General features: G+C 73.7%; 98 protein-coding genes and 1 riboswitch (1 of these 99 cut by a window edge). Of the genes, 37 read left to right on the top strand and 61 right to left on the bottom strand.

What is annotated here, in order from left to right; genetic code table 11:
* Window positions 1–564: 564 nt before the first annotated feature.
* Window positions 565–1833 carry a tyrosine--tRNA ligase gene (tyrS, locus tag AC0B61_RS14795; RefSeq protein ID WP_471741054.1) on the bottom strand — a complete coding sequence of 423 codons (1269 nt, stop codon included), beginning with the start codon at window positions 1831–1833 and terminating at the stop codon, window positions 565–567.
* Between the two features lie 294 nt (window positions 1834–2127).
* On the opposite strand from tyrS, the gene AC0B61_RS14790 reads away from it, so the two are divergent.
* Window positions 2128–2658 (top strand): HNH endonuclease, encoded by a 531-nt coding sequence (locus AC0B61_RS14790; protein ID WP_471741036.1) that lies wholly within the window; start codon window positions 2128–2130, stop codon window positions 2656–2658.
* A 68-nt stretch (window positions 2659–2726) separates the two neighbouring features.
* On the opposite strand, the gene AC0B61_RS14785 is transcribed toward AC0B61_RS14790, so the two are convergent.
* From AC0B61_RS14785 to AC0B61_RS14755, 7 genes are all read right to left on the bottom strand, one after another.
* Window positions 2727–4751 (bottom strand): outer membrane protein assembly factor BamB family protein, encoded by a 2025-nt coding sequence (locus AC0B61_RS14785; RefSeq protein WP_471741035.1) that lies wholly within the window; start codon window positions 4749–4751, stop codon window positions 2727–2729.
* Window positions 4752–4882: 131 nt separating this feature from the next.
* Complete coding sequence (locus AC0B61_RS14780; RefSeq protein ID WP_471741034.1) at window positions 4883–5188, bottom strand: 4a-hydroxytetrahydrobiopterin dehydratase; 306 nt, start codon at window positions 5186–5188, stop codon at window positions 4883–4885.
* Between the two features lie 107 nt (window positions 5189–5295).
* The gene (locus tag AC0B61_RS14775; RefSeq protein WP_471741033.1) at window positions 5296–5475 is read right to left on the bottom strand and encodes a DUF1272 domain-containing protein; all 180 of its coding nucleotides are present in this window, start codon (window positions 5473–5475) and stop codon (window positions 5296–5298) included.
* A gap of 38 nt (window positions 5476–5513) precedes the next feature.
* The gene (locus AC0B61_RS14770) at window positions 5514–6272 is read right to left on the bottom strand and encodes a sulfite exporter TauE/SafE family protein (RefSeq protein WP_471741032.1); all 759 of its coding nucleotides are present in this window, start codon (window positions 6270–6272) and stop codon (window positions 5514–5516) included.
* 275 nt (window positions 6273–6547) lie between these two features.
* Window positions 6548–7597 (bottom strand): SPFH domain-containing protein, encoded by a 1050-nt coding sequence (locus AC0B61_RS14765; protein WP_471741031.1) that lies wholly within the window; start codon window positions 7595–7597, stop codon window positions 6548–6550.
* Window positions 7598–7607: 10 nt separating this feature from the next.
* Window positions 7608–8030 carry an NfeD family protein gene (locus AC0B61_RS14760; RefSeq protein WP_471741030.1) on the bottom strand — a complete coding sequence of 141 codons (423 nt, stop codon included), beginning with the start codon at window positions 8028–8030 and terminating at the stop codon, window positions 7608–7610.
* Window positions 8031–8236: 206 nt separating this feature from the next.
* A complete protein-coding gene (locus AC0B61_RS14755) occupies window positions 8237–9028 on the bottom strand; it encodes an ABC transporter ATP-binding protein (RefSeq protein WP_471741029.1) in 792 nt (263 codons plus the stop codon).
* A gap of 150 nt (window positions 9029–9178) precedes the next feature.
* On the opposite strand from AC0B61_RS14755, the gene AC0B61_RS14750 reads away from it, so the two are divergent.
* On the top strand, window positions 9179–9982 hold the full coding sequence (locus AC0B61_RS14750) for a hypothetical protein (RefSeq protein WP_471741028.1): 804 nt from the start codon (window positions 9179–9181) through the stop codon (window positions 9980–9982).
* A 124-nt stretch (window positions 9983–10106) separates the two neighbouring features.
* Here AC0B61_RS14750 and AC0B61_RS14745 read toward each other — a convergent pair whose 3' ends face one another.
* The 4 genes from AC0B61_RS14745 to AC0B61_RS14730 all read right to left on the bottom strand — a co-directional run bounded on the left by AC0B61_RS14745 (window position 10107) and on the right by AC0B61_RS14730 (window position 15708).
* Window positions 10107–10943 carry a hypothetical protein gene (locus AC0B61_RS14745; RefSeq protein ID WP_471741027.1) on the bottom strand — a complete coding sequence of 279 codons (837 nt, stop codon included), beginning with the start codon at window positions 10941–10943 and terminating at the stop codon, window positions 10107–10109.
* A 56-nt stretch (window positions 10944–10999) separates the two neighbouring features.
* On the bottom strand, window positions 11000–11668 hold the full coding sequence (locus AC0B61_RS14740) for a response regulator (RefSeq protein ID WP_471741026.1): 669 nt from the start codon (window positions 11666–11668) through the stop codon (window positions 11000–11002).
* Window positions 11661–12863: a GAF domain-containing sensor histidine kinase gene (locus tag AC0B61_RS14735; RefSeq protein ID WP_471741025.1), complete on the bottom strand. Its 1203-nt coding sequence runs from the start codon at window positions 12861–12863 to the stop codon at window positions 11661–11663. Before AC0B61_RS14735 ends, AC0B61_RS14740 begins: the two co-directional genes overlap by 8 nt.
* A 202-nt stretch (window positions 12864–13065) precedes the next feature.
* The gene (locus AC0B61_RS14730) at window positions 13066–15708 is read right to left on the bottom strand and encodes an FHA domain-containing protein (protein WP_471741024.1); all 2643 of its coding nucleotides are present in this window, start codon (window positions 15706–15708) and stop codon (window positions 13066–13068) included.
* Between the two features lie 224 nt (window positions 15709–15932).
* On the opposite strand from AC0B61_RS14730, the gene serB reads away from it, so the two are divergent.
* A complete protein-coding gene (gene serB / locus AC0B61_RS14725) occupies window positions 15933–17189 on the top strand; it encodes a phosphoserine phosphatase SerB (protein WP_471741023.1) in 1257 nt (418 codons plus the stop codon).
* A 94-nt stretch (window positions 17190–17283) separates the two neighbouring features.
* On the opposite strand, the gene AC0B61_RS14720 is transcribed toward serB, so the two are convergent.
* The 3 genes from AC0B61_RS14720 to AC0B61_RS14710 form a co-directional block, all read right to left on the bottom strand.
* Window positions 17284–17811: a SixA phosphatase family protein gene (locus tag AC0B61_RS14720; RefSeq protein ID WP_471741022.1), complete on the bottom strand. Its 528-nt coding sequence runs from the start codon at window positions 17809–17811 to the stop codon at window positions 17284–17286.
* A 123-nt stretch (window positions 17812–17934) separates the two neighbouring features.
* On the bottom strand, window positions 17935–18057 hold the full coding sequence (locus AC0B61_RS14715) for an SGM_5486 family transporter-associated protein (protein ID WP_267883116.1): 123 nt from the start codon (window positions 18055–18057) through the stop codon (window positions 17935–17937).
* 156 nt (window positions 18058–18213) lie between these two features.
* Window positions 18214–19575 carry an MFS transporter gene (locus tag AC0B61_RS14710; protein WP_471741021.1) on the bottom strand — a complete coding sequence of 454 codons (1362 nt, stop codon included), beginning with the start codon at window positions 19573–19575 and terminating at the stop codon, window positions 18214–18216.
* 124 nt (window positions 19576–19699) lie between these two features.
* On the opposite strand from AC0B61_RS14710, the gene AC0B61_RS14705 reads away from it, so the two are divergent.
* Window positions 19700–20374: a FadR/GntR family transcriptional regulator gene (locus AC0B61_RS14705; RefSeq protein WP_471741020.1), complete on the top strand. Its 675-nt coding sequence runs from the start codon at window positions 19700–19702 to the stop codon at window positions 20372–20374.
* A gap of 79 nt (window positions 20375–20453) precedes the next feature.
* Here AC0B61_RS14705 and fabI read toward each other — a convergent pair whose 3' ends face one another.
* Window positions 20454–21221, bottom strand: coding sequence for an enoyl-ACP reductase FabI (gene fabI, locus AC0B61_RS14700; RefSeq protein ID WP_471741019.1), 768 nt, complete (start codon window positions 21219–21221; stop codon window positions 20454–20456).
* A 2-nt stretch (window positions 21222–21223) separates the two neighbouring features.
* On the bottom strand, window positions 21224–21943 hold the full coding sequence (gene fabG / locus AC0B61_RS14695; protein ID WP_471741018.1) for a 3-oxoacyl-[acyl-carrier-protein] reductase: 720 nt from the start codon (window positions 21941–21943) through the stop codon (window positions 21224–21226).
* Between the two features lie 314 nt (window positions 21944–22257).
* On the opposite strand from fabG, the gene AC0B61_RS14690 reads away from it, so the two are divergent.
* The 6 genes from AC0B61_RS14690 (at window position 22258) to AC0B61_RS14665 (ending at window position 28260) form a co-directional block, all read left to right on the top strand.
* Window positions 22258–23403 (top strand): MBL fold metallo-hydrolase, encoded by a 1146-nt coding sequence (locus AC0B61_RS14690; RefSeq protein ID WP_471741017.1) that lies wholly within the window; start codon window positions 22258–22260, stop codon window positions 23401–23403.
* A gap of 189 nt (window positions 23404–23592) precedes the next feature.
* Window positions 23593–25197, top strand: coding sequence for a TldD/PmbA family protein (locus AC0B61_RS14685; protein WP_471741016.1), 1605 nt, complete (start codon window positions 23593–23595; stop codon window positions 25195–25197).
* An 8-nt stretch (window positions 25198–25205) separates the two neighbouring features.
* On the top strand, window positions 25206–26612 hold the full coding sequence (locus AC0B61_RS14680; RefSeq protein WP_471741053.1) for a metallopeptidase TldD-related protein: 1407 nt from the start codon (window positions 25206–25208) through the stop codon (window positions 26610–26612).
* A gap of 29 nt (window positions 26613–26641) precedes the next feature.
* Window positions 26642–27193, top strand: coding sequence for an RNA 2'-phosphotransferase (locus tag AC0B61_RS14675; RefSeq protein WP_471741015.1), 552 nt, complete (start codon window positions 26642–26644; stop codon window positions 27191–27193).
* 181 nt (window positions 27194–27374) lie between these two features.
* Window positions 27375–27767, top strand: a complete 393-nt coding sequence (locus tag AC0B61_RS14670; RefSeq protein WP_471741014.1) for a DUF3099 domain-containing protein — start codon at window positions 27375–27377, stop codon at window positions 27765–27767.
* Window positions 27768–28029: 262 nt separating this feature from the next.
* Entirely contained in the window at window positions 28030–28260 is a 231-nt protein-coding gene (locus tag AC0B61_RS14665; protein ID WP_471741013.1) for a hypothetical protein, read from the top strand.
* Here AC0B61_RS14665 and moaA read toward each other — a convergent pair.
* The 4 genes from moaA to AC0B61_RS14645 all read right to left on the bottom strand — a co-directional run bounded on the left by moaA (window position 28257) and on the right by AC0B61_RS14645 (window position 32588).
* Window positions 28257–29246 (bottom strand): GTP 3',8-cyclase MoaA, encoded by a 990-nt coding sequence (gene moaA / locus AC0B61_RS14660; RefSeq protein WP_471741012.1) that lies wholly within the window; start codon window positions 29244–29246, stop codon window positions 28257–28259. The genes AC0B61_RS14665 and moaA overlap by 4 nt on opposite strands.
* A 77-nt stretch (window positions 29247–29323) precedes the next feature.
* Window positions 29324–30934 carry a solute symporter family protein gene (locus AC0B61_RS14655; protein ID WP_471741011.1) on the bottom strand — a complete coding sequence of 537 codons (1611 nt, stop codon included), beginning with the start codon at window positions 30932–30934 and terminating at the stop codon, window positions 29324–29326.
* The gene (locus AC0B61_RS14650) at window positions 30931–31287 is read right to left on the bottom strand and encodes a DUF485 domain-containing protein (protein WP_471741010.1); all 357 of its coding nucleotides are present in this window, start codon (window positions 31285–31287) and stop codon (window positions 30931–30933) included. Before AC0B61_RS14650 ends, AC0B61_RS14655 begins: the two co-directional genes overlap by 4 nt.
* Window positions 31288–31544: 257 nt before the next feature.
* Window positions 31545–32588 (bottom strand): zinc-dependent alcohol dehydrogenase family protein, encoded by a 1044-nt coding sequence (locus tag AC0B61_RS14645; RefSeq protein WP_471741009.1) that lies wholly within the window; start codon window positions 32586–32588, stop codon window positions 31545–31547.
* Between the two features lie 127 nt (window positions 32589–32715).
* On the opposite strand from AC0B61_RS14645, the gene AC0B61_RS14640 reads away from it, so the two are divergent.
* Entirely contained in the window at window positions 32716–33711 is a 996-nt protein-coding gene (locus tag AC0B61_RS14640; protein ID WP_471741008.1) for a DEDDh family exonuclease, read from the top strand.
* Window positions 33712–33742: 31 nt separating this feature from the next.
* Window positions 33743–34540: an SURF1 family cytochrome oxidase biogenesis protein gene (locus tag AC0B61_RS14635; RefSeq protein WP_471741007.1), complete on the top strand. Its 798-nt coding sequence runs from the start codon at window positions 33743–33745 to the stop codon at window positions 34538–34540.
* A gap of 8 nt (window positions 34541–34548) precedes the next feature.
* On the opposite strand, the gene trxA is transcribed toward AC0B61_RS14635, so the two are convergent.
* Together trxA and AC0B61_RS14625 are read right to left on the bottom strand one after the other, a co-directional pair.
* Window positions 34549–34881 carry a thioredoxin gene (gene trxA / locus AC0B61_RS14630; RefSeq protein ID WP_471741006.1) on the bottom strand — a complete coding sequence of 111 codons (333 nt, stop codon included), beginning with the start codon at window positions 34879–34881 and terminating at the stop codon, window positions 34549–34551.
* A 3-nt stretch (window positions 34882–34884) separates the two neighbouring features.
* Complete coding sequence (locus tag AC0B61_RS14625; RefSeq protein ID WP_471741005.1) at window positions 34885–35292, bottom strand: MerR family transcriptional regulator; 408 nt, start codon at window positions 35290–35292, stop codon at window positions 34885–34887.
* Between the two features lie 111 nt (window positions 35293–35403).
* Here AC0B61_RS14625 and AC0B61_RS14620 point away from each other — a divergent pair, with 111 nt between their 5' ends.
* A complete protein-coding gene (locus tag AC0B61_RS14620; protein WP_471741004.1) occupies window positions 35404–36165 on the top strand; it encodes an SDR family oxidoreductase in 762 nt (253 codons plus the stop codon).
* A 16-nt stretch (window positions 36166–36181) separates the two neighbouring features.
* On the opposite strand, the gene AC0B61_RS14615 is transcribed toward AC0B61_RS14620, so the two are convergent.
* The 9 genes from AC0B61_RS14615 to AC0B61_RS14575 form a co-directional block, all read right to left on the bottom strand.
* Window positions 36182–36826, bottom strand: coding sequence for an Asp23/Gls24 family envelope stress response protein (locus AC0B61_RS14615; protein ID WP_471741003.1), 645 nt, complete (start codon window positions 36824–36826; stop codon window positions 36182–36184).
* Window positions 36823–37467, bottom strand: a complete 645-nt coding sequence (locus AC0B61_RS14610; protein ID WP_471741002.1) for a DUF6286 domain-containing protein — start codon at window positions 37465–37467, stop codon at window positions 36823–36825. The genes AC0B61_RS14615 and AC0B61_RS14610 overlap by 4 nt, the downstream gene beginning before the upstream one ends.
* Complete coding sequence (locus AC0B61_RS14605; RefSeq protein ID WP_471741001.1) at window positions 37464–37829, bottom strand: hypothetical protein; 366 nt, start codon at window positions 37827–37829, stop codon at window positions 37464–37466. Before AC0B61_RS14605 ends, AC0B61_RS14610 begins: the two co-directional genes overlap by 4 nt.
* Complete coding sequence (locus tag AC0B61_RS14600) at window positions 37829–38020, bottom strand: hypothetical protein (protein ID WP_030242122.1); 192 nt, start codon at window positions 38018–38020, stop codon at window positions 37829–37831. Before AC0B61_RS14600 ends, AC0B61_RS14605 begins: the two co-directional genes overlap by 1 nt.
* Before the next feature lie 68 nt (window positions 38021–38088).
* Window positions 38089–38598: an Asp23/Gls24 family envelope stress response protein gene (locus tag AC0B61_RS14595; protein WP_471741000.1), complete on the bottom strand. Its 510-nt coding sequence runs from the start codon at window positions 38596–38598 to the stop codon at window positions 38089–38091.
* 219 nt (window positions 38599–38817) lie between these two features.
* On the bottom strand, window positions 38818–39624 hold the full coding sequence (locus tag AC0B61_RS14590) for an enoyl-CoA hydratase/isomerase family protein (protein ID WP_471740999.1): 807 nt from the start codon (window positions 39622–39624) through the stop codon (window positions 38818–38820).
* A gap of 261 nt (window positions 39625–39885) precedes the next feature.
* Window positions 39886–40119, bottom strand: a complete 234-nt coding sequence (locus AC0B61_RS14585) for a helix-turn-helix domain-containing protein (RefSeq protein ID WP_030059940.1) — start codon at window positions 40117–40119, stop codon at window positions 39886–39888.
* 327 nt (window positions 40120–40446) lie between these two features.
* Complete coding sequence (locus AC0B61_RS14580; RefSeq protein ID WP_471740998.1) at window positions 40447–42045, bottom strand: ABC-F family ATP-binding cassette domain-containing protein; 1599 nt, start codon at window positions 42043–42045, stop codon at window positions 40447–40449.
* Between the two features lie 214 nt (window positions 42046–42259).
* On the bottom strand, window positions 42260–43285 hold the full coding sequence (locus tag AC0B61_RS14575; protein WP_471740997.1) for a hypothetical protein: 1026 nt from the start codon (window positions 43283–43285) through the stop codon (window positions 42260–42262).
* A 368-nt stretch (window positions 43286–43653) separates the two neighbouring features.
* Here AC0B61_RS14575 and AC0B61_RS14570 point away from each other — a divergent pair, with 368 nt between their 5' ends.
* Complete coding sequence (locus tag AC0B61_RS14570) at window positions 43654–44883, top strand: glycoside hydrolase family 26 protein (protein WP_471740996.1); 1230 nt, start codon at window positions 43654–43656, stop codon at window positions 44881–44883.
* 4 nt (window positions 44884–44887) lie between these two features.
* Here the strand turns inward: AC0B61_RS14570 and AC0B61_RS14565 are convergent, their stop codons facing one another.
* The 9 genes from AC0B61_RS14565 to AC0B61_RS14525 form a co-directional block, all read right to left on the bottom strand.
* The gene (locus AC0B61_RS14565; protein WP_471740995.1) at window positions 44888–46048 is read right to left on the bottom strand and encodes a GNAT family N-acetyltransferase; all 1161 of its coding nucleotides are present in this window, start codon (window positions 46046–46048) and stop codon (window positions 44888–44890) included.
* Window positions 46045–46965, bottom strand: a complete 921-nt coding sequence (locus AC0B61_RS14560) for a Wzz/FepE/Etk N-terminal domain-containing protein (protein WP_471740994.1) — start codon at window positions 46963–46965, stop codon at window positions 46045–46047. Before AC0B61_RS14560 ends, AC0B61_RS14565 begins: the two co-directional genes overlap by 4 nt.
* A 46-nt stretch (window positions 46966–47011) precedes the next feature.
* On the bottom strand, window positions 47012–48127 hold the full coding sequence (locus AC0B61_RS14555) for a glycosyltransferase (RefSeq protein ID WP_471740993.1): 1116 nt from the start codon (window positions 48125–48127) through the stop codon (window positions 47012–47014).
* Window positions 48124–48975: a polysaccharide deacetylase family protein gene (locus tag AC0B61_RS14550; protein ID WP_471740992.1), complete on the bottom strand. Its 852-nt coding sequence runs from the start codon at window positions 48973–48975 to the stop codon at window positions 48124–48126. Before AC0B61_RS14550 ends, AC0B61_RS14555 begins: the two co-directional genes overlap by 4 nt.
* On the bottom strand, window positions 48965–50692 hold the full coding sequence (gene murJ, locus AC0B61_RS14545) for a murein biosynthesis integral membrane protein MurJ (RefSeq protein ID WP_471740991.1): 1728 nt from the start codon (window positions 50690–50692) through the stop codon (window positions 48965–48967). The genes AC0B61_RS14550 and murJ overlap by 11 nt, the downstream gene beginning before the upstream one ends.
* The gene (locus tag AC0B61_RS14540) at window positions 50689–51999 is read right to left on the bottom strand and encodes an O-antigen ligase family protein (RefSeq protein WP_471740990.1); all 1311 of its coding nucleotides are present in this window, start codon (window positions 51997–51999) and stop codon (window positions 50689–50691) included. The genes murJ and AC0B61_RS14540 overlap by 4 nt, the downstream gene beginning before the upstream one ends.
* A 5-nt stretch (window positions 52000–52004) precedes the next feature.
* Complete coding sequence (locus AC0B61_RS14535) at window positions 52005–53528, bottom strand: exopolysaccharide biosynthesis polyprenyl glycosylphosphotransferase (RefSeq protein ID WP_471740989.1); 1524 nt, start codon at window positions 53526–53528, stop codon at window positions 52005–52007.
* Window positions 53529–53922: 394 nt separating this feature from the next.
* Window positions 53923–55077, bottom strand: coding sequence for a glycosyltransferase (locus tag AC0B61_RS14530; protein ID WP_471740988.1), 1155 nt, complete (start codon window positions 55075–55077; stop codon window positions 53923–53925).
* 234 nt (window positions 55078–55311) lie between these two features.
* Window positions 55312–55752 (bottom strand): SRPBCC family protein, encoded by a 441-nt coding sequence (locus AC0B61_RS14525; protein ID WP_471740987.1) that lies wholly within the window; start codon window positions 55750–55752, stop codon window positions 55312–55314.
* A gap of 90 nt (window positions 55753–55842) precedes the next feature.
* Between AC0B61_RS14525 and AC0B61_RS14520 the strand changes: the two genes are divergently transcribed.
* Window positions 55843–56742: a HipA family kinase gene (locus AC0B61_RS14520; RefSeq protein ID WP_471740986.1), complete on the top strand. Its 900-nt coding sequence runs from the start codon at window positions 55843–55845 to the stop codon at window positions 56740–56742.
* 64 nt (window positions 56743–56806) lie between these two features.
* On the top strand, window positions 56807–58387 hold the full coding sequence (locus AC0B61_RS14515) for an IS1182 family transposase (protein WP_471740985.1): 1581 nt from the start codon (window positions 56807–56809) through the stop codon (window positions 58385–58387).
* Between the two features lie 324 nt (window positions 58388–58711).
* Here AC0B61_RS14515 and AC0B61_RS14510 read toward each other — a convergent pair whose 3' ends face one another.
* The 4 genes from AC0B61_RS14510 to AC0B61_RS14495 all read right to left on the bottom strand — a co-directional run bounded on the left by AC0B61_RS14510 (window position 58712) and on the right by AC0B61_RS14495 (window position 63616).
* Window positions 58712–59077: a hypothetical protein gene (locus AC0B61_RS14510; RefSeq protein WP_471740984.1), complete on the bottom strand. Its 366-nt coding sequence runs from the start codon at window positions 59075–59077 to the stop codon at window positions 58712–58714.
* A 156-nt stretch (window positions 59078–59233) separates the two neighbouring features.
* Window positions 59234–60721: a S8 family peptidase gene (locus AC0B61_RS14505; protein ID WP_471740983.1), complete on the bottom strand. Its 1488-nt coding sequence runs from the start codon at window positions 60719–60721 to the stop codon at window positions 59234–59236.
* Between the two features lie 285 nt (window positions 60722–61006).
* Window positions 61007–62104 (bottom strand): amidohydrolase family protein, encoded by a 1098-nt coding sequence (locus AC0B61_RS14500; RefSeq protein WP_471740982.1) that lies wholly within the window; start codon window positions 62102–62104, stop codon window positions 61007–61009.
* A 42-nt stretch (window positions 62105–62146) separates the two neighbouring features.
* Window positions 62147–63616, bottom strand: coding sequence for a type I glutamate--ammonia ligase (locus AC0B61_RS14495; protein ID WP_471740981.1), 1470 nt, complete (start codon window positions 63614–63616; stop codon window positions 62147–62149).
* Window positions 63617–64168: 552 nt separating this feature from the next.
* On the opposite strand from AC0B61_RS14495, the gene AC0B61_RS14490 reads away from it, so the two are divergent.
* The 9 genes from AC0B61_RS14490 (at window position 64169) to AC0B61_RS14450 (ending at window position 75827) form a co-directional block, all read left to right on the top strand.
* The gene (locus AC0B61_RS14490) at window positions 64169–65944 is read left to right on the top strand and encodes a 3-hydroxyacyl-CoA dehydrogenase family protein (RefSeq protein WP_471740980.1); all 1776 of its coding nucleotides are present in this window, start codon (window positions 64169–64171) and stop codon (window positions 65942–65944) included.
* Between the two features lie 200 nt (window positions 65945–66144).
* On the top strand, window positions 66145–67065 hold the full coding sequence (locus AC0B61_RS14485) for a TetR family transcriptional regulator (protein ID WP_471740979.1): 921 nt from the start codon (window positions 66145–66147) through the stop codon (window positions 67063–67065).
* A gap of 381 nt (window positions 67066–67446) precedes the next feature.
* Entirely contained in the window at window positions 67447–68817 is a 1371-nt protein-coding gene (gene ccrA, locus AC0B61_RS14480) for a crotonyl-CoA carboxylase/reductase (RefSeq protein ID WP_471740978.1), read from the top strand.
* 8 nt (window positions 68818–68825) lie between these two features.
* Window positions 68826–70853, top strand: a complete 2028-nt coding sequence (locus AC0B61_RS14475; RefSeq protein ID WP_471740977.1) for a protein meaA — start codon at window positions 68826–68828, stop codon at window positions 70851–70853.
* A gap of 27 nt (window positions 70854–70880) precedes the next feature.
* Entirely contained in the window at window positions 70881–71858 is a 978-nt protein-coding gene (locus AC0B61_RS14470) for an HpcH/HpaI aldolase/citrate lyase family protein (RefSeq protein WP_471740976.1), read from the top strand.
* An 11-nt stretch (window positions 71859–71869) separates the two neighbouring features.
* The gene (locus AC0B61_RS14465) at window positions 71870–72373 is read left to right on the top strand and encodes a MaoC family dehydratase (protein ID WP_471740975.1); all 504 of its coding nucleotides are present in this window, start codon (window positions 71870–71872) and stop codon (window positions 72371–72373) included.
* A gap of 206 nt (window positions 72374–72579) precedes the next feature.
* Complete coding sequence (locus AC0B61_RS14460) at window positions 72580–73782, top strand: acyl-CoA dehydrogenase family protein (protein ID WP_471740974.1); 1203 nt, start codon at window positions 72580–72582, stop codon at window positions 73780–73782.
* A 487-nt stretch (window positions 73783–74269) separates the two neighbouring features.
* Window positions 74270–74962, top strand: a complete 693-nt coding sequence (locus tag AC0B61_RS14455) for a phosphatidylserine decarboxylase (protein ID WP_471740973.1) — start codon at window positions 74270–74272, stop codon at window positions 74960–74962.
* Window positions 74949–75827 carry a CDP-alcohol phosphatidyltransferase family protein gene (locus tag AC0B61_RS14450; RefSeq protein ID WP_030242067.1) on the top strand — a complete coding sequence of 293 codons (879 nt, stop codon included), beginning with the start codon at window positions 74949–74951 and terminating at the stop codon, window positions 75825–75827. Before AC0B61_RS14455 ends, AC0B61_RS14450 begins: the two co-directional genes overlap by 14 nt.
* A gap of 127 nt (window positions 75828–75954) precedes the next feature.
* Here the strand turns inward: AC0B61_RS14450 and AC0B61_RS14445 are convergent, their stop codons facing one another.
* The 3 genes from AC0B61_RS14445 to AC0B61_RS14435 all read right to left on the bottom strand — a co-directional run bounded on the left by AC0B61_RS14445 (window position 75955) and on the right by AC0B61_RS14435 (window position 79879).
* Entirely contained in the window at window positions 75955–77280 is a 1326-nt protein-coding gene (locus AC0B61_RS14445) for a hypothetical protein (RefSeq protein WP_471740972.1), read from the bottom strand.
* Window positions 77281–77891: 611 nt separating this feature from the next.
* Window positions 77892–79073, bottom strand: a complete 1182-nt coding sequence (locus AC0B61_RS14440; RefSeq protein WP_471740971.1) for an alpha/beta hydrolase — start codon at window positions 79071–79073, stop codon at window positions 77892–77894.
* Between the two features lie 122 nt (window positions 79074–79195).
* On the bottom strand, window positions 79196–79879 hold the full coding sequence (locus AC0B61_RS14435) for a helix-turn-helix domain-containing protein (protein WP_471740970.1): 684 nt from the start codon (window positions 79877–79879) through the stop codon (window positions 79196–79198).
* Window positions 79880–80075: 196 nt separating this feature from the next.
* A riboswitch (cobalamin riboswitch) is annotated at window positions 80076–80209 on the top strand.
* Between the two features lie 158 nt (window positions 80210–80367).
* Here AC0B61_RS14435 and AC0B61_RS14430 point away from each other — a divergent pair.
* Genes AC0B61_RS14430 through cpt form a run of 6 tightly spaced genes read left to right on the top strand, consistent with a single transcriptional unit; the run spans window position 80368 to window position 87707 of the window.
* Window positions 80368–81396 carry a cobalamin biosynthesis protein gene (locus tag AC0B61_RS14430; protein ID WP_471741052.1) on the top strand — a complete coding sequence of 343 codons (1029 nt, stop codon included), beginning with the start codon at window positions 80368–80370 and terminating at the stop codon, window positions 81394–81396.
* Complete coding sequence (locus AC0B61_RS14425; RefSeq protein WP_471740969.1) at window positions 81393–82937, top strand: cobyric acid synthase; 1545 nt, start codon at window positions 81393–81395, stop codon at window positions 82935–82937. The genes AC0B61_RS14430 and AC0B61_RS14425 overlap by 4 nt, the downstream gene beginning before the upstream one ends.
* Complete coding sequence (locus AC0B61_RS14420; protein ID WP_471740968.1) at window positions 82934–85096, top strand: putative cobaltochelatase; 2163 nt, start codon at window positions 82934–82936, stop codon at window positions 85094–85096. The genes AC0B61_RS14425 and AC0B61_RS14420 overlap by 4 nt, the downstream gene beginning before the upstream one ends.
* Window positions 85097–85100: 4 nt before the next feature.
* A complete protein-coding gene (cobO, locus tag AC0B61_RS14415; RefSeq protein WP_471740967.1) occupies window positions 85101–85706 on the top strand; it encodes a cob(I)yrinic acid a,c-diamide adenosyltransferase in 606 nt (201 codons plus the stop codon).
* Window positions 85707–85710: 4 nt separating this feature from the next.
* Complete coding sequence (locus AC0B61_RS14410; protein ID WP_471740966.1) at window positions 85711–87090, top strand: cobyrinate a,c-diamide synthase; 1380 nt, start codon at window positions 85711–85713, stop codon at window positions 87088–87090.
* 59 nt (window positions 87091–87149) lie between these two features.
* Window positions 87150–87707: a chloramphenicol phosphotransferase CPT gene (gene cpt, locus AC0B61_RS14405; RefSeq protein WP_471741051.1), complete on the top strand. Its 558-nt coding sequence runs from the start codon at window positions 87150–87152 to the stop codon at window positions 87705–87707.
* 136 nt (window positions 87708–87843) lie between these two features.
* Here the strand turns inward: cpt and AC0B61_RS14400 are convergent, their stop codons facing one another.
* The gene (locus tag AC0B61_RS14400) at window positions 87844–88296 is read right to left on the bottom strand and encodes a hypothetical protein (RefSeq protein ID WP_471740965.1); all 453 of its coding nucleotides are present in this window, start codon (window positions 88294–88296) and stop codon (window positions 87844–87846) included.
* A 111-nt stretch (window positions 88297–88407) separates the two neighbouring features.
* Window positions 88408–88920, bottom strand: coding sequence for a MarR family winged helix-turn-helix transcriptional regulator (locus AC0B61_RS14395; RefSeq protein ID WP_471740964.1), 513 nt, complete (start codon window positions 88918–88920; stop codon window positions 88408–88410).
* Between the two features lie 132 nt (window positions 88921–89052).
* Between AC0B61_RS14395 and AC0B61_RS14390 the strand changes: the two genes are divergently transcribed.
* Window positions 89053–90003: an EamA family transporter gene (locus AC0B61_RS14390; protein ID WP_471740963.1), complete on the top strand. Its 951-nt coding sequence runs from the start codon at window positions 89053–89055 to the stop codon at window positions 90001–90003.
* Between the two features lie 22 nt (window positions 90004–90025).
* Window positions 90026–90322, top strand: coding sequence for a DUF1330 domain-containing protein (locus tag AC0B61_RS14385; protein WP_471740962.1), 297 nt, complete (start codon window positions 90026–90028; stop codon window positions 90320–90322).
* A 109-nt stretch (window positions 90323–90431) separates the two neighbouring features.
* Here AC0B61_RS14385 and AC0B61_RS14380 read toward each other — a convergent pair whose 3' ends face one another.
* The 4 genes from AC0B61_RS14380 to AC0B61_RS14365 all read right to left on the bottom strand — a co-directional run bounded on the left by AC0B61_RS14380 (window position 90432) and on the right by AC0B61_RS14365 (window position 94730).
* A complete protein-coding gene (locus tag AC0B61_RS14380; RefSeq protein ID WP_471740961.1) occupies window positions 90432–91265 on the bottom strand; it encodes a hypothetical protein in 834 nt (277 codons plus the stop codon).
* A gap of 89 nt (window positions 91266–91354) precedes the next feature.
* Window positions 91355–92380, bottom strand: a complete 1026-nt coding sequence (locus AC0B61_RS14375; protein WP_471741050.1) for a TolB family protein — start codon at window positions 92378–92380, stop codon at window positions 91355–91357.
* 2 nt (window positions 92381–92382) lie between these two features.
* Window positions 92383–93750: an MFS transporter gene (locus tag AC0B61_RS14370; protein WP_471740960.1), complete on the bottom strand. Its 1368-nt coding sequence runs from the start codon at window positions 93748–93750 to the stop codon at window positions 92383–92385.
* A gap of 5 nt (window positions 93751–93755) precedes the next feature.
* Entirely contained in the window at window positions 93756–94730 is a 975-nt protein-coding gene (locus AC0B61_RS14365; RefSeq protein ID WP_471740959.1) for an alkaline phosphatase family protein, read from the bottom strand.
* A 224-nt stretch (window positions 94731–94954) separates the two neighbouring features.
* Between AC0B61_RS14365 and AC0B61_RS14360 the strand changes: the two genes are divergently transcribed.
* Together AC0B61_RS14360 and cobC are read left to right on the top strand one after the other, a co-directional pair.
* Complete coding sequence (locus AC0B61_RS14360; protein WP_471740958.1) at window positions 94955–95590, top strand: cobalamin biosynthesis protein; 636 nt, start codon at window positions 94955–94957, stop codon at window positions 95588–95590.
* A gap of 53 nt (window positions 95591–95643) precedes the next feature.
* Window positions 95644–96690 carry an Rv2231c family pyridoxal phosphate-dependent protein CobC gene (cobC, locus tag AC0B61_RS14355; RefSeq protein ID WP_471740957.1) on the top strand — a complete coding sequence of 349 codons (1047 nt, stop codon included), beginning with the start codon at window positions 95644–95646 and terminating at the stop codon, window positions 96688–96690.
* On the opposite strand, the gene AC0B61_RS14350 is transcribed toward cobC, so the two are convergent.
* The 7 genes from AC0B61_RS14350 to AC0B61_RS14320 all read right to left on the bottom strand — a co-directional run bounded on the left by AC0B61_RS14350 (window position 96677) and on the right by AC0B61_RS14320 (window position 103198).
* Window positions 96677–97495, bottom strand: coding sequence for an MOSC domain-containing protein (locus AC0B61_RS14350; protein WP_471740956.1), 819 nt, complete (start codon window positions 97493–97495; stop codon window positions 96677–96679). The genes cobC and AC0B61_RS14350 overlap by 14 nt on opposite strands.
* Window positions 97492–98079, bottom strand: coding sequence for a hypothetical protein (locus tag AC0B61_RS14345; RefSeq protein WP_471740955.1), 588 nt, complete (start codon window positions 98077–98079; stop codon window positions 97492–97494). Before AC0B61_RS14345 ends, AC0B61_RS14350 begins: the two co-directional genes overlap by 4 nt.
* 162 nt (window positions 98080–98241) lie before the next feature.
* Window positions 98242–98691, bottom strand: a complete 450-nt coding sequence (locus AC0B61_RS14340) for a DUF8189 domain-containing protein (protein WP_471740954.1) — start codon at window positions 98689–98691, stop codon at window positions 98242–98244.
* 217 nt (window positions 98692–98908) lie between these two features.
* Window positions 98909–99931 carry a glutamine synthetase gene (glnII, locus tag AC0B61_RS14335; RefSeq protein WP_471740953.1) on the bottom strand — a complete coding sequence of 341 codons (1023 nt, stop codon included), beginning with the start codon at window positions 99929–99931 and terminating at the stop codon, window positions 98909–98911.
* A 198-nt stretch (window positions 99932–100129) separates the two neighbouring features.
* Complete coding sequence (locus AC0B61_RS14330; RefSeq protein ID WP_471740952.1) at window positions 100130–101146, bottom strand: SCO1860 family LAETG-anchored protein; 1017 nt, start codon at window positions 101144–101146, stop codon at window positions 100130–100132.
* A gap of 126 nt (window positions 101147–101272) precedes the next feature.
* Window positions 101273–101950: a uracil-DNA glycosylase gene (locus tag AC0B61_RS14325; RefSeq protein WP_471740951.1), complete on the bottom strand. Its 678-nt coding sequence runs from the start codon at window positions 101948–101950 to the stop codon at window positions 101273–101275.
* Between the two features lie 156 nt (window positions 101951–102106).
* Window positions 102107–103198: an amidohydrolase family protein gene (locus AC0B61_RS14320; protein ID WP_471740950.1), complete on the bottom strand. Its 1092-nt coding sequence runs from the start codon at window positions 103196–103198 to the stop codon at window positions 102107–102109.
* Between the two features lie 106 nt (window positions 103199–103304).
* On the opposite strand from AC0B61_RS14320, the gene AC0B61_RS14315 reads away from it, so the two are divergent.
* Both AC0B61_RS14315 and AC0B61_RS14310 read left to right on the top strand, forming a co-directional pair.
* The gene (locus AC0B61_RS14315; protein ID WP_471740949.1) at window positions 103305–104390 is read left to right on the top strand and encodes an aminotransferase class V-fold PLP-dependent enzyme; all 1086 of its coding nucleotides are present in this window, start codon (window positions 103305–103307) and stop codon (window positions 104388–104390) included.
* Window positions 104391–104644: 254 nt separating this feature from the next.
* Window positions 104645–106553, top strand: the 5' portion of a protein-coding gene (locus AC0B61_RS14310; protein WP_471740948.1) for a transglycosylase domain-containing protein. It continues 185 nt past the right edge of the window; 1909 of the gene's 2094 nt are visible here — the first part of the coding sequence; it begins with the start codon at window positions 104645–104647; its stop codon lies off the right edge, out of view.

Here is a 106553-nt window from a genome sequence, read left to right as displayed (position 1 = left end):
GCATCGAGCGGCACGGCAACCCCCGGAATAAGGCGGCCCCGCGCACTGCGTCCTCGCTAGTGTTTTACTTCAAAAGGAATCTCCAACCCCGATCAAGCGATCGAGGCCGGGGATGTCAACATATCTGGCGTTGACTTTTGGCACGCTGTTGAGTTCTCAAGGAACGGAAGCTTCCTTCGGACCGCCTTCCAGCGGACCCTCCGGGCTTCGTTCTTTCGTGTTCCCAGCTTATCAGATGCTTTCCGCTCCGTTTTCCGGAGTTTCATTCATCCGATTTTCCCGAACTGGTCGGGGTCGTTTTTGCGACGTCCACTACGCTAGCGCATTCCGAGAGTTAATCGAAATTCACGCTCACACCCGGCTGACGAAAACGCCAGTGGACCCAAGTGAATGGGCTTCGGAGTGGGAGGGTGGGTCTAGCTCAGAGGGTGGCCGCTTCAGCGACTCGTTCAACACTAGGCCACCTGGACGACATCGTCAAACGCCGAGGGCCGGATCTGTCCAGATCCGGCCCTCGGCACTCAAAGTCGCAGCTCAGAGCGGGTGTGCTTTCAGCCAGGCAGGTCAGCCGGCCGAGACCAGCTCGGCCGCCGCCAGGTTCCGCTTGCCGCGCCGCAGGACGAGCCAGCGGCCGTGCAGCAGGTCGGCCTCGGTCGGCACCGCCTCCTCGTCCGCCACCTTGACGTTGTTGAGGTAGGCACCGCCCTCCTTGATCGTCCGGCGGGCGGCCGAGCGGCTCGGAGCCAGGCCGACGGCGACCAACAGGTCAACCACCGGCAGGAGTTCGGACACCTCGGCCTTCGGGACCTCGGCCAGGGCGGCGGCCAGGGTCGGCGCCTCCAGGTCGGCGAGGTCGCCCTGCCCGAACAGCGCCTTGGACGCGGCGACCGCGCGCTCGTACTGCTCTGCGCCGTGGACGAGGGTGGTGAGCTCCTCGGCTAGGGCGCGCTGGGCGAGGCGGGCGGCGGGGCGCTCGGTGGTCTCGCGCTCCAGTTCCTCGATCTCCTCCTTCGAGCGGAAGCTGAAGATCCGCAGGAAGTTGGAGACGTCCCGGTCGTCCGCGTTCAGCCAGAACTGGTAGAAGGCGTACGGGGTGGTCAGCTCGGGGTCGAGCCAGACCGTGCCGGACTCGGTCTTGCCGAACTTGGTGCCGTCGGCCTTGACGATCAGCGGCGTGGCCAGCGCGTGGACGGACTTCCCGTCGGCCTTGCGGATCAGGTCCGTGCCGGCGGTCAGGTTGCCCCACTGGTCGCTGCCACCGGTCTGCAGGCTGCAGCCGTAGCGGCGGTTGAGTTCCAGGTAGTCCATGCCCTGGAGGATCTGGTAGCTGAACTCGGTGTAGCTGATGCCCGCGTCGGAGTTGAGCCGTCGGGCGACGGCCTCCTTGGCGATCATGTTGTTGACCCGGAAGTACTTGCCGACGTCGCGCAGCAGGCTGATCGCCGACATCCCCGACGTCCAGTCCAGGTTGTTGACCATGCGCGCCGCGTACGGACCCTCGAAGTCGAGGAACCGGGAGATCTGATTCCTCAGGCGCTCGACCCAGCCGGCCACCGTCTCGGGGTCGTTGAGGACGCGCTCTGCGGTGGGCTTCGGGTCGCCGATCAGGCCGGTGGCGCCGCCGACCAGGCCGAGCGGGAGGTTCCCCGCCTGCTGGATGCGGCGCATGGTGAGGATCTGCACCAGGTTGCCGAGGTGCAGGCTGGCGGCCGTCGGGTCGAAGCCGCAATAGAACGTGACCGGGCCGTCCGCGAACGCCTTGCGCAGTGCGTCCTCGTCGGTGGACAGGGCGATCAGCCCACGCCACCGCAGCTCGTCGACGATGTCCGTCACGGTCACGCTTCTCCTCCTATCGGGCGCCCGCCCGGTGCCGGCCCGATTCGGTCGGGCCCCGGGGTCGGGACGACTCCAGCCTGTTAGAGCCTACGCGGTCCCGGCCAGCGAGTTTTCCCCGAGGCGCCCTGCCGGGCCCGGCCGCGCATTCTCCCGGGCGTCTCCCCGATACCGGAAATTCCGTTGTTCGTCGGCCGTGGGCCCATTCACAGTGGTGTCACCGCCGTGCGGCGGCAGTGACGTGTGTGGAGACGGTCGTGCCGCCGGGGCACGCCCGTGGGAAGGGTGTGCCGAGTGCGCAACACGCTGGTTCTGAACGCGAGCTACGAGCCCCTGACGACGGTGTCGCTCCAGCGTGCCGTCGTCCTGGTGCTCCAGGACAAGGCGGTGGTGGAGCAGGCGCATCCGTTGCGCTCGATCCGGGGGACGGGCGTCGCCGTGCCGGTGCCGCGGGTGATCAGACTGCAACGGTACGTACGGGTGCCGTTCCGACAACAGGCGCCGTGGTCACGGCGGGGTGTCCTGGCCAGGGACCAGCACCTGTGCGCGTACTGCGGGCGCCGGGCCACCACGGTTGACCACCTGCACCCCAAGTCGCGTGGTGGCGCGGACAGTTGGCTGAACACCGTGGCCGCGTGCGCCGAGGACAACCAGCGCAAGGCGGACCGGACACCGGAGCAGGCCGGGATGAAACTGCTGCGCCGCCCGTTCGTGCCGACCCCGCAGGCGAGCCTGATGCTGGCGCTCGGCCTGCGCGGCTCGGAGGCGCGGGAGCTCGCCGACTGGCTGCCGCCGGTACCGGCCGTTCCCGTGTCCGCCGCGTAGCCGCGCGCGGAACCGGACTGAGCCCTGCGGAGTCCTGCGGAGCCGGACTCAACCCCGCGGAGCCGGCTTCAGCCCTGCGCCCGGTACCCGGCCGCCGTGCCGTAGTGCGCCGAGTGCTCGGGCACCGCGACCACCTGGCCGCCGCCGATCAGCACCCGCCCGGAGACCAGCAGCGAGCCGGTGCCGGGCGGGAAGTTGCCGCCGGTCACCTCGGGGCCGCCCGCCAGCGGGAACCGGCTGAGGCGGGCGGGCTGGTCGCGGCGTTCGTCGGCGGCGAGGACCAGCGAGCCGCCGTCGATGCCGACCGCCCGGACGGTGCCCTTGCCGGCGGTCGGCGTCTTCCAGCGCTGCTTGCCGGTGTCCAGGTCGTAGCCGACCGCGGCCACCGGCCCGCCGCCGGTCGCCGAGGTGAGGGTGGTGACCATCGTGCGGCCTTCGAAGAACACCTCGGGGGTCGCCGCGAACGTGCCGCGGGAGACGTCCAGCCGGCCGCCGTCCGTGACCACCGGGATCTCGGCGGCCGGGTCGCCGGCGGCGCCCCAGGCGAACACCCGGTCGTTCTCCGGCTTGTCGCCGGTGGTGAGGACCACGGCCGGTTCGGCGGACAGCACGGTCACCGTCTTCGGCTGGTTGTTCAGCCCCCGCCACCAGCTGACCTTGCCGTCCGCGGTGTTCAGCGCGACAGCCTGGTCGGCGGGCGTCGAGTCGGCGCAGGAGGACGCGACGAGCACCGTCTTGCCGCTGACGCCGCCGGACAGGGTGCAGAACTTGCCCTGGCCGGTGTACTGCCAGACGTCCTTGCCCTCGGCCGACTCCCAGGCCACCGCGCGGTCGTCGCCGATCGCGATCACCTTGTCCTCGGTGACGCCGACCCGCGCCGAGTAGGCGCCCTTGGCGTCCGAGACGGTCTTGGTCCAGGCGGTCTTGCCGGATTTGGTGTCCACGGCCGCGACCAGCGCGCAGGGGGCCTTCGGATCCGCCTGCGGACGGAACAGCACCGCGCCCAGGCCCGCCTGGTTCACGCCCGCCGAGAGCCCGCACGGCACGGCCCCGGCGGCCGGCGGCTCCACCGACCAGGTCGGCTTGCCGCCGCTGCGGTCGTACGCGTGCACCCCGGAGCCGTCGGCCCGGACCACCGCGTCCGCAAGCAGCCAGCTGCCGACCAGCGTGTCGTCGCCCGCGGGCTGTCCGGCCGCGGCGGGCTGCGCGGACCACACCCGGCTGTGCGCCACCGCGAACCCCGGCTCGCCGCCGCTGTTCGCCGCCGCGCTGCCGCCGCCCTCGGCGCCGACCATCAGCCCGGCCACCACCAGCACCCCCAGCGCGGCCACCCCGGCGCCGGCCCGCACCAGCAGGGCTTTCCGGCTGGGGACGTGCTCTCCCGTCAGCACGGCGTCGGCGGCCTTCCGGGCCTTGGCCGTGAGCGAGGAGCCGGAACCGGAAACCGAGCCCGAACCTGAGCCTGAGCCTGAGGCAGGGTCGGAACCGGAGTCGGAGGCGGAACCGGAAGCCCCGTCACCACGCCGGCGGGCGGCGCTCCGGGACCGCGCGGCAGCGCGCCCGGCCGCAGGCTCCGGGGCCTGGTTCGGAGTCTCCTCAGGAGTCGTCTCCGGACCGGGCGGCACCGACTCCGGCTCCGCCTCCTCGATGTGCACGTAGCCGTCCGCCGAGTACTCCGCCCCCGCCGGGACGTACAGCCCCTCCCCGCCGGGCTGGTGCGGGGCGGCGTACGGCACGTACTGCTGCTGCGCGGGGTCGGGGTACTGCGGGTACTGCGGGTACTGCTGTTGCTCCGGGTACGGCTGGTACTGCTCCTGCCCGCCGTACGGCCCCTGGACGTAGCCGCCCTCGACGTACCCCGTCTGCCCGTGCCCGTACCCGTACCCGTAGCCGGCGCTCTGGTCGTATCCCGCCTGGTCGTACGGGTACGACGGCTGCTCTCCGTACCCGGCCGGGCCGTGACCCGCCTGCTGCTGCCAGTACGTCTGCTCCTGCGGCTGCTGCCCGTCGTACCCGGCCGCCGGCCACTCCGGCTGGCCCTGGGGGTGCCACGGGTGCGGGGCGTGGGCGTCTCCGAAGGGCTCCTGCGCCATCCGTTGCGTCCCTCCTGAGCCCCGCCTGCCTGCCGATGCGGCAGTCAGCATCTCACGCCCGCCCGCAGGGGCGACCCGGGCCCTCGACGGACGCCTTGGCGCGCAGCCCGACGGGCGTCAGGCGGCGGTGGTCAGGCCGCGGACTCGGCGCGCAGGGCCTCGTCGACGCGGGCGGCCAGGGTGAAGTCCAGTCCGGTGAGGCCGCCGGCGCTGTGGGTGGACAGGACGAAGCGCAGGGTGCGCCAGCGGATGTCGATGTCGGGGTGGTGGTCGAGTGCCTCGGCCTGCTCGGCGACGGCGACGACCACCCGGATCGCCGCCGGGAAGTCCGGGGCGTCCGCGCCGCGGGCGATGCTGTCGCCTTCCCGGGTCCATTGCGGCAGCGCCGCCAGGGCCGCCGTGATCTCGTCCTCGCTCAGCCGTGCCCTGCTGCCCATCTCTGTGCTCCTGGTGCGTCGTCAGTCGTCAGTGTCCCGGAGTCCCGGGAGTACCCGGCGTGGCCCGAAGTCCCCGAGGTGATCCGGGGTGATCCGGGGTGCCGGTGTCAGGCGGCCTTCCGCCGCGGACGGACCACCAGTTCGCCGCCGCAGTTGGGGCAGGCGGCGGCCATGGCCTCGGTGCAGTCCGGGCAGAAGGTGCACTCGAAGGAACATATCGAGGCGGGGCCGTCGGCGGTCAGCGACACCGCGCAGCGCTCGCAGGTCTCACGCATCTCCAGGGCCACGGCGATCTCCTCGGATATCCAGACGTTACGACGGTCGTTCAACCCACCAGCAGCTTGGTGACTGCGGCAAGGCCGACCACCACGATCACGCCGCGCAGCGCCATCGGCGGGAGGCGGCGGCCGACCTTGGCGCCGATCAGGCCGCCGACCAGCGAGCCGACCGCGATCAGCCCGGCCGCCGCCCAGTTCACGGTCGACGTGAACAGGAAGAACAGCGCGGCGACGGCGTTGACGATCATCGCGAGGGCGTTCTTCACCGCGTTGATCCGCTGCAGGTCCTCCTGCAGCAGCATGCCCATCAGCGCCATCAGCAGGACGCCCTGCGCGGCGCCGAAGTAGCCGCCGTAGATGCCGGTGAGGAAGACCCCGGCCAGCAGAACGGCGCTGCCGTCCGGGTCGCCGCCGGGTCGGCGGCGGGCGGCGACGGCCTTGGCCACCCGGGGCTGGATCACCACCAGGACGAGCGCGAGCAGGATCAGCGCCGGGACGATCGCGTCGAAGGCTCCGCTCGGCAGCTTGATCAGCAGCAGCGCGCCGACCAGCCCGCCGAGCAGCGAGGCGGTGCCCAGGCGCAGCACCCGGCGGCCCTGGTCGGCCAGTTCGCGGCGGTAGCCGATCACGCCGCTGAGTGAACCGGGTACCAGACCGAAGGTGTTGGAGACGTTGGCGGTGACCGGCGGGATGCCGATGGCGAGCAGGACCGGGAAGGTGATCAAGGTCCCGGAGCCGACGATCACATTGATCATCCCGGCACCGACTCCGGCCACCAGGACGGCGATCGCCTCCCAGAGCGTCATGGGTCACCTCTCGTCTCGGTCCTGTCCGAGGGGATCATGCCGGACCGCCCTCCCGCCGGACCAGGGCCGCCCAGCATTCGGGACGTACGCCACATCGCCGCGGAGCGGCACCGCGCCCCCGCGCAGCCCCTCCCAACTGGCGAAGCAACCCCCGGCTCGCCCCGCTAGACAGCTCCCCGAAACAGCTCCCCGAAACGCCCCGCGAACGCCCGAGGGCCCGCCGCCGTACGGAACGCGTACGGTGGCGGGCCCTCGGCGAGCAACGGCTCAGCCGCTCACTCCGGGTCGATCTTGGGGTACTCCCGGGTCGGGTCCACCCGGGGGCGGGCGGCGCCCTTGTCGGTGTCGACCGGCCGCGGCCCGGCGGCCGGGTCGATCGGCACCTGGGTGGCCGGGGCCGCCTTGGGGGCGGTGGGCGCCGCGACCGCACCGCCGTTGGCTCCGCCGCCGTTGCCGGTCAGGCCACCGAAGGCGCCGCCGAGGCCCTTGAGCGCGTCGCCGACCTCGCTGGGGATGATCCAGAGCTTGTTGGAGTCGCCCTTGGCCAGCTCGGGCAGGGTCTGCAGGTACTGGTAGGCGAGCAGCTTCTGGTCGGCGTCGCCGTCGTGGATGGCCTCGAAGACCGTCCGGATCGCGGCCGCCTCACCGTCGGCGCGCAGGACCGCGGCCTGGGCCTCACCCTCGGCCCTGAGCACGTCGGCCTGCTTCTCACCCTCGGCCTTGAGGATCTGGGCCTGGCGCTGGCCCTCGGCGGTGAGGATCGCGGCGCGCTTGTCACGGTCGGCGCGCATCTGCTTCTCCATCGAGTCCTGGATGGAGGTCGGCGGCTCGATCGCCTTCAGCTCGACGCGGTTGACCCGGATGCCCCACTTGCCGGTGGCCTCGTCCAGGACGCCGCGCAGGCCGGCGTTGATGACCTCGCGCGAGGTCAGGGTCGACTCAAGGTCCATCGAGCCGATGATGTTGCGCAGCGTGGTGACGGTCAGCTGCTCGATCGCCTGGATGTAGCTGGCGACCTCGTACGTGGCCGCGCGCGGGTCGGTCACCTGGTAGTAGATGACGGTGTCGATGTTGACCACCAGGTTGTCCTGGGTGATCACCGGCTGCGGCGGGAACGGCACGACCTGTTCGCGCAGGTCGATCCGGTTGCGGACGCGGTCGATGAACGGGACGACGATGTTCAGCCCCGCGTTGAGCGTCCGGGTGTAGCGGCCGAAGCGCTCCACGATCGCCGCGCTGGCCTGCGGGATGACCTGGATCGTCTTGATCAGCGCGATGAAGGCCACCACGACCAGGACGACCAGCACGATAAGGACGGGTTCCACGGACTCTCCCCTAGATGACCAGGGCGGTGGCGCCCTGGATTTCGACGACGTCGACCTGCTGCCCGGGTCCGTACACCTGGTCCGGGTGGAGCGCGCGGGCCGACCAGATCTCGCCGTTCAGCTTGATCCGCCCGCCCTCCCCGTCGACGGTTTCCGCGACGACCGCGGTGGCGCCCTGCAGCGCCTCGATGCCCATCCTGACCTGAGGGCCCTTCTGGAGCTGCCGGTAGGCGATGGGGCGGACGAAGATCACCAGCGCGACCGAGACGACGAGGAAGGTCACGGTCTCCAGGACCACTCCCCCGCCCAGCCCGGCCACGCCCGCGGCCGCCAGCGCTCCGACCGCGAACATGGCGAACTCCGGCATCGCGGTGAGCACCAGCGGTATGCCGAGCCCTGCGGCGGCCAGGAGCCACCAGATCCAGCTGTCCACACGTCCATCCTAGGGAGCGAAGGCCTTTGAGGCGGACAGTTCCCGCAGGTCGAGGGGCGGAAACCGGTCGCGCGTGCGACCGGTCCCGGCGGCCTTCCGGATGACGGGCGGAAGGGGACGGACGAGGGCGGACGACGGACGGATGCCGGACGGATGCCGGACGGACGAGGGGGCGGACGACGGGCGGGCTACGGGCGGACGGTGCCTCAGCCCAGCGGCAGGCCCTGGGCCGACCAGCGGTCCCCGTGGCGCTCCAGGGTGAGCGGCAGCCCGAAGCACTTGGAGAGGTTACGGGCGGTCAGCTCGGTGTCGATCGGGCCGGCCGTGAGCACCCTGCCCTGCCGGATCATCAGGACGTGGCTGAAGCCGGGCGCGATCTCCTCGACGTGGTGGGTGACCATCGCCATGGCCGGGGCGAACTCGTCCTGGGCGAGCGCGCCGAGCCGGCGGACCAGGTCCTCGCGGCCGCCGAGGTCCAGGCCGGCCGCGGGCTCGTCGAGCAGCAGCAGCTCGGGGTCGGTCATCAGGGCGCGGGCGATCAGGGTGCGCTTGCGCTCGCCCTCGGAGAGGGTGCCGAACTTGCGGCCGGTGAGGCCGGCCATGCCGAGCCGGTCGAGCAGCGCGAGGGCGCGGGACTCGTCCGACTGCTCGTACGCCTCCTGCCAGCTGACCGTCATGCCGTACGCGGCGGTGAGGACCGTCTGCAGCACGGTCTGCTCGGCCGGCAGCTTGTCGAACATCGCGGCGCCGGCCAGACCGATCCGGGAGCGCAGCTCGAACACGTCGATCTCGCCCAGCTTCTCGCCGAGCACGGTGACCTTGCCCGAGGTCGGGAACAGGTACGAGGAGGCGATCTGCAGCAGGGTGGTCTTGCCGGCGCCGTTCGGGCCCAGGATGACCCAGCGCTCACCCTCGGAGATGGACCACGAGACCTGGTCGACCAGCGCGCGCCCCTCCCGGACCACGGATACGTCCACCAGCTCCAGCACGTCGCTCATGCCTATGCCTTCCCCAAAAAACCAGATTCTCGGCCGTCGGTGCGGGCGGCACCCCTCCTCCGGCAGCCGGTGGGCACGGGGTGGGTGCGCCGCACACGCATGGGCAAACCTACGCCACGCGGATGACCGCCGATTCCGTAGGCTGGCCGGATGCTCGCGACACCTGCCGACAATCCGTACGAAGAGCCCCGTTCGGGGCGCCTGGCCGCCTGGGGCAACGCCCTGCTGGCGGGCCTGGTGCCGCCCGACAACGCCGCCGAGGCGGTGCTGGGCGCCGACGAGAGCCACCGGGTGACCGGGCTGCCCGGGGACGAGCCGGGCGAGCAGCACGGGCTGACCTGGGCGCTGGGCCGGCTGCGGGTGCTCGGGGTGAAGGGCCTGCGCCTGGCGCTGCCCTCGACGGGGCACCCGCTGGGGCTGACCGGCCCCGCGCCGTTCAACGCTCGGGCGCTGGCGGCGGGCGAGGCCGTCCTGGCGGTGGGGGTGCCGCTCGGGCTGGTGCCGGAGATCGAGGTGTACGGCCCGGTCGGGGACCGCTCGGCGACCGTGCTGTGGCGCTGCTCCGAGGTCAACGACGGGCCGCCGGCGGACGCGCCGTCGCTGCACGAGGCGGAGCGCGAGCTGGCGGACGGGCTGCGCGAGGCGACGGTGCTGCTCACCCGGCTCGACGTGGCCGGCGCCGGGCCGGAGGCCCTGCGCGCCCTGGAGGCGTACCGCCGGCGCGGGCACGCCGAACTGCTCGCACCGGGCTACCCGCCGCGGGCTGTCCGGGTGCTGGAGTCGGCCCGCCAGGTGTCCACGCTGCTGTCGATCGCCTCGGGCGGCCACGGCGCGGCCGTCAGCGCCTCCGAGATGGCCGCGCGGCAGTCCGCCCTGGCGCCGCTGTGGCGCACCGCCCGGCGGGCCCAGGTGGCCGCCTACAACGCCCTGGTGGACGAGCGCGAGGCCCGCTGACGGCTCGCGGCACCCCGCCGGGCAACCCAAGCCAGGCACCCGCCCCCGCACCTGGCCGGAAACCGACCCCCGCGCGCGGGCGTCAGGTCCGTCCGGTCCCCGCGCCGCCGGAAGCGCGGGGATTTCAGCGCCACGGGTCCGCCTCCGCCGCGGCCGTCACCTCCGCCCGGTCGTAGCGGCCGTCCGGTCCGAGGGCCAGGCCGCCGCGCTCCGTGACGGCCGCCAGGCGGCGGGCGGACCAGCCCAGCTCCTCCGCCGCCTCGGCCGGTGACAGGCTCGCCGCCAGCCGGGCCCGCAGCGCCTCCGCGGCCGCCTCCGCCTCGGCTGCCGTCCGGCGCAGCCGGTCGGTGACCGCCTCCTCGACCGCGGCGGCCGGGACGGCGTTCAGCGAGTCCCGGCTGTAGGTGGGGTGGCCCTTGAACTCGCCGTCCGGCCGGAGCGCCGCGGCCTCGGTGAGCCGGCGGACGTCCTCGGCGGCCACCGGGAGACCGGTGATGTGCCCGAGGACCGTGGCGGCCTTCACCGCGCCCACCCGGGGCACGGTGCCCAGCCGGGCGACGAGCGCCGCGGCGTCGGCGCGCAGGCCGGCCTCCAGCTCCGCCGACCACTCGCCGGCCTCGGTGTCCGGCTCGGGCAGCAGGCCCTGCTGCCGCGCCTGGTCGAACTGCCACCTGGTCAGCCCGAGGCGCCGCCGCAGCACCTCGGGCCCGTAGGCGTCGCGTTCGCGGGCGGTGGCCTCGGCGGACTTCGCGGCGCGCTCGGCCTCGTCCGCCGCCAGGGCGGCCGCGATCTCCTCCCGGCGCGCCAGCACCGGCTCGGCGAGCTCCCGGGACCAGCGCTTGTCCTCGACGTCCGGCGCCGGCACCAGGCCGAACCGTCGGGCGCGCTTGAACGAGCGGTCCGTCAGCCCCAGCTCCCCGGCCAGTGTGACCGGCCCGTACACAGTGCGCGGCTCCCCCATGGCGCCCCCTTCGACGTGGTGTCAGCGCCACCCTTGCACATGGCACTGACATGTCGTCAGGCCCCGGGGGCGGCCTCCCGGGCCTCGCCGTTGCGGACGGCCCACAGCGCGGCCTGGGTGCGGTCGGCGACGTCCAGCTTCATCAGGATGTTGGAGACGTGGGTCTTCACCGTCTTCTCCGACAGGTGCAGGCTGCGCGCGATCTCCCGGTTGGAGCGGCCGTCGGCGATGTGGCCGAGCACCTCGCGCTCGCGCTCGGTGAGGGTGCCGCCGCGGCCCTGCGGCGCCCGCGGGCCCTCGTCGGAGAGCAGGGCTTCGGCCAGCTCGGGCTGAAGCAGCACGTGGCCGGCGTGGACCGAGCGGATCGCGCCGGCCAGCGCCTCCGGGTCCACGTCCTTGTAGACGTACCCGGCGGCGCCGGCCCGCAGCGCGGGCACCATGGTGCGGTGCTCGGTGAAGCTGGTGACGATCAGGATCCGGGCCCGGCTGCCCTCGCCCTTGAGCGTGCGCAGCGCCTCGATCCCGTCGACGCCGGGCATCTTGAGGTCCATCAGGACGACGTCGGGGTCGAGTTCCCGGGCCCGCTCGACGCCCTCCGCCCCGTCGGCGGCCTCCCCGACGACCTCGATGTCGTCCTGGACCTCCAGGAAGGTGCGCAGCCCGCGCCGGACCACCTGGTGGTCGTCGACCAGCAGGACGCGGATCGACGGTGTGCTCTCAGGCACCGGGGACCTCCATCTCGACGAGCGTCCCCCGGCCGGGGGCCGACTCCAGGGTGAGCGTGCCGCCGACGGCGGCCGCGCGGTCGCGCATCGAGGCCAGGCCGAGGTGGCGGCCGGCCCGGCGGACGGATTCGGGGTCGAAGCCGCGCCCGTCGTCGCGCACCCGCAGCACGGCGCCGCGCGCGGGCGTCCCGGCCAGGGTGACGGCGACCCGGCGGGCGTCGGAGTGGCGCAGCGCGTTGTGCAGTGCCTCCTGGGCGACGCGCAGCAGCGCGGCCTCCTGCGCGGGCGGCAGGGCGCGGACGCCGTCGGCGGCGAACGCGACGTCGGCATTGTGCGCCCGGTCGAGGACCTGGACCTGGGAGGCGAGGGTGGCGCTCAGCCCGTCCTCCTCCAGCGCGGCGGGGCGCAGTTCCACCACGACGGCGCGGAGTTCGTCGGCGGCCTCGGCGGCGAGCCGGGCGACCTCGGCGAGTTCGGCGCGGGCCCGGGCCGGGTCGCGGTCGACGAGCTTGGCGGCGGCCTTGGCGGTCAGGCGCAGCGAGAAGAGCTTCTGGGAGACGGCGTCGTGCAGGTCGTGGGCGATCCGGGCGCGTTCGCCGGCCAGGGTGAGTTCGCGGCTGCGCTCGTACAGCCGGGCGTTGGACAGGGCGAGGGCGGCGTGCGCGGCGAGGATCCGCAGCAGTTCCTCGTCGTGGTCGGTGAACAGGCCGCCGCCGCTCTTGTTGGCGAGGAAGATGACGCCCATCACCTGCGGCTCGTCCTCGGCCGCGTCGGTGTCCAGGATCGGCATGCCGAGGAAGGCGTCCATCTCGGGGTGGGCGGCGGGCCAGCCACCGAACGCGGGTGCCCGGCGGACGTCGGCGAGGCGGGTGGGGCCGGTCTCGTGCAGCATCGCGGCGAGCACGCCGTGCTGGCGGGGCAGCGGGCCGATCGCCCGCCACTGCTCGTCGGTGACGCCGTCGACCACGAACTGGGCGAAGCCGCCGTGGTCGTCGGGCACGCCCAGGGCGGCGTACTCGGCGCCGAGCAGTTCCCGGGCGGAGGCGGTGATGCGGCGCAGCACCTCGCGGACTTCCAGGTGCCGGCTCATGGCGAGCAGGGCCTGGCTGACGGCCTCGATCCCGGCCAGGCACGGGTCGCAGGCGGGCAGCGGGCCCTGGTGGGCCGGGTGGTGGTCTCCGGTGGGGCTGGGCATACCGCCAACGTACCGCCGTGGCCGCGGCGGTCGCGTCCGCCCGCAGCCGCGCGGGGTGCGGGTCCGGGGACCTAGGCCGCTGGGCCCACGAGGCGTCGCACCGGGCCCGCGACGCACCGCACCGGGTCGGCGACGGAGACGGCGAAGGGCGGCCCTCCACGTGGGGAGGGCCGCCCTAGGGTCAGGCGGGAGTCAGCCGGGGTCAGCCCTTCTGCATGACCTCGGGCTCGTGCCGGCGCTGGAGCCGGGTGACGAGGACGCCGATGAGGACCGAGATCAGGACCAGCACGCCCGCGTCGATCGCCCACTGGGCCGCCGAGTGCTTCCAGAGCGGGTCGTAGTTCGGGTGCTGGAAGTCCTTGTTCCAGGGGCCCATGAGCGTGGACAGGTCGAGCGTGGCGGACACGATGCCGGTGCCCCAGCGGGCCGGCATCAGCCAGGCGACCTGCTCCAGACCGGGCTTGCCGAAGATCTGGAAGAGGCAGCCGGTGAAGACGACCTGGACGATGGCGAACATGACCAGCAGCGGCATGGTCTTCTCGGCGGTCTTCACGAGCGCGGAGATCATCAGGCCGAACATCATCGCGGCGAAGCTCAGCAGGATCATGCCGATGGTCATCTCGATGAGCGGCAGGTCCTTGACGATCAGGCCGTGCTCGGGCAGCTTGCGCGGCAGGAAGCCGACGGCGGAGATGATGGCGCCCTGGATCACGCTGAAGAAGCCCAGCACGATGATCTTGGACATCATGTACGCCGAGCGGGAGAGCCCGGTGGCCCGTTCCCGCTCGTAGATCGCCCGCTCCTTGATCAACTCGCGGACCGAGTTGGCCGCTCCGGAGAAGCACGCCCCGATCGCCAGGATCAGCATGATCGTCGCGGCGCCGCTGTTGAGGTGGAGCTGCGTCTTCGGGTTGGGCGCGAGCCCCGGTTCGTTGGGGATCAGCACGCTGACCGCGCCGATGACCGCGGGCAGCAGCACCGACAGGGCGAGGAAGCCGCGGTCGGAGGCGAGCACGGACATGTAGCGCCGCATCAGCGTCCACAGCTGGGAGCCCCAGCTCTGCGGCTTCGGCGGCTTGACGGCCTCCTGGGCCACCTGCACGTGCTGGACCTCGCCCGCATCCACGGTGGGGGCGGAGTACTGCTGGTAGTGCACCGAGCCGCGGTAGCGACCGGCCCAGTCGTGGTCCGGGTAGTTCTCGAAGGCCTGGAAGACGTCCGCCCAGGTCTCGTACCCGAAGAAGTGCAGGGCTTCGTCCGGCGGGCCGAAGTAGGCCACCGAGCCGCCCGGCGCCATCACCAGCAGCCGGTCACAGAGCGCGAGTTCGGCCACCGAGTGGGTGACGACCAGGATGGTGCGGCCGTCGTCGGCGAGGCCGCGCAGCATCTGCATGACCTCGCGGTCCATGCCCGGGTCGAGGCCCGAGGTGGGCTCGTCCAGGAAGATCAGCGACGGCTTGGTGAGCAGCTCCAGCGCGACCGAGACGCGCTTCTGCTGGCCGCCCGAGAGCGCCGTGATCTTGTTGTCGGCGCGCTTGTCCAGGCGCAGCTCGTACAGCACCTCGTCGATCCGGGCCGCGCGCTCGCGCGCCTCGGTGTCGCCGGGGAAGCGCAGCTGGGCCGCGTACTTGAGGCCGGAGCGGACGGTGAGTTCGCGGTGCAGGATCTCGGACTGCGGCACCAGGCCGATGCGCGAGCGGAGTTCGGCGAACTGCTTGTACAGGTTGCGTCCGTCGTACAGCACTTCGCCGCGGTCGGCCGGGCGGTAGCCGGTGAGGGCGCGCAGCAGGGTGGACTTGCCGGAGCCGGACGGGCCGATGACCGCGACCAGGGACTTCTCCGGGACGCCGAAGCTGACGTCGTTGAGCAGGATCTTCTTGCCGCCCTTGTGCTCGACCTCGACGGTCAGGTGGCGGGCGGAGAAGGAGACCGCGCCGGTGTCGACGAACTCCTGCAGCTGGTCGCCGACCAGCACGAAGCTGGAGTGGCCGACGGTCAGCCGGTCCTGCGGTCCCATCAGCTGACGCTGGACCCGCTGGCCGTTGAGGAAGATGCCGTTGTGGCTGCCGAGGTCGACGATCTCGTAGCGGCCGTCCGGGAGCTGGCGCAGCTCGGCGTGGTGGCGGGAGACCTGGAGGTCGGACACCACGATGTCGTTGTCGAGCGCGCGACCGATCCGGGCGGTGCGCATCGAGGAGGTCAGGTTGCGGATGATGGTCGGCTGCGGGCCGCCACCGCCCTGCTGCGGCGGGGGCTCGAAGCCCTGCTGCTGCGGGAAGCCCTGGTCCTGGGGAAAGCCCTGGTCCTGCGGGAAGCCGCCCTGCTGGGGCTGCGGCGGCGCGTACTGCTGCTGCGGGAACGGCTGCTGCGGGAACGGCTGCTGCGGGAACGGCTGCTGGGCCTGCGGCTGACCCGGCCAGCCCTGCTGCGGCTGCTGGTACGGGTCCGGCTGCGGCCAGCCCTGCTGCGGGCCGGGCGGCTGGGGCGTGGGCACCGGGCCGCGGCTGGTGGCGGCCTCGTGCACCGGGGTGGCCTGCGGGGCGGCCGCGTGCGCGGGCGCGGAGAAGCCGAGCCGGGGGCCGTTCTCCGGGTTGCCCAGGTTGACCACGGCGCCGGGGAACAGCTGGGCCTGCAGGGTACGGGCCCCGGCCACGTACGTGCCGTTGGTGCTGCCGTGGTCGTCCAGCAGCCAGCCGCTGCCGTTGAAGCTGATGGTTCCGTGGTGCCAGGAGACCCTGGCGTCGTCGAACGGGAAGTCCGACTGCGGGTTGCGCCCGATGGTGTAGGACCGCCCGGGCTCCAGAGTCCGCTGCTGTCCGTTGATATCAATGACGAGTTGCGGCACTGCTCGCCTGCCCCGCTCTCTCGGTTCCCCCGAATTGTGGCCCCCGGCCGGGGGTGCGCTGTTCCTGTGACTGACGGGGGGAATCATTCCAGCCCGTCGACCACCGATGAAAGTCGGCCCGGGTGACTGTGACCAGGCTGCTACCGGAGCCCGGGGCCGCGGCGTCCCGCGAGGTGGGACGGGTGCCCTCGGCCCACCGGGCGACGGGTAGCGTGGGAGGCACCATGAACGCATCGCCCCTGGCCGCTGAGCCCCTCCCCGCCGCCCAGCACCGGACCGCGGACGAGCGCACCCTGCTCGTCAAGGTGTTCGGCAAGGACCGTCCCGGCATCACCGCCGGCCTCTTCGCGACGCTGGCCGGCTTCGGCGTCGACGTCATCGACATCGAGCAGGTCGTGACCCGTGGCCGCATCACGCTGTGCGCCCTGGTCACCCCGCCCACGGCTCCCGGCGCCGAGGGCGGTCTGCGGGCCACCGTCCACCGCTGGGCCGACGAGCAGAAGCTCCAGGCCGAGATCCTCTCCGGCATCGGCGACAACCGGCCCCGCCGCGAGGGCCGTTCGCACGTCACGGTGCTCGGTCATCCGCTGACCGCCGCCGCCGTCTCCGCGCTGACCTCCCGGGTCACCGCGGCGGGCGGCAACATCGACCGGGTGTTCCGACTCGCCAAGTACCCGGTGACGGCGGTCGAACTGGCCGTCTCCGGTGTGGCCACCGACGAACTGCGGGCCGAGCTGGCCCAGGAGGCGGCCACCCAGCGGGTGGACGTCGCGGTGGTGGCGGCCGGTCTGGAGCGCCGGGCCAAGCGCCTGGTGGTCATGGACGTCGACTCCACGCTCATCCAGGACGAGGTGATCGAGCTGTTCGCCGCCCACGCGGGCTGCGAGCAGCAGGTCGCCGAGGTGACGGCGGCGGCGATGCGCGGCGAGCTGGACTTCGCCGAGTCGCTGCGGGCCCGGGTGGCGCTGCTCGCCGGGCTGGACGCCTCGGTGACCGAGAAGGTCCGGGCGGAGGTCCGCTTCACTCCGGGCGCCCGCACCCTGATCCGTACGCTGCAGCGCCTCGGCTTCCAGGTCGCGATCGTGTCCGGCGGGTTCACCCAGGTCACCGACCACCTGGTGGAGCAGCTGGGGCTGGACTTCGCGGCCGCGAACACCCTGGAGGTGGTGGACGGCAGGTTCACCGGCCGGGTGGTCGGCGAGATCGTGGACCGGGCCGGCAAGGCCCGCTGGCTGGCCCGCTTCGCCGAGCAGGCGAAGGTGCCGCTGGAGCAGACGGTGGCGATCGGCGACGGCGCCAACGACCTGGACATGCTGAACGCGGCCGGGCTCGGGGTGGCCTTCAACGCCAAGCCGGTGGTGCGCGAGGCCGCCGACACCGCGGTGAACGTGCCGTTCCTGGACACCGTGCTGTACCTGCTGGGCATCACCCGCGAGGAGGTCGAGGCGGCCGACGTGCTGCACGGCACCCCCACCGAGTGACGGTCCTCCTGCCGGGCCCGCCCGAGGAGGGTCTACGGACGCAGTCGAGGGGCGCGCGGACGGATCCGCGTGCCCCTCGACTGTGTTTCCGGGGTCAGTCCTGCGGCGTGTGGTACGAGACCAACTCGGCCACGCCGGGCTCGACGCCCTTCCACGAGCCGCTGAAGCTGAGCACCGCGATCGCCGCCGTCGGGAAGCCGCCGAGGCGCAGCCGCTCCAGCGCGTCCCGGTCGCCCGCGTCCCCCGCCAGCACCTGGGTCAGCCCCAGCACGCCCGGATTGTGGCCGACCAGCACCACGTCCGCGAACTCCTCGGGGGTCTCCTGGAGGACGGCGATGATCTCGCCCGGGCTGGCCTCGTAGATCCGGTCCTCGTACACGGTCCTGCGGGCCCGCTTCGGCAGTTCGTGCGCGGCGAGCTTCCACGTCTCGCGGGTGCGCAGGGCGGTGGAGCAGAGCACGTAGTCGGGGTTGATGCCGGAGTCGACCAGCCAGCGGCCGGCGTCCGGGGCCTGGTGGCGGCCCCGGTCGGCCAGCGGCCGGTCGTGGTCGTCGACGCCGTCCGGCCAGTCGGCCTTGGCATGGCGGAGAACGATGATCCTGCGGGGCGTGTCGGCGCTCATACCCAGCAAGCTTGGCAGAAAAGCCGCCCGGGGGCGCGGTGCTCCCGGGCGCTGCCACTCCCAGGGGTGGCGGGCGCCGTCACGCTCCGTTCACCGGGGCGTGGGGCGGCGGTCGGTCGGCCGTCAGCCCATCGAGGTGGCGACGGAGGCGATGACCGCCACCAGCACCACGATGGCGGCGAAGGCCAGGGCGATACGGCCGAGTTGCTTGCGGCCGTCGGTCGGGTTGGGGTCGAGAACGGGCATGTCGGGAATTCTCCCATCCCGCACACGCCCGTCCTGCGGTGGCCCCGCCGCCTTGGCCGGAGCTTGACCTTCCCGGTGCTTCGGCCGTGTGCGAGGTGGCCGTGGCCATACGCGGGCGCCACCGGCCCCGCACGCGGACCCGCCGGCCCGCCGCCGTCAGGCCCCGGCCGTCCGCTCCGCCGGGTGGACCGCCTCGTCCTCGATGTGCCGGGCCCGCGCGGCCCGCAGGCCGAACAGCATCTGCGGCACCAGCAGCAGCGCGAGGAAGCCCAGCGGCCAGTACCACTCGCCGGTGATCTGGTAGATCGGGCCGATCAGGATCAGGCCCACGACGGAGATCAGGTACCCGACGCCCTGCGCGAAGACGGACAGCTGGGCCACCCCGCCCGCGGTCCGGGCGCGCAGCCCGATCATGGTCAGCACCAGCGGGAAGGCGCAGTTGGACAGGCCCACCAGGGCCGCCCAGACCCACGGCGCCCCGGCCGGGGCCAGCGCCAGCCCGGTGTACCCGGCGATGCCGCAGCAGGCCAGCACCACGACGAAGAGCCGCTGGTCGCCGCGGCGGGCGGCCAGGTTGGGCAGCACGAAGGAGACCGGCACGCCGATCACCATGGTGACCGCGAGCAGTGCCCCGGAGGTGCCCTTGTCGACGCCGGCGTCCTGGAAGATCTTCGGCAGCCAGCCCATCACCACGTACGCGCCGGTGGCCTGGAGGCCGAAGAAGCAGGCCAGGGCCCACGCGGTACGGCTGCGGGTGATCGGCAGCCTGACCGGGGCGGCGGCGCCGTCCGCCCGTTCGCCGCGCTCGCGCTTGGCGATCAGCAGCGGCAGCCAGAGCACCAGGGCGAGCGCGCCCAGGGCGGCCCAGACGCCGAGGCCGGGGCGCCAGTCGCCGCCGAGGGCGTTGGTCAGCGGCACGCTGACCAACGCGGCCAGGGCGGTGCCGGCGGAGAGCGCCATCGAGTACAGGCCGATCATCGGCCCGACCTTCTCCGGGAAGTACCGCTTGATGACCACCGGCAGCAGCACGTTGGAGACCGCCACGCCGGCCAGGGCGAGCGCCGTCAGCAGCAGGAACACCGCGGTGCCGCCGGCGAAGGAGCGGGCCAGCACGCCCGCGGTGATGGCGGCCATGCCCGCCGTGACCACCGCGATCGGGCCGAACCGGCGGGCCGCCGCCGGGGCGGCGAAGCCGAACAGCGCGAAGCACAGCGACGGGACGGCGGTGAGCAGCCCGGCGAGGGTCGGGTTCATCCCGAGGTCGGCGCGGACCTGGTCGAGCAGCGGTCCGAGGCTGGTGACCACGGGGCGCAGGTTGAAGGCGGCGGCGGCGATCGCGACGGCGAACAGCCAGCCCAGGTACTTGGCGGAGCGGGCCGAAGCCGAGCGGGCCGACGTCGCGGAGGCGGACGAGGTGGCGGTGGAAGCCGAGGCGGCGGAAGGGGCGGGGACGGCGGGCCGCTCGGTCTGCGGCCGGGCCTCGTTCCGTCGGGAAGCGGTGGTGTCTGCTGCGGGCATGTGCGCCATCATAGAATGATGGGATGAATTGATGCACCTCGGAATTGGCATGATGTGCCGACCGTTCATCCACCGGCCACCTTCCACCCAGGCCCCACCCGAGCCGTACTCGCAAGGAGTCCCCGTGGCGCTGTCCTCGCCGAGGCGCACCCCGCTGTCCGACCAGGTGATCGCACAGCTGCGCGCCCAGATCACCTCCGGGGAGTGGGCGGTCGGATCGCGCATCCCCACCGAGGCCGCCCTGGTCGAGCAGCTCGGCGTCGCCCGCAACACCGTCCGCGAGGCCGTCCGCGCCCTCGCGCACAACGGCCTGCTCGACATCCGGCAGGGCTCCGGCACCTACGTGCTGGCCACCAGCGAGCTGGCCGGGGTGATGCACCGCCGCTTCGCCGACGCCGACCAGGCGCAGGTCGCCGAGCTGCGGGCGGCGCTGGAGACCTCCGCGGCAGGCCTGGCCGCCGACCGCCGCACCGCGCGCGACCTGGAGCTGCTGGACGCCTCGCTGGCCCGCCGGGAGGCCGCCTGGCACTCCGGCGACGCCGAGGACTTCGTCCAGGCCGACGCCGCCTTCCACCAGGCCGTGGTGGCCGCCGCCCACAACGACGTGCTGCTCGCCGTCTACGCCGACCTCGGCGAGGTCACCCGCGCGCACCTGCGGCACGACGTCGGCCCGGAGCTGGTCGCGGAGCGCTACATCGGCCACGACACCATCCTGGAGGCCATCCGGGCCGGCGACGCCCAGCGCGCCTCGGTCGAGGCCGGCCGCGCGATCGGTGCCTGTGCGACGGCCGAGGCCTGAGCAGCCCGGAGGGGTCCGGGAACGCCGCTGCCCGGCACCCCCTCGAGGGGGTGCCGGGCAGCGGCGTACGGGCGGAGCGTCAGGCGCCGACGGCGTGCAGACCGCCGTCGACGTGGATGATCTCGCCGGTGGTCTTCGGGAACCAGTCCGACAGCAGCGCGACGACGCCGCGGCCGGTCGGCTCCGGGTCGGTCAGGTCCCACTTCAGCGGGGAGCGGTGGTTCCAGGTGTCGGCCAGGTCGCCGAAGCCCGGGATGGACTTGGCGGCCATCGAGCCGAGCGGCCCGGCCGAGATCAGGTTGCAGCGGATGTCCCGCTCGCCCAGGTAGCGCGCCAGGTAGCGGTTGGTCGACTCCAGGGCGGCCTTGGCCGGGCCCATCCAGTCGTACTGCGGCCAGGCGAACTGCGCGTCGAAGGTCAGGCCGACCACCGAGCCGCCGTCCTGCATCAGCGGCAGCAGCGCCATCGTCAGCGACTTCAGCGAGTACGCCGACACGTGCATGGCGGTGGCCACGGACTCCCACGGGGTGTCCAGGAAGTTGCCGCCCAGGGCGTCCTGCGGGGCGAAGCCGATCGAGTGGACGATGCCGTCCAGGGTCGGCAGGTGCTCGCGGACCTGGTCGGCGATGCCCGCCAGGTCCTCGGGGCTGGAGACGTCCAGCGACAGCACCTTGACCGGCTTCGGCAGCTTCTTGGCGATCCGCTCGGTCAGGCTCGGGCGCGGGAAGGCGGTGAGGATGATCTCCGCACCCTGCTCCTGGGCGAGCCTGGCGGTGTGGAAGGCGATGGAGGACTCCATCAGCACCCCGGTGATCAGGATCCGCTTGCCTTCGAGGATTCCACTCATGATCAGTGACCCATGCCCAATCCGCCGTCAACGGGAATGACGGCTCCGGTGATGTACGCGGCCTCGTCCGACCCGAGGAACCGCACGGTCGAGGCGACCTCGGCGGGCGCCGCGTAGCGGCCCAGCGGCACGCCCGCGACGATCTCCGCGCGGCGCTCGTCGCCGAGCACGGCGGTCATGTCGGTGTCGACGAAGCCGGGAGCGACCACGTTGACGGTGATGTTGCGCGGGCCGAGCTCACGCGCCAGCGAGCGGGCAAAGCCCACCAGGCCGGCCTTGGAGGCGGCGTAGTTGGCCTGGCCCGGCGAGCCGGACAGGCCCACCACGGACGAGATCAGGACGACCCGGCCCTTCCTGGCCCGCATCATCAGCTTCGAGGCGCGCTTGACCACCCGGAAGGCGCCGGTGAGGTTGGTGTCCAGGACGGAGGTGAAGTCGTCCTCCGACATGCGCAGCAGCAGGGTGTCGTTGGTGATGCCCGCGTTGGCGACCAGCACCTCGACGGCGCCGTGCTTCTGCTCGACCTCGGTGAAGGCGGCGTCGACCTGCGCGGCGTCCGTGATGTCACAGCGGACCGCGAGGACGTCGTACTTCGCCAGGGCCTCGGGCACCTCGCCCGAGCGGCTGGTGATGGCGACCTTGTCGCCCGCTTCGGCGAAGGCCTGGGCGATCGCGAGGCCGATGCCCCGGTTTCCTCCGGTGACGAGAACCGAGCGGCTCAACGATCCACCTCTCTCCGTGTGTGAGCACGTACGTCGGAATGCGTACGCAGTGTGACGCTATCGGGCGGTCGCCGATGGCGGCGCATCGGGCTCCCACAGCGCCACCCCGAAGGAACTGTCGCAATCCGACAATCCGTCCCCGCAGCTCGGACCAGGTCCGGTGGGCATCGCCCCGGGCCCCTGCCACCGCCCCGATCGGGACTACTGTGCGGGAACAACACGGACGGGCGCACCCGTTGCCCCCGTGGTGCCGGCCGGCCCAGCCCGGCCGTACCGATCCCCGACCACCCCGGCGAGCGACGAAGGCAGAGCGGATGACCAAGGCACGGCCCGGGAGCACCCCCGGACGCGGACGACAGCTGGCCCTCACCGCCCTGGCGGCCGGCCTGGGCGCGGCCGCCTGGGCGCTGCGCGACCTGCCGGCGGCGTTCGGCCGGCGGCCGGACGGCGAGCGCGAGGAGCGGGTGCGCAACTCCCCGCAGTACCGCGACGGCGTCTTCCACAACGCCCCCTCCACCCTTGCCCGCACCAGCGGCGCCCCCGGCTTCGACAGCGCCACCGCCCGCCGGATGCTCTTCGAGCGCGAGGGCCGCGTCCCCGCCCACCCGGTGCCGACCGTCCGCCCGGCCACCCGGCCCGGGCCGGCCGCCGAAGGCGTGGAGATCACCTGGTACGGGCACGCCTCCGCGCTGGTGGAGATCCAGGGCTTCCGGGTGCTGCTCGACCCGATCTGGAGCGACCGCTGCTCCCCCTCCGCGCACGTAGGCCCCAAGCGGCTGCACCCCGTGCCGGTCGAGCTGGAGGAACTGCCGCAGGTCGACGCCGTGCTGATCTCGCACGACCACTACGACCACCTGGACATGGCGACGGTCAAGCGCCTGGTCCGCAGCCAGTCCGCGCCGTTCGCCGTCCCGCTCGGCATCGGCGCCCACCTGCGCCGCTGGGGCGTCCCCGAACACCGGATCATCGAGCTGGACTGGGACGAGACCTGCAACCTGGGCGAGCTGGTGCTCACCCTGACCGCCGCACACCACTTCTCCGGCCGCGGCCTGACCCGCAACACCACCCTGTGGGGCTCCTGGGTGATCGCCGGCCCGGACCGCCGGGTCTTCTACACCGGCGACTCCGGCTACTTCGAGGGCTACGCCCGGATCGGCGAGCAGCACGGCCCGTTCGACGCCGCGCTGGTCCAGATCGGCGCCTACGACGCGGCCTGGGCGGACATCCACATGACCCCCGAGGACGCCGTCCTCGCCCACCGGGACCTGACCGCCGGCCTGCTGGTGCCCGTCCACTGGTGCACCTTCAACCTGGGCCTGCACCGGTGGGCCGAGCCGATCGAGCGGCTGGTGAAGGAGGCGAAGGAGCACGCCGTCCCGCTGGCCGTGCCGCGCCCCGGCGAGCGGGTGGACGTCGACAACCCGCCGGAGCTCGACGGCTGGTGGGAGGCCGCCGGCTGACGGCCCGTACGACAACAACACCGGCAGCGGCAACAACACCGGCAACGGCACCAGTACCGGCGCGGACCTGGCCGAAACCGCAGCGCCCCGGTCGAAATGCGCTGGCCGGAAACCGGGTGGACGGGAAATGATGCGGTGCGGGCGCCCCTGTGGCGCCGCACCGCCACCCTCCGCGACCTGGGAGCCCGATTGCCTCCGATCCCTCCGGCCGACGGCGCCGGCGCCGCGCACGGGCGCGCCGTCGACCCGCTGTTCCTCGCCCTGCCGCTGCGCACCCTCGCCGACGCCGCCCTCGCCCGGGCCCGCGAACTCGGCGCGAGCCACGCCGACTTCCGCCTGGAGCGGATCCGCAGCGCCGCCTGGCGGCTGCGCGACGCCCGTCCGGCCGGCACCTCCGACAGCGTGCGGCTCGGCTTCGCCGTCCGGGTGCTGCTGGACGGCGCCTGGGGCTTCGCCGCGGGCGTCGACCTCACCACCGACGCGGCGGCCCGGGTGGCCGAGCAGGCCGTCGCGGTGGCCCGCCTCTCCGGCGGGATCAGCCGGGCGGCCGGCTCCGCCGAGCGGGTCGAGCTGGCCGACGAGCCGGTCCACCGGGACGTCACCTGGGTCTCCGCGTACGAGGTCAACCCGTTCGAGGTGCCGGACGCCGAGAAGACCGCGCTGCTCGCCGAGCGCAGCTCCGGGCTGCTGGCCGCCGACGGCGTCTCGCACGTCCAGGCGGCCCTGCTGACCGTCCAGGAGAACAAGTTCTACGCGGACACCGCGGGCACGGTGACCACCCAGCAGCGGATCCGGCTGCACTCGGAGCTGGAGGCCACCTCGGTCGACGGCCGCACCGGCGCCTTCGACTCGATGCGCACCCTGGCGCCGCCGGTCGGCCGCGGCTTCGAGTACCTCACCGGCAGCCGCAGTGGCGGCGGCGGCAACGGCAACGGCACCGGCGACGGCGGCTGGGACTGGGACGCCGAGCTCGCCGAACTGCCCGTCCTGCTGGCCGAGAAGATGAAGGCCCCGAGCGTCCGGGCCGGCCGCTACGACCTGGTCATCGACCCGTCCAACCTCTGGCTGACCATCCACGAGTCGATCGGCCACGCCACCGAGCTGGACCGCGCGCTGGGCTACGAGGCCGCCTACGCCGGCACCTCCTTCGCCACCTTCGACCGGCTCGGCACCCTCGAGTACGGCTCCGGCCTGATGCACGTCACCGGCGACCGCACCGCCGAGCACGGCCTGTCCACCATCGGCTACGACGACGAGGGCGTCGCCACCCAGTCCTGGGACCTGATCCGGGACGGCGTCCTGGTCGGCTACCAACTGGACCGCGGCATGGCCAAGTTGAAGGGCTTCGAGCGCTCCAACGGCTGCTCCTTCGCGGACTCCCCGGCGCACGTGCCGGTGCAGCGGATGGCCAACGTCTCGCTCCAGCCCGCCGCCGACGGCCCGGACACCGAGGGCCTGTTCGCGCAGGTCGAGGACGGCCTGTACATCGTCGGCGACCGCTCCTGGTCGATCGACATGCAGCGCTACAACTTCCAGTTCACCGGCCAGCGGGCCTACGCCATCAAGAACGGCGAACTCGCGGGCCAGGTCAAGGACTTCGCCTACCAGGCCACCACCACCGACTTCTGGGGCTCGATGGCGGCGGTCGGCGGCCCGCAGACCTACGTCCTCGGCGGCGCCTTCACCTGCGGCAAGGCGCAGCCCGGCCAGATCGCGGCGGTCAGCCACGGCTGCCCGTCGGCACTGTTCCGGAACGTCAACGTGCTCAACACCCAGCAGGAGGCGGGTCACTGATGACCGCGATGTCCGCGACGACCGCGATGCAGCCCCACGAACTCGTCGAGCTGGCACTCGGCCTCTCCCGCGCCGACGGCTGCGTGGTGATCGCCGACGAGGAGTCCACCACCAACCTGCGCTGGGCCGCGAACGCCCTGACCACCAACGGCGTCACCCGCGGCCGCCGGCTCACCGTGATCGCCACCGTGGCCGGCGCCGAGGGCACCGCCTCCGGCGTGGTCTCCCGCGAGGCCGTCACCCCGGAGGAGGTCGAGGGCCTGGTGCGGGCCGCCGAGGCGGCGGCCCGCGCGGCCGGCCCGGCCGAGGACGCCCAGCCCCTGGTCGCCGACCGGCCGCCGTCCCCGCACTTCACCCAGCCGCCCGCGCAGACCTCGATCGAGGTGTTCGAGGCCTTCGGCCCGGCCCTCGGCGAGGCCTTCGCCCGCGCCGCCGCACAGGGCGAGCTGCTGTACGGCTTCGCCCGGCACGAGCTCACCACCAGCTACCTCGGCACCTCCACCGGCCTGCGGCTGCGCCACGACCAGCCCACCGGCATGGTCGAGATCAACGCCAAGACGGCCGACCTGTCCGGTTCCGCCTGGGTCGGCGCCGCCACCCGGGACTTCACCGACATCGACGTCCCGGCCCTGCACACCGAGCTGACCAGGCGCCTCGGCTGGGGCACCCGCACGGTGGACCTGCCGGCCGGCCGCTACGAGACGCTGCTGCCGCCCTCGGCCGTCGCCGACCTGATGATCTACCTCAACTGGTCCTGCGGCGGCCGGGACGCCCAGGAGGGCCGGACGGTCTTCTCCAAGCCCGGCGGGGGCACCCGGATCGGCGACAAGCTCAGCGGCCTGCCGCTGACGCTGCGCTCCGACCCGGACGAGCCCGGCCTGGAGGCCGCGCCGTTCGTCCTCGCGCACGCCACCGGCGGCGACGTCTCGGTCTTCGACAACGGCGAGCCGATCGCCGCGACCGAGTGGATCCGCGAGGGCGTGCTGAACGACCTGGTCACCAGCCGCCACGCGGCCGGCCTCACCGGCCTGCCGCTGCGCCCGGCCGTCGACAACCTGGTGCTGGAGACGGCCGGCCAGGAGTCGGCGCCGACCCTGGACGAGATGATCGCCCGCACCGAGCGCGGCCTGCTGCTCACCTGCCTCTGGTACATCCGCGAGGTGGACCCGGCGACGATGCTGCTCACCGGCCTCACCCGGGACGGCGTCTACCTGGTGGAGAACGGCGAGGTCGTCGGCGCCGTCAACAACTTCCGGTTCAACGAGTCCCCGGTGGACCTGCTCGACCGGATCACCGAGGTGGGCCGCACCGAACGCTGCCTGCCCCGCGAGTGGAGCGACTACTTCACCCGCACCGCGATGCCGCCCGTGCGGGTCGCGGACTTCAACATGAGTTCGGTCAGCCAGGCCTCTTAGCCGCTGGCCGTCGGGGGGATACGAGAGACATGACGGACGAGAAGCGGCTGGCCAGGTCGAGCCGGATGCTGTCGCGCATCCTGCGGCACGAGCCCGCGCTGGTGGGGGTCGCCCTGGACGGGGCGGGCTGGGTCCGGATCGACGAACTGCTCGCCGCGCTCGCGGCGAACGGCAGGCCGCTCAGCCGGGCCGAGCTGGACCGCGTCGTCGCCGACAACAACAAGCGCCGCTTCGGCTACTCACCGGACGGTCTCTCGATCCGCGCGAACCAGGGCCACACGGTGGCGGTCGACCTCGGCCTGGCCGCCGCCGTGCCGCCCCACGTGCTCTACCACGGCACCGCCGACCGGCACCTGGCGGCGATCTTCCGCGAGGGCCTGCGCCCGATGGCCCGCCGGGACGTCCACCTCTCGGCGGACACCGAGACGGCGACCAGGGTCGGCGCCCGGCACGGCCGCCCGGTGGTGCTGACCGTGAACGCGGCCGCGATGACGGCGGCCGGCCACGAGTTCCGGCTCAGCGAGAACGGCGTCTGGCTCACCGACGCCGTGCCCCCGAGGTACCTCTCCCGGCGCTCGTAGCCCGGCACTCCCGAAGGGCCCGCCCGGCGGCTCCCGGCCGCCGGGCTCCGCCGGACAGGCCCTTCGCTGACCCGACCGGGTGGGTCCGGCCCACCCGGCCTCGTCGCCGCGGCCCCCCGGGCGTACCGTGAGGAGGCCGCGCGGCCAGGCGCGCGGGAGCGGGCGAGGGCGGGTAGGGCACATGGGCAAGAGCGCGGACGACGGGCAGGTCTTCCGGATCACGGGGGCGCGCAGCAGCCTCACCGAGGACGTCCGGGGGCGCCAGCGCCGCTACGTCATCTCGATGCTGCTCCGCACCGTCTGCGTGCTGCTCGCGGTGGTGCTGTGGGACGTCCAGCGGTGGCTGGCGTTCGCGGCGCTGGCGGGCGCGGTGCTGCTGCCGTACTTCGCGGTGCTGGTCGCCAACGCGGGCCGGGAGCGGGCGCCGGGCCTGCCGAGCACCTTCGACATCCCGCTGGACACCCCGCTGATGCTGGGCCCCGGCGGGACGGGTGGGAACGGTGGGGCCGCTGCGGCCGCTGGTACAGGAGAGGCAAAGGCCGCTGCCACCGATCCTTCACAGGACGTGGACTGACCGTCCGTTTCACCCCGCTTCACCCCCACACGGCTCGACGAAAGCTCAAAAGAAGCTCAGATTAATCATGCAAGACCTCCCCATCCGAGGGTCCTGGCGTGACATACTGCGTACGCGCTCCGCATCCCCCGTCGGAGCGACGGACCGACGCCGGGCAGCTCCCCCCGTGGCTGCCCGGCGTCGCCACGCCCGGAGCCGGACGCTCCGACCGTGCGTGACAGACTGGCGGTGCAGACTTCCCGCTATCGCTGAGGACGGCCCGATGGACACCCCGCAGACGCCGATCTGCTCCGCCAAGGGCTGCCGGGCGGACGCCGGCTGGGTGCTGGTGTGGAACAACCCCAAGCTGCACACCCCGGACCGCCGCAAGACCTGGCTCGCCTGCGACGAGCACCGCGAGCACCTGTCCGGGTTCCTCGGCGTGCGCGGCTTCCTCAAGGAGGTCGTCGCCTTCGCCGACTGGGCTCCCGAGTCCCCCGAGGAGCCGGTCTAACCGCCGATCGCGGACATCGGCCGCTCGGGCTGCAGGAACTCCGGGTCGTCGATCCCGGCCCCGGCCTTCTTGCCCCACATCGCCGCCCGCCACAGCGCGGCCAGCTCCGCGTCGTCGGCACCCGAGCGCAGCGCCCCGCGCAGGTCCGTCTCGCCGGTCGCGAACAGGCAGTTGCGCACCTGTCCGTCGGCGGTCAGCCGGGTCCGGTCGCAGGCCCGGCAGAACGGCCGGGTGACCGAGGCGATCACGCCCACCCGGCCCGGGCCGCCGTCCACCAGCCAGCGTTCGGCGGGCGCCGCCCCCCGGCGGGCGGACGGCTCCGGGGTGAGCGTGAAGCGGGCGCGGAGCAGGTCGAGGATCTCCGTCGCGGTGACCATCGACTCGCGGCTCCAGCCGTGCTGGGCGTCCAGCGGCATCTGCTCGATGAAGCGCAGCTCGTAGCCCCGCTCCAGGCACCAGGCCAGCAGGTCGGCCGCCTCGTGGTCGTTGACCCCGCGCATCAGCACCGTGTTCAGCTTCACCGGCGCCAGTCCGGCGGCCTCGGCGGCGGCCAGCCCGTCCAGGACGTCCTGGTGGCGGTGGCGGCGGGTGAGGGTGTGGAACACCTCGGGGTCGAGGGTGTCCAGCGAGACGTTGACGCGGTCGAGCCCGGCCTCGCGCAGCGCGGTCGCGGTACGGGCCAGCCCGATGCCGTTGGTGGTCAGCGAGAGCTCGGGGCGCGGTTCCAGCTCCGAGCAGGCGGCCACGACGGCGACCAGTCCGGGGCGCAGCAGCGGCTCGCCGCCGGTGAACCGGACCTCCCGGACGCCCAGGTCGCGCACGGCGACCGTGACCAGCCGGACGATCTCCTCGTCGGTCAGCAGGTCCGGCTTGGCGAGCCACTGCAGGCCCTCCTCCGGCATGCAGTAGGTGCAGCGGAGGTTGCACCGGTCGGTGAGGGAGACCCTCAGGTCGACGGCCTGCCGTCCGAAGGTGTCGAGCAACACGTGCGGTCCTTCCCCGAGATGCGGCCGGCCCGGCCACCGTCACGGCGGGCCGGGCCAGCATAGTCATCGCGGGACGATCAATGGGCGCCCAGTCCGGTCAGTGAGCGGACCTCCAGTTCAGCGTACTTCGCCGGGTCGGGTCGTTCGCGGGAGAGCAGGGTGCCGAGCCAGCCGGCCAGGAAGCCGATCGGGATGGAGACCAGGCCGGGGTTCTCCAGCGGGAACCAGTGGAAGTCCAGGTCCGGGAAGAGCGAGGTCTTCGCGCCGGACAGCACCGGGGAGAAGGCCACCAGCACCACCGAGGAGACCAGGCCGGCGTAGACCGAGCTGACGGCGCCGGCGGTGGTGAAGCGCTTCCAGAACAGCGAGTAGAGCAGGGTCGGCAGGTTCGCCGAGGCGGCCACCGCGAAGGCCAGCGCGACCAGGGCGGCGGTGCTGAGCTTGCCCGCGTAGAGGCTGAGCACGATGGAGATCGCGCCGATCACCACCGCGGCCCACTTCGCCGACCGCACCTCCTCCTTCTCGCTCGCCTTGCCGCGCCGGATCACGTTGGCGTACAGGTCGTGGGCGAAGGAGGCCGAGGAGGCGAGGGTGAGCCCGGCGACCACGGCGAGGATGGTGGCGAAGGCGACGGCCGAGATGACCGCGAGCATGATCGCGCCGCCGGTGGTGCCCGCACCGCCGCCGAGCACTTCGGCGAGTTGCGGGGCGGCGGTGTTGCCGGCCGCGTTGGCCGCCTTGATCGCCTTGGAACCGACCAGGGCCGCCGCTCCGAAGCCGAGCGCCAGGGTCATCAGGTAGAAGACGCCGATGATGCCGATCGCCCAGAGCACCGACTTCCGGGCGGCCTTGGCGGTGGGCACGGTGTAGAAGCGGACCAGGATGTGCGGCAGGCCCGCGGTGCCGAGCACCAGCGCGATGCCGAGGCTGATGAAGTCGAGCTTGGTGGTGTCGCTGGCGCCGTACTTCAGTCCGGGTTCGAGGAAGGCCGCGCCCTTGCCGCTGGCGCTCGCGGCGGCGCCGAGCAGCTCCGAGGGGTTGAAGTGGTACTTGGCCAGCACCATGACGGTCATCAGCGCGGCGCCGGCGATCAGCATGACCGCCTTGATGATCTGCACCCAGGTGGTGCCCTTCATGCCCCCTATCACCACGTAGATGATCATCAGCGCGCCGACCGCGAGGATGGTCCAGCGCTTGGCGCCCTCCCCGGTGACGCCGAGCAGCAGGGCCACCAGCGTCCCGGCGCCGACCATCTGGGCGAGCAGGTAGAAGATCGACACCACGATGGTGGAGACGCCCGCCGCGGTACGCACCGGGCGCTGGCGCATCCGGAACGCGAGCACGTCCGCCATGGTGAAGCGGCCGGAGTTGCGCAGCGGTTCGGCGATCAGCAGCAGCGCGACCAGCCAGGCGACCAGGAAGCCGATCGAGTAGAGGAAGCCGTCGTAGCCGGTGAGCGCGATGGTGCCGGCGATGCCGAGGAAGGAGGCGGCGGACATGTAGTCCCCCGAGATGGCCAGGCCGTTCTGGAAGCCGGTGAAGCCCCGGCCGCCTGCGTAGAAGTCGGCGGCGCTCCTGGTCTGCCGTCCGGCCCAGACGGTGATGCCGAGGGTGGCCAGGACGAAGATCCCGAACAGGGTCATCGTCAGGCCGCGGTGCTCGGTGGCGGAGCTGGCGAGCAGGGTCATTCGGCGGACTCCCGGGGGGCGTGGACGACGGCACCGTGCGCCTCGCGGATCGCGGTCGCGACCGGGTCGATCCGCCGGTCCGCGTAGCGGGCGTACCAGGCGGCGATGAGGAAGGTGGTGGCGAACTGCAGCAGGCCGAGCATCAGCGCCACGTTGACGTGCCCGACGACCTTGGTGCGCATCAGACCGGGGGCGTAGCACGAGAGCAGCACGTAGAGCAGGTACCAGAGCACGAAGCCGATGGTGACCGGAAAGGCGAAGCTCCGGAACGAGCGCCGCAGGTTACCGAACTCCTCACTGTCGTCGATGAGTTGGACTTCCGTAGGGGCGGCGGCAATCGGCGGCGAATCCACTCTGTCTCCTCAGTCCTTCACGTGGCGGTCACGCAGGGGAACGAGTGAACGTGAGGGGCGTCACATTCCTCGTGTGCGCCGCGCAATGCTAGGAGCGTCGTGCCCGCACCGAAAGGGGTTGACCGCGATCGGTCGGCCGTTCACCCCCTAGCGCTACCCATTTGGCCGAAAACCGCCACCCCCGCCACGTCCGGACACCCCCGCCCCACACGAAAGGGGTGGCACCGCCCGGCGGTGCCACCCCTCTTGACGCAACGTCAGAACACGATGCGGACCTTCAGGGCCGAACGGTCGTCCATCGCCCGGTAGCCGTCCGGAACGCCGTCCAGGCCGACCGTGCGGTCGAAGACCAGGCCCGGCTCGATGGCGCCCGACAGCACGTCCGGCAGGAGTTCGGGAATGTACGCCCGGGCCGGCGCGACGCCGCCGTTCAGCGAAACGTTCCGGCCGAACATCTGACCGATGTCCACGCCCGCGCTGCCGCCGTGCGGCACCCCTACGTACCCGACCGCGCCGCCGTCCCGGGTGATCGAGACGGCCGTGCGCATCGACTCCTCGGTGCCGACCGCCTCCAGCACCGCGTGCGCGCCCTGGCCGCCGGTCAGCTCCCTGACCGCCTCCACCGCGGCGTCCCCGCGCTCGGCCACCACGTCCGTCGCGCCGAAGCGCCGGGCCAGCTCAGTGCGGGCCGCGTGCCGGCCCAGCGCGATGATCCGGCCCGCGCCGAGCCGGTGCGCCGCCAGCACGCCGCACAGGCCCACCGCGCCGTCGCCGACCACCGCGACCGTCGCCCCGGGCCGCACCCGCGCCGAGACCGCCGCGTGGTGCCCGGTCGACATCACGTCGGACAGCGCCAGCAGCCCGGGCAGCAGCTTCTCGTCGCCCGCGGCCTCCTTCGGCAGCTTCACCAGCGTCCCGTCCGCGAACGGCACCCGCACCGCCTCGCCCTGGCCGCCGTCCGAGCCGACCTGCCCCCAGAAGCCGCCGTGCGGGCAGGAGGTGTGCAGGCCCTCGCGACAGAAATCACACGTCCCGTCCGACCAGACGAACGGCGCGACCACCAGGTCGCCCTTCGCGAAGCCGCGCACCTCGGCGCCGGCCTCCTCGACCACGCCCAGGAACTCGTGGCCGATCCGCTGCCCGGCCACCCGCTGCGCCACCCCGCGGTACGCCCACAGGTCGCTGCCGCAGATGCAGGCGTTCAGCACCCGGAGCACCACGTCCGTCGGGTGCTGGATCACCGGGTCCGGCACCTCTTCGATCCGGATGTCGTTGGGGCCGTGGATCACGGTGGCTCGCATGCGCTGTTCCTCACAGGAGAACGATCTCGACCAGGTGTACGACACCCCCGCTGACCACTCTATTCCGGCCGGTCGGTCGGAACCTTCCGACCGGGGCCGCCGCTGCCGCCCCTTATCCTGTTGGACCATGCAACCGATCCAGCCCGAGACGTACGGTGCGCCGCGGACCTCGCCGGTCCCCGCCCAGCGCTCCGCCGCCCCCGCCGAGGGCTTCGCGGTCGTCGACGTCGAGACCACCGGTCTCGGCCGCTCCGACCGCGTCATCTCGGCGGGCGTCTACCAGCTGGACCCCGACGGCGAGGTCACCGACCACTGGTACACGCTGGTGAACCCCGAGCGGGATCCCGGCCCGGTCTGGATCCACGGCCTCACCGCCGAGTTGCTCGCCACCGCCCCGACCTTCCCGCAGATCGCCGACGAGCTCGCCGACCGGCTGCGCGGCCGGGTCCTGGTCGCGCACAACGCGCTGTTCGACTGGAACATGATCTCCCGCGAGTTCTCCCGGGCCGGCCTGCGCGCCCCGGTCGAGCAGCGGCTGTGCACCATGGTCCTCTCCCGCGACCTGCGCCTGCCGCTGCCCAACGGCAAGCTGTCCTCGCTCGCCGCCCACTTCGGCGTGCGGCAGCGCCACGCCCACAACGCCCTGGACGACGCCCGGGTGCTCGCCGAGGCCTTCCGCCCCAGCCTGCACCTCGCCCGACTGGGCGGGGTTCCGCTGCCGCTGCAGAACTGCGTCGCGGTCGCCGACCTCGGCGACGACGAGCCCGCCGGCCCCGGCCGCGCCTCCTGGACCGGAGCAAGCTACCGCCAGGCCAGGAAGCGCCCGCCCTGCCCGTACCCCAACCCGGGGCGCTGGGAGGACGGCAGCCCGCTGGTCCAGGGCATGCGGGTGGCGTTCACCGGCGACACTTCCACCGACCGCGAACTCCTGGAGGACCGCGCCGTCGAGGCCGGCCTGCACATCGCCACCTCGGTGAGCCGCCTCACCAGCCTGCTGGTCACCAACGAACCGGACAGCTGGAGCGGCAAGGCCCGCAAGGCCCGCGAGGTCGGCACCCCGGTGGTCACCGAGGACGCCTTCCTCCAGCTCCTGCGCGAGGTCGCCCCGCACCCCGGTGCGTGAGCCCGTTGTGAAGTCGGCGTACCGTTCCCATGTGTACCGATTTCTGCTGACCCGCCAGTGGCTGATCACCATGCTGATCGCGCTGCTGCTGATCCCCGCGACGATCAAGCTGGGCTTCTGGCAGCTGCACCGCCACGAGGCGCGGGTGGCCCGGAACGAGCTGATCGGCAGGGCCCTCACGGCCGCCCCTGTGCCGTTCGACACCCTGTCGCCGACCACCGGCTTCGCCGTCCCCCAGGACCTCACCTGGCGCGCGGTGACCGCCACCGGCCAGTACGACCCGGCGCACGAGTTCGTGGTCCGCAAGCGCACCGACTCCAACGGGTCGATCGGCTACTTCGTCGTCACCCCGCTGAAGCTCTCCGACGGCAAGGGCACCGTCCTGGTCAACCGCGGCTGGGTCGCCTCCGGCGACGGCGCCACCCAGTACCCGCCGGTCCCGGCCGCCCCGGCCGGCGAGGTCTCCCTCACCGGCCGCCTGCGCGCCGAGGAGACCTACGGCGCCAGCGGCATCAAGGACCGCACCGGCCTGCCCGACCGCCAGTTCAACCTGATCAACACCGCCGAGCAGGCCAAGGAGACCGGCGCTCCACTCCTCGGCGGCTACCTCGAACTCGCCGGCACCACCCCGGCCCCGGCCGACCAGCCCCAGCTCATCCCCGAGCCCAACCACTCCGACATCGGCCCGCACATGGCCTACGCCGTCCAGTGGTGGCTGTTCACCGCGATGATCCCGGTCGGCGTCTGGATCCTCGCCCGCCGCGAGGCCAAGGACCGCGCCAAGCAGGCCGCCGAACCCGAGGCCGCCGCCGAACCCGTCCCGGCCTAGCGAGAGCCTCAGAGCACGTCCTCCAGCTCCCGCAGCAGCCGCGCCTTGGCGCGCGCCCCGACCACCGACCGCACCGGCAGGCCACCCCGGAACACCATCAGCGTCGGCATCGACAGCACCCCGTACGCCGCCTGCGTCTGCGGATTGCGGTCCACGTCCACGCTCACCACCCGCAACCGGTGCGCCTCCTCCCGGGCGATGTCCGCCAGCACCGGCGCCATCATCCGGCACGGCGGGCACCAGTCCGCCGTGAAGTCGACCAGCACGGGCCCCTCCGCCGCCAGCACCTCCGCGGCGAACGTCTCGTCCGTCACCGCCGGCACACCCGCGATCTCCACCATCGTCTACTCCTTCGTCAGTTCACACCGTGGCGGCTGCTCGGAGGTCGCGAGCTCGTCCCGCGCCCGCACCGCCCGCTCGAACTGTCCCGACACCTGCGCCCGGACGGCTTGCAGCCGGGTGATGCAGTCGTCCAGTTCCGCGAGCTTGCGCTCGTACACCTCCAGCGAGGCCTGGCAGGAGTCCCCCTCCGGGTGCCCCGCCCGCAGGCACTCCACGAACGGCCGGGTCTCCTCCAGCTCGAACCCGAAGTCCTGCAGCATCCGGATCTCGCGCAGCAGCCGCAGGTCCGCCTCGTCGTACGCCCGGTACCCGTTGCCCGCCCGCCGGGCCGGCAACAGCCCCAACTGCTCGTAGTACCGCAACGCCCGCGTGGTCGTCCCCGCCCGTTCCGCCAACTCCCCGATCCGCATGCCGAACCGCTCCTCCCGTACAGCCGGTACCGACCGTAAACCTTCCCCCCGACGTCAACGCCAGCCCCCACCCCCGGCGCCCGCCGCCCGCCCACCCGGCACTATGTCCCCATGGATCTCGGACTGAAAGACCAGGCCTACATCGTCACCGGCGCCACCCGGGGCCTCGGCCTCGCCGCCGCCCGCGAACTCGCCGCCGACGGCGCCCGCGTCCTCGTCAGCGGCCGCACCCAGCAGGGCGTCGACGCCGCCGTCGCCGAACTCGACACCCTCGGCACCGCCTGCGGCCTCGTCGCCGACAACGCCGACCCCGACACCGCCGAGCGCCTCGTCACCGAGGCCCGGCACCGTTTCGGCCGTCTCGACGGCATCCTGATCAGCGTCGGCGGCCCCCAGGCCGGCCCCGTCTCGACGACCCCCGAGGAGGCCTGGCGGGACGCCTTCGAGTCCGTCTTCCTCGGCGCGCTGCGCCTCGCCCGCGCCACCGCCGCCGTGCTCTCCGAGGGCGGCGTGATCGGCTTCGTGCTGTCCAGCTCGGTCCGCCAGCCGATCCCGGGCCTCGGCATCTCCAACGGCCTGCGCCCGGGCCTGGCGATGGCCGCCAAGGCCCTCGCCGACGAGCTCGGCCCCCGCGGCATCCGGGTGGTCGGCCTGCTCCCCGCCCGGATCGACACCGACCGGGTCCGCGAGCTCGACTCCCTCGCCGCCGACCCGGCGGCCGCCCGCGCCCAGGCCGCCGCCGACATCCCGCTCGGCCGGTACGGCACCCCCGAGGAGTTCGGCAAGGTCGCCGCCTTCCTGCTGTCCCCCGCCGCCTCCTACCTGACCGGGGTCATGGTCCCCGTCGACGGCGGCGCCCTGCGCACCCTCTGACCGTCGCCCCGGCCTGCTACTCCACCCTGGGTCGCCTCCGCCGCCGGGCCCGCCGCTGCCGCGGCTCGGCGGGGGCGGCCTGCAGCACCCGGATCCGCAGGTCCGCGGGCAGCTCCGGCAGCCCCAGGCTGCGGAGCGCGTCCGTCCGGGGCCCGTCCTCGAAGTGCGCCACCAGCGCCGCCGGGTCGCCGCCCGGCGTCAGCCGCACCGCCCCGCGCAACCGTGGATGCCCCGGCGCCCGCACCAGTCGCACCCCCGCCCGCTCGACCTCCGGCAGCACCGCCGTCCCGGTCTCCAGCGCCTCCTCCAACGCCCGCGCACCGACCCGCAGTCGGAGCCCGCCCACCCCCGGCGTCGGCACCGTGATGCCCGGCAGCCCGGCCCGCCGCAGCTGCGCCACCAGCCACCACGCCGTCCCCGCCACCAGCACGGCCAGGCCGCCGATCACCGTCGGCCACCACCACGCCGACGACACCCACCGCCCGCGCGTCCGCGTACTCACCACCGGCCGGTCCGGGGAACTGAGCGGCCACCAGCCCGGCGGATGCGCGCCCACCCGCCGGTACAGGTCCAGTCCGCCCGCCAGCACCAGCACCCCGACCGCCAGCAGCACCAGCCCCACCGCCCCCAGCAGCACCCGGTTGACGACCGCCCGCCTCACCCCGTCACTCCCGTCCCCGGCCCGGCGCTCTCCTCGATCCCCGCCCCCGCGCTCCCAGCCGCCGCCCGGCCGCCCGTCCCCCGGCCGCCCGCCGCCCGCACGTCCAGCCGCAGCGGCCGGGCCAGCCCCACCCGCTCCAGCTCGTCCCGCAGCTGCCGCTGCACCGCCGCCGGATCCGCCGGCCCGACCAGCGACACCCGGACCCGCCGCCGGACGCGGATCCGCAGGCGGTCGATCCCGTCGAGCCCCGCCGCCCGGTCCGTCAGCAGGTGCCCGATCCCGGCCCGGTCGATGGCCGCGGCGGTGCCCCCGTACGGCCGCAGCGCCAGCCAGCGCCGCTGCCCCGGCGCGATCGCCAGCCACAGCAGCCAGCCGCCCAGCAGCGTCGCCACCCCCGCGCCCACCAGCACCCACAGGTCGTCGAGGTGCCGGGTGGCCAGTTCGTCCACGATCTGTGCCCGCCACCGCCGCGCCGGCTGCCCGACCCGTACCGCGATCACGTCGTACAGCAGCGCCCCCGCCACGACCAGCACCCCGGTCGCCACCAGCGCCGCGGCCGCCGTCCTCGGTGCCCGCAGCCGCCGTGCCCTTACCGCCGCCGTTCCCGCCCCGGCGGCCTCGTCGAGGTCCTCGGTACTCACGCGGCTCCCCCCGGCACCAGTTTCTCGACCACGATCACCACGTCCGACACCCTCGTCCCGGTCAGCCCCACCACCTGTGCCGCGATCCGGTCCCGGACCGCCCGGGCCAGCGCCGCGACATCGGACGGGAACGGCAGCTCGACCGCGACCCGGACCGTCACCGTGCTGCCCGGTACGGCCACCGAGACGTGCGGCGGCGCCCCCTCCACCCGCCCGGCGGGCCAGGCCTCGGCCAGGGCCTCCCGGGCGGCCCGGGCGGCGATCCGGGCGTACACCCGGTCGGCGACCCGCAGCCGCCCCCGGCGCCCCGGAACGGCGGCGGGGGCGGAGGCGGAGAGGGGGGCGGGAACGGGGGCCGCCATCAGCGGCGCCGGTCGCGGCCGCGCAGCAGGTCCCCGAGCTCTCCCAGTTCGATGTCGCCCTCCAGCAGGCGCCCGGCCACGAAGCCGACCAGCCCGAGCGCGGCCACCAGCAGGAACGCCGCGAACCCCCCGAAGTATCCGGCGAAGCCGAGGGCCATGCCCACCACCAGGCCGACGATGGCCAGGTTCATCCGCTACTCCCTCGTTCCGCGCTGCCTCGTGTCCTGTCTCCGCCCGCCCGGCACCCGCCGCCGGGGCCCTACTTGAGCTTGGGCCGCTGTCCCGACGTCGGCACCGGCTCCTCTTCCTCCTCGAACTCCGGTTCGTCCGGGAGGTGGACGTCGTTGACCGCGATGTTGACCTCGACGACTTCGAGGCCGGTCATCCGCTCGACGGCGTGGATGATGTTCTCCCGTACCTGGCGGGCGAGTTCGGGAATGACCACGCCGTACTCGACCACCAGGGCGATGTCGATCGCGGTCTGCTTCTCGCCGACCTCGGCCTTGATGCCCCGCCCGACGCTGGCCTTGCCGCCGGGCACCCGGTCCCGCATGGCGCCGAAGGTCCGGGCCAGCCCGGAGCCCAGCGCGTGGATGCCGGCGACCTCGCGGGCCGCCATCCCGGCGATCTTCTCCACCACGCCGACGGCCAGCGCCGTGCGGCCGCGCTCGCCGACCGGCCGGCCCCCACCGGGGGCGCCGTGCGGCGGACCGGGGGTCGGGGTGCCGCCGGGTTTGTGCAGGGTCGCGGGCGTCGGAGTGTCAGGCATGGGCGTATCTCCCGTCGTACGGCTCCAGCTATATCGCAAACCTCCCCAACTCTGGCATTTCGCCACGTGTCCCGCCCGCCGAGCGACGCCCGCCGCCCGGCTCCGCCGGCGCACCCCCGACGCGTTCCCGGCGCGCCCCGGAAACGCCGGAGGCCCGGCCCCCGGGTTCTCCCCGGGGGCCGGGCCTTCCGTCGAAGCGAGGCCGGCCGAAGGCGGGTGTCAGTCGCCGATCCCGGCGAGTTCCCGCAGCCGACGGGCCTGTGCGGCCCGTTCGGCCGAACGCTGCTCCTCGAAGGAGCGTCCGGAGGCCCCCTGCAGCAGGGCCTTGGTCTCGATCACGGCGCCGCGCGGAGCGGCCAGCAGGGCCGCCACGAGGTCACGGGCGGCGGCGTCCAGCTCCGCCCCGGGCACGGCCAGATTGGCCAGCCCGATCGTGGCGGCCTCCTCGGCGCCGACCCAGCGGCCGGTGGCGCAGATCTCCAGCGCCCGGGCGTAGCCGACGAGTTCGGTGAGCGGCTTGGTGCCGGCCAGGTCCGGGACGAGGCCGAGCGAGGTCTCCTTCATCGCGAACTGGACGTCCTCGGCGACCACCCGCAGGTCGCAGCCGAGCGCCAGCTGGAAGCCCGCGCCGACGGCGTGGCCCTGGACGGCGGCGACGGAGACCAGGTCCGGGCGGCGCCACCAGGTGAAGGCCTCCTGGTACGAGGCGATGGCGTCGTCCAGTTCCTTGTCGCTCGCGGCGGCGAGCTGGAGGAAGGTGGGCTCGCCGGGGATGCCCTCGGCGGTGAACATGGCCCGGTCCAGCCCGGCCGAGAAGGAGACGCCCTCCGCGCGCAGCAGGACGGCCCGGACGCTGCCGGGCAGCTCGCGGCCGGCCGCGGCGAGGGCGCGCCAGAGCGCGGGCGACTGGGCGTTGCGCCGCTTGGGCTGACAGAGGGTGACGACGGCGAGTTCGCCTTCGATCTCCAGGCGGACGCCGTCCCGCTCCCAGCTCGGGGCCTGCGGGTCGGTGGCGGGAGCGGTCATGCGGGGAACCTCCGGTGGCGAGGGACGTGGCTACCGGAGAGTAACAAACCTGGGCGTGCGGGGGCAGGGGCCGACCAGGAAAGATCGGCGGGCCGCGCCGGCACGCACGGACACGGAATCGACGGGGGCGGCGACACCCCGGACATGACGATCGGCGGCCGGTTCACACGACCCGAGGGCGGACGGCCAGCCGACGGTCAGCTGTCGTCACCTCGGTCGGCGCCCTGCCGCCGCGTCATCCGGCCACTGGCTGACGATCCGTCAGGAACCGGCCCCGGCAGTCGCCTTGTTCTTGCCGCGCGTGGCACCACCGCGGCCCCGGAGGATCACTCCGGACTCGCTCAGCATCCGGTGCACAAAGCCATACGAACGACCGGTCTCCTCCGCGAGAGCTCGAATGCTCGCCCCGGAGTCGTACTTCTTCTTGAGATCGGCCGCGAGCTTCTCACGCGCGGCACCGGTCACCCGGCTGCCCTTTTTCAGAGTCTCGGCCACCCGTGCCTCCTCATAGCGTTGCTCGGTCAGATTCCCATGATCACCCATCCACCGCCTCCTGGCCACCCATTCGACAAGGTCGATGCCGGAAATGCGTGGTCCTGCGGTGGTGATCCGAACGCATCAGGGCGCTCACGCAGAGTGCACGCCCCCGGGTGGATTACGCCATGTGCCGTGAATTGGCTGATCAGCAGTGTCGGCCCGACCACGATCGAGTGGCGGGCCGACAGGAAGTCCTTAAACGGAATCCGGGTCTACTTCATTCCCGGACACGCCGTAAGGACTAGGTTTTCTGGTCCGAAAAGCGGATGCCGCGTCTACTCCCGGTCAGGCCAGCGAGACCAGGTCGGCGTAGGCCGGGCTCCAGAGGTCCTCCACGCCGTCCGGCAGCAGGATGATGCGCTCCGGCTGGAGCGCGTCGACCGCGCCCTCGTCGTGGGTGACCAGCACGACCGCGCCGGAGAACTCGCGCAGCGCGCCCAGGATCTCCTCGCGGCTCGCCGGGTCGAGGTTGTTCGTGGGCTCGTCGAGCAGCAGCACGTTGGCGCTGGAGACCACCAGCGACGCCAGCGCGAGCCGCGTCTTCTCACCACCGGAGAGGACCCCCGCCGGCTTGTCGACGTCGTCACCGGAGAACAGGAAGGAGCCGAGGATCTTGCGGATCTGCACCAGGTCCGTGTCCGGTGCCGCGGAGCGCATGTTCTCCAGCACCGTGCGGTCCGGGTCCAGCGTCTCGTGCTCCTGGGCGTAGTAGCCGATCTTCAGGCCGTGGCCCGGGATCACCTCACCGGTGTCCGGCTGCTCCACCCCGGCCAGCATCCGCAGCAGGGTGGTCTTGCCGGCGCCGTTGAACCCGAGGATCACGACCCGCGAACCGCGGTCGATGGCCAGGCCGACGTCGGTGAAGATCTCCAGCGAACCGTAGGACTTGGAGAGCCCGCTGGCCGTGAGCGGGGTCTTGCCGCACGGGGCCGGGTCCGGGAAGCGCAGCTTGGCGACCTTGTCGTTCTGGCGCACCTGGTCCAGACCGGACAGCAGCTTGTCGGCGCGGCGGGCCATGTTCTGCGCGGCCACCGTCTTGGTCGCCTTGGCGCGCATCTTGTCGGCCTGGGCGTTGAGGGTCGCGGCCTTCTTCTCGGCGTTGGCCCGCTCGCGCTTGCGGCGCTTCTCGTCGTCCTCGCGCTGCTGCTGGTACTGCTTCCAGCCCATGTTGTAGACGTCGATCGCGGAGCGGTTCGCGTCCAGGTAGAAGACCTTGTTGACGACCGTCTCGACCAGGTCGACGTCGTGCGAGATGACGATGAAGCCGCCCTTGTAGGTCTTCAGGAAGTCCCGCAGCCAGACGATCGAGTCGGCGTCCAGGTGGTTGGTGGGCTCGTCGAGCAGCAGCACGTCGGAGTCCGAGAACAGGATCCGGGCCAGCTCGACGCGGCGGCGCTGACCACCGGAGAGGGTGTGCAGCTCCTGGTTCAGGATGCGGTCCGGCAGGCCCAGCGCGGCGGCGATGGTGGCGGCCTCGGCCTCGGCGGCGTACCCGCCCTTGGTGAGGAACTCGGTCTCCAGCCGGGCGTACTTCTTCATCGCGTTGTCCCGGGTTGAGCCCTTGCCGTTGGCCATCCGGTCCTCGTTCTCGCGCATCTTCTTCAGCACGGTGTCGAGGCCGCGGGCGGAGAGGATGCGGTCCTTGGCGAGGACGTCCAGGTCACCGGTGCGCGGGTCCTGCGGCAGGTAGCCGACCTCGCCGGAGCGGGTGACGGTCCCGGAGGCGGGCAGTCCCTCGCCGGCCAGCACCTTGGTGAGGGTGGTCTTGCCGGCACCGTTGCGCCCGACCAGGCCGATCCGGTCGCCGGAGGCGACCTTGAAGCTCGCGGACTCGATCAGGATCCGGGCACCGGCGCGCAGCTCGAGGGCGTTGGCGGAAATCATGGCTGGGAACTACTCCTGGGACGTGGGCGGGCGGACGGGACGGGGCTTCATCGACGGTCGGCGCGGCACGTACGAGCGCCGCCGCCCGCTATTGCCCGGAGAAGATAGCCATGGCGGCAAGTCTACCGGGCCGCGCGAAACGCCCCGGGGGGGACGACCGCCCCGGGGCTACCCGCCCGCCCGACGGACCGCCAGATCGCCCGGTCGCCTGCTCCTACGGCTGCTGCGCGGCCGGCTGGTCCCCCGCGGGAGCGGCCGGGGCGTCGGTGGCGTCCTGGGCCGGCGGGTTCACCGGAGCAGCCGGGGCGTCCGCGGCCGGGGGCGCCGACGGGTCCGTACAGCCGCCCTGCGGCCGGACCGCGGCGAAGGGCGTGTCGAGGCTGCCGCAGGCCGTCTCGGGCGCGGCCGCCTTGGTGTCGAACACCCGGGGCGGGACGATCGGGCCGTCGGTGATCTCCACCCGGCTGCGGTCCAGCGCCTTGACGGTCGCGGCCGGGCCGGTACTCATCGCCCAGCCGCTGCTGTCCAGCCGGTAGCCGGTGATGCCGCCGGAGACGGCCTGCCCGCTGCTGTTGGTGCAGGTGCGCGGGATGAGCACGGCGTAGTCCGTGTGCACGGCGCGCAGCGGGTCGTAGACGCAGCCGTTGGCGGGCCGGTCGTTGTAGCGCAGGTCGCCGTCGGCGTCGCGCAGGCCCATGGTCAGGTTGGGCGTCACCAGGGCCAGCCAGGGCGAGCCGTCCCGCTGGACGGTGTGCAGCGCGGCCGCGGCCCGCTGCTTGGCGAGCTGCTTGCGCTGGGCGTCGGTCCGCTTGTCGGCGCCGGGCTCGCCGTCGCCGCGCAGCCAGTCCGCCAGGCCGGGCACCGCGCGGTGCCAGCGCACCTCGTGGTCGCCGGGGCGCACCGAGGTGACCATGCCGTCGTCCCAGACCACGATCGCGCTGTCCCCGGCCATCGCCAGGGAGAGCGCCTCGGCGCCCTCGCGGCGGTACGACCAGGCCTGCTCGCCGGTCCGCTTGTGGAAGGCCTCCAGGCCCGGGCCCACCCGGAAGTCCAGGTCGGCCGCGCTGAGCGACTCTGAGTTCACCGGTGTCGCCTCGGCGTCGCCCGGTCCCGCCACCCGGTCGCCGAACGGCACCGGCTTGTTCGCGTGTGCCGCCGCTCCGGCCGCAAGGACCAGCATCACCGCCAGGGCAGGCAGGATCGAGCGGGGGGTCAGTACACGCATCGGCTTCCGGGACACGGCCGGAGCGTACCTTTCACCGGGCGCGCGAGTCAGCCCGGTTCCGCCGCCCGGGCGGGCCGTCGGCCGCACGTCCGGGGCCGCGCGCCCCGCCCGTACGCCCGCCCGCCCACCTGCGTCATCGGCTCCCCGGCCGTTCCGCGACGCGTCCCGGAGCGGGTCGTACGGGCCCGGCCGGACCGTTACAGAGCTGATACATGACGGCGGCCCGGCCGCCGTTGCGGCATACGGCGTTCGAATACCGCCCACTTTAGGGTGACATTCGGCTTTTCTGCTCCCCGCCGGTCCTACTGTCGGCGAGCGGGGTGCCACGGTCCGTCCACGCCGGGACCGGGCGCCCCGCTCCCGCGACGTCCGGAGGAGAGACCATGCGAATCGGCCGCCTGACGCTGGCCGCCGCCGCCCTGCTGCTGATGGCCACGGCCAGCGTCCCGGCCGGGACGCCGCTCAGCCAGACCGAACGGCACACCCTCTCCTCGGACGCCTTCGCCCCGCGCGGCACCGCCCCCCGCCCGCCGGTCCAGCGGCCGGAGCACGAACCGCCGTTCGGCGCCTTCGTCGGCTCCTGGGACACCTACATCCCGCAGATCACCCGGTACGCGCAGTGGCTCGGCGACGCCAACCTGCAGGTCGGCCACACCTACCTGGCGGGCAACGGCTGGGCCGACATCGAGGGCGACCCGGTGGTGCTCGGCCTGTGGTCGCAGTGGCGGCTGGCCGATCCGGCCCGGCTGCTCGTGCTCGGCGTGCCGATGCTGGTGCCCAACGAGGCGAACGTGCCGGACGGCGAGGTGGCCAAGCTGCTCGCCCAGGGCGCGCGGGGGGACTTCGACGGCCACTTCCTCAAGCTCGCCCGCCGGCTGGTCGCCCTGGGCGGCGCGGACACCGTGCTCACCCCCGGCTGGGAGATGAACGGCACCACCTACACCCACCGCTGCAAGCCCGACCCCTCCGCGTGGAAGGCGTACTGGCGGCGGATCGTCGGCGTGATGCGCTCGGTGCCCGGGCAGCGGTTCCGCTTCGACTTCGTCCCCAACCGGGGCCTGGACGCGATCCCGTGGACCAAGTGCTACCCCGGCGACGACGTGGTCGACATCATGGGCATGGACAGCTACGACCAGCCCGCCGGGAGCACCTTCGACGACTACGTGCGCGAGCCGTACGGCCTCCAGGACCAGGTGGAGTTCGCCGCCAGACACGGCAAGCCGGTCTCCTACCCGGAGTGGGGGCTGTTCCGCAACGGCGACAACCCCGAGTTCGTGCAGCGGATGGTCGGCTGGATGCGCACCCACGACACCGTCTACCAGACCGTCACCGACTACTGCCCGCACGGCTTCTTCCAGTGCGGCAACAACCCGCGCTCGGCGGCCCGGTTCAAGCAGCTGATGTCCGGGTCGAAGGGGGCGCCGACGGCGGTGCCGACGGCGCCCCCGGCCCCCACCGCCCCGGCCCTCCCGACCCCGCCCGCGGCGCCCTCCGCACCGAGCGCCCCCGCCCTGCCGAGCGCGACGGCGGCTACGACGGCGAGCGCGACGCCGAGTCCGGCACCGGGCCCGGCCGCGAGCCCGTCGGCCGGTCGGACCCCGGCCCGGCGCTGAGCGGTCAGCCGCGGCGGCGGGCCAGCAGCGCCTCCTTCAGCCGGGGGAAGCGGGTGCGCAGCTGGTGCGCCGCCGCCTGCCGGGCGAGCACCGCCCCGGCCCGGACGGCCGCCGCCGGCGCCGCGCCCGCAGGCCCCAGCAGCAGGCGCTGGTTGGGCAGCCGGTCCGGCCGCCAGCGCTGCTTGTAGGGCTCCTGGCCGCGCAGCAGGCCGAGCAGCGGGATGCCCGCGCCGACCGTCTCGTCCAGCGCCGCGCCGAACAGCAGCCCGGCGATGTCCAGCCGCTCGCGCAGCACCGGGTGGGCGCCGTACATGTACAGCCCGCCGAACGACGGGCAGAGCAGCAGCAGGTTGACCGCGACCAGCTGGCCGTCCAGGTGGAACTGGTGGACGGCGGCCTTCCCGGTGGCGACCAGGGCGGTGGTGGACTCGGTCAGGTGCCGGGCGAACCGCTCGGTGCGGTGCTCAGGGGTGACCCCGCGATCCTGCCACTGCAGGAAGTGCAGCCGCAGCAGCCCCTCCACCGCCTGCGGCACCTCCGCCGGCGGGGTCGAGCGGACCTGCACCCCGGCCTCGGCGATCTTGCGCAGCTTCACCCGGCTGCGCTGGGCGGTCTTGCCGGGCACCCGCTTGAGCAGCCGCTCCATCGGGACGGCCGGCAGGTACTGGCAGAGCGAGTCCTGGAAGCGGCGGCGGCTGCCGCGCCAGTGCTCGTACACCCGCTGCGCCGCCGCCTCGGGGTGCACCTCGCGCAGTTCCAGCGAGTGCCAGGGGCGGGTGAGCGGGAGGGCGGCGGCGAACTCGGCGGCGGCCTGGTCGGCGCACTCGTCGTCGAGCAGGACGTCGGTGTAGTCGACCAGCCCGGCACCGAGTCCGGTCAGACCGCCGAGCGGGCCGCCGCGGCGCATGAAGGCGCCCGCGCCGACCAGCCGGCCGTCCCGGCGGACCAGCACCACGAGCAGGGCGCCGGGGCGGCCGTACTGGCGCCACCAGGAGCGCTGCCAGGCGGCGGCCTGGAAGAAGGTGGCGGTCCGGCAGCGGGCGGCCAGCTCGTCCCACTCCGCGGCGACGGTGTCCAGGGCGTCGTCCTCGCGGCGCAGTTCGGTGGTCCAGGACGGCGCCGCCGCCTGGGCCGGGAGGTCGGCGCGGCGGGTCTCGGTGCTCATCGGCCGCTCCCGGTCGCGGCCTTCTCCTTGGCCGGGGTCTTCTCCTTGACCGGGGCCTTCTCCCTGGCCGGTGTCCTCTCCTTGGCCGGGGCCTTCCCCGCCGTCCCGGGCCCGGCCTTCGTGTCGGTCCCGGCGTCGGTCCCCGCCTCGGTCCCGGCGTCGGTCACAGCGTCGGTCTTCGTGTCGGTCCCGGCGTCCGGCTTGGGGCCGGTCCCGGCCTTGGCCGGCTGCTCCTCGCTGCGCGGGCGCGGCGTCACGGGGGTCGCGTCCGGCGCGGGGGCGGCGGCGGTGTCCGCGGTCCCGGCGGGCACGGGGGGCGCGGTGGGTACGGCGGTCCCGGCGGCCTCCGGCGATTCGGCCCCGTCGCGGCGGCGGGCCATCATCACCAGCGCGCCGAGCAGCAGCCCGGCGGCGCCGCCGACCGCGACGTCCAGCTCGGCGGAGGGCGTGGTCGGCTTGTCCGGAGCGGCGGCTGGCGCCAGCGTCACCAATCGGACGTTGGTGTCCTTGCTGCTGGTGTTGGCGAAGGCGACCAGCGAGCCGGCCACCGCGTCTGCGGTCTGGGCGGCCTCCTGGGCGCGCGTCCCGGTGCCGGTGATCTCGATCATCGGGGCGTCCGGGGAGGTCGTCCCGTGCACCAGGGACTCCAGTTCGGCCCGGGTGTGGCCGGTCTCGGCGGCCGCCACCGCGAGCACCTGCGGCTGGCCCGCCAACCGCCCGTACGCCTGGGCGAAGTTGATCGCGGTCGCGGCCTCGCCCGCGTTCTGCGGGACCACCAGGACGTAGGCGCTGGCGGAGTACGAGGGGTGCGAGACGACGGCGTACCCGGCGCCGGCCGCGGCGCCCAGCGGCACCGCGAGCGCCACCGGCCACCAGCGGCGGACCAGGCGGCGGGCGGTTCGGCGCGGTGTGGTCATGGGGGCTCCTCGGGTGTGGGGCGGTGGTTCCGGCGGTGGCGGGCGGTCAAGCGCGGGCCAGCCGGTCGTAGAGGGCGCCCAGGTCGGCGGCGACCCGGGCGATGTCGTAGTGGCCGACGGCCGGGGGGTGCGGCAGCGGGTCGGCGATGTGGTCGCTCAGGTGCCGCAGGTCGCGCAGCGCGGCGGCGTAGGCGGCGGGCTCGGACGGGATGCGGCGGGCCTGCGGGGCGGCGCTGGGCGGCAGTTCGTCGAGTGCCGGGCAGGCGCTGTGCCGTACCGGCAGCCCGGCGGCCAGGCCCTCCAGCACGCCCAGGCCGAAGGTCTCCGCGGTGGACGGCGCGGCGAACACGTCCAGGGCGGCGAGCAGTTCGGGCACGTCATCGCGTTCGCCGGTGAGCACCAGCCGTTCCCGGACGCCGAGTTCGGCGGCCCGGCGCTCCAGCGCGGCGCGTTCGGGGCCCTCGCCGACCAGCACCAGCCGGGTGGCGGGGTCGAGTTCGGCGAGCGCCGCCACCAGCACCTCGAAGCGCTTGCCGGGGACCAGCCGGCCCACCCCGCCGACCACCCAGCTGCCCTCCGGCAGGCCGAGTTCGGCCCGCAGCCGGCGGCGCGTGACGGCCCGCTCGGCGGGCGGGAGGCGGTAGCGGCCGGTATCGATGCCGTTGGGGATCAACTCGATCCGGGCCGGCGGGACTCCCCAGGAGCCCAGTGTCTGGGCGACCTGGCGGGAGACCGCGACGGTGGTGCTGCCGAGCCGTTCGGCCGCCAGGTAGAGGCCCTTGACGCCCCGGGTGACCGGGCGGCCCTCGATCACTCCGGCGTGCAGCGAGTGCTCGGTGGAGACGACCACGCGCACGCCGGCCAGGCGCGCGGCCAGCCGGCCGTACAGCTGCGCCCGGTAGAGGTGGGTGTGCACCAGGTCGTAGCGGCCGGCCCGGACCAGCCGGACCAGCCGGGGCAGGGCGCCGAGGTCCCGGTTGCCGCGCATGCCGAGGTGGTGGACGGTCACGCCGTCGGCACGCAGGGCCGCGGCGACCGTGCCGGGGTTGGTCAGGGCGACCACCTCGCACCGCTGGTGTGCGGGCAAGTGCCGCAGCATGAGGTGGAGTTGGCGTTCGGCGCCACCGGCGGCGAGCCCGGTGACGATGTGCAGCACCTTCATGGCCGGCGCTCCCCGCGCGCGCGGCGCAGCTCGGTGACGGCGTCGCGCAGGCGGTGCCGGCCCTTCTTCGCCCGCAGCCGCCAGGCGCCGTCGCGGTCGCCGACGTAGCAGCGGGGCAGGGCGAAGCGGCCGGTGAGCGAGGAGTGCGCGATGGCGCAGGCGTAGTCGTAGCCGGCGTCGCGGATGGCCTGGGTGGCGGGCAGGTCGACGGCGCCGTACGGGTAGCAGAAGCCGGTGACCGGGCCGTCGACGACCTCCTCCAGCAGGCGCCGGCTCTCCCGGGCCTGCACCGCCAGGGCCTCGGCCGGCAGGCCGGGCAGCGCCTGGTGCCCGAGGCCGTGCGAGCCGATCTCCCAGCCGGCGGCGGCGAGTTCGGTGACCTCCTGGACGGTGAGCAGCTTCTTGCGCGGACCCTCGGCGTCCCAGTCGTTGTCCTGCCCGAGCAGGTCGGCGACCACGTACGCGGTGGCGGTGAAGCCGTACGCCTGGAGGATCGGCACGGCGTAACGGGCGAAGTCGGCGTAGCCGTCGTCGAAGGTGAGGCCGACCAGCCGGTCGTCCCGGCCGAGGGCGCGGGCCCGCATCAGCTCGCGGACCGAGACGCCGCGCTGGCCGCGCCGGTGCAGCCAGGCGATCTGCTCGGCGAACCGCTCGGGGCTGACGGTGAGCCGGTACGGGTCCTCCTTCTCGACCGCCACCGAGTGGTACATCAGGATCCACGGCGAGGCGGAGCCGGGGATCGGCGGTTCGCCGACCGGGTGCCGGCTCCTGGGCAGTCGTGCCCGGTGCGGCGGGGCGTGGCCGACGCCCGCCTGGGCCGAACGGACGGTTCCCCGTTCATTGTCCATGGGGACGCTTCCCTTCTTCGGCGACGGTTGGCGGGTTCAGGGCCCGAGCGGCGGCGAGGACCGGGCCGCGCACCTCGCGGGCACCGAGGCCGGTGCCGAGGGCGGCGAAGGCCAGCGCGACGGTGAGGCCCCCGAGGAGGGTCGAGAGCAGCGGGTCGGCGGCCAGGCCGGCGACGGCGGTGCCGAGCACGGTGGCCCCGGCGGCGGCGGCCACCAGCCGGCCGTGGCCGCCGAGCACCCGGCGCAGCCGCAGCGGGATGCCCCGCAGGACCAGGCCGTGCAGCAGCAGGGCGGCCGTGGTGGTGATGCCGGCCGCGTTGCCGGCGGCGAGCCCCAGGGCGCCGAAGCGGGGGGTCGCGAGCAGACCGGTGGCGACGGTGACGCCGAGGCCGAGCACCATCGCGGCGGCCGGGTACCAGTCCAGCAGTCGGCGGCCGCCGTCCTCGGTCCCGGGGTCGTCGGCCCGGCGGACCACCGGGCGCAGCGAGAAGTAGGGGCGGATCATCACGCCGATCAGCGCCTGGGCGGGCAGGCCGAAGCTGTACACCCGGATGACGTCGGCGGTGGCGGCGGTGTCGCGGGGGCCGAAGGCGCCGCGCTCGAACAGCAGCGCCACGACGGAGGGGGCGCAGGCCATCAGGAAGGCGGTGCCGAGCAGGACGACGGCCGCCGCCTGGCCGAGGTCCTTCTCCACCCGGTCGCGGGCGGCGGTGAGGTCCCCGGCGGCGAGCGCCCGGGCGACCAGCGGGAAGGTGACGGTGCAGATCAGGATGCCCGCCGTCATGGCGAGTTGGGAGACCTTGGCGGCGTAGTTGAGGTGCGAGATGGTGCCGGGAGGCAGTGCCGAGCCGAGGTAGCGCTCGACGAAGACCTGCGACTGGCGGGTCAGGGTGAAGGCGCCCACCGGCAGCAGTGCGAGCGGCATCAGCACGAGTGCCTGGCGCGAGCGGCGGGCGCGGCCGGCGCCGGACGGGCCCTGGCGCAGCCGGCGCAGGAACGGGCCGACCAGCAGGCCGACCATCAGCAGGCTGCCGGCCGCGACGCCGAGGGCGGCGGAGCTCACGCCGAGGGTGGCGTGGAGGGCGAGCAGGACGGCGAGGATGCCGAGGTTGTGGACGACGTAGATGCCGGCCGGGGCGGTGAAGCGGTGGTGGGCCCGCAGTGCGGCGGCCAGGTAGCCGGCCACGCCGAAGGGCAGCACGGTGATCGCGGTGATCCGGGTGCAGGTGACGGCCAGGTCCGGGTCGGGCAGGCCGGGGGCGAGCAGCTCGACCAGCTGCGGGGCGCCGAGGGCGGCGGCCAGGGCGAGGGCGCTGAGCGCGATCAGCAGCCAGGGCAGGGTGGCGCGGACCAGCTGGCGGACCGGGTCGGGGGCGTCCGGGTCCTCCTCGCGCAGCACCAGGGCGAGGGCGAAGGCCGGCACCATGAGGAAGGACATGGCGTCCTCGATCAGCAGCGGTGCGGCCGTCTCGGGGACGGTCCAGGCGACCAGGAAGGCGTCGGTGCCCTGGTTGGCGCCGAAGTAGCGGGCCAGCAGCAGGTCGCGCAGCAGGCCGAGGCCGGAGCCGGCGGCGCTGAGCCCGGCGGTGATGCCGAACGCCTTGGCGAGGAAGCCCCGCCGGGGGGCCGGGCCGGCTCCGGGGACCGGCTGCTCGCCGGGGGCGCTGCGCGGCGCCGGGAGGGCGGAGGCCAGGGCGGCCGGCTGGTCGGTGGTCACCGGTCCGCCTCCCCGGCGGCGGCGCGGGCGGCGAGGCCGAGGACGACGGAGGTCAGCACGGTGGTGGTGCCGCCGATGTCGGCGTACAGGAAGTCGACCAGCACCCAGGTGAGCAGGGCGAGGGCCGCGAGGCCGGGGCCGCGGGAGCGGCGCAGGCAGCCGAGCAGGAGGCCGAGGAAGAGCGCGGCGTAGGCGGTGATGCCGATCAGGCCCTGCTCGCTGAGGGCCAGGAAGTACATGTTGTGCGGGGAGAGCAGCGGTTCGCGCTGGAAGCCGATGGTGGCGTCGGCGGCGTCGCTGCCGGAGGAGAGCCGCAACGGGGCGTGGCTGTCGCGCAGTTGCTGGAAGGCCTTGGGCCCGGCGCCGTGCACGGGGTGGTCCTGCCAGATCCGCCCGGCGGTGGCCCACAGGTCGTAGCGGTCGGAGACGGACTGGTCGGGGGCGGCGGAGACGGAGCCGATCGAGCTGAGCCGCTTGGTGACGCCGGAGCCGCCGAGGCCCAGGCCGCCGACCACGACGACCGCGGCGGCCAGGCCGAGGACGGCGCTGCGGACGGCGAGCCGGGCGTCGGCGCGCAGCAGCAGCACGGTGGCGGCGAGGCCGGTGGCGATCCAGCTGCCGCGGCTGAAGGAGACGGCGAGCGGGAAGGCGAGGAAGGCGGCCGCGGCGAACATCGCCCGCCGCAGCCGGGCGTCGCCGCCGGGCCCGCGCTCGCCGAGCGCGAGGGCGAGGGCCGCGAGCAGCCCGTAGCTGACGACGGTGGACATCGCCATGATGTCGAGCGCGCCGAAGGTGCCGACGGCCCGGATCGGCTGGCCGGTGTAGGAGGCGCCGGTGCGGGTGAGGTACTGGTTCGCGCCGACCACGCCCTGGATGAGCGCGGCGAGCACGAAGGAGCCGAGGACCAGGCGCTGGTCGGTGCGGTCGCGCAGCGAGCAGAGCACTCCGGCGGGCACCAGGACGAAGACCTGGGTGAGCCGGACGAAGCCGGTGAGGCTGGTGGCCGGGTCGATCGAGCCGACGGTGGCGACGGCGGCGGCGACGACGATCCCGGCGAACAGCGCGCAGGTGGCCCGGTCGACGGCGGGCAGCCGGCCGCGCAGCAGGTTGAGCGCGGTGAGGGCGACCAGGGCCAGTGAGGCGAGGTCGGCGGCGGTGATGTGGACGGCCGCCGCGACGTCCTTCTCGCCGGTGGGGACGCAGACCAGCAGGACGGTGGCCGCGGCCAGCAGGCTGGACCGGTCCGCGAGGGCGGGCAGGGCCCTCCGTAAGGCGGGGCGCGGCAGGGCCGTGAGGGTCAGGGCCACGCGGGTCAGCTCCCGTCCGGATGGAGCAGCAGCACCGCGGTGCGGCACAGGATCTTGACGTCCTGCCAGAGGCTCCAGGTCTCGATGTAGCGGTTGTCGAACCGGGCCCGGTCCTCGATGGAGGTGTCCCCGCGCAGGCCGTGGACCTGGGCCAGGCCGGTCAGGCCGACCGGGACGCGGTGGCGGTCGGCGTACTCGGGGTAGGCCTGGCCGAACCGCATGACGAAGTACGGGCGTTCGGGGCGCGGGCCGACCAGGCTCATGTCGCCGCGCAGGACGTTCCACAGCTGCGGCAGCTCGTCCAGGGAGCTCTTGCGCATCAGCCGGCCGACGGCTCCCATCCGGTGGTCCTGGGCGATGTTCCAGCGGGTCGCCGACTCGTGCTCGTTGCTCGGGCGCAGGGTGCGGAACTTGAGGACCGTGAAGGCCCTGCCGTCCAGCCCGGTGCGCTGCTGGCGGAAGAGCACGCCGGGCCCGGTGTCGAAGCGGACGGCGAGGGCGCAGAGCACCAGGACGGGGGAGAGCAGCAGCAGGCCGGTCGCGGCGGCGGCGATGTCCAGGGCGCGCTTGCCGACCCAGCCGGGGCGGCGCATCGCCGGGCGGCCGACCCGCAGGCAGGGGAAGCCCCACAGGTGGTCGCCGCCGGAGACCGGGGCGGTGGTCAGCGAGCCGTACTCGCGCAGCGCCGGCACCAGCCAGACCTGGCAGCCGAGCCGGGCGGCCTCGCGCAGAGCGGCTGCGGTCTCGCCCTCGTCGGCGGCGCCCGCGGTGGCGATCACGTGCTGGATCCGGTGGCGGCGCACCTCGCGTTCCAGCACCTCGGGGCCGCCGAGGACGGGCAGGTCGGTGTCGCCGGCGAGCAGGGGCGGGGCGGTGTCGAGGAAGCCGACCGGGCGCATCCCGTACTCGCCGTGCTCGTCGAGTGCGGCGGCGACCCGGCGGCCGAGCCGGCCGGCGCCGAGCACCAGGGCGGGGCTGGGGCGGCTGCGGCGGATCCGCCGGACCAGCTGGTAGAGGAGGGCGCGGCCGAGGGCGACGATGAGCAGTTGGGCGCCGAGCAGCACGGTGAGGCGGGCCGGGGTGGCCGGGCCGCAGTCGGGCCAGCGGCCGCCCAGGCAGCCGGACAGGGTGACGGCGAAGGCGGCGGCGACCACCGCCCGGGCGGCCAGCGCGGGCAGTTCGTCCAGCACGGACAGGGTGAGCCGGGCCCGGTAGAGGCCGCCGACGAGGTTGAGCAGGAGCAGCAGGGGCAGGACGGCGGGCACGCCCAGCAGGGGGTCGAGGGGGGCGCCCGGGTCGAGGGCCCGGTTGGCGATGCCGGTGGCGGAGCACAGTGCGATGGTGTCGGCCTGGACCAGGGCGAGCGGCAGGGACAGCCGGTTGCGGACCGCCCCGCGGTGCCGGCGCGGCGCCGGGAAGGCGTGGCTGTGCGCCGTTCCCGCCGGGCGGTCGAGCAGCCCGGTGCCGGGCCGGCGGGGGCCGGACAGGGGCCCGCCCGCTCGCGGCACACTGTCGTGGTCAATGGTCATCAGCGCACGATCTCCCCTGCTGTGTACCCCGGGTGACGGTGCCCCGGCACCGGTTGGCGCGGGGCGGCCGTCCCGGCCCGGAGGGCGCGGTCCTGACAGCACCTGCTGCCGCTGGCGGCGTTCGGTTCTCCCGTGGCGGGGCCGATCGCGAAGGCACCGGTCGCGAGGAACGCGGTTGCCAGGGGCTCAGCCGTGAATTCCCGGTCTGAAATCTGAACGAAGCAGGCAAAATCCGACAATACAGAACCTGGCGTGACCGGCCGGAAGTTGACTTGCCGTTTCATTCCAGCCGCCCATTAATAGGTATTTCGGATTTAACGCCTCGTCCCATATCCGGTTGAGGGTGCGAATACGACAGCGCCGCGACGGCGGGCGTTCACGGCATGTGAAACGATCAGATCCGCTCTGGGACACGGCTGCGGCGGCGCCCCGCCGCCGGTCCGGCACCCAGCAGATGGCGGTAGAGGACGTCCACCTGTTCGACCACTGTGCGGACGTCGTGCCGGGCCGCCATGTGCTCGCGCAGCCGGGCGCCGCGTCGCTCGCATTCGATCGGATCGGACAGCGCTTCGGCCATTCGGGTGGCCAGGGCCGCCGCGTCCTCCGGCGGCACCACCGCGTGCTCGCGCTCCGCCGGCGGCAGGCACTCCCGGGCGCCCGGCACGTCCGTCAGCAGCACCGGACGGGCGGCCGCCATCGCCTCCAGCGGGGCCAGCGCCATCCCCTCCCAGCGCGAGGGCAGCACCACCAGATCGGCCGCCGCCAGCCACGGGCGCGGGTCCGCCACGTCCCCCACCAACCGGACCCGCGCCGGCTCGGCGGTCCCCCGGACCAGCTCCGCGACCCGCTGCTCCTCCGGCCCGCCGCCGACCAGCGCCAGCCGGGACCGCGGCACCCGGCGCAGCACCTCCGGCCAGGCGGCCAGCAGCACGTCCTGGCCCTTCTGCCGGCACAGCCGCCCGACACAGACCGCGAGCGGGGCGTCCAGGTCCAGGCCGAGCGCGATCCGGGCGGCCCGGCGATCGGCGGGCGCGTAGTGCCGGACGTCCACGCCGTTGGGCACCACCGCCCAGTCGGCGTGCACCCCGGCGGCCACGCCGTCGGCCCGCTCCTGGACGCTGACGCACAGCAGCCGGTGCGCCCAGCGGGTGGCGAAGCGCTCCCAGCGCAGGGTGGTGGCGGCCAGCGCGCCGTCGACGGCGGCGAAGGACCAGGCATGCGGCTGGAAGACGGTCGGCACCGCGCCCCGCACCGCCAGCCGGCCGGCCAGGCCGGCCTTGGCGCTGTGCAGGTGGACCACGTCGGGCGCGGCCGCCCGGACGATCCGGCGCAGCCGCCACGCCTCGGCGGCGGTGCCCGGGCCCGGCGAGCGCCCGGCCGGCCAGTCCCGGACCAGCGCGCCCACCGCGGCGGCCTCCTCGGCCAGCCGCCCGCCGCGCGGACAGGCGACCAGTACCCGGTGGCCGGCCTCGCGCTGCCCCCGGACCAGATCGGCGACGACGCGGGCGACCCCGCCGTCCACCGGTTGAGAAATGTGAAGGATCGTCATATGCACGGCGGCGAGCCTAGGGTGGCTCCCCCGTGCCGGACGGCCCCCGTCACCCGCAGGTGGTGGTTCGGCCACCCGTACGGCTTTCCGCTCGTACGGGTGCCCGAGCCGATCGAACCGCCGGGCGATTCACCCGCGTTGATGGATCCAAGGGCTCGAACCGCGCGGTCGTCCGGTTCCGGCGCCCCGACGGACGTCCGCGGACCAGCCCATCTCAGCGAACCTCAGCGAACCTCAGCGGACCTCGGCGGCCAGGTTGGCCAGCACCTGGTCGTGGATCCGGTTGAGGCCCTTCGGGGCGAAGGTGCGCTCGAAGAAGCCGCCGATCCCGGTCGCGCCCTGCCAGCTCGCGGTCACGGTCACCTTGGAGCGGCCCTCGCCGACGGCCGCGACGGTCCAGGTGATCACCATGCTGGAGTTGGCGTCCTTCTCGACCAGCCGGTCCGGCGTCGGCGCCGAGACGGTGAACAGGCAGTCGCGCACCCGCTTCTCGGTGGCCTGCAGCCGCCAGTGCACCTGCGTGCCCGCGCCGGTGCCGCCGACCCGGACCTCGTACTCGCTGTACTGCGCGGGCAGCAGCTTCGGGCGGGTCACCTGGTAGTCGGCCAGCGCCTCGTACACCCGCTCGGGGGCGGCGTCGTAGACCCGCTCGGTGGTGGCCTGCACCTGTCCCATGACCTTGCTCTCCTCGTCTGCCGGTGGCGATCTCACCGGCAAGCCAACCACAGGGTCACGCCCGCGACACGGCGGGATAGGGTGGCCGGTGTGCTCGATCTGGTGACTGCGGTGCGCTACGTCGATCCGCTGCGGGCCGGCGGCTCGGTGCCCGGCGTGGTGGAGACCGACGACCTGGGAACGTACGTGGTCAAGTTCACCGGGGCCGCGCAGGGCCGCAAGGCGCTGGTCGCCGAGGTGATCGTCGGCGAACTGGCCCGGCGGCTGGGGCTGCGGGTGCCGGAGCTGCGGCTGGTGGACTTCGACCCGGCCGTCGCCGCGGACGAGCCCGACACCGAGATCCAGGACATGCTCAGGGCCAGCGCCGGCCTCAACCTCGGCATGGACCTGCTGCCCGGGGCGCGAGACTTCCGGCCGGGGATGATCCCGGTGGACGCCGCCGAGGCCGGCCGGGTGGTGTGGCTGGACGCGCTCACGGGCAACGTGGACCGCACCGTGCACAACCCCAACCTGGTGGTCTGGCACCAGCGGCTCTGGCTGATCGACAACGGCGCCGCGCTGATCTTCCACCACCGCTGGTCGGGGGCCGGGGCGGCGGTCGGCAAGCGGTACGACCTCAGCGCGCACGCGCTCGGCGGCTCGGCCCCGGACGTCCGGCTGGCCGACGAGGAGCTCGGCCCGCTGGTCACCGTGCCGCTGCTGGAGGAGGTGCTGGCGCTGGTCCCGGACGGGTGGCTGGCCGACGAGCCCGGCTTCGACTCGGCGGACGCCGTCCGGCACGCGTACGTCACCCACCTGGCCGCCCGGGTGGTGCTCTCAGCGGAGTGGCTGCCGGAGGGCTTCGCCACCCCCGCGCAGCTGCGCGAGGCCGACCGCCGGCAGGCGGCCCGGACCAGGGCCGGACGGCCGGCCTGGCTGCAGGAGGTGCCGGACCTGCACGGCAAGCCGTCGGTGGAGACGGTCTGGGAGCACCACGTCGACGGGCCCTAGAAGTGCACTGAAAATGTTGGGGTTCTGGCTCCGCCTCAGGTCTGGCGGGGCCAGACTGTCTTCCATGCAGGGGGACTGGGCGGGTGAGCTGGTTGGGCCGGATGTCTGGGAGACGTGCCGGGGGCTGATCCCGGCCGGGAGCGTGTTCGCGTTCCTGGCCGAGCACCGGGAGACGCTGTTCCCGCGAGAGATGTTCGCGGACATGTACCCGTCGACGAACGGGCGCCCCAGTATGCCGCCGCCGGTGCTCGCCACGACGATCGTGCTGCAGAGCCTGCACGGGCTGTCGGACTTCGAGACGGTTCAGGAACTGCGGTGCGACCTGCGGTGGAAGGCCGCCTGCGGCCTGGGCCTTTACGACACCGCGTTCGACCCGTCGCTGCTGACCTACTTCCGGCGGCGTCTGCAACGCTCCGCGGACCCGAACCGGTTGTTCACCAAGGTCAAGGAGGTCGTCGCAGCCACCGGTGTCCTCAAGGGCAAGCGCCGTCGGGCGTTGGACTCCACCGTCCTGGACGACGCGGTCGCCACCCAGGACACCGTCACCCAGCTCATCGCCGCGATCCGCCGGGTCATCCGCGACGTCCCCGGCGCCGAGCAGACCGCCGCCCAGTGGTGCACCGCTCACGACTACACCGACCCCGGCAAGCCGAGGATCGCCTGGACCGACCAGCAGGCGCGGGAGGCCCTGGTCGACGCCCTGGTCACCGACGCAGTCAACCTCCTCGGCCGTGTGCCCGACCGGCAGTACGGCGAGGCAGCGGCAGGCGCCCTCGGACTGCTGGCGCTGATCGCCGGCCAGGACGTCGAGCCCGCCGAGGGCTCCGACGGCCGCGACGGCCGGTGGCGGATCACCCAGGGGACCGCCCACGACCGGGTCGTCTCCACCGTCGACCCCGAGGCCCGGCACATCCACAAGAACCGCACCCGCCACCAGGAGGGCTTCCGCGCGCACGCCGCGTTTGAGCCCGATGCCGGACTGTTCACCGAGGTCGCACTGACCGCGGGCAGCGGCGCGGAGAACCACGAGGCCGCCGTTGCCCAGGACCTCCTCGCCGAGGAGGACGACGATCTGACCGTGCTCGGCGACACCGCCTACGGCACCGGCGACCTGCACCAAGCACTCGAAGCCGACGGCCACACCCTGGTGATCAAGCCCCCGCCGCTGCGGCAGGCCGTCCCCGGCGGCTTCACCACCGACGACTTCCAGGTCGACACCACAGCCGGGACCGTCACCTGCCCGGCCGGCCACACCAAGCCCCTCGGCCGCCCCCTCGCGAACGGCAACCGCCAGGCCCAGTTCAAGATCCTCTGCCGCACCTGCCCCCTGCGCGGCCGCTGCACCCGGTCCAAGACCGGACGCACCTTCAACGTCCACCCCCAGTACGACATCCTCAAATCCGCGCGCGACCAAGCCGCCACCAGCCAGGAATGGCAGGACGAGTACCGCCGCTGGCGGCCACCCGTCGAACGCGCCATCGCTTGGCTGGTCGCCAAGGGCAACCGCAGCGTCCCCTACCGCGGGGTCCTCAAGAACAACACCTGGCTTCACAACCGCGCCGCCGCCCTCAACCTCCGCCGCCTGATCAACCTCGGACTCACCCACACCAACGGCACCTGGACACTCGCCCCCAAGCCCGCATAAGGACAGAGGGGGCCGCCCCAGACCGGGACAGCCCCCTCCACCAGCAAGATCTTCAGCAGACTTCTAGGGCCCGTCTTCAAACTCCCGTCGTCCGCCCGGAGGGCGGGCGGGGCGGCGTTGGGGTGCGTGCATCGCAAGGCGGAGGATGGGGGCACCTCCCGGCCGAAGGCTGGGGGAGAGTCCATGCGGTGGGGGTACCTCCCGGCCGAAGGCTGGGGGACATCGGCGACTGACGACAACGCCGCGAGGTGCGTGCCCCAACGCCGCCCCGCAGGCGGGAGTTTGAAGACGGGCCCAAGTAGGGCTTGGTCAGGTCGCCGGACGCTAGCCGATCGCCGGGCGGACCCAGGCGAAGTACTCGATCGCGGTGCCGAGCAGCAGGCCGAAGGCGGTCACCGGGAACGCGATGTCCCGCGGCAGCCCCTGTGCCCGGGCGATCAGGGTCGCGAGGCCCAGCCCGAGCAGGGGGCCCGCGGCGAGCAGTGCGGCGAGCGGCAGCAGCGCGACCGCCGGGCCGCCGGCGGCGAGGCCCATCACCGCGACCACCAGGCCGCCGGTCACGAGTGTGGCCAGCAGCGGCGCGGCGAGCAGCAGTTGGCCCACGCCGAGGGCGAGCGCGAGCCGGTTGCGCCTGCCGGGGGCGCTCTGCCCGCCGGTGGTGGTCTGTTCGCCGGGGATGGTCCGGGCCATGCCGATCGACTCCTGTGGTGGGTCCGGTGGTTACGGATCCATCCTGGTCGGCGGGGGCGGCGGCGGCCTGAGTACGGGTACTCAAACGCGACCGGGGAGCGGGACCAGTGGCCCCGCTCCCCGGCTCAGCGATCAGGTGTCGCTGTGGTCAGCGCGTCAGCGCCACCACTGGACCGCCTTCTCGGCGTTGATGATGCCCGCGCCGTAGAAGCCGTTGTCGTCCGCGCCGCCCTCGCAGGTGGCCTTCCACTGGCCGGCGCCGCCCGGGTTGTAGTCGCCGGTCGGGCAGGGGTGGGACTCGGCCTGGTTGGTCAGCAGCTCGGTCAGCTCGTCCGGGCTGGCCCACGGGAAGGTGCTGGCGAGCAGCGCGACCACACCGGTGGTGTGCGGGGTGGCCATCGAAGTGCCCTGCATGTAGCCGTACTTGTTGCCCGGCAGGGTGGACAGGATGCGGCCGTTCTTGTCCGGGGTGTTCGGGATCTGGTAGCGCGCGTCGCCACCCGGCGCGGCGACGGTCACGACGCCCTTGCCGTAGCTGGAGTAGTACGACTTGTCACCGTTGACGCCCACCGCGGAGACCGCGATGACGCCGGGCAGCTCGGTCGGCAGCGACAGGCAGTCGTTGGTGACCGGACGGGTGCCGGGGGTGGTGTCGTCCGGGCCGGACACGTCGGTGGTCTTGTGCGCCAGGTCGATGTTCTCGTTGCCCGCCGCGGCGACGTTGAGGACGCCCTTGCGCTGCGAGAAGGCGACGGCCTTGCGGACGGCGTCCGAGATCGCGGCCTGGTCCTTGTCGTTGGGGCAGTTGAACATCCACGGGTCGACGTAGTAGCTGTTGTTCGTCACCTTGAAGCCGTGCTCGCCGGCCCAGACGAAACCGCAGACCGCGTACTCGGGGTAGATGAACCCGCCGTCGTCGACGACCTTGACGGCGGCCAGCTTCACGTTCGGGGCGATGCCGACGATGCCCTTGCCGTTCTTGGCGGCGCCGATGGTGCCGGCCACGTGGGTGCCGTGGTCGCTGGTGGTGGGCTGCCAGGCGTTCCAGTCGGTGTTCGGCTTGCCGCCGTCGATGCAGGAGACCGACTGGGAGGCGTCCACGTTGGCGGCCAGGTCCTCGTGCTTGGCGTCGATGCCGGAGTCCAGGACGCCCACGGTGACGTTGCGGCTGCCGAGCGAGAGCTTGTGCGCCTTGTCGACGCCGATCTGGCGCATGTCCCACTGGTTGGGCTCGTACGGCTCCTGGCCGGCGGCGGCGGCGCCGACGGGCTCGGCGGCGACCTCGGCCTTGCCCTGGTCGGCGGCGGTGATGCCCTTGGTGCGGCTGGCGCCGACGGAGTCGACGCCCTTGGCCAGGCGCAGCTTCTCGGCGAACTTGGTGTCGGTGGAGCGGGCGATGACGACGCCGACCTGCTCGTAGGAGTAGACGACGGTGCCGCCGAGGCTCCTGACGGCCTGCTCGGCCTTCTGCACCTGCCCGTGGTTGGCCTTGGTGTTGACGACGTAGCTGAGCAGCGGACCGGTCGTCGAGTCGCCCGAGGGGGCCGCGACGGCGGTGCCGGCCGGGAGCGCGAGGGCGCCGGCGGTGGCGAGCACGAGGCCCACAGCCGCGTACCGGGTCCGGCTGATCCGAGGAACTCTCATTGGGGTTGGCCCTCCCGAGTCGTCATGCGGGCAACTGCGGTTGGCAGGTGCACCGGGAATGACCCGGACGCTAATGAATATTTGCTTATAAGCGCAAGGGGCAGACATCTAATCGTCACATCTAGTCCAACAACGGAGGCCGGAAGTCCGCAGTTCAACAAGGGAAACAGGTTCAAGAGTGTTAAAAAGTGTTGGTTCGCCGACGTGCCACCCCACACTTCGCGCACCCGGCCGCCGACCTGGCCCACACCGCTCCGCCGCAGCTACGATGCCGCCGCCGCGGCGCTACAAGGCGTACAGCAGACGCGCGTTGTCGGCGGCGACCAACCGCGCCAGCCGCTGCGCATCCGCCGCGGAACACGCACCGTCGGCCTGCCACCGGGCCAGCAACGCACCCATTCCGTACCGGAACTGACAGGTGCCCACCAAGAAAAGTTCGGGTAGCCCGTAGGCGTCGGTGGAGAACAGCAATTTCCCGAACGGCACCAGTTCCATCATCTCACCCAGCACCGCCGCCACCCGCGGGCCGGTGTAGGAGGCCGTCAGCCCGAGGTCGGTGTACACCGTCGGGAAGGCCTGGGCCAGCCAGGCGGCTTGCCGGTGGTACGGGTAGCAGTGCAGCAGCACCAGCGGGACGCCGCTGGGCTCGGCGGCGCGCACGAAATCCGTCAGCAGGGACGGATCGGCCCGGTGCAGGGTGAGGTCCGGATCGCCGAAGCCGGTGTGGAGTTGGAGCGGCAGGCCCAGCTCGGCGCAGACGTCCACGGCCGTCCAGAGCAGATGGTGCAGCAGGACCGGATCGGTCAGCCGGTCGTGCCCGCCGCGCAGCCGGGCTCCGGCCGCGGCCACCACGGCCGCCCGGCCGGGCCGTTCGGCCGGGGCGGCCAGCCCGTGCCGGTAGGCGAGCACCGACTTGACCGCGACGGCCCGGCCGGCCGCCCCCGCCAGCGCCTCGGCGACGGCCCGGGGCCAGTCCCCGGCGCCGGCCGTCACCGTCTCGGCGACCGACTCCAGCCGGACCACCTCGCGCACCGACGCCCCGGCGGCCTCGGCCAGTTCGCCGAGTGGCAGCAGCGGCAGGCCCGCCGCGGTGCTCAGCCCGGTGTCGACCAGGCAGGTGTCCAAGCCGGCCGCGGCGAGCAGCCGGCGGGTGGCCTCGGCCGCGCCCACCTCGCGCCGGCGGGCCAGGTAGTCGGCGGCCGGGGCGTGCGCCGGCAGGCCGAGTACGGGCGGGCACCAGCGCCGCACGGCCAGGCCGAGCGCGCTGTCGAAGGGTGAGCAGCCGGGCGCGGGCGGGCGGTCGGACTCGGTGAGCAGCCCGGCCAGGGCGTCGTCGGCGAGGTCGGCCGCCACCACGCTGTGGCAGTGGTGGTCGATCAGCACGGGTGCCTCTGCGGGTGATGCGGGCCGCGGCCGGGCCACCGGTCAGTACCGCCAGCGCGTCGCCGCGACCGACTCCTCGGGCGTGGCGGCGGCGTACTGTTCGCCCTCCGCCCGGCGCACCGCCAGCACCGCCTGGTACAGCGGCTCGCCGAGCGCCTCGCGCAGCACCGCCGAGCGCTCGTACGCGGCCAGCGCCCCGGCCGGGCCCTCCGGCAGCCGGGGCACCGTGCCGGGCTCGGCGGCGGCCGGGTCGCCGGTGAACTCCGGTGGCAGCGCCAGCCGCTGCTGCAGTCCGGCGAGGCCGGCCGCGATCACCGCGCCGACCGCCAGGTACGGATTGGCGCTCGCGTCGAAGCACTTGACCTCGGCGTTGGCGGCGGCGGCCCGCTCCCCGGTGGAGCCGGTCACCAGGCGCAGCGCGGCCTCGCGGTTCTCCAGGCCCCAGCACTGGTAGGCGCCGGCCCAGTGCGAGGGCACCAGCCGCAGGTACCCGGCCGGGCTGGAGCAGCCCACGACCAGCAGTTCGGGCAGCGCGTCGAGGACGCCGGCCAGGAAGCCCTCGGCCTCGGCCGTCAGGCCGTGCGGCCCGGGGCCGCCGTGGCCGAGGTTGCGTCCGTCCCGCCAGAGGCTGAGGTGCAGGTGGCCGCCGTTGCCGACCGCGCCCGCCTCGACCACCGGCGCGAAGGAGGCCCGCAGGCCGTGCCGGGCGGAGACGGCCCGGATGGTGTGCCGGACCAGGACGGAGGTGTCCGCGGCGCCGACCGGGCCCTCGGGGGCGACCGAGACCTCGAACTGGCCCGGGGAGTACTCCGGGTGGATCTGCAGCACGCTCACCCCCTGCTCGCCGAGGGCGCGCAGGACGTCCCGCAGGTAGTCGGAGAGGTCGGTGAGCCGGTGCATCCCGTACGCGGGGCCGTGCGTCGGGTACCGCGGCTCCTCCCCAGGCGGGCCGGCGAGGGCGACCACCCACTCGACCTCGATGCCGGCCTTCAGGCTCAGCCCGTGCCCGGCCGCCGCGGCCTCCATCCGGCGGGCGAACAGCCGCTGGCAGCCGGGGTGCGGGGCGCCGCCCTGGGTGTACCTGTCCCCCGGGGCCCAGGCCCAGCCGGGCTGGGCGGCCAGCGGGACGACCCGGTCGAGGTCGGGGTAGAGCCGCAGGTCCCCGGTGGGTCCGCCGATGATCGGGCTGGTGGTGATCGCGTCGTCGGCGAGGAACACGTCGAAGCAGGGCGCGGTGCCGACGCCCCACTGCGCGGCGTGCGCGAGGGCGGCGAGCGGCACGGCCTTGACCCGGGTGATGCCGGCGTTGTCCACCCAGGTGACGGCCACCGCCTCGACGGCGGCGGTGCGCAGCCGGTCGACGGCCTCCTCGGCGCGCCCGGCCCGCTCGGCGAGCGGGGGCAGCGCGACGGCGGCGGCGGGGCCGCCGGGGCCGCCGGGCGGCTCGGCGGAGCAGGACGGCCGGGCAGGGCCCGGGGCGGCGGGGCCGGCGGTGGCGGGTCCGGTGGTCATGTCCCCATGCTGCCCCGCCGGTTGGGGCCCGGTAACTCCCCTATCGGGTGGTCCGGACGGAAGTCCGTCCATCCGTTCACTCGTTCGGGGCGGACCGAGCCGGCGACTTCCCCCCGTCGGTCGCGCCGCCCCGGGGGCGCCCCGGCCTCGAACGGTTTTCCGCCCGCGACCCCTTCCTACTCGCCAGTAGCTTCGCTACAGTGGCCGGACGCACCACCGCCGGGCTTCGGGAGCCGCACCGGCGGGAGGCCGCGGTCGCCGTGTCTGCGGCGCCCGTGCGGTGCGCTTTCACCGGCCGGGGCCGCCAACCGCGGCAGGCCGGGTCTCTCCTCGTATCAGCGCCGCCTCCTTCACCGTCGAGCGCCTGAGTACCACGGCACACCCGCAGTTCGGCCGGAGCGGACCGGCCGCTGCCCGGGTCTGCCGGCACCCGTCATCTCCCCAGCCCCCGCGCGCGAACCCTCCTCCGGCGGCGGCCGCCCCCGGCGTACCGGCGCGGCGGTGCGCCCGCCGGAGCGCGCGCGGGCCCTTCATGACTAGGAGTCAGGACAGATGGAGCGTCCCTTCCGCACTGTCGCCGTCGTCGGCCTCGGCACGATGGGTGCCGGTGTCGCGGTGGCGGTCGCCAAGAGCGGCCGCCGGGTGATCGGCATCGAAGCGACCGAGGACTCGGCCGCCCGGGCGCTGGCCCGGATCGAGGAGGCCACCGCGCACGCGGTCGACCGGGAGCGGCTCACCGCCGAGGAGCGCACCGGGTTGCTGGCCCGGATCTCGGTCGGGCACGAGCTGGCGGCCGCCGCCGCCGCGGACCTGGTGATCGAGGAGGTGCCCGAGCAACTGGAGCTCAAGCGGGAGGTCTTCGCCGAGCTGGACCGGATCTGCCCGGAGGCCACCGTGCTGGCCACCGGCACCACCGCGCTCTCGGTGACCAGGATCGCCGCCGCGACCGCCCGTCCCGAACGGGTGCTGGGCCTGCACTTCTTCAACCCGGTGCACACCATGAAGCTGGTCGAGGTGGTCCGCACCGTGCTGACCTCCCCGCAGACCGCCGAGGACGCCGCCGCCTTCGCCCGGGACCTCGGCAAGGAGCCGGTGGCAGCCGGCGACCGGGCCGGCTTCGTGGTGAACGGCCTGCTGTTCGCGTACCTGAACCAGGCAGCCGCGATGTACGAGTCCAAGTACGCCTCGCGGGAGGACATCGACGCCGCGATGCGGCTCGGCTGCGGCCTGCCGATGGGCCCGCTCGCGCTGCTCGACCTGATCGGCGTCGACACCGCGCGCACCGTCCTGGAGGCGATGTACGAGCAGTCCCGGGACCGCCTGCACGCCCCCGCCCCGATCCTCGGCCAGCTGGTCGCGGCCGGGCTGCTGGGCCGCAAGACCGGCCGCGGCTTCTACACGTACGAGGCTCCGGGCTCGTCGAGGGCCGTGGACGCGGCCGTCGGCCCGGCGCTGCCGAAGGTGCCGGGCCGCGAGGTCCGCACCGTCGGCGTCTGCGGCTCGGGCACCATGGCGACCGGCATCGCCGAGGTGTTCGCCAAGGCCGGGCACCCGGTGCTGCTCGCCGCGCGCAGCCAGGAGAAGGCCGACCGGGCGAAGGCGCAGCTGGCCAGGTCCCTGGACCGCTCGGTCGCCAAGGGCCGACTGTCCGCCGGGCAGCGGGACGCCGCGCTGGCGCTGACCACCCCGGTCGGCCAGTACGCCGACCTGGCCGAGGCCGACCTGGTGGTGGAGGCGGTCGCCGAGGACCTGGCGGTCAAGCGGGAGCTGTTCGCCACCCTGGACAAGATCGTCAAGCCCGGCGCGGTGCTCGCCACCACCACCTCCTCGCTGCCGGTGATCAGCTGCGCGACCGCCACCTCGCGGCCGCAGGACGTGATCGGCATGCACTTCTTCAACCCGGCGCCGGCCATGAAGCTGGTCGAGGTGGTCTCCACCGTGCTGACCGCGCCGGACGTCACCGCGACCGCACTGGAGCTGGCGGCCAAGGTCCGCAAGCACCCGGTGGAGTGCGGCGACCGGGCCGGCTTCATCGTCAACGCGCTGCTCTTCCCTTACCTGAACGACGCCGTGCGGATGCTGCAGGAGCACTACGCGACGGTGGACGACATCGACACCGCGATGAAGCTCGGCTGCGGGTACCCGATGGGCCCGTTCGAGCTGCTGGACGTGGTCGGCCTGGACGTCTCGCTGACCATCGAGCAGGTGCTGCACCAGGAGTTCCGCGAGCCCGGCCTGGCCGCCGCTCCGCTGCTGGAGCACCTGGTCGCGGCGGGCTGCCTGGGCCGCAAGACCGGCCGCGGCTTCCGCGACCACGCGCGCCGGTGACCACGCCGCAGCCCGGTGGCGGCGGCGCGGCCCCCGGCAACGGCGCGGCGGCGCACGGCGGCGCACCCTCCGCCCGCCCGGGCTGGAGCCCGGGGGCGGTCTCCTCGCGCTGGCCCCGGCCGGCCGTGTCCGGCCCGGTCGTACCGGTGCGCCGGGGAAGGGCCGCAGCGGCGCCCGCGGGGCCGTGTAGCGTTCCGGACATGGATCGGGTTCAGTCAGCCTCCCCCCAGCACCCCGCCGGTTCGCACGGCGCCGACCGGCCGGCCCCCTCGGCCGGAGGCACCGGGCCGGAGGGCGGGCCGGGCAGCCGCCGGGCGGCGGCGCAGCGCCAGCAGATGCGCCAGGACCTGGCCACCGCCGCGATGGAGCTGTTCGCCTCGCAGGGCTACGAGGAGACCACGGTCGACCAGATCGCGGCGGCCGCCGGGGTGGCCCGGCGCACCTTCTTCCGGTACTTCCGGTCCAAGGAGGAGGCGATCTTCCCGGACCACGACGACACCCTCGTCCGGGTGGCCGACCTGCTGGCCAGCGCCGAGCCGGCGGAGCATCCGCTGGACGTGGTCTGCCGCGGCATCAAGGAGGTGCTGCGGATGTACGCCTCCACGCCGGCGGTGTCGGTCGCGCGGTACCAGCTGATCCGCCAGGTGCCGGCGCTGCGCGAGCGGGAGATCGCCGTGGTGGCCCGCTACGAGCGGCTGTTCACCCGGTACCTGCTGGGCCGGTTCGACACCGGCGAGCCCATCCCGTCCGGTTGGCAGCGCGGCGGCGAGGACGACTCGATGCTGGCCGAGGTGTCGGCGGCGGCGGTCGTCGCGGCGCACAACCACGTGCTGCGGCGCTGGCTGCGGGCCGGCGGCCGCGGGGACGTGGAGGCGCAGCTGGACCACTCCTTCGAGGTGATCCGGCGGACCTTCTGGGCCTCCAGCGAGCCCGGGGCCAGACGCCGGGGGTCTTTGGTGGCACCCGGTGCCAGTGTGGCCCCTGGGGATCTGCTGGCCGAGAGCGCACTGAGTGCCAGCCCCGGAGGTGAGGTACTCATCACAGTCGCCCGGACGGACGCCCCGCTGGACGTCGTGGTGGACAGCATCCGGGCCGCACTGAGCGGCGCCCGGCAGTCATAAGCCCGGCATTTACGCAGGTCAGAGCGGTAGCCAAGGCCCGCGCCGATTCGTCGGCGCGGGCCTTTCGGCTGCCCGCGCAACGCGCGTCAAGCGTCGCTTCGGCCCGTTTCAGGCCGCCGGAATTCCTGGCACCCAGTGTCTTTACGAGTGGCACAGGGTGCCACTACCTTGTTACCCACCAGTCGCGGCGCCGCGGCTCCCCACCTCGGCGCGCCGTCGTCCGGTGTTCCCACACCCCGGGAGCAAGCGCCAGTCCGGCCCGGTTCCACACCGGGCTCCCAGCCTCACCCGCCCACCACCCACCTCAGCGAAGCCGGTGTCCGCTCCCGGCTCCCCCAGACGCCCTGTGACCCTCGCACAGGTACGCCTTCGGAGGCAGCCATGCAGGAAATCCTCGACGCGATCCTCAGCTCCGACGCCACGTCGGCCGACTACGCGGCGATCAAGCTCCCCGAGTCCTACCGGGCCGTGACGCTCCACAAGGACGAGGAGCAGATGTTCGCCGGCCTCGACAGCCGCGACAAGGACCCCCGCAAGTCCCTTCACCTCGACGAGGTCGCCCTGCCCGAGCTGGGCCCGGGCGAGGCCCTGGTCGCCGTGATGGCCAGCTCCGTCAACTACAACACCGTGTGGAGCTCGATCTTCGAACCCGTCTCCACCTTCGGCTTCCTGGAGCGCTACGGCCGGCTCTCCCCCCTCACCAAGCGCCACGACCTGCCGTACCACATCCTCGGCTCCGACCTCGCCGGCGTCGTCCTGCGCACCGGCGCCGGAGTCAACGCCTGGAAGCCCGGCGACGAGGTCGTCGCCCACTGCCTCTCCGTCGAACTGGAGTCCCCGGACGGCCACGACGACACGATGATGGACCCCGAACAGCGCATCTGGGGCTTCGAGACCAACTTCGGCGGCCTGGCCCAGATCGCCCTGGTGAAGACCAACCAGCTGCTGCCCAAGCCCGCCCACCTCACCTGGGAGGAAGCCGCCTCCCCCGGCCTGGTCAACTCCACCGCCTACCGCCAGCTCGTCTCCCGCAACGGCGCCGGCATGAAGCAGGGCGACAACGTCCTCATCTGGGGCGCGAGCGGCGGCCTCGGCTCCTACGCCACCCAGTACGCGCTGGCCGGCGGCGCCACCCCGATCTGCGTCGTCTCCAGCGACCAGAAGGCCGAGATCTGCCGCGCCATGGGCGCCGAGGCGATCATCGACCGCTCCGCCGAGGGCTACCGGTTCTGGAAGGACGAGCACAACCAGGACCCCCGCGAGTGGAAGCGCCTGGGCTCCCGGATCCGCGAGTTCACCGGCGGCGAGGACGTCGACATCGTCTTCGAACACCCGGGCCGCGAAACCTTCGGCGCCTCCGTGTACGTCACCCGAAAGGGCGGCACCATCGTCACCTGCGCCTCCACCTCCGGCTTCATGCACCAGTACGACAACCGCTACCTGTGGATGTCCCTCAAGCGCATCGTCGGCTCGCACTTCGCCAACTACCGCGAGGCCTTCGAAGCCAACCGCCTCGTCGCCAAGGGCAAGATCCACCCCACCCTCTCCAAGGTCTACACCCTGGAGGAGACCGGCCAGGCCGCCCTCGACGTCCACCACAACAAGCACCAGGGCAAGGTCGGCGTCCTCTGCCTCGCCCCGGAAGAAGGCCTCGGCGTGCGCAACCAGGAGCTCCGCGCCAAGCACCTGCCCGCCATCAACCTCTTCCGCCAGCTTGACGAGCGGGACGTCAAGCCCAGCCGGAACGTCTGAGGCCTCCGATGACCGAGCCCCAGAAGCGCGACCGGCCCTGGCTGATGCGCACCTACGCCGGCCACTCCACCGCGAGCGACTCCAACGCGCTCTACCGGCGGAACCTGGCGAAGGGACAGACCGGCCTGTCCGTCGCCTTCGACCTGCCGACCCAGACCGGCTACGACTCCGACCACGTCCTCGCCCGCGGCGAGGTGGGCCGGGTCGGCGTCCCTGTCGGCCACGTCGGCGACATGCGCGCCCTGTTCGACGGCATCCCGCTCGAGCAGACCAACACCTCCATGACGATCAACGCCACCGCGATGTGGCTGCTGGCGCTCTACCAGGTGGTCGCCGAGGAGCAGGGCGCCGACATCGCCAAGCTGACCGGCACCACCCAGAACGACATCGTCAAGGAGTACCTGTCGCGCGGGACGCACGTCTTCCCGCCCGGCCCGTCGGTGCGGCTGATCACCGACATGATCGCCTACACGGTCGGCAACCTCCCCAAGTGGAACCCGATCAACATCTGCAGCTACCACCTGCAGGAGGCGGGGGCCACGCCCGTCCAGGAGATCGCGTACGCGATGTGCACCGCCATCTCGGTGCTCGACGCCGTCCGCGACTCCGGGCAGGTGCCGGCCGAGCGGATGGGCGAGGTGGTCGCCCGGATCTCCTTCTTCGTGAACGCCGGCGTGCGCTTCGTCGAGGAGATGTGCAAGATGCGCGCCTTCGCCCGGCTCTGGGAGAAGGTCACCCTGGAGCGCTACGGCGTGGCGGACCCGAAGCAGCGCCGCTTCCGCTACGGCGTCCAGGTCAACTCCCTCGGCCTGACCGAGGCCCAGCCGGAGAACAACGTCCAGCGGATCGTCCTGGAGATGCTGGCCGTCACCCTCTCCAAGGACGCCCGCGCCCGGGCCGTCCAGCTGCCCGCCTGGAACGAGGCGCTCGGCCTGCCCCGGCCGTGGGACCAGCAGTGGTCGCTGCGTATCCAGCAGGTGCTGGCGTACGAGTCGGACCTGCTGGAGTACGGCGACATCTTCAACGGCTCCGAGGTGATCGAGGCCAAGACCGCCGCGCTGCTGGCCGGCGCGGAGGCGGAGATCGCCAAGGTGCTGGAGATGGGCGGGGTCATCCCGGCCGTCGAGTCCGGCTACCTGAAGTCCAACCTGGTGTCCTCGCACGCCGCCCGCCGGGCCCGGATCGAGTCCGGCGAGGACAAGGTCGTCGGGGTCAACTGCTTCGACACCACCGAGCCCAGCCCGCTCACCGCCGACCTCGACACCGCGATCATGGTGGTCGACCCGGCCTCCGAGCAGTCCGTGCTCGCCGCCCTGGAGTCCTGGCGCGGCCGGCGTGACGAGGCCGCCGCCCAGGCGTCGCTGGCCGAGCTCAAGGCCGTCGCCGCCACCGACGCCAACCTGGTGCCGGCCACGCTCGCCTGCGCCCGGGCCGGTGTCACCACCGGCGAGTGGTCCTTCGCCCTGCGCGAGGTCTTCGGCGAGTACCGGGCCCCCACCGGGGTCGGCGGCGCGCCCGTCGCGGTCGCCACCGAGCCCGGCGGCGAGCTGGAGCAGGTCCGCGCCGCGGTCGCCGCGACCGCCGAGGAGCTGGGCGCCGGCCGGCTGCGCCTGCTGGTCGGCAAGCCCGGCCTGGACGGGCACTCCAACGGCGCCGAGCAGATCGCCGTCCGGGCCCGCGACGCCGGGTTCGAGGTGGTCTACCAGGGCATCCGGCTGACGCCGGAGCAGATCGTGTCCGCCGCCGTCGCGGAGGACGTCCACTGCGTGGGCCTGTCCATCCTCTCCGGTGCGCACTGCGAGCTGGTGCCCGACGTCCTGAAGCGCCTGGACCGGGCCGGGGTGCAGGATGTCCCGGTGATCGTGGGTGGCATCATCCCGGCAGCGGACGGCGAGGCCCTCAAGGCCGCCGGCGTCGCCGCCGTGTTCACCCCGAAGGACTTCGGCATCACGACCATCATCGGCCGGATCGTGGACGAGATCCGGCTCGCCAACAAGCTCCAGCCGTGGACGCCCGCACCCGCGGCCACCAGCTGACCACTGGGAAGGAACCGAACGACCCCCATGAGCACCGCAAGCGACACTTCGAGCAGCCGTCTCCGCCCGCGCCGCTCCTGCCTCGCCGTACCGGGCAGCAACCCGCGCTTCCTCGAGAAGGCCCAGGGCCTCCCCGCCGACCAGGTCTTCCTCGACCTGGAGGACGCCTGCGCGCCACTCGTCAAGGAGAGCGCCCGCCACCACATCGTCGACGCGCTCAACAACGGCGACTGGGGCGGCAAGACCAGGGTCGTCCGGGTCAACGACTGGACCACCCACTGGACCTACCGCGACGTGATCACCGTGGTCGAGGGCGCCGGCCCCAACCTCGACTGCATCATGCTGCCCAAGGTCCAGGACGCCGAGCAGGTCAAGGCGCTCGACCTGCTGCTCACCCAGATCGAGAAGACCATGGGCTTCGAGGTCGGGCGGATCGGCATCGAGGCGCAGATCGAGAACGCCAAGGGCCTGATCAACGTCGACGCCATCGCCGAGGCCTCGCCCCGGCTGGAGACCATCATCTTCGGCCCCGCCGACTTCATGGCCTCCATCAACATGAAGTCCCTGGTCGTCGGCGAGCAGCCGCCCGGCTACGGCGCCGACGCCTACCACTACATCCTGATGCGCATCCTGATGGCCGCCCGTGCCAACGACCTGCAGGCGATCGACGGCCCGTACCTGCAGATCCGCAACCAGGAGGGCTACCGAGAGGTGGCCCGCCGGTCCGCCGCCCTCGGCTTCGACGGCAAGTGGGTGCTCCACCCCGACCAGGTCGCCGCCGCGAACGAGATCTACTCGCCCTCGCAGGCGGACTACGACCACGCCGAGCTGATCCTCGACGCCTACGACTACTGCACCTCCGAGGCGGGCGGCGCCAAGGGCTCCGCGATGCTCGGCGACGAGATGATCGACGAGGCCAGCCGCAAGATGGCCCTGGTCGTCGCGGGCAAGGGCCGGGCCGCGGGCCTGCAGCGCACCACCAAGTTCGAGATCCCGGAAAGCTGAGGGCCCGCGGCATGCAGTTCGGACGCACCTACGAGGAGTTCGAGGTCGGCGCGGTCTACCGGCACTGGCCCGGCAAGACGGTCACCGAGTACGACGACCACCTCTTCTGCCTGCTCACCATGAACCACCACCCCCTCCACATGGACACGAACTATGCGGAGAAGACGACGGACTTCGGCAAGAACGTCGTGGTGGGCAACTACATCTACTCGCTGCTGCTCGGCATGTCCGTCCCGGACGTCTCCGGCAAGGCCATCGCCAACCTGGAGATCGAGTCGCTGCGGCACATCGCGCCGACCTTCCACGGCGACACCCTCTACGGCGAGACCACCGTGCTCGACAAGTGGCCGTCCAAGTCCAAGGACGACCGCGGCATCGTCTACGTCGAGACCAAGGGGTACAAGCAGGACGGCACGGTCGTCTGCGTCTTCCGGCGCAAGGTGATGGTGCCCACCGAGACCTACACCAAGGAGCGCGGCGGCGAGCAGCCCGGCCGCCCGACCCCGCTCTCCTAGCGTCTCCCCCGCACCCCTTCTCTCTTCTCCCTCCATCGGAGACCGCCGTCCCCTTTACCGGGGGCCCCGGTCTTCCGAAGACCCCGGAGGGGCAGGCCGCCGTCATCGGCCGACCCCCACCCGGAAGGGGGCCCTGCTGTGCAGCCACGCCGGCAGGGCCCCCGCAATCCCCCCCCCCGCCCTCTTAGACGTTTCGGAGCCGCACGATGGGACGCCTCGCACAGACCGACGGCCTCACCGAGATCCAGCGGGACATCCTCGCCACCGTGCGGGATTTCGTCGACAAGGAGATCATTCCGGTCGCGACCGAGCTGGAACACAAGGACGAGTACCCGACCGCCATCGTCGAAGGCATGAAGCAGCTCGGCCTGTTCGGCCTGACCATCCCCGAGGAGTACGGCGGCCTCGGCGAGTCCCTGCTCACCTACGCCCTGGTGGTCGAGGAGATCGCCCGCGGCTGGATGTCGGTCTCCGGCATCGTCAACACCCACTTCATCGTGGCGCACATGATCAACGCCCACGGCACCCAGGAGCAGAAGGACCACTTTCTGCCGAGGATGGCAGCCGGCGAGATCCGCGGCGCCTTCTCGATGTCCGAGCCCGGCCTCGGGTCCGACGTCGCGGCCATCTCCACCAAGGGCGTGAAGGACGGGGACTCCTACATCCTCAACGGGCAGAAGATGTGGCTGACCAACGGCGGCACCTCCACCCTCGTCGCGGTCCTGTGCAAGACCGACGAGGGCGGCAGCAGCCCGTACAAGAACATGACCACCTTCCTGATCGAGAAGGAGGCCGGTTTCGGCCCGAACCCCGCGGTTCCCGGCCTGACCGTGCCCGGCAAGATCGAGAAGATGGGCTACAAGGGCGTCGACACCACCGAGCTGGTCCTGCAGGACGTCCGGATCCCGGCCGACCGGGTCCTCGGCGGTGTCCCGGGCCGCGGCTTCTACCAGATGATGGACGGCGTCGAGGTCGGCCGCGTCAACGTCGCCGCTCGCGGCTGCGGCGTCGCCCGCCGCGCCTTCGAGCTCGGCATCTCCTACGCCCAGCAGCGCTCCACCTTCGGCAAGAAGATCGCCGAGCACCAGGCCATCCAGTTCAAGCTCGCCGAGATGGCCACCAAGGTCGAGGCCGCCCACCAGATGATGGTCATGGCCGCCCGCAAGAAGGACGGCGGCGAGCGCAACGACCTCGAGGCCGGCATGGCCAAGTACCTCGCCTCCGAGTACTGCAAGGAGGTCGTCGAGGACGCCTTCCGCATCCACGGCGGCTACGGCTTCTCCAAGGAGTACGAGATCGAGCGCCTCTACCGCGAGGCGCCGATGCTGCTCATCGGTGAAGGTACTGCGGAGATCCAGAAGATGATCGTCGGACGCCGGCTCCTGGAGGAGTACCGGATCGCCGAGTGATCCCCGGGCCGCCCGCCGACGGACCACGTCACCGGGCGGCCCCCTCGAACCGCCGGTCGACGGGCGTGCGGGCCCGTCCCGGCGGAGCGCCGTGCCCCGTCACTGGCCCCGGCCTGGTCCGCCGGGGCCCGGCACGGCCTCCGGAGCGGCCGCAGGGCGTACAGCTGCAACGACACGCCCTCCGGCCGCTTCCGCGCACCCGCTTCCGGCCCGTACGGCCGTTTCCCCACCGGGTTCTGTCGGCCCGCCTGTTGAGACAAGTGTCACCAGCCCTGTCAGGTCCCTTGGGAACCGGACCGGGGCGAGCTACGGTCGTAGAGGTACGACGCGCACACGCGCTCCCACCGGACACATGAACGAGCAGGCGGGTTGCCCACCCACCGTGTGCTCCCGATAGCATCCACCGGGACAGCAAGCCGTCCCTCTATTACCGATTCCGCGGTGGCCCCCGTCCAGCGGCCATGATCCCCCGCGACAAAGGTCTTCGATGCCCATCAGCCCGTCCCCTCACACCTCCGTCACGGACCGCGATGCCCTCGCACCCACGACGGCCGGTCGGCGACCCCGCGTGACCATCGCGCGCGGAGCCACCCCCTGGTTCGTCCCCACACTCGCCACGGCCGCCGTGACCACCGCCCTCACCCGGCGCAGCGGCAAGTGGGCCCTGGCGGCGGTACCCGCCTGTGCGCTCGGCGCGGGCATGCTGTGGTTCTTCCGCGACCCCGAGCGTGAGATCGGCACGGGCAGAGTGATCTCCCCCGCCGACGGCGTGGTGCAGAGCATCGACGCCTGGCCGGACGGCCGCACCCGGGTCGCGATCTTCATGAGCCCGCTCAACGTCCACGTCAACCGCGCGCCCCTGCCGGGCATGGTGACGTCGGTCGAGCACGTCGCGGGCGGCTTCGTCCCCGCGTTCAACAAGGACAGCGACCAGAACGAGCGGGTCGTCTGGCACTTCGACACCGAGCTCGGCGACATCGAGATGGTGCAGATCGCGGGGGCCGTGGCCCGCCGCATCGTGCCGTACGTCGCCGCCGGAACCAAGGTCGAGCAGGGCGACCGGATCGGCCTGATCCGGTTCGGCTCCCGGGTCGACACCTACCTGCCGGCCGGCGTCGAGGTCGGCGTCGAGGTCGGCCAGAAGACCACAGCCGGGGTGACGCGCCTTGACCGTGACTGATCCTGAGACAATCGTCGGCCTGGACGACGAGGAGACGTCCCTGCGCCGCCGCCGCTGGGCGCGCGACCGCGAGCTGCGCGCCCCGCGCTCTCCCCAGCACCTGTCCACCGCAGACTTCCTGACCCTGGGCAACGCCGTCTGCGGCTTCCTGGCGATCTACTCGATCACCACCGGGGTCCTCGTCCCGCACATCACCAACCCGGACGCCGCTCCGGACCGGCACAGCGCCGCCACCGCGGTCACGCTGCTGCTGATCGGCTCGATGTGCGACCTCTTCGACGGCCTGGTGGCGCGCAAGCTGCGCTCCTCCGCCCTCGGAGCGGAACTGGACAACCTGGCGGACCTGATCAGCTTCGGCATCGCGCCGGCCTACTTCGTCGCGGTCTGGGGCATGGTCTCCCAGGGCTCCAACAGCAAGCTCTCGGCGCTCATCGCGATCACCGTGCTGCTCGCGGTCGTCCTGCGGCTGGCCCGCTTCTCGGCCGTCAAGATGCGGCCCGGCGTGTTCCAGGGCATGCCCTGCCCGATGGGCGCGATGACGGTCATCGCCATCGTGCTGCTCGACCCGCCGTTCCTGCCCGGCCTGCTCGCCATCTTCGGCGCCGCGTACCTGATGGTCAGCCGGATCGAGTACCCGAAGCCGCAGGGGCTGCTGGCCACCGCCACGCTCTGCTGGATCGTGGTCTCCATCGGCTGCCTGGCCGCCTGGGCCACCGGACTGCCCGGCGGCGACGCGCTGATGCACGTCGGCGCGTTCGCCCAGATCACGCTCGCCGCGATGGCGCCGCTGCTGGTCATCCGCCGCAAGGTGGGGCAGAAGGTCGGCGACGTCCGCGCCCGGCGGGCGGAGTCCCGGCTCGGCTGAGGCCGCCCGTTCATCAGTTCGTCATACGGCGAAGGGCCCGGAACCGATCGGTTCCGGGCCCTTCGCCGTCGTTCTCGCCTTCGTTCCGGCCGTCGCTCCCGCCGTCGCCTCCTCGCGGAGGCTTCCGCTACGCGCCGCCGGTGTGGACGCTGAAGGCCGAGCGGCGGGCCGCCCGGGCCACCGCCGGATCGGGGTGCACGCTCGACACCGCCGTCAGCACCGAGGCCGCCCGCGGGTGCCCGGACTGCCGGGCCCGGGCGAACAGCCGTACCGGATCGCCTGCCGAGGCACCCTCGACGTGGCCCACCAGCAGCTCCGTCTCACCGTGGTCGAGCACCGCCGCCGCCGTGTCCACCCAGAGCCAGGCCGCGTCGTCCGCGCCCAGCACGTCCGCCGGGGAGACCCCCTCGTCCGCGCGCTCCGCCAGCCACAGCAGGGCGTACGGGCGCAGCACCGGCGCGTCCACCGCCGCCCGGACCGCCTGCTCGGCCGGCCCGCCGGCCACCCGCAGCGCCTCGAAGGCCAGGCCGCGCACCAGCGCGTCGTCGCCCTGCGCCGCCTCCAGCAGCTCGGCCACCGCGCGGTCCGCCGGGCGGGCCGCGACCCAGGCGCGGTACTCGGCGCGGGCCGGGCCCGGCGAGTAGTCCGCGCAGGCGTTCAGCAGCTCGAAGGCGCTCTGCTCGATGTGCCCGGCCGCGGTCTGCGCGACCGTGCAGATCTCCTCCAGCTTCGCCCGCACCGCCCAGTGGCCCAGCGGCGACAGCTCGGCGGCGTCGTTGCTGCGCGTCAGGGCGCCGACCGCCGCCAGGCCGTCCAGCATCCAGTCCAGGACGGCGGCCACGTCCGAGGGTGCGGCCGGGGTGTCGATCTGCGGCTCCCGGCAGGTGCCGCGGACGGCCGACACCGCGGAGGCGGCGTGCGGCACGGGCGACAGGCCCGGGCCGCCGGCCCCGCCGCCGACCCGGCGCTCGTCCAGGCCCCGGCGCAGCAGCTCCAGCAGCTCGCTCTCGGCGACCGGGCCGTCCACCAGGTGCAGGAAGGAGAGCAGCTGCGGGGCCTGGTCCACGGCCTGCCCGGCCAGCATGGCGAACACGCCGCGCAGCGCGGCGGGCGGCACCGGGGCGAGCAGCGTCCAGGCGTCGAACAGCGCCGACCAGCCGCGCACCACGGCCTCGTCGTCGTGCTCCCAGGCGTGCAGGCGCCAGCCGGAGACGGCACCGCCGTCGCGGGCCTCCACCAGGCCCACCAGCAGCGCCTGCCCCCAGGCCTTGGCCGCGGCGCCGACCGTCATGGCCAGCGCCCGGCCGGCCGCGCGGGCGGCGTCGGGAAGCAGCTCGCCCCGCTTGTCGACCTCGTTCAGATCCCCGGCCCAGCGGGCGATCCGGACGGCGTCCACCAGCATCCGGCGGGCCAGCGGCGCCAGCTCGGCGGGCGCGGGGAAGCCCTCGGGCACGGGAACCCGGCCCCGCCCGGGAGCGGGCGCGGGGCCCCGCCGCCGGGGTACGCCGTTGCGGGGTACACCCGCCCCGCCCGGCCTGCCACCGGCGGGCCTGTGGGCCGTACCGGGGAGACGGGTCACCGTCGCGCCGGGACCGATCGTCGGCGGGAGCGGGGCATCACGGTCGCGCGGGTTCCGAGACGTCACGTCGAGCAGTCTTCCCCTTGTACCGGCCTTCTGTCACATCCGGTTGTCCGTACGACCGGGAGACCGGCGCCGGCACCTCCGCAAGATCGGGCAACAGAGGCAAACCGCCTGGCCGGAAACGTGTGGCCTGCCCATGCCAGGTGGGGGGTGACGGTTGCGGGGCCCGTCCGAACGGTTACGGAGCGTGGCAGTAACGGAGCCGGGCAGGGGCCACATTGTGCCCCTGGCGTGCCGATGACCGCCGCGGAGGCGGGCGGCGCCCTCGATCCTCGGCGTCGCTGTCCAGCCCGAATTCGGACGGATGGCCGGTTCACCGCGTGGATCTTGCCGCACGAGAAGTCGGCGGGGCCGACTTCCGGTGCTCTCGGGGAGCGGCGGTCGGGAGTGCCGAGCGCTGCGATGCGCTCCCGGACCCGGGCTCAGAGGAGGGGCGTGAGCCAGCGGCGGAGGAGCTCGGTGTAGTGGTCGGGAGCGGTGTTCCAGAGGGTGCCGTGGTCGGCGCCGGGGAACGGCTGGAGGCTGACCAGGTCGGGGCGGGCCGCCGCCAGGTGCTCGGCGGCGCCGAACGGGGCGAGCCGGTCGTCCGGGCTGTGCAGGAGGAAGGTCGGGACGCGCAGGTCGGTGCCCTCCGCGATGCGGCCGAAGTCGGCGACGTCGGTGCTGGTGCTGGTGCCGGTGCGGGCCTGCGCGGCGTGGGCGCCGGCTTCGGTGGCGCCACGGGCAGCAGGCCGCTGGACGCCACCACGGCCGGCCGTGGCCTGGAGGTCGAGGACGGGCGAGTCGAGGATCAGGCCCCGGACGGCGTGCGACCAGGCGGAACGGGCCGCGGTCTGCAGGACCATGGTGGCGCCGGTGGACCAGCCGTAGAGGATCACCCGGCCCGCGCCGTTCTCCAGCGCCAGCCGGAGCGCCGCCTCGACGTCGCGCCACTCGGTATCGCCGACGTGGACGGGACCGGAGCCGGAGCCGGAGCCGGGGCGGTTCGGGGCGGCGGGGGCGCCCTCGTCGCCGCGGTAGGTGACCACGAGCGCGGGCAGGCCGAGGCGGTCGAGGACGGGAAGGACCGGCAGGGCCTGCCCGCGGTCGGCCCCGGCCCCGTGCACGAGGATCACCCAGGTGCCGCGCTTGCCGTCGAGGTACCAGGCGGGAAGGGCGCCGAGTTCGCCGTCGGCGGCCACCTCGGTGTACGCGAGGCCGAACGCCCGGACGGGGTCGCCGAGGTGGACGCGCGGAGTGAAGCGGACCACGGTGCCGGGCGCCAGGGTGCCCTGGTCCGCGCGGACGAGCCGGCGGGTGACGCCCCGCTCGTCGCTGTGCAGGACCTCCCCGACGACCGCGTGCCCGCCGTCGTCCCACTCGACCGCCCAGCGGCCGGGGCGCAGGCTCTCGGGGCCGCCGGTGAAGGTGACCCGGCCAGGGCCGACGCTCCGGACCACGACCGGGCCGGACTCCCGGACGGCGGTCGCCGGGTGGACCATCCGCTCGGAGGCCCGGCGGCCGATCACCAGGAAGGCGACCCCGGCCCCGGCCCCGACGGCGGCGGCGGCCGCCACGACGGCGGCGGTTCCCCAGCGCATAACGTTCCCCGCTCTGTTGGTCACGGACCGGACGGTGTTCGTGCACCAGTTCACCGGCGCCCCGACCGCCCGGCCAGCGGATTGGGCCGTCCGGGTCACGAATCGGGGCGGGAGCGCGGCGCCGGGACGCGGCGGCAGCGGCGGCGTCAGGACCCGGCGGCGTCGAGGAGCTGCCAGAAGCGGGGGGTGACGGCGTCGGCGGTCGGGGGCGGGGTGGCGCGGGTGGTGGCGCCCCAGTGGGTGGGGATCTGGTGTTCCTGCTGGAGGGCGGTGAGGGCGGCGGCGAGGACGTCGGAGGGAGCCGGGACGATGCGGGCGAGGGCGCGGAGGTGGGGCTGCCAGCGGCCGGCGGCGCACTGGCGCAGGAGGCGGTCGAGGGCGTCCCGGCGCCCGGTGGCCTCGACGAGTTCGGGCAGGCTGAGGCCGAGGACGTCGGCGAGGGCGCGGGTCTGTTCCTCGTCGCCCTCCCACTGGCCCGTCAGTTCGGCCTGCCGGTAGGCGGACAGGGCGGTGCCGGTGCGTTCGGCGACGGCCGCCTGGCCGAGCTCGCGGGCGAGGCGGTGGTCGCGCAGGCCGGTCGGGCGGGTGTCCATCAGCTGGGCGGCGGGGCACCAGAGGGCGCGGGCGAGGGCGATGAACTCCGCTTCGTCCGGGCGCAGCCAGCCGCTCTCCCAGGCGAGGACGTGGGCGGGCAGCAGCCGGACGCCGTGGGCGGCCATGCCCTCGGCGACCTGCTCGGCGGTCAGGCCGAGGCCGGCCCGATGGGCGCGGGCGGCCGCGGGCGAGAACGGCACCGGGGGCGGGGTGGCGGGGGGCTTTCTGCGACGCATGCCCCCGAACGTAGGGGCGGATCGCGGGGCGGCCCCAGCAACCGAACCCACGAAGCGGCCCGTACCGCAGGCGCGCCGCGCTGGGTGATCCCACAGGACGTCAGCCGGTCCGCCCGTGTGACCAACCCCTCCGTGACCTCGGTTGACTCCCGCTTCGGCCGCGTGATGGGATCCTGAGGCCAATCGGAGGCATGGAGAGGAAGCCGGTGCGAGTCCGGCGCGGTCCCGCCACTGTCACCGGGGAGCACGCTCGGAAGTATCGCCACGGCGGACCGTCAGAAGCCGCTGGAAGGCCCCGGGAGTGCGTTCGACCCGGAAGCCAGGAGACTCTCGCCCCCGCTACGTCGATCCAGGGCGCGGACCCTGAGTGAGGACACGCACGCGATGCAGGCTGCCCCGCCCCGTCGGCCTCCCGGCCGTCTTCCGCAGTGCTGTCCCCCGCCGGGTTGTTCCCCGTCGAGCTGTCTTCCGTCGTGCGGCCGATAGCCGTGCCGGCGCCGACCGCGCCCGGTCCGGCGGGCCGCCCCCTAACCCGCGCCGCCGCGTTCGCGCTGGGCGCCGTCGCGGGCTACGCCGCCGACGCCCGCTTCGCCGATCCCCGCCGGGGCCACCCGGTGGCCGTCTTCGGCGGCGCCGCGACCCGGCTGGAGCGCCGGCTGTGGCGCGACGACCGTGCGGTCGGCGCCGGGTACACGGCGCTGTGCGCGGGCGCGGTCGCGGCGGGCGCGCTCGCCCTGGACCGTACGGTGGGCCGGCGCCCGCTGGGCCGGGCGGCGCTGGCGGCGGCCGCGACGTGGACGGTGCTCGGCGGCACCTCGCTGACCCGGGAGGCGCGCACCATCGGCCGCGCCCTGAAGGACGGGGACCTGCCGGCCGCGCGGGAGCGGCTGCCGCACCTGTGCGGGCGCGACCCGAGCGCGCTGGACGAGCAGCAGATCGCCCGGGCGGTGGTCGAGTCGGTGGCCGAGAACACCGCCGACGCCGTGGTGAACGCGCTGACCTGGGGCGCCCTCGCGGGCACACCCGGGCTGCTGGCCTTCCGCGCCGTGAACACCCTGGACGCCATGGTGGGCCACCGTTCGCCGCGCTACGCCCGGTTCGGCTGGGCGTCGGCCCGGCTGGACGACCTGGCGGGGTGGCCGGGCGCCCGGCTGACGGCGCTGCTGACGGTGGCCGCCGCCCCGCAGCCCCGTACCGCGTGGCGCGTCTGGCGGCGCGACGGCTCCTCGCACCCGAGCCCGAACGCGGGCCAGGCCGAGTCGGCGTTCGCGGGCGCCGTGGGCGTACGGCTGGGCGGCACCCTGCGGTACGGCACGGTGGGCTCCCCGGGCGACGGCGGGGGGAGGGTGGAGCACCGGCCGGTCCTGGGCGCGGAGCTGCGGCCGGTGACGGTGGACGACATCGAGCGGGCCTGCGTGCTCTCTCGGCGGGTGGGCGTGCTGGCACTGGGTACGACGGTCGCGGGGCATCTGGCGATCAGGGCGTTGGGCACGAGCAGGAGGAGGGGAAGGGCATGAGCAACGCGCTGCTGGTCGCCGGGACGACCTCGGACGCGGGCAAGAGCGTGGTGACGGCCGGCATCTGCCGCTGGCTGGTCCGCCAGGGGGTGCGGGTCGCGCCGTTCAAGGCGCAGAACATGTCGCTGAACTCCTTCGTCACCGCCGACGGCGCCGAGATCGGCCGCGCCCAGGCGATGCAGGCGCAGGCCGCCCGGGTGGAGCCGGAGGCGGCGATGAACCCGGTGCTGCTCAAGCCCGGCGCGGACGGCCGCAGCCAGGTGGTGCTGCTGGGCAGGCCGGTCGCCGAGGTGGGCGCGCTGGACTACCGCGAGCGCAAGCCCGTGCTGCTGGAGCGCGCCCTGGAGTGCCTGGCCGACCTGCGCCGGCGCTACGACGTGGTCGTCTGCGAGGGCGCCGGCTCGCCCGCCGAGATCAACCTGCGCGACCGTGACATCGCCAACATGGGACTGGCCACGGCTGCCGGGCTGCCGGTGGTGGTGGTCGGGGACATCGACCGCGGCGGCGTGTTCGCGGCGATGTACGGGACGCTGGCGCTGCTGTCCGCGCAGGACCAGCGGCACGTGGCGGGCTGGTTCGTCAACAAGTTCCGCGGCGACGCCCGGCTGCTCGCGCCCGGGCTGGAGATGCTGCACGAGCTGACCGGCCGTCCGGTGCTGGGCACCCTGCCGATGCTGCCCGGGCTGTGGCTGGACGCCGAGGACTCGCTGGACCTGTCGACGGTCGTGGACCGGGTCGACGCCCGCGGGCCGCTCGGCGCGGACGTGCTGCGGGTGGCCGTGGTGCGCTTCCCCCGGCTGTCCAACTTCACCGACCTGGACGCGCTCGCCCAGGAGCCCGGTGTGCTGGTGCGCTGGGCCACCAGGCCGGAGGAACTGGCCGACGCCGACCTGGTGGTGCTGCCCGGCACCCGAGCCACCGTCGCCGACCTCGCCTGGCTGCGCGAACGCGGCCTGGAGCCGGCGCTGAAGGCGCGCGCGGCGGCCGGGCTGCCGGTCCTCGGGGTGTGCGGCGGCTACCAGATGCTGGCGGGCGGGATCGTCGACGAGGTGGAGTCCAGGGCGGGCGCCGTCGACGGGCTCGGCCTGCTGCCGACGTCCGTGCGGTTCGGCGCCGAGAAGGTGCTGGCGCGGCCGGTCGGCCGGGCGTTCGGGCAGCGGGTCGAGGGGTACGAGATCCACCACGGCGTCGTCGCCGTCGAGGGCGGCGAGCCGTTCGTCACCGATGACCGGGGGCAGGCCCTGGACGGCTGCCGGGTGGGCTCGGTCTGGGGCACGACCTGGCACGGCGCGCTGGAGAACGACGGCTTCCGCCGTGAACTCCTGCGCGAGGTCGCCGCGGCGGCGGGCCGGGCGTTCGTCCCGGCGCCGGACCTCTGCTTCGCCGCGGCGCGCGAGGCCCGGCTGGACCGGCTCGGCGACCTGATCGAGGAACACGCGGACACCGACGCGCTGTGGAAGCTGATCGAGGGCGGGGTGCCGGCGGCCGGATCGCTGCCGTTCCTGCCGCCCGGGGCACCTGAGGAGGCCGGCAAGGCATGAGTGACGTCCGCTATCCGTTCACCGCGATCGTCGGCATGGCCGACCTGCGGCTCGGTCTGCTGCTGAACGCGGTCTCCCCCGCCGTCGGCGGCGTGCTGGTGCGCGGCGAGAAGGGCACCGCGAAGTCAACCATGGTGCGCGCGCTCGCCGGGCTGCTGCCGTCCATCGCCGTCGTGGACGACTGCCGCTTCGCCTGCGACCCGGCCGCGCCCGACCCGCACTGCCCCGACGGGCCGCACGGCGACCCCGGCGGCGCTGAGGGCGCCGGCAGCGCTGCACACCCCGGCGGTCAGGCAGGCCCCGCCAGCCATGAACGCCCGTCCCAACTGGTCGAGTTGCCGGTCGGCGTGGCCGAGGACCGGATCGTCGGCTCGCTCGACCTGGAGCGCGCGCTCGCCGAGGGCGTCAAGGCGTACGAGCCCGGACTGCTCGCCAAGGCGCACCGCGGCGTGCTCTACATCGACGAGGTGAACCTGCTCCAGGACCACGTCGTGGACCTGCTGCTGGACGCCGCCGCGATGGGCCGCTCGTACGTCGAGCGCGAGGGCGTGTCGGTGCGGCACGCGGCCCGGTTCCTGCTGGTCGGCACGATGAACCCGGAGGAGGGCGAGCTGCGGCCGCAGCTGCTCGACCGGTTCGGCCTGACCGTCGAGATCGCCGCCACCCGGGATCCGGCCGAACGGGCCGACGTGGTCCGCCGCCGGCTCGCGTACGACGCGGACCCGGCCGGGTTCGCCGCACGGTTCGCCGACGAGGAGCGGGCGCTCGCCGAACGCATCACCGCCGCAAGGGAGTTGCTTCCCAAGGTCGAGTTGACCGAGGTGGCGCTGCGGCAGATCACCGCCGTCTGCGCCGCGTTCGAGGTGGACGGGCTGCGCGCGGACATCGTGATGGCCCGTACCGCCGTCGCCCTCGCCGCCTGGGACGGGCGCACCGAGGTGCTGGAGGAGGACGTCCGCAAGGCCGCCCAGTTGGCCCTGCCGCACCGGCGCCGCCGCAACCCGTTCGACGCGCCGGGGCTCGACGAGGAGCAGCTGGACCGGACGCTGGAGGAGCAGGCCGAGGCGCAGGCCCAGGAGGACCGGGAGGACCCGGAGCCCGAGGGCGACGGCCCGGACGGCGGCGGCCCCGACGGTGGTGGCCCCGACGGCGACGGCCCCGACGGAGGCGGCGGAGCGCCCGAGCCCGCCGAGGGCGACGCCCCGCAGGCCACCGCCCCCGAGGGCGCCGACGAGCCCGCGCAGCCACCCGTACCGGCCCAGCAGCCGGCCCCCGCGCGGGAGTCGGCGCCGGTCGCCGCCGGGGACGCGTACCGGACCAGGCTGTTCACCGTCCGGGGCACCGGCCACGGCGCCCAGGGCCGCCGCTCCCCCGCCGAGACCACCGGCGGGCACACCATCCGCTCCCGCCGGCCGCACGGCGCCCTCGGCCGGCTGCACCTGACCGCGACCCTGCAGGCCGCCGCCCCGCACCAGGTGGCGCGCGGACGCAGCGGCCGGGCGCTGGTGCTGAAGAAGGACGACTTCCGCGAACAGGTGCGCCAGGGCCGGGAGTCCAACCTGGTGCTGTTCGTGGTCGACGCCTCCGGCTCGATGGCCGCCCGGCAGCGGATGACCGCCGTCAAGGGCGCCGTGCTGTCGCTGCTGATGGACGCCTACCAGCGGCGGGACAAGATCGGCATGATCACCTTCCGCGGGGCGGGCGCCGAGCTGGCGCTGCCGCCGACCTCCTCGGTGGAGGTCGGCGCCGCCCGGCTGGAGTCGCTGCCCACCGGCGGGCGGACCCCGCTGGCCGCCGGGCTGCTGCGCGCCCACGAGGTGCTGCGGGTCGAGCGGCTGCGCGACCCGAGCCGGCGCCCGCTGCTGGTCGTGGTGACCGACGGCCGGGCCACCGGCGGGCGTGACGCGCTCGCGCAGTCCCAGCGCGCGGCCGCGCTGTTCGCGGCGCAGGGCACGGCGAGCGTGGTGCTGGACTGCGAGTCCGGCCCGGTCCGCCTCGGCCTGGCCCGCACCCTGGCCGGCCTGCTCGGCGGCACCGCCGTCAGCCTGGACGAGCTGCGCGCCGAGGGCGTGGCCTCGCTCGTCCGCGCGAACCGCGGCGACAACCGCGCCACGACCGTCCGCGACAACCGCACGACCACCCTGCGAAAGGCGGCCTGATCCCATGCCCAAGGGCGTTCCCGAGAGCGTTCCCGACGACGGCCTGACGACCCGCCAGCGCCGTACCCTGCCCATCACCGCCGTGCACACCGGCCCCGGCAAGGGCAAGTCCACCGCCGCGTTCGGGATGGCGCTGCGGGCCTGGAACCAGGGCTGGCCGGTCGGGGTGTTCCAGTTCGTGAAGTCCGCCAAGTGGAAGGTCGGCGAGGAGAACGCGCTGCGCGTCCTCGGCGCCTCCGGCGAGGGCGGCACCGTCGACTGGCACAAGATGGGCTCCGGCTGGTCGTGGATCCAGCGCTCCGCCGAGCAGGAGATGTCCAGCGAGGAGGCGGCCAAGGAGGGCTGGGAGCAGGTCAAGCGGGACCTCGCCGCCGAGACCTACCGCTTCTACGTGCTCGACGAGTTCACCTACCCGATGCACTGGGGGTGGGTCGACCCGGCCGAGGTCGTCGCCGTGCTCGAGGACCGCCCGGGCAGCCAGCACGTCGTCATCACCGGCCGGTACGCGCCCGAGGCGCTGACCGGCTTCGCCGACCTGGTCACCGAGATGACCAAGGTCAAGCACCCCATGGACGCCGGCCGCAAGGGCCAGCGCGGTATCGAGTGGTAGACCGTTGAGCACCGTCCCCCGCCTCGTCATCGCCGCGCCCTCCTCGGGCGCCGGCAAGACCACCGTCGCCACCGGCCTGATCGCGGCGCTCGCCGCGCGCGGGCTGGCGGTGTCCCCGCACAAGGTCGGTCCCGACTACATCGACCCGGGCTACCACGCGCTCGCCGCCGGGCGCCCGGGCCGCAACCTGGACGCCTTCATGTGCGGCCCGGAGCGGATCGCCCCGCTGTTCCTGCACGGCGCGGCGGGGGCGGACATCGCGGTGGTCGAAGGCGTCATGGGCCTGTTCGACGGCGCCTCCGGGCGCGGGGAGCTGGCCTCAACGGCGCACGTCGCCAAGCTGCTGCGGGCGCCGGTGGTGCTGGTGGTGGACGGCTCCTCGCAGTCCCGCTCGGTGGCCGCGCTGGTGCACGGCTTCGCCTCCTGGGATCCGCAGGTGCGGCTCGCCGGGGTGATCCTCAACCGGGTCGCCTCCGACCGGCACGAGCACCTGCTGCGCGAGGCCCTGGAGGAGGGTTCCGGCGTGCCGGTGCTGGGCTCGCTGCGCCGCTCGGCGGCGGTGGCCACGCCGTCCCGCCACCTCGGGCTGATCCCGGCGGTGGAACGCTCGGCGGAGGCGCTGGCGGCGGTCGCCGACATGGGCGAGCTGGTCGGCTCCTCCGTCGACCTCGACGCCCTGCTGGAACTCGCCCGTACGGCAGCGCCGTTGGACGCCGAACCGTGGAACCCCTCGGCCGAGGTCAGCCCGGTCGCCGGGCGGCCGCGGATCGCGGTCGCGGGCGGCGCGGCGTTCTCCTTCTCGTACGCCGAGAACGCCGAACTGCTCGGCGCCGCCGGCGCGGAGGTCGTCCCGTTCGACCCGCTGCACGCCTCCGCGCTGCCGGCGGGCACGGCCGGGCTCGTCGTCGGCGGCGGCTTCCCCGAGCTGTACGTCCGGGAGTTGAGCGGGAACGCGGCGCTGCGCGCGGCCGTCGCGGAGTTCGCCGCAGCGGGCGGCCCGATCGCCGCCGAGTGCGCCGGACTGCTCTACCTGGGGGGGGAGTTGGACGGTTTGCCGATGTGCGGGGTGCTGGACACCGGCGCCCGGATGACCGAACGCCTCACCCTCGGCTACCGGGAGGCCGTCGCCCTGCACGACTCGCCGCTCGCGGCGACCGGCACCCGGCTGCGCGGCCACGAGTTCCATCGGACGGTCTGCGAACCGGGCGCGGGCGAACACCCGGCCTGGGGCTGGCGCCTGCCGACCGGGCCGCGCACGGAGGGCTTCGTGCACGGCAGCGTGCACGCCTCGTACCTGCACCTGCACTGGGCGGGGGCGCCGACGCTGGCGTCGTCGTTCGCGGCCGCGGCGGCGGCCTTCCGAGGTGCCGGCGTCGGGTCCTAGTCGGTTCCTGGTCGGGCCCTGGTCGGGCCCTGGTTGGGCCTTACGCTGACCGCATGAACGTGATCGTCCTCAACGGCGGCTCCAGCTCCGGCAAGTCGAGCATCGCCCGCCGCCTTCAGGAGCTGCTGCCGGAGCCGTGGCTGCACCTCGGCGCGGACACCATGGTCGCCGCGCTGCCGGCACGGCTTCGCAGCGGCGACGGGGGCGGCGGCGAGGGCATCGGCGGGCTGGCGGACGGGGACGGCACCGTCGAGGTGGGGCCCGTCTTCGCCGCCCTGGACGCCGCCTGGACGGCCGGGGTCGCGGCGATGGCCCGGGCCGGGGCGCGGATCGTGGTGGACGAGGTGTTCCTCGGCACCACCGCCTCCCAGGCCCGCTGGCGGGCGGCACTGGAGGGCCTGGACGTGCTCTGGGTCGGCGTGCGCTGCGCCCCGGCCGTGGCCGCGGCCCGGGAGGCCGCCCGCGGTGACCGGGTGCCCGGGATGGCCGCCGTGCAGGCCGAGTCGGTGCACCAGGGGGTCTCGTACGACCTGGTCGTGGACACCACCCGGGCCACGGCGGGCGAGTGCGCCGCGCTGATCCTCGCGCGGATGACCGCAGCCCGCCGCACCGCATAGGGCCGGGCCGTTACGGGTCGGCGGTCTGCCGGCCCCGAGGTGATCCGATTGTGGAGGTCGCCGGGTCCGGCGCCGCCGGCCGGTCTGCCGCCGGCGCCGTGGTACGTGCCCGTGGCACGCCGCGCCTGTCGTCCCGTCAAGCGCCGTTGCCGAAGGTGCCGCGCAGCGGGTCCGCGCGATGACAAGCGGCGCAGCGGATGCGGGTGTAGATCGAGACCGCGCCCATGAAGACGTCCTCGCGGCCGCCCGCCGGCGAGTCGGAACCGGCGGGCTTCCCGCAGTCCAGGCAGACCCGGCCGGGGCGGGCGGCGATCGAGCAGGCGCGGCAGATCAGGTGGGTCGGGTCCTCCGCGTGCACGACGACGGGCTGAGGCCCACTGCGGAGCAGGTGGTCGCACCACGTACAGGACTCGTCCTCCTGCGCCGCCAGCATCCGGGCCCGGATCTCCCGCTGCCACTTGGCCGCCTTCTGCAGCGGGACGGTGACCGGCGGGCCCCATCCGGCGGCGGCGAGCCACCGGGCGCCTTCCGCCCCGGCCGCCCGCAGCTGGTCGTCGACGGCGATCTGCCTGGGCGTCTTTTCGTTCATCGGGCCTCTCCTCCGGTGCGGTTCCGCGGGTGCGGGTTCCGCCGGAGTCAACGCGGCCGGAAGGGCGCTGGACACGCCCTTCCTCGCGCGGGCAGCCCGGCCGCCGGGGGCTCAGTCGAGGAGCGGCTCGGTGTCCCCGTGCGCGATCAGGAGTTTGCGCAGCAGGCCGTCGAGCAGGGCGCGTTCGTCGTCGTCGAGTGCGGCGAGGATGTGCTCCTCGTTGCGGACGTGGCCGGCCAGGGCGCCGTCGATCAGCTCCCGGCCGGCCGGGGTGAGGCGGACCAGCACGGCGCGGCGGTCGCTCGGGCAGGGGTTGCGCTCGACCAGGCCCTTGGCGGACAGCCGGTCGACCCGGTTGGTGATGGCGCCGGAGGTGACCATGGCGGACTTGAGCAGGGCGCGGGCGTTGAGTTCGTAGGGCTCGCCGGAGCGGCGCAGGGTGGCCAGGACGTCGAACTCGGAGGAGTCCAGTCCGCAGGAGGCGAAGTACTCGCGCAGGGCGCCGTCGACGCGGATGTTGAGGCGTCGCAGCCGGCCGATCAGGCCGATGGCCTCGGTGTTCAGGTCGGGACGGGTCCTGGTCCACTGCTCGACGATGTCGTCGACGGTGTCGCGCTGCTGCATGGCCTGCCGCCTCCCTGGGTGGCCCGGGGCCGGGCCTCGGCAACTACCTTAACATTCACATACTTGACGTTCGCTCACCTCGGGCTCCATAATTACCTCAACGTTCAGATAATCAACGTTGAGGGGGATGTCGTGGCCGGAACACGTGCAGGAGTCGCCGTCACGGCGGCACTCGCCCCGGCGGCCTGGGGCACGACCTACCTGGTCACCACCCAGCTGCTGCCCGACGGCCGTCCGCTGCTGCTCGCCGCACTCCGCGCCCTGCCGGCCGGACTGCTCCTGCTGCTGATCGGCCGCAGGCTGCCCAAGGGGCGCTGGTGGGGGCGGGCGGCCGTGCTCGGGATGCTCAACATCGGGCTGTTCTTCCCGCTGACCTTCGTCGGCGCCTACCGGCTCCCCGGCGGCGTCGCGGCCACCATCGGGGCGATCCAGCCGCTGCTCGTCGCCGGATTCTCGGTCGGCGTGCTCGGCGTACGGCCGGGACGGCGGGCCCTGCTCGCCGGACTGGTCGGCGTCGGCGGCGTGGCACTCCTGGTGCTCAAGAGCGGCGCACGCCTGGACGGCATCGGCATCGCCGCGATGGTCACCGCGATCGCGCTGATGGCCATGGGCACCGTCCTCACCCGCCGCTGGGGCCGCCCCGAGGGCGCCACCCTGCTGGACCTGACGGCCTGGCAGCTCCTCGCGGGCTCGCTGTTCCTCGTGCCGCTCGCCGGCTTCGTCGAGGGCGCACCGCCCGCGCTGAGCGCGGCCAACCTGGCCGGGTTCGCCTACCTCGGGCTCCTCAGCACCGCCCTCGGGTACGTGCTCTGGTTCCGCGGCATCGAACGGCTCGGCGCCGGACCGGCCTCGTTCCTCGGCCTGATCAACCCGGTGGTCGCGACCGCGGGCGGCCTCGTCGTCCTCGGCCAGACCCTCACCGGGTGGCAGCTCGTCGGCCTGCTGCTGGCCCTCGGCGCCCTGTTCGCGGGGCAGGCCCCCGCCCGGCAGCCCAAGGCCGCCACGGCGCCCGACCCTGCCGGGCCGGCCACGGCGCCCGACCCTGGCACCCCTGCCACCCCTGTTATCGCCGTCACTCGCTGACCACTACCGCACGGAGCACACCATGCACTACATCGCCATCACCCGCACCGACAGCACCCCCGACGCCGCCCTCGGCCACTACCTGGCCAACGTCGGCGCCACCATGGAGCCCTACCAGGGCCGCCTGCTCGCCTTCGACGCCCCGGCCCGGCTGGAGGGGGACGCCTGCTACACCAAGACCGCCATCCTCGAATTCCCCACCGAGGCCGATGCCCACGGCTGGTACCACTCCCCCGCCTACCAGGCCCTCGCCACCTGGCGCATCGGCGCCATGGGCCACCCCGTGAGCATCGCCGCCGTCCCCGGCCTGCCCGGCTGACCAGGCCTCGCGCGCTGACTCGGCCGACCAGGCCGACCCGGCCCACCCGGAACGGAACTCCGAAGCCCCGCCGCACCAACGGCGGGGCTTCGGCGCGCCCGGCGGCGGGTCAGCCGGTCGCGCGAATGTAGATGTCGGCGGCGCCGGGGAGGCCGCCGGGGATGGTGGCGACGTAGATGCGGCGGGCGCTGGGGGCGTGGGCGGGTGACGGGGTGGGGGGCCAGGTCGGGGTCAGGGTCGGGGGCGGGGTGGGGACGGCGGGCTCGGCTTCGGGAAGCGTTCGGGTGCCGACCGGCGCAGTCCCGGCCCCGGTGTCCGCCCCGGCGTCGGTGTCCGGGCCGGCGTCCGGGCCAGGGTCGGCCTCGGCGTCGGGGTCGGCGGTGGGAGCCGGGCTCGGGACGAGGGCGTCGTCAGCGGGATCGGCAGCCGGGGAGCCCGACGGAGCGGCCGCCGGGGAGGCGGACGGCGAGGCGGAGGGCGACACCGGACCCTCCGGGAGCTCCGGGGCCACGGCCGGCTCGTCACCGCCGAGCGCCGCGACGAGGTCGGGCGGGAGCGGGGCGGCGGGGCCGGGCGTGGGGAGGTCGTAGGCGTCGAGGAAGTCGCCGAGGCCCGGGGCCTTGCCGCCGCCGAGGCGGTAGTGGAGGTAGGCGATGGGGGCGCCGTCGGAGGTGTGGGTGTAGACGGCGCCGACCGGGACGTAGTAGCGGCCGACGCCGGGGTGCTGGGAGGGGTGGAGGCCGGCCAGGCGTTCGGCGCGGTCGCGGTCGGTCTCGTGGCCGGTCCGGCCGATGGTGAGCGCGTTGACGCCGCGCACCACGAGGGCGGCGGCGACGGACACGCAGAGCACCAGTCCGACGGCGACGGTGCGCCGCAGGACCGGGCGGCCGTGCAGGGCGGGCCACGAGTCGGTCACCGTGCGCTCGGGTGGGATGCCGTCCACGGTTCTCTCGCTCCCCCTCGACAGGATGTCCGACCACGACGGTCAGGACGTCACGCTGTGCTCCACGTGGGACCGTAGCCGAGAGTTCCTCAGCCCAGGTAGGCGGGGGCGACCGCGGCCTTGGTGAGCAGTCGCGCGGCGCCCGAGCCGTCCGCCGGGACGGTCCACAGGTCGGCGCCGTAGTCGCCCGGCAGGGCGTAGACCAGGGTGCCGTCGGCGGACCAGAGCGCCTGGTCGTCGATGTTGCGCTGTTCGGCGGTGGCGGTCTCGGTCATGGTGGCCAGGTCGAGCACGTACAGCCGCCACGGCGCGTCCGGGGACAGGCCGGGGACGCGCTTCTTGTACGCGATGCGGGTGCCGTCCGGGGAGAGCGAGGGGCACTCGACGTTGTCGTGCACGGTGGTGAGTGTGCGGGCGGCGAGGTCGCCGCGCACGAGGTGGGTCTGCCCAGCGGTGGCGAGGGTGGCGTAGAAGGTGTTGTCGTCGGCGAAGGTGACGCCCCAGACGTTGGTGTCGTGCGCCTGGTACGGGTGGCCGTCGAGGACGACCGCGAAGTCCTCCAGGTTCTCCCGGAGGTTCCAGTCCCGGACGTCGACGATCGAGGTGCGGGTGGAGAAGTCGCTGCCCGCGTACGAGTCGCCGCTGACGAAGACCGTCCAGGCGGCGAGGTGCCCGGACGGCGAGACCCGGGAGCGGGTGGGGATGCCGGCGGCCGGGAAGGAGCGCAGTTCGCGCAGGCGGTCGTCCAGGACGACGGCCCGGTAGGTGTCCTCCAGCGTGCCGCGCTGGGCCTGCAGGCAGATGCCGGTGCCGGCGGCGGCGTGGAAGCGCAGGCACTGGACGCCGGAGGCGGTGCGCGGGCCGTCGGGGCGGTCGGCGGGGACAGTGGTGATCTCGTCCCGGTGCGGGCCCCAGGCCATGTTGCGGAACAGCAGGTGCCGCCCGCTGCTCGGCACGCGCAGCGACACGGTGCCGGATTCGACCGACGGCCCGCCGGGCTGGGCCTGGTCCCGGCGGGCGGTGCGGTCGGCCGCGTACAGGACGGCGTCGGTGCCGACCGCGCCGAGCACCAGGACGGCGACCAGCAGCACGATCACCCTGGTCCGGTTCTGCAGGTTCACGGGCTCTCCTCGAGAGTGGCGGGCTCAGTGGCGGGCACGGTGGCGGGCCCAGCGACCGGCTCGGTGACGGGTCCGGTGACGGGTCCGGTCGGGCGCAGCACCGCGGCCGCGCCGACGACGCACAGCGCCAGCGCCCCCGCCGACCAGCCCAGCGCCGCCGGGCCGCCGACCGCGCTCCAGAGCGCGCCGAACAGCAGGGAGCACGCGAACCGGGCCAGCGCCTGCCCGGTGCCGACCAGGGCGAGCCCGGCGCCGCGCTGCCCGGCCGGTACGGCGTCGGCGGCTGCGGCGGCCAGCACGCCGTCGGTGGCCGCGTAGAACGAGCCGTGCAGCACCAGCACGCAGACCACCGCCGGCAGTCCGCGCAGCGGCGACAGCAGCACCCCGTACGCGAGCAGCAGCACGCCGTGCCCGGCGAGGAAGAGCCGGTGGCGACCGATCCGGTCGGCGAGCGCGCCGAGCGGGACGGCGAACAGCAGGAAGGCGGCGGCGGTGCCGAGCGGCAGCAGCGGGAACAGGCTGACGGACAGGCCCAGTCGGCGCTGGACGAGCAGGTAGAGGAAGGAGTCGCTGACGGTGGTGAGTCCGAGCAGGACGGCGCAGAGCGTCAGCCGCCGCAGCCCGGGCAGGCGCAGCAGGGTGAGGCTGTCACGCAGCGACGGGGCGGTGGTTGACGGTTCGTCGGCTTGCTGCCGGTTCGGCACGAACAGCAGCAGGATCAGCACGCCCAGCGCGGCGACGCACGCGCTGACCGTGAACACCGCGTCGTAGCCGTGCCGTTCGCCGCCGTCGGCGAGCAGCGGGCCGCCGGCCAGGCGCAGCACTAGGAAGGCGGTGAGCGGACCGAGCAGGGCGCCGGCCGTGTCCATCGCCCGGTGGACGCCGAACGCCCGTCCGCGGTGGGCGGGTTCGGTGGCGAGCGAGATCATCGCGTCCCGGGGTGCGGTGCGCAGGCCCTTGCCGGTGCGGTCGACGGCGATCACCGCGCCGATCAGCGGCACGGTGTGGACGAGCAGCAGCAGCGGCCGGCAGAGCGCGGACAGCCCGTACCCGACCGCGGCGACGGCCTTGTGGCGGGCGGCGCCGTCGCGGCCGCGGCGGTCGGCGAAGTGGCCGCCGGCCAGCCGGACGAGGGCGCTGAAGCCGTTCTGGATGCCGTCGAGCAGACCGAAGCCGAGCGGGGAGAGGCCGAGCCCGGTGAGCAGGTAGAGGGGGAGGACGGCGGTGACCATCTCGGAGGAGATGTCGGTGACCAGGCTGACGGTGCCGAGCGCGAGCACCGCCCCGGGGACGGCGCCCCGCCGCACCGCACCGGTGGCCGGTGCGGCGGGGGCCTTCGAGCTGCGGGAGTCCGCGACGTACACGGGCGTCAGTTCCAGATGCCGGTGATGTCGGCGGCGCCGGCCGCGTTGCCCGCGTGGGCGTTGACGCCGGCCAGGTCCTCCAGGGTGCGCAGGACGTCGTAGTGGTTGTAGGTGGTGGCGGTGCTGCTGCCCGGGGCGACGTGGGCGCCGTAGACCAGGGTCGGGATGCGGTTGCCGGACAGCCTGTTGTCCTCGTCGAAGGTGACGACGAGCAGGCTGTTGTGGCTCCGCGCCCACTGCGCGTACCCGTCGAGGTTGCTCCGGAGCCAGGAGTCGCCGGTGCCGACGGAGCAGTCGTGCATGTCGTCGCAGAGGTCCGGGATGACGAAGGAGACCTTCGGCAGGGTGCTGTAGTCGCTCGGGAACGCGTCCATGCCGTACGCGCTGTCGGTGGGCACGTTGCCGAAGCCGAACCACGGGTTGTGCTTCTGCGCGTAGGAGTCGACCCGGCAGTCGGTGGCGCCCTGGGCGGGCAGGCCCTCGTTGTAGCTCGCCCAGGTCTGGCCGGAGGCGAGCACCTCGGAGGCCAGGTTGGGCTCCTGCAGCGCGCCGACGTCCACGCAGCTGTCGTCCACGACGCCCTGCGCGCTGCCGGAGAACAGCATGTAGTAGTTGGGCTGGCTGGGGTGGGTGAGCGCGAAGGACTGGGTCAGCCTCGCGCCGCCGGCCGCCAGGGTGCCGTTGAGGTAGGGGGCGTTGGAGCTGCCGACCACCTGCGAGTAGGCGTGGTTCTCCAAGACCACGACCACCACGTGGTCCGGCGCGGGCAGGCCGGCCGCGGTGTCGGCGGCCGCGCTGCCGCCCGCGGCCCAGAGGCCGAGCGAGCCGGCGACCAGGCCGAGGCCGGCGGCGAGGGCGGTCAGCGGGCGGAGCGGGCGGCGGAACGGGCGCGGCACGCGGCGGCGGGCGGCGGTGGGCGCGGTGGGGGTGGACGTGGTGGGGGCGGACGTGGCGGGGGTGCGCGGTCGGGTGAAGGCCATGGGGTCCTCCGAAGGTCGGGGCTGCCGGGGCGGGAGCGCCGAGAACAGTAGGATCGCCGCGGTGTCGTGTACCGCACAAGACAGGTGAAGAACAGACGAACAGCTGCCACCCTCCGGCGGCGGATCTCACACCCGTCGCGATTGACCCGTTCCGACCGTGCGTGGTGGGATCACGGGGGCTTGGGACGAAGGAGTGCAGCAGGTGAGCGGCGGGTGAGCGGCAGATGATCGGACTGGTCGCCCTCGACCTCACCGGCCCCGCGCCGGGCGCCGGAAACGCGGGTGCCGCAAACGCGGGTGCGGGGGCCGGCACGGGCTCGGGCACCAGGGTCCGCGACGACGCCGACGCCCCGATGCCGCGGGTCACCGCCCAGGAGGCCCCGGGCCACGCCGACCTGCCGCACCCGTACACCCTGGTGGTCGGAATCGGCGCGGGCACCGCCGCCGAACCCGCCGAAGCGATGCGACTGCTGGTGGACGCGCTCCAGGAGGCCGGGCTGGCCCGCCACTCGGTGGCCCGGCTGGCCACCGTCGCGGGCAAGGCGGACCACCCGGCGGTGCGCTGGGTGGCGCACTGCCTGGGCGGCGTCCCGGTGGACGAGCATCCGCGTGAGGAGCTGGCGGCCGTACCGGTGCCCAACCCCTCGGCCCTGGTCGGAGCGGCCGTCGGCACCGCGAGCGTCGCCGAGGCGGCGGCGCTGGCGAGTGCGCCCGGCGGCCGACTGGTGGTCGCCAAGCGGAAGTCGGCGGCGACGACGGTGGCGATCGCGCGGGCGGCGGCGGGGCCGCCCGGCCCGTACCAGGACCACTTCGCGGCCGGACGGCCCGAACCAGCCGACTCACCCCGCTCACCCGGCTGACCCGAGTCACCCACCTCACCCACCGATCCCGCTCACCCCCACGGAGACCCCGCGTGACCGCCCCCGAACCCGACCTGCGCCACCACGGCGACGCCGAGGTCCGCGCCGACGGGCTCGGCCTGGTCGACCTCGCCGTCAACGTCCGCACCGGCACGCCGCCCACCTGGCTGCGCGAGCACCTGACGGCCACCCTCGGCGACCTCGCCGCCTACCCCGACCAGCGCACCGCCCGCGCCGCCGTGGCCGCCCGGCACGGGCGCCCGGTCGAGGAGGTGCTGCTCACCTCGGGGGCGGCGGAGGCCTTCGTACTCCTGGCCCGGACGGTGACGGCCTGTCATATCGTCGTGGTGCACCCGCAGTTCACCGAGCCGGAGGCGGCGCTACGGGACGCCGGGCACCGGGTGCACCGGGTGCTGCTCTCCGCCGAGGACGGGTTCCGGCTGGGCGCCGTGCCCGAGGAGGCGGACCTGGTCGTCCTCGGCAACCCGACCAACCCGACCTCCGTGCTGCACCCCGCCGAGGCCGTGGCCGCGCTCGCCCGGCCCGGGCGCACCCTGGTGGTGGACGAGGCGTTCATGGACACCGTGCCGGGCGAGCGGGAGTCCCTGGCCGCGGTGCGGGACCTGCCCGGCCGGGTCGTCGTCCTGCGCAGCCTCACCAAGACCTGGGGCCTGGCCGGGCTGCGCATCGGCTACGCGCTCGGCCCCGCGCCGCTGATCGCCGAACTCGCCGCCGCCCAGCCGCTCTGGCCGGTCTCCACCCCGGCCCTGGCCGCCGCCGAGGCCTGCAGCGGTCCGGCGGCGCTCGCCGAGGCCGACCGGGCCGCCGTCGAACTCGCCCTCCGCCGTGAGTACTTGGTGAAGGGCCTGGCCGCCTTTCCGTCCGTGCGGCTGTACGGCGAGCCGGCCGCCTCCTTCGTGCTGGTCCGGCTGCCGGACGCGGCGGCTGTCCGGGGCCGGCTGCGTGAGCACGGCTTCGCCGTCCGGCGCGGGGACACCTTCCCGGGGCTGGGCGAGGAGTGGCTGCGGATCGCCGTCCGGGACGAGGAGACCACCGACCGTTTTCTCAACGCCCTTGAGAAGGTGCTCAGTTCAGCCTGAGCTCATCGCCAGTCCGGATCCGCCCGGGCGCCAGCACCTGCGCGTACACCCCCGCGCAGGGCAGCGCCGGCATGCCCTCCAGCGGGACCACCCGGTTCCGCTCGGCCGGGATGCGCAGCGCCTCGGTACGGCGGGGCAGCGGGCCGTGCCGCAGGGTGGGCACGGCGCAGCGCGGGGTGGCTGCCAGGACGCGCAGGCGCAGTGTCGGGCCGATCGCCAACTCCCGCCCCACCCAGGCGTTCTCGACGAACCCCTCGCCCTCGGTGCGGATCACCAGGTTCGGCCGGTAGCGCTCGGCCTCGACACCGGTCGCGCGCAGCGCCGCGGTGCTGATCAGGTGCAGCGGCGCGAAGTCGAAGAAGCCGCCGTCGGGCGCCGCCCGGCCCAACTCGTTGACAGTGAAGCCGACTTCGGCCGCGATGCCGTGCGCCAGCACCTCCTCCGGCACCGCCCGCTCGACCGTCGCACCGGGCGGGCGCTCGGCGACCAGCGCCACCTTGCGCCCGATCGCCTCGGACAGCTCCGCCTCGTCGGTTTCGCGTCCGTCCGGCCCGGTGACGGCCACCCCGCCGTCCGCCGTGAGCGTCGCCGCATATCCGAGCAGGCCCGCCCACAGCCGGGGGTGCTTGGCGCTGGCCACCCGTCCGGTCGCCACGTCGAGCAGCGCCCGTTCCCGGTCCCCGGCCAGGCCCCGCCCGGTCACCTCGACCCCGTCCAGCTCCTCCCCCAGCAGCGACTTCACCGGGTAGCGGCGCAACCGCTCGACCGTGCCGATACCGACCCCACCACTGCCGCCACCGCTCAAAGTTCCTCCTCCGCCCATTCCCGGAGCGCCTCGAAGTGCAGCTCCCGCAGCCCGAACCGGGGGTCGACCCAGAGCGCGACCGCCGGCGCCGGGTGGTTCGCCGCGATCCACTCGATGTCCAGCGGGCCGAGCTCGTCGTCCACCCAGACGAACGGCCGCCCGGCCGCCCAGGCAACCAGGTCCCGCGTCTTCCAGTGCAGCCCGTCCGGGTCCTCACCGAACAACGCCGTCCAACGGATGTACGGCAGTTCGGGCAGCCCGATGTTCGGGCCGATGTGGGTGTTCGCCTCACCCATCCACCCGGTGGCCCAGACGAGTTCGTACGGCAGTGCCAGCAACTCGGGTCCGTGGGACGCGTTCAGCCACACCCGTAACGGCTTGACCCGGCCGATGGGGCGTTTCGCGTGCTTGGCGCGGGTCACCTGCCGCGCCTGCACCGCCGCCAGCCGCTCCTGCTTGGCGACCCACCAGGTGGGCCGCAGCCGGTGGGTGTCGTAGCCGTGCGGCCGCCGCTTCGGCGCGGCGAAGGGGTTGAGCGGTCCGTCCACGTCGAGGAGGAGCAGGGGCTGCGGCTGCTGGGTCATGCCATGAATTCTCGGCTCGCCAGCGGCGCTTGACCAGTGATTTGCAGGCCGCGGCCGGAGCCGACGCCACCCACCCCCTCCCCAGCCCCCGCCCCGATCACGACCTCCCGCCCGGCCCGGTGGGGCCCCCGGGCCCCACCGGCACCGCGCTGGAGCCGCCCGTCAGTTCGCCGGCACCGCGTAGGTCCACCAGGCGCTCCAGGCACCGTTGCTGTACCGGTCGATGTACCACGGGTGGTTGTCACCGCCGCGTGCGCGGAGGGTGAGGGCGTTGTCCGCGGTCGCCTTGACGACGGTGACGCCGCTGGTCAGGTAGCCGCCCATGCTGGTCCAGTCACTCAGCCGACCGGAAGTGCCGATCGTCCAGCGGGTCCACATGGCGTGGTCGAGGCCGACCACGAAGACCTGCTGGGTGCCGTCACGGAAGCCGACGAAGGTCTGGCCGCCGGTGCCGTAGTCGCCACCGCAGATGAAGTCGCCGCCGAAGATCGTGCTTCCGCAGTGCGCGGGGCTGGTGATGCCCGCGGCAGACGCGGCCGACGCCGGAGCCGCGGTCAGCGCGACGCCGGCGAGAACGGCGGCGGCCGCGACGGCGGCCTTGATCTTGTTCATGTCTGCTCCTGGCTGGTCGGATCGGGCCGTGACGACCGTCCGCCAACCGGGCGACGAGCACCCGGAAGCCGTACGGCAGGCCCTCACTGGTACCAACGGCAGTTCCGGCCAAGCGCGTTCAACGGTTCTCCGGTCCGCCGATGCCCGAACGCCCGCAGGCCCCTCCCCGCGGTGGGGGAGGGGCCTGCGGGCGTTGCACACACCCCTGGGCGGCGGATCAGACCTGGCCGGCCTTCTCCAGGGCCTCGCAGCAGGTGTTGATCAGCAGGCGGGTGACCACGTAGGGGTCGATGTTGGCGTTCGGGCGGCGGTCCTCGATGTAGCCCTTCTGGTCCACCTCGACCTGCCACGGGATGCGGACGGAGGCACCGCGGTCGGAGACGCCGTAGCTGTAGACGTTCCAGGGGGCGGTCTCGTGCTTGCCGGTCAGGCGGGACTGGATGTCGTCGCCGTACTGGCCGACGTGCTCCAGCACCTTCTCCTGGGAGGCGCCGAGCGACTCGCAGGCGGTGATGATGGCCTCGTAGCCCTCGCGCATCGCCTTGGTGGAGAAGTTGGTGTGGGCGCCCGCACCGTTCCAGTCACCCCGGACCGGCTTGGCGTCGAGGGTGGCGTCGATGCCGAACTCCTCGGCGGTGCGGTAGAGCAGGTAGCGGGCGATCCACAGGTCGTCGGAGACGGTCAGCGAGTCGACGGGGCCGATCTGGAACTCCCACTGGCCGGGCATGACCTCGGCGTTGATGCCGCAGATGGCGAGGCCGGCGGCGAGGCAGCGGTCCAGGTGCAGCTCGACGATCTCGCGGCCGAAGACCTCCTCGGCACCCACGCCGCAGTAGTAGCCGCCCTGCGGAGCCGGGAAGCCGCCCTCGGGGAAGCCGAGGGGGCGCGAGCCCTTGAAGAAGGTGTACTCCTGCTCGATGCCGAAGATCGACTCCTGGGAGGCGTACTTCTCGTGCACCTCGCGGAGCAGCGCGCGGGTGTTGGACTCGTGCGGGGTGCCGTTCGTCTCCAGGACCTCGCAGAGGACCAGGATGTGGTTGCCGCCGCGGATCGGGTCCGGCACGACCTTCACCGGGTCCAGCACGCGGTCCGAGGCGTGGCCCTCGGCCTGGTTGGTCGAGGAACCGTCGAAGCCCCAGGTCGGGATCTTGTCGGCGTTGGGCAGGACGCGAGTCTTGGAGCGAAGCTTCGCGGTCGGCTTCGTGCCGTCGATCCAGATGTACTCGGCCTTGATTGCCACGGCGTGTCCCTCGCATTACTGGGTGGTGGGTGCCCGCGTAGCGTCGCAAGCCGCCGTTTCCCGGTTGTTCCTCTCATGTAACGCGCATGTGAACCAACCGTCCGCATTGGCACGGTCACGGTGCGGGAGTGCCGGGGCTGGCACTCCCGCGTCCGAAGGTGTCCGACGCGTGCCTCAGTGCGTCAGTGCGTCAGCGCCTCAGCGCCGGCGGGCGTGCGCGGCCCGGCGGCGCCGGGTGGCCCACAGCGCGGCCGCCCCGCCCGCGACCAGGGCGGCGGCCCCGGCGGCCAGCGGGCCGGTGGCGCTGCCGCTGCCGGTGGCGGCCAGCTTCTCCGGCTGCGCGCTCTTCTCCACCCCGGCCTGCGGGACGACGGCGGCACGCGAGGTGCCGGTGTCGGCAACCGGCTGGGCGGCGGGCGCGCCGGTGGGGCCGTCCGTCGGCGCGGCGCTCGGGGCGGTCGGCGGGGCGGAGGGCTTCTCGCAGCTCACCGAGGCGACGGTGACCTTCCCGGTGACCTTGGCGACGTTCAGGTTCAGCGGGTTCACCTCCACCTGCACCTCCAGTGCCGAGGCGGCGGCGGTGGTCGTGGTGGTGGTCTTCTTGGAGAGCTCCACCGACACGCTGCCGATCAGCGGCACGTCCACCGTGGTCGGCCCGTAGAGGCCGACGGTGACCGGCTTGCCGAGCACGGTGAGCCTGGCGGGCGCGACCACGTCCGCGGTCGGCTGCCCGTCCACCGGGCAGGTCGCCTCGGCGCTCATCGCCTCCAGGCCGAGCAGTGCAGTGGCGGGCAGGCCGGGGGCGTGCACGTCGGCGTTGACGAGCTTGACGGAGGCGGCGGTGCCCTTGGCGTCGGCGCGGGTCACGGACGTGCCGATGTCGGCCTTGACCAGGGTCACCGGGCCCTGCTGGTCGACGCCGTCGACCGCGGCGGTGAGCACCGATCCTCCCCGCGACTCCGGCCGGGGGGACGACCCCGACCCCTGCGCGGGCGTCTCCACCTTGTTCAGCGCGATGTTCACCGGGACGTCCACGGCGTTGTTCAACAGCTTGACGTCCAGGGCTAGTTCGGCGGTGACGGCCCGCGCCTTACCCGGGGAGGCCGCGGCCCCAGAGGCAGCCGGGGCTGCCGGTGCGGCCTGCACGGGCGCGGCGGTGAGCAGCGTGCTCGCCGCGACGGCGGCGGCTGCGGAAACGATTCGGCGAGAAGACATGGCGGTACCCCCACACAGATGAAACGATGAGCCGCCAGTCTTCTCGAACGATCCGTCACATGAGCAACACTGAACGTCATTTCACCCGTTGGAGTGAGATTGACGTTCCGAGCTGACCGGACTCTGCTACGGCAGCCGCCAGTCCACCGGCTGCGCCCCCTGCCGCACCAGCAGCTCGTTCGCCCGGCTGAACGGCCGGGAGCCGAAGAAGCCGCGGTCGGCCGACATCGGACTCGGGTGCGCCGACTCGATCGCCGGGACCTCCCCGAGCACGGGCCGCAGCCGGCGGGCGTCGGCCCCCCACAGGATCGCCACCAGCGGCCCGCCGCGCGCCACCAGCGCCCGGATCGCCTGCTCGGTGACCTCCTCCCAGCCCTTGCCCCGGTGCGCGGCGGGCTTGCGCGGCGCGGTGGTCAACGCGCGGTTGAGCAGCAGCACGCCCTGCTGCGTCCACGGGGTGAGATCCCCGTTGGACGGCTGCGGCAGGCCGAGGTCCTGGCCGTACTCCTGGAAGATGTTGATCAGGCTGGCCGGGATCGGCCGCACCTCCGGCGCCACCGAGAAGCTGAGTCCGACGGCGTGGCCGGGGGTCGGGTACGGGTCCTGCCCGACGATCAGCACCCGCACGTCGGCGAGGGGCTGTTGGAAGGCCCGCAGCACGTTCGGCCCGGAGGGCAGGTACGTGCGGCCGGCGGCCAGTTCGGCGCGCAGGAAGTCGCCCATGGCGGCGACCCGTCCGGCGACGGGCTCCAGGGCGGCGGCCCAGCCGGGCTCGACGATCTCGTTCAGGGGACGCGGTGCCATGGTCGCCACCCTATCGGCCTACACCGACAGGGCGTTCAACGGATGATCATGGCGGACGAGCACACGGCCGAGCCCGCGGACGAGCCCGCGACCGGCCACCGCGGGCCACCCCCCGCAGGCCACCCCACGGGCCCCCACCGGCCACCGCCGGTCCGGTCACCCCACCGGCCGCCCCCGCAGCACCACCAGCCGCGGGTCCGCGAGCACCCGGACGTCCGCCCGCGGGTCCTCCGCGTACACCACGAAGTCCGCCGGCGCGCCCTCCTCCAGCCCCGGCCGCCCCAGCCACTCCCGCGCTCCCCAGCTCGCCGCCGACAGCGCCTGCGCCGGGCTCAGCCCCGCCTTCACCAGCTCCGCCACCTCGTCCGCGACCAGCCCGTGGGCCAGCGAGCCGCCCGCGTCCGTGCCGACGAACACCGGGATGCCGGCGTCGTGCGCGGCGCCCACGGTGTCGTACCGGCGCTCGTGCAGCCGCCGCATGTGCGCCGCCCAGGCGGGGAACTTGCCCTCGCCGCCGGCCGCGAGGTCCGGGAAGGTGGCGATGTTGACCAGGGTCGGGACGATGGCGACGCCGCGCTCGGCGAACGCCGGGATCAGTTCCTCGGTCAGCCCGGTCGCGTGCTCGACGCAGTCGATCCCGGCCGCCAGCAGGTCCGGCAGGGACTCCGCGGCGAAGCAGTGCGCGGTGACCCGTGCGCCCTCCTCGTGCGCCGCCGCGATCGCCTCGGCCAGGGCGTCGCCGGGCCAGCAGGCGGTGAGGTCGCCGCGCTCGCGGTCGATCCAGTCGCCGACCAGCTTCACCCAGCCGTCCCCGCGCCGGGCCTCGGCCCGGACGTACGCGGCCAGGTCGCCGGGCTCGATCTCGTGCGCGTAGTTGCGGATGTAGCGGCGGGTCCGGGCGATGTGCCGCCCGGCGCGGATGATCCGGGGCAGGTCCGCGCGCTCGTCGATCCACCGGGTGTCGGCGGCCGAGCCGGCGTCGCGGATCAGCAGGGTGCCGGCGTCGCGGTCGGTGAGCGCCTGCTTCTCGCTGGTCTCCGCGTCCACCGCGCCGTGCGCGTCCAGGCCGACGTGGCAGTGCGCGTCCACCAGGCCGGGCAGCACCCAGCCGGTCACCGTCCGGACGTCCCCGGCGGACGGCGGGCGGGTGAAGCTCACCCGCCCGTCCACCACCCAGAGTTCGTCCCGGACGTCCGCCGGACCGACCAGCACCCGACCCCGCACGTGCAGCACCGCGCCATCGCTCATGGCCGCACTCTACCGACGGGCCGGCGGCGGGCGGCTGCCGTACCGGAAGCGGGGATGCGGCACACTCGTTCCGGCACCCACCACCCCCGTGAAAGGCCTGTGAGACGTGAGTCCCTTCCTCGACCTCCCCCCGCTCAGCGCCGCCGAGTTCGCGGCGATCGAGGACCAGGTGGCCGCGCTGCTGCACACCGAGGCCGACGTGATCGTCACCCAGGGCGAGGCCCTCCTACCCCTGGAGGCCGCGATCCGCGGCGCCGCGCACCCCGGCTCGACCGCGCTCAACATCGTCACCGGACCGTACGGGCAGACCTTCGGCAACTGGCTGCGCTCCTGCGGCACGACCGTCGTCGACCTGGCCGTGCCCTTCGACAGCGCGGTGAGCGCGCAGCAGGTGGCCGAGGCCCTCGACGCCCACCCCGCGGTCGACTTCGTCTCCCTCGTCCACGCCGAGGCCGCCACCGGCAACACCAACCCGGTCGCCGCGATCGGCGCCGTGGTGCGCGAGCACGGCGCGCTGCTGATGCTCGACGCGGTCGCCTCCGTCGCCGCCGAGCCGCTGCTCACCGACGCGTGGGGCGTCGACCTGTGCGTCATCGGCGGCCAGAAGGCGATGGGCGGCCCGGCCGGGGTCTCCGCCGTCTCGGTCTCCGAGCGCGCCTGGGAGCGGATCGCCGCGAACCCGGCCGCCCCGCGCCGCTCCTACCTGTCGCTGCTCGACTGGAAGGAGCGCTGGACCGACGCCGGCCGCGCCGTACTCCCGCACGCACCCGCCCAGTTGGAGATGCTCGCGCTCGGCGCCTGCCTGGACCGGATCGCCGCCGACGGCCTGCCCGCCGTTATCGCCCGCCACCGCGCCGCCGCGGCCGCCACCCGGGCCGGCGCCCGCGCGCTCGGCACCGTCGCCCCCTTCGTCACCGAGGACGCGCACGCCGCCCCGGTCGCCACCACCCTGCGCACCGCGGCCGGCCTGCACGCCGCCGAGCTGGCCGCCGCCCTCGACCCCGCGCTGCCGGTCCAGGCCGGCGGCGGGGCGCTGGCCGCGGAGATGCTGCGGGTCAACCACTACGGCCCGGCGGCCTCGCTGGAGACCGTCCGCGCCTGCCTGGGCGCCCTCGCCGCCGCGACCGGTGCGGACGCCGCGCCGGCCCTGGCCGCCGCCGAGGCCGCCTGGACGGCCACCGCCGGAGCGTAGTCCGAGGGCACTCGGCCCCGCCGCGCTACCGGCCGGCGGGGCCAAGTACCGTCCACCAAACGGAAATCACGCCCCATAACGCCCTTCCTGACCACTTCGGGCACTCCGCGTGCAACCTTTCTCCACGCTCACGACATCAACGTGATGTGGACTCACAGCGCTCTCGCATACCGAACTCCGCCGACAGCGCGGACCCCCGCCCGGCCCGCGGCAAGCCGCTCCGGATGGCCCGCCACGGTGCGACCTTCCTCGGTATGAGCGTCGTGTCCGGCGTCCTGCTGGCGGGCCTGTTACTGCCGGTCGCCGGCGGCGTCGGGCTGACCGCCAAGACCACGGCGGACAGCTTCGACGACATTCCCAGCGACTTCAAGACGCCGCCGCTCACCCAGGCCACGCAGATCTTCGACGCCAAGGGCGGGCTGATCGCCAAGGTCTACGAGCGCGACCGCACCGTCCTCACCGCCGACCAGATGTCGCCGTACATGCGCAAGGCCCAGGTCGACATCGAGGACGCCCGGTTCTACGAGCACGGCGCCGTCGACCTCAAGGGCATCGTGCGCGCGCTCGGCAAGAACGCGGAGAGCGGCACCACCGCGCAGGGCGCCTCCACGCTGACCCAGCAGTACGTGAAGAACGTCAACGTGGAGAAGGCCGGCGAGGACAAGGACGCGGTGAAGGAGGCCCAGCGCAAGACCCTGGGCCGCAAGATCCAGGAACTCAAGGTCGCGGTCAAGCTGGAGGAGGAACTGCCCAAGGAGCAGATCCTCACCAACTACCTCAACATCACCTTCTACGGGAACGGCGCCTACGGGGTCGAGGCCGCGTCCCAGCGCTACTTCAGCAAGAGCAACAAGGACCTGACCGTCGCCGAGGCCGCCACCCTGGCCGGGCTGGTCCAGAACCCGTCCCAGTACGACCCCAAGGTGCACCCGGTGGCCGCCCAGAAGCGCCGGGACACCGTCATCGACAAGATGCTGGAGAACAAGCACATCACCGCCGACCAGGCGAAGGAGGCGAAGGCCGCCCCGCTGGGTCTGAAGTACAAGGACCCACAGAACGGCTGCATCACCGCCAAGGCCGGCATGGGCTTCTTCTGCGACTACGTACGCCACGTGGTCAAGCAGGACCCGGCCTTCGGCAAGAGCAGCGAGGACCGCAAAGCCTTCTGGGACAAGGGCGGCCTGAACATCTACACCACGCTGGACCCGGACAGGCAGGCCGCCGCCCAGAACGCGGTGAGCAGCAACGTGAAGGTCACCGACTCCGTCTCCGCCGCCGCGAGCATGGTCGAGCCGGGCACCGGCAAGATCCTGGCGATGGCCCAGACCCGCCCGTACGGCCTGGTGACGGAGAAGAACCAGACCATGGTCAACCTCAACGTCGACCTGGCGATGGGCGGCGGCACCGGCTTCCAGCCCGGCTCGACGTTCAAGCCGATCGTCGCGGCCGCGGCCCTGGAGGCCGGCCTGCCGCCGACCCAGCAGTACGACGCGCCGAACTCGATGCCGTACCCGAACGTGAAGACCTGCGAGGGGACGTGGCGCAACGACGCCCGGCCCAAGACGGTGGTGCCCAACGAGTCCGCGAGCGAGAAGGGCCCGTACCAGCTGAAGCAGGCGATGGCCCTCTCCGTCAACACCTACTTCGTGCAGATGGAGCAGGAGATCGGCCTCTGCGCGGTCAAGCAGATGGCCAACAAGTTCGGCATCACCGCCAAGGCCAGCGGCAAGCCGCTGGAGGAGGTGCCCGCGATGGCGCTGGGCGTCGAGGAGATGAGCCCGCTGACCATGGCGAACGTCTACGCGACCTTCGCCGCCGAGGGCACCCACTGCGACCCGCTCGCGATCAGCAGGATCACCACCGTGGACGGCAAGGACGTGCCCGTACCGGCCGGCCACTGCGAGAAGGTGTTCTCCGAGGACACGGCACGGGCGATGAACACCGTCCTGAACGGCGTGACCAAGGACGGCGGCACCGGCTCGGCGCTCCACCTGGACGACAACCGGCAGATCGCCGGCAAGACCGGCACCTCGGACCACAAGAAGGCCGCCTGGTTCAACGGCTACACGCCTCAGCTGGCCACCGCCGTCTGGCTCGGTGGCCCGGCCGGCGGCGTCGAGATGCGCAACATCACCATCAACGGCAGCTACCACACCGAGGTGT

The organism is Kitasatospora sp. NPDC023385, assembly GCF_055664045.1.
The sequence above is the reverse complement of the archived record's forward strand: the minus strand, read 5'-3'. Positions and strand labels throughout refer to the sequence as shown.

Bases quoted from the DNA above. Each gene is read 5' to 3' on its own strand.
- AC0B61_RS14435 (WP_471740970.1), bottom strand. From the start codon at position 79,879: ATGCGTCGCAGAAAGCCCCCCGCCACCCCGCCCCCGGTGCCGTTCTCG.
- AC0B61_RS14620 (WP_471741004.1), top strand. From the start codon at position 35,404: ATGGATCTCGGACTGAAAGACCAGGCCTACATCGTCACCGGCGCCACC.
- AC0B61_RS14590 (WP_471740999.1), bottom strand. From the start codon at position 39,624: ATGACCGCTCCCGCCACCGACCCGCAGGCCCCGAGCTGGGAGCGGGAC.
- AC0B61_RS14595 (WP_471741000.1), bottom strand. From the start codon at position 38,598: ATGCCTGACACTCCGACGCCCGCGACCCTGCACAAACCCGGCGGCACC.
- AC0B61_RS14425 (WP_471740969.1), top strand. From the start codon at position 81,393: ATGAGCAACGCGCTGCTGGTCGCCGGGACGACCTCGGACGCGGGCAAG.
- AC0B61_RS14720 (WP_471741022.1), bottom strand. From the start codon at position 17,811: ATGAGCGCCGACACGCCCCGCAGGATCATCGTTCTCCGCCATGCCAAG.
- AC0B61_RS14625 (WP_471741005.1), bottom strand. From the start codon at position 35,292: ATGCGGATCGGGGAGTTGGCGGAACGGGCGGGGACGACCACGCGGGCG.
- AC0B61_RS14735 (WP_471741025.1), bottom strand. From the start codon at position 12,863: ATGCCCAGCCCCACCGGAGACCACCACCCGGCCCACCAGGGCCCGCTG.
- AC0B61_RS14455 (WP_471740973.1), top strand. From the start codon at position 74,270: ATGCCCATCAGCCCGTCCCCTCACACCTCCGTCACGGACCGCGATGCC.
- AC0B61_RS14395 (WP_471740964.1), bottom strand. From the start codon at position 88,920: ATGCAGCAGCGCGACACCGTCGACGACATCGTCGAGCAGTGGACCAGG.
- AC0B61_RS14750 (WP_471741028.1), top strand. From the start codon at position 9,179: ATGCTCGCGACACCTGCCGACAATCCGTACGAAGAGCCCCGTTCGGGG.
- AC0B61_RS14325 (WP_471740951.1), bottom strand. From the start codon at position 101,950: ATGGCACCGCGTCCCCTGAACGAGATCGTCGAGCCCGGCTGGGCCGCC.
- AC0B61_RS14770 (WP_471741032.1), bottom strand. From the start codon at position 6,272: ATGACGCTCTGGGAGGCGATCGCCGTCCTGGTGGCCGGAGTCGGTGCC.
- AC0B61_RS14675 (WP_471741015.1), top strand. From the start codon at position 26,642: ATGACGGACGAGAAGCGGCTGGCCAGGTCGAGCCGGATGCTGTCGCGC.
- AC0B61_RS14515 (WP_471740985.1), top strand. From the start codon at position 56,807: ATGCAGGGGGACTGGGCGGGTGAGCTGGTTGGGCCGGATGTCTGGGAG.
- AC0B61_RS14495 (WP_471740981.1), bottom strand. From the start codon at position 63,616: ATGACCACCGGACCCGCCACCGCCGGCCCCGCCGCCCCGGGCCCTGCC.
- AC0B61_RS14565 (WP_471740995.1), bottom strand. From the start codon at position 46,048: ATGAGCACCGAGACCCGCCGCGCCGACCTCCCGGCCCAGGCGGCGGCG.
- AC0B61_RS14345 (WP_471740955.1), bottom strand. From the start codon at position 98,079: ATGACCCAGCAGCCGCAGCCCCTGCTCCTCCTCGACGTGGACGGACCG.
- AC0B61_RS14605 (WP_471741001.1), bottom strand. From the start codon at position 37,829: ATGGCGGCCCCCGTTCCCGCCCCCCTCTCCGCCTCCGCCCCCGCCGCC.
- AC0B61_RS14715 (WP_267883116.1), bottom strand. From the start codon at position 18,057: ATGCCCGTTCTCGACCCCAACCCGACCGACGGCCGCAAGCAACTCGGC.
- AC0B61_RS14570 (WP_471740996.1), top strand. From the start codon at position 43,654: ATGCGAATCGGCCGCCTGACGCTGGCCGCCGCCGCCCTGCTGCTGATG.
- AC0B61_RS14780 (WP_471741034.1), bottom strand. From the start codon at position 5,188: ATGGGCAGCAGGGCACGGCTGAGCGAGGACGAGATCACGGCGGCCCTG.
- AC0B61_RS14745 (WP_471741027.1), bottom strand. From the start codon at position 10,943: ATGGGGGAGCCGCGCACTGTGTACGGGCCGGTCACACTGGCCGGGGAG.
- AC0B61_RS14690 (WP_471741017.1), top strand. From the start codon at position 22,258: ATGACCAAGGCACGGCCCGGGAGCACCCCCGGACGCGGACGACAGCTG.
- AC0B61_RS14680 (WP_471741053.1), top strand. From the start codon at position 25,206: ATGTCCGCGACGACCGCGATGCAGCCCCACGAACTCGTCGAGCTGGCA.
- AC0B61_RS14475 (WP_471740977.1), top strand. From the start codon at position 68,826: ATGACCGAGCCCCAGAAGCGCGACCGGCCCTGGCTGATGCGCACCTAC.
- serB (WP_471741023.1), top strand. From the start codon at position 15,933: ATGAACGCATCGCCCCTGGCCGCTGAGCCCCTCCCCGCCGCCCAGCAC.
- AC0B61_RS14755 (WP_471741029.1), bottom strand. From the start codon at position 9,028: ATGAGCGACGTGCTGGAGCTGGTGGACGTATCCGTGGTCCGGGAGGGG.
- AC0B61_RS14360 (WP_471740958.1), top strand. From the start codon at position 94,955: ATGATCGGACTGGTCGCCCTCGACCTCACCGGCCCCGCGCCGGGCGCC.
- AC0B61_RS14470 (WP_471740976.1), top strand. From the start codon at position 70,881: ATGAGCACCGCAAGCGACACTTCGAGCAGCCGTCTCCGCCCGCGCCGC.
- fabI (WP_471741019.1), bottom strand. From the start codon at position 21,221: ATGAGTGGAATCCTCGAAGGCAAGCGGATCCTGATCACCGGGGTGCTG.
- AC0B61_RS14420 (WP_471740968.1), top strand. From the start codon at position 82,934: ATGAGTGACGTCCGCTATCCGTTCACCGCGATCGTCGGCATGGCCGAC.
- AC0B61_RS14385 (WP_471740962.1), top strand. From the start codon at position 90,026: ATGCACTACATCGCCATCACCCGCACCGACAGCACCCCCGACGCCGCC.
- AC0B61_RS14710 (WP_471741021.1), bottom strand. From the start codon at position 19,575: ATGCCCGCAGCAGACACCACCGCTTCCCGACGGAACGAGGCCCGGCCG.
- trxA (WP_471741006.1), bottom strand. From the start codon at position 34,881: ATGGTGGAGATCGCGGGTGTGCCGGCGGTGACGGACGAGACGTTCGCC.
- AC0B61_RS14400 (WP_471740965.1), bottom strand. From the start codon at position 88,296: ATGAACGAAAAGACGCCCAGGCAGATCGCCGTCGACGACCAGCTGCGG.
- AC0B61_RS14785 (WP_471741035.1), bottom strand. From the start codon at position 4,751: ATGGCGCAGGAGCCCTTCGGAGACGCCCACGCCCCGCACCCGTGGCAC.
- AC0B61_RS14330 (WP_471740952.1), bottom strand. From the start codon at position 101,146: ATGTCTTCTCGCCGAATCGTTTCCGCAGCCGCCGCCGTCGCGGCGAGC.
- AC0B61_RS14365 (WP_471740959.1), bottom strand. From the start codon at position 94,730: ATGGCCTTCACCCGACCGCGCACCCCCGCCACGTCCGCCCCCACCACG.
- AC0B61_RS14600 (WP_030242122.1), bottom strand. From the start codon at position 38,020: ATGAACCTGGCCATCGTCGGCCTGGTGGTGGGCATGGCCCTCGGCTTC.
- AC0B61_RS14510 (WP_471740984.1), bottom strand. From the start codon at position 59,077: ATGGCCCGGACCATCCCCGGCGAACAGACCACCACCGGCGGGCAGAGC.
- AC0B61_RS14655 (WP_471741011.1), bottom strand. From the start codon at position 30,934: ATGACCCTGCTCGCCAGCTCCGCCACCGAGCACCGCGGCCTGACGATG.
- AC0B61_RS14645 (WP_471741009.1), bottom strand. From the start codon at position 32,588: ATGCGAGCCACCGTGATCCACGGCCCCAACGACATCCGGATCGAAGAG.
- AC0B61_RS14485 (WP_471740979.1), top strand. From the start codon at position 66,145: ATGGATCGGGTTCAGTCAGCCTCCCCCCAGCACCCCGCCGGTTCGCAC.
- AC0B61_RS14320 (WP_471740950.1), bottom strand. From the start codon at position 103,198: ATGAGCGATGGCGCGGTGCTGCACGTGCGGGGTCGGGTGCTGGTCGGT.
- AC0B61_RS14550 (WP_471740992.1), bottom strand. From the start codon at position 48,975: ATGGACAATGAACGGGGAACCGTCCGTTCGGCCCAGGCGGGCGTCGGC.
- AC0B61_RS14340 (WP_471740954.1), bottom strand. From the start codon at position 98,691: ATGAACAAGATCAAGGCCGCCGTCGCGGCCGCCGCCGTTCTCGCCGGC.
- AC0B61_RS14505 (WP_471740983.1), bottom strand. From the start codon at position 60,721: ATGAGAGTTCCTCGGATCAGCCGGACCCGGTACGCGGCTGTGGGCCTC.
- cobO (WP_471740967.1), top strand. From the start codon at position 85,101: ATGCCCAAGGGCGTTCCCGAGAGCGTTCCCGACGACGGCCTGACGACC.
- AC0B61_RS14670 (WP_471741014.1), top strand. From the start codon at position 27,375: ATGGGCAAGAGCGCGGACGACGGGCAGGTCTTCCGGATCACGGGGGCG.
- AC0B61_RS14580 (WP_471740998.1), bottom strand. From the start codon at position 42,045: ATGATTTCCGCCAACGCCCTCGAGCTGCGCGCCGGTGCCCGGATCCTG.
- AC0B61_RS14525 (WP_471740987.1), bottom strand. From the start codon at position 55,752: ATGGGACAGGTGCAGGCCACCACCGAGCGGGTCTACGACGCCGCCCCC.
- AC0B61_RS14560 (WP_471740994.1), bottom strand. From the start codon at position 46,965: ATGACCACACCGCGCCGAACCGCCCGCCGCCTGGTCCGCCGCTGGTGG.
- AC0B61_RS14555 (WP_471740993.1), bottom strand. From the start codon at position 48,127: ATGAAGGTGCTGCACATCGTCACCGGGCTCGCCGCCGGTGGCGCCGAA.
- AC0B61_RS14460 (WP_471740974.1), top strand. From the start codon at position 72,580: ATGGGACGCCTCGCACAGACCGACGGCCTCACCGAGATCCAGCGGGAC.
- AC0B61_RS14535 (WP_471740989.1), bottom strand. From the start codon at position 53,528: ATGACCATTGACCACGACAGTGTGCCGCGAGCGGGCGGGCCCCTGTCC.
- ccrA (WP_471740978.1), top strand. From the start codon at position 67,447: ATGCAGGAAATCCTCGACGCGATCCTCAGCTCCGACGCCACGTCGGCC.
- AC0B61_RS14490 (WP_471740980.1), top strand. From the start codon at position 64,169: ATGGAGCGTCCCTTCCGCACTGTCGCCGTCGTCGGCCTCGGCACGATG.
- AC0B61_RS14530 (WP_471740988.1), bottom strand. From the start codon at position 55,077: ATGACGATCCTTCACATTTCTCAACCGGTGGACGGCGGGGTCGCCCGC.
- AC0B61_RS14465 (WP_471740975.1), top strand. From the start codon at position 71,870: ATGCAGTTCGGACGCACCTACGAGGAGTTCGAGGTCGGCGCGGTCTAC.
- AC0B61_RS14665 (WP_471741013.1), top strand. From the start codon at position 28,030: ATGGACACCCCGCAGACGCCGATCTGCTCCGCCAAGGGCTGCCGGGCG.
- AC0B61_RS14640 (WP_471741008.1), top strand. From the start codon at position 32,716: ATGCAACCGATCCAGCCCGAGACGTACGGTGCGCCGCGGACCTCGCCG.